This window comes from Paraburkholderia youngii, assembly GCF_013366925.1.
Lineage (GTDB): Bacteria > Pseudomonadota > Gammaproteobacteria > Burkholderiales > Burkholderiaceae > Paraburkholderia > Paraburkholderia youngii.
The window spans coordinates 6,242,875-6,358,217 of record NZ_JAALDK010000001.1 but is presented as its reverse complement, the minus strand read 5'-3'; the positions used below and the strand labels follow the sequence as shown (position 1 = coordinate 6,358,217).

The 115,343-nt window shown below is 64.2% G+C and carries 101 protein-coding genes and 2 tRNA genes (2 of these 103 only partly in view); 47 read left to right on the top strand and 56 right to left on the bottom strand.

From position 1 onward, the window contains the following. The 4 genes from yidC to rpmH all read right to left on the bottom strand — a co-directional run. Window positions 1-884 carry the 5' portion of a membrane protein insertase YidC gene (gene yidC / locus G5S42_RS28965; protein ID WP_176109866.1) on the bottom strand. Its footprint begins 775 nt before the window's first position, so 884 of the gene's 1,659 nt are visible here — the first part of the coding sequence; its start codon is at window positions 882-884; its stop codon lies beyond the left edge, outside the window. 30 nt (window positions 885-914) lie between these two features. Beyond that, the gene (yidD, locus tag G5S42_RS28960; protein ID WP_176109865.1) at window positions 915-1,145 is read right to left on the bottom strand and encodes a membrane protein insertion efficiency factor YidD; all 231 of its coding nucleotides are present in this window, start codon (window positions 1,143-1,145) and stop codon (window positions 915-917) included. A 112-nt stretch (window positions 1,146-1,257) separates the two neighbouring features. Further along, on the bottom strand, window positions 1,258-1,737 hold the full coding sequence (locus G5S42_RS28955; protein ID WP_376776903.1) for a ribonuclease P protein component: 480 nt from the start codon (window positions 1,735-1,737) through the stop codon (window positions 1,258-1,260). A 19-nt stretch (window positions 1,738-1,756) separates the two neighbouring features. Beyond that, window positions 1,757-1,891, bottom strand: a complete 135-nt coding sequence (gene rpmH, locus G5S42_RS28950; RefSeq protein WP_004198824.1) for a 50S ribosomal protein L34 — start codon at window positions 1,889-1,891, stop codon at window positions 1,757-1,759. 383 nt (window positions 1,892-2,274) lie between these two features. On the opposite strand from rpmH, the gene dnaA reads away from it, so the two are divergent. The 4 genes from dnaA to G5S42_RS28930 all read left to right on the top strand — a co-directional run bounded on the left by dnaA (window position 2,275) and on the right by G5S42_RS28930 (window position 8,433). Beyond that, window positions 2,275-3,873: a chromosomal replication initiator protein DnaA gene (gene dnaA, locus G5S42_RS28945; protein WP_217709967.1), complete on the top strand. Its 1,599-nt coding sequence runs from the start codon at window positions 2,275-2,277 to the stop codon at window positions 3,871-3,873. Between the two features lie 484 nt (window positions 3,874-4,357). Next, window positions 4,358-5,461, top strand: coding sequence for a DNA polymerase III subunit beta (dnaN, locus tag G5S42_RS28940; protein ID WP_013088024.1), 1,104 nt, complete (start codon window positions 4,358-4,360; stop codon window positions 5,459-5,461). A 114-nt stretch (window positions 5,462-5,575) separates the two neighbouring features. After that, entirely contained in the window at window positions 5,576-8,047 is a 2,472-nt protein-coding gene (gene gyrB, locus G5S42_RS28935; RefSeq protein ID WP_176109862.1) for a DNA topoisomerase (ATP-hydrolyzing) subunit B, read from the top strand. Continuing rightward, a complete protein-coding gene (locus tag G5S42_RS28930; RefSeq protein WP_176109861.1) occupies window positions 8,044-8,433 on the top strand; it encodes a hypothetical protein in 390 nt (129 codons plus the stop codon). The genes gyrB and G5S42_RS28930 overlap by 4 nt, the downstream gene beginning before the upstream one ends. A 496-nt stretch (window positions 8,434-8,929) precedes the next feature. Here the strand turns inward: G5S42_RS28930 and G5S42_RS28925 are convergent, their stop codons facing one another. Continuing rightward, the gene (locus tag G5S42_RS28925; protein WP_176110664.1) at window positions 8,930-9,811 is read right to left on the bottom strand and encodes an AraC family transcriptional regulator; all 882 of its coding nucleotides are present in this window, start codon (window positions 9,809-9,811) and stop codon (window positions 8,930-8,932) included. A 318-nt stretch (window positions 9,812-10,129) separates the two neighbouring features. Here G5S42_RS28925 and G5S42_RS28920 point away from each other — a divergent pair, with 318 nt between their 5' ends. Together G5S42_RS28920 and eutC are read left to right on the top strand one after the other, a co-directional pair. Then, window positions 10,130-11,524, top strand: a complete 1,395-nt coding sequence (locus tag G5S42_RS28920; RefSeq protein ID WP_176109860.1) for an ethanolamine ammonia-lyase subunit EutB — start codon at window positions 10,130-10,132, stop codon at window positions 11,522-11,524. After that, window positions 11,521-12,312, top strand: a complete 792-nt coding sequence (gene eutC / locus G5S42_RS28915; protein ID WP_176109859.1) for an ethanolamine ammonia-lyase subunit EutC — start codon at window positions 11,521-11,523, stop codon at window positions 12,310-12,312. Before G5S42_RS28920 ends, eutC begins: the two co-directional genes overlap by 4 nt. Before the next feature lie 29 nt (window positions 12,313-12,341). On the opposite strand, the gene G5S42_RS28910 is transcribed toward eutC, so the two are convergent. Beyond that, the gene (locus tag G5S42_RS28910) at window positions 12,342-14,768 is read right to left on the bottom strand and encodes a heavy metal translocating P-type ATPase (protein WP_176109858.1); all 2,427 of its coding nucleotides are present in this window, start codon (window positions 14,766-14,768) and stop codon (window positions 12,342-12,344) included. A gap of 81 nt (window positions 14,769-14,849) precedes the next feature. Here G5S42_RS28910 and cadR point away from each other — a divergent pair, with 81 nt between their 5' ends. The 6 genes from cadR to G5S42_RS28880 all read left to right on the top strand — a co-directional run bounded on the left by cadR (window position 14,850) and on the right by G5S42_RS28880 (window position 20,387). Next, window positions 14,850-15,281, top strand: coding sequence for a Cd(II)/Pb(II)-responsive transcriptional regulator (gene cadR, locus G5S42_RS28905; RefSeq protein WP_176109857.1), 432 nt, complete (start codon window positions 14,850-14,852; stop codon window positions 15,279-15,281). A 125-nt stretch (window positions 15,282-15,406) separates the two neighbouring features. Next, a complete protein-coding gene (locus G5S42_RS28900) occupies window positions 15,407-15,607 on the top strand; it encodes a hypothetical protein (protein WP_176109856.1) in 201 nt (66 codons plus the stop codon). Between the two features lie 23 nt (window positions 15,608-15,630). Continuing rightward, entirely contained in the window at window positions 15,631-17,034 is a 1,404-nt protein-coding gene (gene dbpA, locus G5S42_RS28895) for an ATP-dependent RNA helicase DbpA (protein WP_176109855.1), read from the top strand. A gap of 331 nt (window positions 17,035-17,365) precedes the next feature. Further along, window positions 17,366-18,520, top strand: a complete 1,155-nt coding sequence (locus G5S42_RS28890; protein ID WP_176109854.1) for a pyridoxal phosphate-dependent aminotransferase — start codon at window positions 17,366-17,368, stop codon at window positions 18,518-18,520. Between the two features lie 64 nt (window positions 18,521-18,584). After that, window positions 18,585-19,379, top strand: coding sequence for an ABC transporter substrate-binding protein (locus G5S42_RS28885; protein ID WP_176109853.1), 795 nt, complete (start codon window positions 18,585-18,587; stop codon window positions 19,377-19,379). A 141-nt stretch (window positions 19,380-19,520) separates the two neighbouring features. Next, window positions 19,521-20,387: an AraC family transcriptional regulator gene (locus tag G5S42_RS28880; protein ID WP_176109852.1), complete on the top strand. Its 867-nt coding sequence runs from the start codon at window positions 19,521-19,523 to the stop codon at window positions 20,385-20,387. A gap of 49 nt (window positions 20,388-20,436) precedes the next feature. Here G5S42_RS28880 and G5S42_RS28875 read toward each other — a convergent pair whose 3' ends face one another. Next, window positions 20,437-21,024 (bottom strand): LysE family translocator, encoded by a 588-nt coding sequence (locus G5S42_RS28875; RefSeq protein ID WP_176109851.1) that lies wholly within the window; start codon window positions 21,022-21,024, stop codon window positions 20,437-20,439. A gap of 435 nt (window positions 21,025-21,459) precedes the next feature. Here G5S42_RS28875 and G5S42_RS28870 point away from each other — a divergent pair, with 435 nt between their 5' ends. Together G5S42_RS28870 and G5S42_RS28865 are read left to right on the top strand one after the other, a co-directional pair. Continuing rightward, window positions 21,460-21,741, top strand: coding sequence for a hypothetical protein (locus G5S42_RS28870; protein WP_176109850.1), 282 nt, complete (start codon window positions 21,460-21,462; stop codon window positions 21,739-21,741). Window positions 21,742-21,767: 26 nt separating this feature from the next. Continuing rightward, window positions 21,768-23,285 (top strand): sensor domain-containing diguanylate cyclase, encoded by a 1,518-nt coding sequence (locus G5S42_RS28865; RefSeq protein ID WP_176109849.1) that lies wholly within the window; start codon window positions 21,768-21,770, stop codon window positions 23,283-23,285. A 111-nt stretch (window positions 23,286-23,396) separates the two neighbouring features. Here the strand turns inward: G5S42_RS28865 and traT are convergent, their stop codons facing one another. After that, window positions 23,397-23,570 carry a complement resistance protein TraT gene (gene traT / locus G5S42_RS45260; RefSeq protein WP_281375109.1) on the bottom strand — a complete coding sequence of 58 codons (174 nt, stop codon included), beginning with the start codon at window positions 23,568-23,570 and terminating at the stop codon, window positions 23,397-23,399. 155 nt (window positions 23,571-23,725) lie between these two features. Beyond that, window positions 23,726-23,801: transfer RNA gene (locus tag G5S42_RS28855), tRNA-Lys, on the bottom strand. Between the two features lie 200 nt (window positions 23,802-24,001). Between G5S42_RS28855 and G5S42_RS28850 the strand changes: the two genes are divergently transcribed. Both G5S42_RS28850 and G5S42_RS28845 read left to right on the top strand, forming a co-directional pair. Next, on the top strand, window positions 24,002-24,406 hold the full coding sequence (locus G5S42_RS28850) for a PaaI family thioesterase (protein WP_176109847.1): 405 nt from the start codon (window positions 24,002-24,004) through the stop codon (window positions 24,404-24,406). Between the two features lie 70 nt (window positions 24,407-24,476). Continuing rightward, window positions 24,477-25,355, top strand: coding sequence for a patatin-like phospholipase family protein (locus G5S42_RS28845; protein WP_176109846.1), 879 nt, complete (start codon window positions 24,477-24,479; stop codon window positions 25,353-25,355). A gap of 58 nt (window positions 25,356-25,413) precedes the next feature. Here G5S42_RS28845 and G5S42_RS28840 read toward each other — a convergent pair whose 3' ends face one another. Next, window positions 25,414-26,427, bottom strand: a complete 1,014-nt coding sequence (locus G5S42_RS28840) for a D-2-hydroxyacid dehydrogenase family protein (protein ID WP_176109845.1) — start codon at window positions 26,425-26,427, stop codon at window positions 25,414-25,416. A gap of 386 nt (window positions 26,428-26,813) precedes the next feature. Here G5S42_RS28840 and G5S42_RS28835 point away from each other — a divergent pair, with 386 nt between their 5' ends. After that, window positions 26,814-28,670, top strand: a complete 1,857-nt coding sequence (locus G5S42_RS28835) for a phosphoenolpyruvate carboxykinase (GTP) (RefSeq protein ID WP_176109844.1) — start codon at window positions 26,814-26,816, stop codon at window positions 28,668-28,670. Window positions 28,671-29,008: 338 nt separating this feature from the next. Further along, window positions 29,009-30,115 (top strand): LysR family transcriptional regulator, encoded by a 1,107-nt coding sequence (locus tag G5S42_RS28830; RefSeq protein ID WP_176109843.1) that lies wholly within the window; start codon window positions 29,009-29,011, stop codon window positions 30,113-30,115. 196 nt (window positions 30,116-30,311) lie between these two features. Here G5S42_RS28830 and G5S42_RS28825 read toward each other — a convergent pair whose 3' ends face one another. The 3 genes from G5S42_RS28825 to dprA form a co-directional block, all read right to left on the bottom strand. Then, complete coding sequence (locus G5S42_RS28825) at window positions 30,312-32,978, bottom strand: DNA topoisomerase III (RefSeq protein ID WP_176109842.1); 2,667 nt, start codon at window positions 32,976-32,978, stop codon at window positions 30,312-30,314. Window positions 32,979-33,288: 310 nt separating this feature from the next. Beyond that, window positions 33,289-33,666 (bottom strand): thioredoxin family protein, encoded by a 378-nt coding sequence (locus G5S42_RS28820; protein ID WP_176109841.1) that lies wholly within the window; start codon window positions 33,664-33,666, stop codon window positions 33,289-33,291. 101 nt (window positions 33,667-33,767) lie between these two features. After that, complete coding sequence (dprA, locus tag G5S42_RS28815) at window positions 33,768-34,997, bottom strand: DNA-processing protein DprA (protein WP_176109840.1); 1,230 nt, start codon at window positions 34,995-34,997, stop codon at window positions 33,768-33,770. Window positions 34,998-35,277: 280 nt separating this feature from the next. Here dprA and def point away from each other — a divergent pair, with 280 nt between their 5' ends. The 14 genes from def (at window position 35,278) to G5S42_RS28745 (ending at window position 48,018) form a co-directional block, all read left to right on the top strand. Next, window positions 35,278-35,781: a peptide deformylase gene (def, locus tag G5S42_RS28810; protein WP_176109839.1), complete on the top strand. Its 504-nt coding sequence runs from the start codon at window positions 35,278-35,280 to the stop codon at window positions 35,779-35,781. 29 nt (window positions 35,782-35,810) lie between these two features. Continuing rightward, window positions 35,811-36,806, top strand: coding sequence for a methionyl-tRNA formyltransferase (gene fmt / locus G5S42_RS28805; RefSeq protein ID WP_176109838.1), 996 nt, complete (start codon window positions 35,811-35,813; stop codon window positions 36,804-36,806). Between the two features lie 115 nt (window positions 36,807-36,921). Further along, window positions 36,922-37,563, top strand: coding sequence for a LysE family translocator (locus G5S42_RS28800; protein WP_176109837.1), 642 nt, complete (start codon window positions 36,922-36,924; stop codon window positions 37,561-37,563). A gap of 105 nt (window positions 37,564-37,668) precedes the next feature. Next, window positions 37,669-38,526, top strand: a complete 858-nt coding sequence (gene htpX, locus G5S42_RS28795) for a zinc metalloprotease HtpX (protein WP_013088049.1) — start codon at window positions 37,669-37,671, stop codon at window positions 38,524-38,526. Window positions 38,527-38,722: 196 nt separating this feature from the next. After that, window positions 38,723-40,162: a 16S rRNA (cytosine(967)-C(5))-methyltransferase RsmB gene (gene rsmB / locus G5S42_RS28790; RefSeq protein WP_176109836.1), complete on the top strand. Its 1,440-nt coding sequence runs from the start codon at window positions 38,723-38,725 to the stop codon at window positions 40,160-40,162. Next, window positions 40,159-40,758, top strand: a complete 600-nt coding sequence (locus tag G5S42_RS28785; protein WP_176109835.1) for a DUF4390 domain-containing protein — start codon at window positions 40,159-40,161, stop codon at window positions 40,756-40,758. Before rsmB ends, G5S42_RS28785 begins: the two co-directional genes overlap by 4 nt. Further along, a complete protein-coding gene (locus G5S42_RS28780; protein ID WP_176109834.1) occupies window positions 40,748-43,174 on the top strand; it encodes a sensor histidine kinase in 2,427 nt (808 codons plus the stop codon). Before G5S42_RS28785 ends, G5S42_RS28780 begins: the two co-directional genes overlap by 11 nt. Then, window positions 43,175-43,864, top strand: a complete 690-nt coding sequence (gene esaR / locus G5S42_RS28775; protein WP_176109833.1) for a response regulator transcription factor EsaR — start codon at window positions 43,175-43,177, stop codon at window positions 43,862-43,864. Window positions 43,865-43,958: 94 nt separating this feature from the next. Beyond that, window positions 43,959-44,034: transfer RNA gene (locus G5S42_RS28770), tRNA-Phe, on the top strand. A gap of 393 nt (window positions 44,035-44,427) precedes the next feature. Then, on the top strand, window positions 44,428-45,159 hold the full coding sequence (queC, locus tag G5S42_RS28765; protein WP_176109832.1) for a 7-cyano-7-deazaguanine synthase QueC: 732 nt from the start codon (window positions 44,428-44,430) through the stop codon (window positions 45,157-45,159). 53 nt (window positions 45,160-45,212) lie between these two features. Beyond that, the gene (queE, locus tag G5S42_RS28760; protein ID WP_013088055.1) at window positions 45,213-45,845 is read left to right on the top strand and encodes a 7-carboxy-7-deazaguanine synthase; all 633 of its coding nucleotides are present in this window, start codon (window positions 45,213-45,215) and stop codon (window positions 45,843-45,845) included. A gap of 9 nt (window positions 45,846-45,854) precedes the next feature. Further along, on the top strand, window positions 45,855-46,298 hold the full coding sequence (queD, locus tag G5S42_RS28755) for a 6-carboxytetrahydropterin synthase QueD (protein WP_026228977.1): 444 nt from the start codon (window positions 45,855-45,857) through the stop codon (window positions 46,296-46,298). 203 nt (window positions 46,299-46,501) lie between these two features. Further along, entirely contained in the window at window positions 46,502-47,284 is a 783-nt protein-coding gene (locus tag G5S42_RS28750) for an HpcH/HpaI aldolase family protein (protein WP_176109831.1), read from the top strand. Further along, the gene (locus G5S42_RS28745) at window positions 47,281-48,018 is read left to right on the top strand and encodes a tetratricopeptide repeat protein (protein ID WP_176109830.1); all 738 of its coding nucleotides are present in this window, start codon (window positions 47,281-47,283) and stop codon (window positions 48,016-48,018) included. Before G5S42_RS28750 ends, G5S42_RS28745 begins: the two co-directional genes overlap by 4 nt. 80 nt (window positions 48,019-48,098) lie before the next feature. On the opposite strand, the gene rodA is transcribed toward G5S42_RS28745, so the two are convergent. From rodA to G5S42_RS28720, 5 genes are all read right to left on the bottom strand, one after another. After that, window positions 48,099-49,247, bottom strand: coding sequence for a rod shape-determining protein RodA (gene rodA, locus G5S42_RS28740; RefSeq protein WP_176109829.1), 1,149 nt, complete (start codon window positions 49,245-49,247; stop codon window positions 48,099-48,101). Window positions 49,248-49,257: 10 nt separating this feature from the next. Next, window positions 49,258-51,639 carry a penicillin-binding protein 2 gene (gene mrdA / locus G5S42_RS28735; protein WP_176109828.1) on the bottom strand — a complete coding sequence of 794 codons (2,382 nt, stop codon included), beginning with the start codon at window positions 51,637-51,639 and terminating at the stop codon, window positions 49,258-49,260. Window positions 51,640-51,718: 79 nt separating this feature from the next. After that, the gene (gene mreD, locus G5S42_RS28730; RefSeq protein ID WP_176109827.1) at window positions 51,719-52,231 is read right to left on the bottom strand and encodes a rod shape-determining protein MreD; all 513 of its coding nucleotides are present in this window, start codon (window positions 52,229-52,231) and stop codon (window positions 51,719-51,721) included. Next, entirely contained in the window at window positions 52,228-53,364 is a 1,137-nt protein-coding gene (gene mreC / locus G5S42_RS28725) for a rod shape-determining protein MreC (protein WP_176109826.1), read from the bottom strand. The genes mreD and mreC overlap by 4 nt, the downstream gene beginning before the upstream one ends. A 154-nt stretch (window positions 53,365-53,518) precedes the next feature. Continuing rightward, entirely contained in the window at window positions 53,519-54,562 is a 1,044-nt protein-coding gene (locus G5S42_RS28720; RefSeq protein ID WP_004189550.1) for a rod shape-determining protein, read from the bottom strand. Between the two features lie 373 nt (window positions 54,563-54,935). On the opposite strand from G5S42_RS28720, the gene gatC reads away from it, so the two are divergent. From gatC to G5S42_RS28695, 5 genes are all read left to right on the top strand, one after another. Continuing rightward, entirely contained in the window at window positions 54,936-55,235 is a 300-nt protein-coding gene (gene gatC / locus G5S42_RS28715) for an Asp-tRNA(Asn)/Glu-tRNA(Gln) amidotransferase subunit GatC (RefSeq protein ID WP_176109825.1), read from the top strand. Between the two features lie 157 nt (window positions 55,236-55,392). Beyond that, window positions 55,393-56,880: an Asp-tRNA(Asn)/Glu-tRNA(Gln) amidotransferase subunit GatA gene (gatA, locus tag G5S42_RS28710; RefSeq protein WP_176109824.1), complete on the top strand. Its 1,488-nt coding sequence runs from the start codon at window positions 55,393-55,395 to the stop codon at window positions 56,878-56,880. Window positions 56,881-56,885: 5 nt separating this feature from the next. Beyond that, window positions 56,886-58,361 (top strand): Asp-tRNA(Asn)/Glu-tRNA(Gln) amidotransferase subunit GatB, encoded by a 1,476-nt coding sequence (gene gatB, locus G5S42_RS28705; protein ID WP_176109823.1) that lies wholly within the window; start codon window positions 56,886-56,888, stop codon window positions 58,359-58,361. Between the two features lie 132 nt (window positions 58,362-58,493). Continuing rightward, complete coding sequence (locus tag G5S42_RS28700; RefSeq protein WP_176109822.1) at window positions 58,494-59,333, top strand: PPK2 family polyphosphate kinase; 840 nt, start codon at window positions 58,494-58,496, stop codon at window positions 59,331-59,333. Window positions 59,334-59,385: 52 nt separating this feature from the next. After that, entirely contained in the window at window positions 59,386-60,165 is a 780-nt protein-coding gene (locus G5S42_RS28695) for an exodeoxyribonuclease III (protein WP_176109821.1), read from the top strand. Between the two features lie 60 nt (window positions 60,166-60,225). Here G5S42_RS28695 and G5S42_RS44480 read toward each other — a convergent pair whose 3' ends face one another. The 7 genes from G5S42_RS44480 to argB form a co-directional block, all read right to left on the bottom strand. Then, entirely contained in the window at window positions 60,226-61,485 is a 1,260-nt protein-coding gene (locus G5S42_RS44480) for a M48 family metallopeptidase (RefSeq protein ID WP_176109820.1), read from the bottom strand. Then, complete coding sequence (locus G5S42_RS28685) at window positions 61,467-62,861, bottom strand: AmpG family muropeptide MFS transporter (RefSeq protein ID WP_176109819.1); 1,395 nt, start codon at window positions 62,859-62,861, stop codon at window positions 61,467-61,469. Before G5S42_RS28685 ends, G5S42_RS44480 begins: the two co-directional genes overlap by 19 nt. Window positions 62,862-62,875: 14 nt before the next feature. Continuing rightward, window positions 62,876-63,484, bottom strand: coding sequence for a methionine biosynthesis protein MetW (metW, locus tag G5S42_RS28680; protein ID WP_013088070.1), 609 nt, complete (start codon window positions 63,482-63,484; stop codon window positions 62,876-62,878). Further along, the gene (metX, locus tag G5S42_RS28675) at window positions 63,481-64,626 is read right to left on the bottom strand and encodes a homoserine O-succinyltransferase MetX (RefSeq protein WP_176109818.1); all 1,146 of its coding nucleotides are present in this window, start codon (window positions 64,624-64,626) and stop codon (window positions 63,481-63,483) included. Before metX ends, metW begins: the two co-directional genes overlap by 4 nt. 320 nt (window positions 64,627-64,946) lie before the next feature. Beyond that, window positions 64,947-65,645, bottom strand: coding sequence for a nucleoid occlusion factor SlmA (gene slmA / locus G5S42_RS28670; RefSeq protein ID WP_176109817.1), 699 nt, complete (start codon window positions 65,643-65,645; stop codon window positions 64,947-64,949). Between the two features lie 41 nt (window positions 65,646-65,686). Beyond that, entirely contained in the window at window positions 65,687-66,454 is a 768-nt protein-coding gene (locus tag G5S42_RS28665) for an HAD-IA family hydrolase (RefSeq protein WP_176109816.1), read from the bottom strand. 163 nt (window positions 66,455-66,617) lie between these two features. Further along, window positions 66,618-67,517 carry an acetylglutamate kinase gene (argB, locus tag G5S42_RS28660; protein WP_176109815.1) on the bottom strand — a complete coding sequence of 300 codons (900 nt, stop codon included), beginning with the start codon at window positions 67,515-67,517 and terminating at the stop codon, window positions 66,618-66,620. A gap of 265 nt (window positions 67,518-67,782) precedes the next feature. On the opposite strand from argB, the gene G5S42_RS28655 reads away from it, so the two are divergent. Beyond that, window positions 67,783-68,010 carry a cysteine-rich CWC family protein gene (locus G5S42_RS28655; RefSeq protein WP_176109814.1) on the top strand — a complete coding sequence of 76 codons (228 nt, stop codon included), beginning with the start codon at window positions 67,783-67,785 and terminating at the stop codon, window positions 68,008-68,010. A 33-nt stretch (window positions 68,011-68,043) separates the two neighbouring features. Here the strand turns inward: G5S42_RS28655 and G5S42_RS28650 are convergent, their stop codons facing one another. Next, complete coding sequence (locus G5S42_RS28650; protein ID WP_176110663.1) at window positions 68,044-69,678, bottom strand: tetratricopeptide repeat protein; 1,635 nt, start codon at window positions 69,676-69,678, stop codon at window positions 68,044-68,046. A gap of 126 nt (window positions 69,679-69,804) precedes the next feature. Here G5S42_RS28650 and G5S42_RS28645 point away from each other — a divergent pair, with 126 nt between their 5' ends. Next, complete coding sequence (locus tag G5S42_RS28645) at window positions 69,805-71,115, top strand: ATP-binding protein (RefSeq protein ID WP_176109813.1); 1,311 nt, start codon at window positions 69,805-69,807, stop codon at window positions 71,113-71,115. Then, window positions 71,112-71,654 (top strand): response regulator transcription factor, encoded by a 543-nt coding sequence (locus tag G5S42_RS28640; RefSeq protein ID WP_013088076.1) that lies wholly within the window; start codon window positions 71,112-71,114, stop codon window positions 71,652-71,654. Before G5S42_RS28645 ends, G5S42_RS28640 begins: the two co-directional genes overlap by 4 nt. A gap of 104 nt (window positions 71,655-71,758) precedes the next feature. Here the strand turns inward: G5S42_RS28640 and hslU are convergent, their stop codons facing one another. The 9 genes from hslU to G5S42_RS28595 all read right to left on the bottom strand — a co-directional run bounded on the left by hslU (window position 71,759) and on the right by G5S42_RS28595 (window position 81,492). Continuing rightward, the gene (hslU, locus tag G5S42_RS28635; RefSeq protein ID WP_176109812.1) at window positions 71,759-73,105 is read right to left on the bottom strand and encodes an ATP-dependent protease ATPase subunit HslU; all 1,347 of its coding nucleotides are present in this window, start codon (window positions 73,103-73,105) and stop codon (window positions 71,759-71,761) included. Between the two features lie 10 nt (window positions 73,106-73,115). After that, complete coding sequence (gene hslV / locus G5S42_RS28630; protein WP_176109811.1) at window positions 73,116-73,652, bottom strand: ATP-dependent protease subunit HslV; 537 nt, start codon at window positions 73,650-73,652, stop codon at window positions 73,116-73,118. A 339-nt stretch (window positions 73,653-73,991) separates the two neighbouring features. Further along, window positions 73,992-74,411 carry an RNA polymerase-binding protein DksA gene (gene dksA / locus G5S42_RS28625; protein WP_008923580.1) on the bottom strand — a complete coding sequence of 140 codons (420 nt, stop codon included), beginning with the start codon at window positions 74,409-74,411 and terminating at the stop codon, window positions 73,992-73,994. Between the two features lie 684 nt (window positions 74,412-75,095). Next, a complete protein-coding gene (locus G5S42_RS28620; protein ID WP_176109810.1) occupies window positions 75,096-76,196 on the bottom strand; it encodes a CobW family GTP-binding protein in 1,101 nt (366 codons plus the stop codon). Between the two features lie 231 nt (window positions 76,197-76,427). Continuing rightward, window positions 76,428-77,630 carry a class I SAM-dependent rRNA methyltransferase gene (locus G5S42_RS28615; RefSeq protein WP_176109809.1) on the bottom strand — a complete coding sequence of 401 codons (1,203 nt, stop codon included), beginning with the start codon at window positions 77,628-77,630 and terminating at the stop codon, window positions 76,428-76,430. Between the two features lie 61 nt (window positions 77,631-77,691). Continuing rightward, on the bottom strand, window positions 77,692-78,615 hold the full coding sequence (gene xerC / locus G5S42_RS28610; RefSeq protein ID WP_176109808.1) for a tyrosine recombinase XerC: 924 nt from the start codon (window positions 78,613-78,615) through the stop codon (window positions 77,692-77,694). A 23-nt stretch (window positions 78,616-78,638) separates the two neighbouring features. Next, window positions 78,639-79,385: a DUF484 family protein gene (locus tag G5S42_RS28605; RefSeq protein WP_176109807.1), complete on the bottom strand. Its 747-nt coding sequence runs from the start codon at window positions 79,383-79,385 to the stop codon at window positions 78,639-78,641. A gap of 57 nt (window positions 79,386-79,442) precedes the next feature. Further along, complete coding sequence (dapF, locus tag G5S42_RS28600; protein ID WP_176109806.1) at window positions 79,443-80,378, bottom strand: diaminopimelate epimerase; 936 nt, start codon at window positions 80,376-80,378, stop codon at window positions 79,443-79,445. A 229-nt stretch (window positions 80,379-80,607) separates the two neighbouring features. Then, window positions 80,608-81,492: a lipid A biosynthesis lauroyl acyltransferase gene (locus G5S42_RS28595; protein WP_176109805.1), complete on the bottom strand. Its 885-nt coding sequence runs from the start codon at window positions 81,490-81,492 to the stop codon at window positions 80,608-80,610. A gap of 285 nt (window positions 81,493-81,777) precedes the next feature. Here G5S42_RS28595 and metK point away from each other — a divergent pair, with 285 nt between their 5' ends. After that, window positions 81,778-82,965 (top strand): methionine adenosyltransferase, encoded by a 1,188-nt coding sequence (metK, locus tag G5S42_RS28590; protein WP_176109804.1) that lies wholly within the window; start codon window positions 81,778-81,780, stop codon window positions 82,963-82,965. Between the two features lie 167 nt (window positions 82,966-83,132). Here metK and G5S42_RS28585 read toward each other — a convergent pair whose 3' ends face one another. Further along, window positions 83,133-83,495 (bottom strand): hypothetical protein, encoded by a 363-nt coding sequence (locus G5S42_RS28585; RefSeq protein ID WP_176109803.1) that lies wholly within the window; start codon window positions 83,493-83,495, stop codon window positions 83,133-83,135. Window positions 83,496-84,010: 515 nt separating this feature from the next. On the opposite strand from G5S42_RS28585, the gene G5S42_RS28580 reads away from it, so the two are divergent. After that, window positions 84,011-84,772 (top strand): phytanoyl-CoA dioxygenase family protein, encoded by a 762-nt coding sequence (locus tag G5S42_RS28580; protein ID WP_176109802.1) that lies wholly within the window; start codon window positions 84,011-84,013, stop codon window positions 84,770-84,772. 30 nt (window positions 84,773-84,802) lie between these two features. Here G5S42_RS28580 and G5S42_RS28575 read toward each other — a convergent pair whose 3' ends face one another. Then, window positions 84,803-85,009 (bottom strand): DUF3185 family protein, encoded by a 207-nt coding sequence (locus G5S42_RS28575; protein WP_152851698.1) that lies wholly within the window; start codon window positions 85,007-85,009, stop codon window positions 84,803-84,805. 227 nt (window positions 85,010-85,236) lie between these two features. Between G5S42_RS28575 and mgrA the strand changes: the two genes are divergently transcribed. Continuing rightward, window positions 85,237-86,280 (top strand): L-glyceraldehyde 3-phosphate reductase, encoded by a 1,044-nt coding sequence (mgrA, locus tag G5S42_RS28570; RefSeq protein WP_176109801.1) that lies wholly within the window; start codon window positions 85,237-85,239, stop codon window positions 86,278-86,280. Between the two features lie 102 nt (window positions 86,281-86,382). Here mgrA and G5S42_RS28565 read toward each other — a convergent pair whose 3' ends face one another. The 5 genes from G5S42_RS28565 to G5S42_RS28545 all read right to left on the bottom strand — a co-directional run bounded on the left by G5S42_RS28565 (window position 86,383) and on the right by G5S42_RS28545 (window position 94,438). Next, window positions 86,383-86,565 (bottom strand): hypothetical protein, encoded by a 183-nt coding sequence (locus tag G5S42_RS28565; protein WP_008923386.1) that lies wholly within the window; start codon window positions 86,563-86,565, stop codon window positions 86,383-86,385. 283 nt (window positions 86,566-86,848) lie between these two features. Beyond that, window positions 86,849-88,039 carry an MFS transporter gene (locus G5S42_RS28560; protein WP_312883620.1) on the bottom strand — a complete coding sequence of 397 codons (1,191 nt, stop codon included), beginning with the start codon at window positions 88,037-88,039 and terminating at the stop codon, window positions 86,849-86,851. 219 nt (window positions 88,040-88,258) lie between these two features. Then, a complete protein-coding gene (locus tag G5S42_RS28555; protein ID WP_176110662.1) occupies window positions 88,259-89,827 on the bottom strand; it encodes an efflux transporter outer membrane subunit in 1,569 nt (522 codons plus the stop codon). A gap of 8 nt (window positions 89,828-89,835) precedes the next feature. Next, window positions 89,836-91,152 (bottom strand): efflux RND transporter periplasmic adaptor subunit, encoded by a 1,317-nt coding sequence (locus tag G5S42_RS28550; protein WP_176109799.1) that lies wholly within the window; start codon window positions 91,150-91,152, stop codon window positions 89,836-89,838. 103 nt (window positions 91,153-91,255) lie between these two features. Continuing rightward, entirely contained in the window at window positions 91,256-94,438 is a 3,183-nt protein-coding gene (locus G5S42_RS28545; RefSeq protein ID WP_176109798.1) for an efflux RND transporter permease subunit, read from the bottom strand. Between the two features lie 419 nt (window positions 94,439-94,857). On the opposite strand from G5S42_RS28545, the gene G5S42_RS28540 reads away from it, so the two are divergent. Both G5S42_RS28540 and G5S42_RS28535 read left to right on the top strand, forming a co-directional pair. Then, a complete protein-coding gene (locus G5S42_RS28540) occupies window positions 94,858-95,070 on the top strand; it encodes a hypothetical protein (protein ID WP_176109797.1) in 213 nt (70 codons plus the stop codon). A gap of 217 nt (window positions 95,071-95,287) precedes the next feature. Then, entirely contained in the window at window positions 95,288-96,325 is a 1,038-nt protein-coding gene (locus G5S42_RS28535) for a serine/threonine protein kinase (protein ID WP_176109796.1), read from the top strand. Window positions 96,326-96,344: 19 nt separating this feature from the next. Here G5S42_RS28535 and G5S42_RS28530 read toward each other — a convergent pair whose 3' ends face one another. Next, window positions 96,345-98,243: a DUF3857 domain-containing transglutaminase family protein gene (locus tag G5S42_RS28530; protein WP_176109795.1), complete on the bottom strand. Its 1,899-nt coding sequence runs from the start codon at window positions 98,241-98,243 to the stop codon at window positions 96,345-96,347. A 334-nt stretch (window positions 98,244-98,577) separates the two neighbouring features. On the opposite strand from G5S42_RS28530, the gene G5S42_RS28525 reads away from it, so the two are divergent. Next, a complete protein-coding gene (locus G5S42_RS28525) occupies window positions 98,578-99,291 on the top strand; it encodes a PepSY-associated TM helix domain-containing protein (protein ID WP_176109794.1) in 714 nt (237 codons plus the stop codon). 51 nt (window positions 99,292-99,342) lie between these two features. Here the strand turns inward: G5S42_RS28525 and G5S42_RS28520 are convergent, their stop codons facing one another. The 11 genes from G5S42_RS28520 to G5S42_RS28470 all read right to left on the bottom strand — a co-directional run bounded on the left by G5S42_RS28520 (window position 99,343) and on the right by G5S42_RS28470 (window position 111,849). Then, window positions 99,343-100,365 carry an XdhC family protein gene (locus G5S42_RS28520; protein WP_176109793.1) on the bottom strand — a complete coding sequence of 341 codons (1,023 nt, stop codon included), beginning with the start codon at window positions 100,363-100,365 and terminating at the stop codon, window positions 99,343-99,345. After that, window positions 100,338-100,952: an SRPBCC family protein gene (locus G5S42_RS28515; protein ID WP_176109792.1), complete on the bottom strand. Its 615-nt coding sequence runs from the start codon at window positions 100,950-100,952 to the stop codon at window positions 100,338-100,340. Before G5S42_RS28515 ends, G5S42_RS28520 begins: the two co-directional genes overlap by 28 nt. Beyond that, window positions 100,943-102,208, bottom strand: coding sequence for a vWA domain-containing protein (locus tag G5S42_RS28510; protein WP_176109791.1), 1,266 nt, complete (start codon window positions 102,206-102,208; stop codon window positions 100,943-100,945). The genes G5S42_RS28515 and G5S42_RS28510 overlap by 10 nt, the downstream gene beginning before the upstream one ends. 11 nt (window positions 102,209-102,219) lie before the next feature. Continuing rightward, entirely contained in the window at window positions 102,220-103,101 is an 882-nt protein-coding gene (locus G5S42_RS28505) for an AAA family ATPase (RefSeq protein WP_176109790.1), read from the bottom strand. Between the two features lie 168 nt (window positions 103,102-103,269). After that, window positions 103,270-104,067 (bottom strand): FAD binding domain-containing protein, encoded by a 798-nt coding sequence (locus G5S42_RS28500; RefSeq protein WP_176109789.1) that lies wholly within the window; start codon window positions 104,065-104,067, stop codon window positions 103,270-103,272. A 28-nt stretch (window positions 104,068-104,095) separates the two neighbouring features. Continuing rightward, entirely contained in the window at window positions 104,096-106,477 is a 2,382-nt protein-coding gene (locus tag G5S42_RS28495; RefSeq protein WP_176109788.1) for a xanthine dehydrogenase family protein molybdopterin-binding subunit, read from the bottom strand. Window positions 106,478-106,487: 10 nt separating this feature from the next. Beyond that, a complete protein-coding gene (locus G5S42_RS28490; RefSeq protein WP_176109787.1) occupies window positions 106,488-107,009 on the bottom strand; it encodes a (2Fe-2S)-binding protein in 522 nt (173 codons plus the stop codon). Between the two features lie 415 nt (window positions 107,010-107,424). Beyond that, window positions 107,425-108,816: a branched-chain amino acid transporter BcaP gene (gene bcaP, locus G5S42_RS28485; protein WP_176109786.1), complete on the bottom strand. Its 1,392-nt coding sequence runs from the start codon at window positions 108,814-108,816 to the stop codon at window positions 107,425-107,427. Between the two features lie 305 nt (window positions 108,817-109,121). Beyond that, a complete protein-coding gene (rqpR, locus tag G5S42_RS28480) occupies window positions 109,122-109,778 on the bottom strand; it encodes a response regulator transcription factor RqpR (RefSeq protein ID WP_176109785.1) in 657 nt (218 codons plus the stop codon). A 10-nt stretch (window positions 109,779-109,788) separates the two neighbouring features. Continuing rightward, window positions 109,789-110,676 carry a sensor histidine kinase gene (locus tag G5S42_RS28475; protein ID WP_176109784.1) on the bottom strand — a complete coding sequence of 296 codons (888 nt, stop codon included), beginning with the start codon at window positions 110,674-110,676 and terminating at the stop codon, window positions 109,789-109,791. Between the two features lie 402 nt (window positions 110,677-111,078). Then, window positions 111,079-111,849 (bottom strand): ferredoxin--NADP reductase, encoded by a 771-nt coding sequence (locus G5S42_RS28470; RefSeq protein WP_018436901.1) that lies wholly within the window; start codon window positions 111,847-111,849, stop codon window positions 111,079-111,081. Between the two features lie 579 nt (window positions 111,850-112,428). Here G5S42_RS28470 and G5S42_RS28465 point away from each other — a divergent pair. Next, on the top strand, window positions 112,429-113,565 hold the full coding sequence (locus G5S42_RS28465) for an NHL repeat-containing protein (RefSeq protein ID WP_246392089.1): 1,137 nt from the start codon (window positions 112,429-112,431) through the stop codon (window positions 113,563-113,565). Between the two features lie 187 nt (window positions 113,566-113,752). Here the strand turns inward: G5S42_RS28465 and G5S42_RS28460 are convergent, their stop codons facing one another. Both G5S42_RS28460 and G5S42_RS28455 read right to left on the bottom strand, forming a co-directional pair. Continuing rightward, entirely contained in the window at window positions 113,753-114,709 is a 957-nt protein-coding gene (locus G5S42_RS28460; protein ID WP_176109783.1) for an ABC transporter permease, read from the bottom strand. A gap of 22 nt (window positions 114,710-114,731) precedes the next feature. Then, window positions 114,732-115,343: the 3' portion of an ABC transporter permease gene (locus tag G5S42_RS28455; RefSeq protein ID WP_176110660.1), read on the bottom strand. The gene runs 369 nt beyond the window's last position; only the last 612 of its 981 coding nucleotides appear in the window; its start codon lies beyond the right edge, outside the window; it ends in the stop codon at window positions 114,732-114,734.

The window sequence follows — 115,343 nt, the reverse complement described above, 5'->3', positions numbered from 1 at the left end:
CGATACAGCGACGGATCGATCTTCTCGGCGTAGAAGTCACGCTTCACGCCTTCCTGCGGAATCCAGGCCGACGCGAAGTAGTGCTGGACCATCGCGACCCAGCCGTCGTTGGCCGACGCCACGAAGTTCTGCTTGTTCTTGTCGAGATCGCTGAACGTCATCTTCTGGAAGTGATGCTCGTCCGTGTAGACGGCCGGTCCGATGAACGTGTGCGAGAAGCGCGGTGTTTCGACCGGCTGGTCGTCGCGCACGAGTTCCATATAGACCTGCGGCGTCACCGGCGAGGTGCCGACGTTCTGGACCTTCGTCTCGACGCCGATCACGTAGCTGCCGCGCGTGAAGGTGTACGTCTTGATGACCCGGAGGCCGCCCTTTTCCGGCGACTCGAAACTCATCTGGAACGAGTTCTGACCTTCAGCCAGCTGGGTCGGCTGATTCGGCATCAGCGTGAAGACGTCGTTGTGATTCGGGAAGTCACCGCCGAGCAGGCCGGTGCGTGCGAGATACGTGTGGCTGTTGGTCTTGTCGAACAGCGTGATCACGAGATCCGGCTGCTTGCCGTCGCCCTGCTTGATGAGCGACAGGCGCGACAATGTGCCGCCGCGGGTGTCGATTTCGCCGGTGTAGACGTCTGTGCCGAACTTCACGAGATGCGATTGCTCGGCCGCCGGCGCGTTGCCGGGCGCGGCCGCGTTAGTGGCCGGCAGGTCGGCCGGCTGGGTGCCCGGCGTCGTGGTGCCCGGCGCGGCAGTGCCGGCGGTCTGGGTCGGCGTCGTGCTCGGGAAGAACATCGACGGGCGTCCGTGGTCGCGTTGCCAGTTGTCGAACAGCATGACAGCTGACATAAAAAAGATGACCCATAGGACGGTGCGTTTGATATCCATGCGTTGTCTCAGTGTCGATGGAACGGCGCGTCAGCGCTTTTCAAAAGTGGGTGGCGGGACGAGATCGATGCCGCCCGCGGAAAACGGGTGACAGCGGCAAACACGCCTCACGGCGAGATAAGTCCCGCGCGCGGCGCCATGATACTGGATTGCCTCGCGCGCGTAATCAGAGCAGGAAGGGTAAAAACGGCACCGGTTGCCGAGCATGGGGCTCACGGCAAGCTTGTAAAAACGCAATAAAGCGAGAAGTACCGTTTGCATGGCAGATGCGGCCGTACGGCGCCGCGCAACGTGAAGTACCGGGCGACGCCCGCGCCCTGTAGCTGCCGGCGCAACGCCCGTTGCGGCGACCGCTGTGCGGGCGGTCACTGCGTCATTCCGTCCTGGGCGCCTCCGCGGGCGGCGCCTGACGACGGGTAATTTCGCGCGCTGCCTTGTCGAGCAACGCCTCGATTTCGCTGCGGCACAGCGCCTTCAACGGCAGCGATGACGCGCTCGGCAAAGCTTTTTTGTCGAAACGCGTGTGTAGACGCAGCAGCACATCCCAACCGCCGAATTCCGCGCGACGCAGCCGGAAGGCTTCACGCGCGATCCGACGCACCAGATTCCGCGTGGCCGCGCGCGGCGCATACTTCTTGCCGATCACGAGGCCAAGACGCGCCTCGTTGCCGGTGGGCCGGCCGTACACGACGAAGTGCGCGGTACGGCGCCACGGCCGCAAACGAAAAACGGATGAAAATTCATCCGTTTTTAGCAGCCTTGCGGCTTTGGGGAAGGCGGCTTGCGCTCGCAACGGAACCGAGCCCGGTTGCTGCGCCCCGGCCGCTCCCGCTTCGCCGCGGGCTTCGGTCACAGCGCGCAATCCGCTTGCCTTAGATCGCGAGGCGCTTGCGGCCCTTCGCGCGACGTGCGTTGATGACCTTGCGGCCGCCAGCGGTCTTCATGCGAACGCGGAAGCCGTGGGTGCGCTTGCGACGGGTAACGGAAGGTTGGTAAGTACGTTTCATGTTGCTCTCACTTGATCGAAAAAAACCGCGCGATCATCGCTGAAAGCGCAATGGCCGGTGGTTTACTGGAATTGGTTTTCGCGGAACCCGCTATTTAAACTGGTTTTCCGTTGGCCGTCAATAGTTTAGCCTGCTTCTGACGCAGCCGGGGTTTGCCGGGCGCGGTGATCGGTCCCTGTGGATAACTCACTTTCGGGTCCGTTTTGGCGTTAGAATCTCGCCTTACTTCCCAAAAATGTTGCACGTCGCTCCGGCACGCTTGTCCCGCAGACCCTTGTGGCACAAGCGCCTGGGGCCGTCACGCCTGGCTGCTCAGGGCCTTGTTGCGGGCGCGCGACAGGGGCAGCGGCGACCGCCGTGCACACCATAACGATAGCAACTTGATGAACGAATTCTGGCAACACTGTTCCGCATTGCTGGAGCGTGAGCTTACGCCCCAGCAGTACGTGACGTGGATCAAACCCTTGGCCCCGGTCGCCTTCGACGCCGATGCGAACACGTTGAGCATTGCCGCGCCGAACCGCTTCAAGCTCGACTGGGTCAAGAGCCAGTTCTCCGGCCGCATCGCGGATATGGCCCGCGATTTCTGGCACGCGCCGGTGGACGTGCAATTCGTACTGGATCCGAAGGCCGGTATGCGCGCCCCGGCGGCCGCTGCGCCGACTCCGTCGTCAGCGCGCCCGGCTTCGACCGCGCCGCAAGGCGGTAATGCCGGCGGCGTCGCAGCCGTGGATGCCGCCGTCGGCGCCGTGCAGGCCGCGCATGCCGCGCGCGCGAATCCCGCAGCCGCGGCAGCGGCGCTCGCCGCGCAAAACGCGAATCCGCGCAGCGCCGCCGAAGACGCCGCCGACCTCGATCTGCCCAGCCTCGACGCGAACGAAGCCGCCGCTGGGCGCCGCACGTGGCGGCCGGGCCAAGGCGCGGGCGCGGCGGCAACCAGCGAAAGCGACTCAATGTACGAGCGCTCGAAGCTTAACCCCGTCCTGACCTTCGACAACTTCGTGACCGGTAAGGCGAACCAGCTCGCCCGCGCTGCGGCGATTCAGGTCGCCGACAATCCCGGCATCTCGTATAACCCGCTGTTCCTGTACGGTGGCGTGGGCCTCGGCAAGACCCACCTGATCCACGCGATCGGCAACCAGTTGCTGATGGACAAGCCCGGCGCGCGGATTCGCTACATCCACGCGGAACAGTACGTGTCCGATGTCGTGAAGGCGTACCAGCGCAAGGCGTTCGACGACTTCAAGCGCTACTACCACTCGCTCGACCTGCTGCTGATCGACGATATTCAGTTCTTTTCGGGCAAGTCGCGCACACAAGAGGAATTCTTCTACGCATTCGAGGCGCTGGTCGCAAACAAGGCGCAGGTGATCATCACGAGCGATACGTATCCGAAGGAAATCTCGGGTATCGACGACCGCCTGATCTCACGCTTCGACTCGGGCCTGACGGTGGCGATCGAGCCGCCCGAACTCGAAATGCGCGTCGCGATTCTGATGCGCAAGGCGCAATCGGAGTTCGTGAGCCTGAACGAGGACGTGGCGTTCTTCGTCGCGAAGCATCTGCGCTCGAACGTGCGCGAGCTCGAGGGCGCGCTGCGCAAGATCCTCGCGTATTCGAAGTTCCATGGCCGCGAAATCACGATCGAACTGACCAAGGAAGCGCTGAAAGATCTGCTGACGGTGCAGAACCGGCAGATCTCGGTGGAAAACATCCAGAAGACGGTCGCCGACTTTTACAGCATCAAGGTCGCGGACATGTATTCGAAGAAGCGTCCGGCGAACATCGCGCGGCCGCGGCAGATCGCGATGTACCTGGCGAAGGAACTGACGCAGAAGAGCCTGCCGGAAATCGGCGAGCTGTTCGGCGGGCGCGACCATACAACGGTGCTGCACGCTGTGCGCAAGATCGCCGACGAGCGCAGCAAGGACGCGCAGTTGAACCACGAACTGCACGTGCTGGAACAGACACTGAAGGGCTAAATGGGCTGGCCGCACGCGATTGCGAAACGGACGGCGGCACCAATCGCTGTGACATAGAGAAACGGGCAGGGGACCAACAACCCGGCGGCGCAGCCGGGTCCTGACGGGGAATGGCAAGGAACGCGACGGCAAGCGGGCAGAAGCGACGCAAAAACGCGGCGAACCCGCGATGAATTTGCGGTGAAACCGGCCCGAAGTGGCGGAGAATCGCGCCTGCGAACCGGTAGCGCCGGGCAGCGGCGTGAAAAACCGTCGGCAACCCGGACTACGCCCCGCAAAATCGACCTGTTTATTCCCGAACTCGCCCCCATTTTAGTGAGGCGGTCCCGTTTTCAGGCACAATACAGGTTTAACCGCCCGGCGGCGACGGGCGGATTTCACGCCGTGTCGGGCGCTTTTCAGGGCGCCGGCGGGGAGCCGTGGCTGCGCGCTGAAATGCTTGTCCCGTAAGGCGTGCAGGCCGTTATATCAACGAAGGAACCCTATGCAACTGGTCAAGACCGAACGCGACAACCTCCTCAGGCCGCTGCAAACCGTGAGCGGCATCGTCGAACGCCGCCATACGTTGCCGATCCTCGCCAATTTGCTGATCACCAAGAACGGTCCTGACGTATCGTTCCTGTCGACCGACCTCGAGTTGCAGATCACCACGCGCGCCGATTTCGGCGTGGGTGGCGATTCGGTCGCGACCACGGTGGCGGCGCGCAAGCTCCTCGACATTCTGCGCGCCATGCCCGACGGCCAGGTGACGCTGACGTTGAACGACAAGCGCCTGACAGTGCAATCCGGCAAGAGCCGCTTTGCGCTGCAAACGCTCGCCGCGGACGAATTCCCGACCGTCGCTCAGGCTAAAGACTACGGCGCGAGCCTCGTGGTTCCGCAAAAGACGTTCCGCCAGTTGCTCGGCATGGTCCATTTCTCGATGGCCCAGCAGGACATCCGCTACTACCTGAATGGCATGCTGCTGGTGGTGGACGGCGATCAGCTGATGGCGGTCGCGACCGACGGCCATCGTCTCGCGTTCTCGTCGATGAAGATCGAGGGCTCGTTCGCGCGCCAGGAAGTGATCATTCCGCGCAAGACGATTCTCGAACTGCAGCGCCTGCTCGAAGACATCGACGACACGCTGAACATCGACATCGCGCAGACACAGGTCAAGTTCACGTTCGGCCAGGTCGAACTCGTGTCGAAGCTCGTGGAAGGCAAGTTCCCCGACTTCCAGCGGGTGATTCCGAAGTCCCACAAGAACAAATTCCAGATCGGCCGTGAAGAACTGCAGCGCTCGCTGCAACGCGCGGCGATTCTGACGTCGGATAAGTTCAAGGGCGTGCGCTGCATCGTCGAGCCGGGCCAGTTGAAGATCATGTCGACCAACGCCGATCAGGAAGAGGCGCAGGAAGAACTGGAAATCGCATACGACGGCGACAGCGTCGACATCGGGTTCAACGTCACGTATCTGCTCGACGTGCTAGCGAACCTGAAGGTCGACATGTTGCAGGTGAGCCTGGGTGATGCCAGCTCCAGCGCGTTGATCACGATTCCCGAGAACGACGAATTCAAGTACGTGGTGATGCCGATGCGCATCTGACGCGTCCAACATCAAGAAGAACACCAAGGGGCGCAGCGCCCCTTTGGCGTTTTTATGGCGTTTTGAAAAGTCCAGAGCAGCAATCTCGCAGTAACGCAGAACCGGAAAAAATCCATGACTGACATGAACAATACGCAGCCCGATAACAGCTACGGCGCCTCGTCCATCCAGATCCTCGAAGGTCTGGAAGCCGTGCGCAAGCGGCCTGGAATGTACATCGGGGATACATCGGATGGCACCGGTCTGCACCACCTCGTGTTCGAAGTGCTCGACAACTCGATCGACGAAGCGCTCGCCGGGCATTGCAACGACATTCAGGTGATCATCCACGCGGACAACTCGATCTCGATCACCGACAACGGCCGCGGCGTGCCGACCGGCCTGAAGATGGACGACAAGCACGATCCGAAGCGCAGCGCCGCTGAAATCGTGATGACCGAGCTGCACGCCGGCGGCAAGTTCGACCAGAACAGCTACAAGGTGTCGGGCGGCCTCCACGGTGTCGGCGTGTCGTGCGTGAACGCGTTGTCGGCGTGGCTGCGCCTCACGGTGCGCCGCGATGGCAAGAAGCACTTCATGGAATTCCACCGTGGCGTGCCGCAGAACCGCGTGCTCGAAGAAATCGACGGCGTGACCACGTCGCCGATGCAGGTGATCGGCGACACCGAAAACCGCGGCACCGAAGTGCATTTCATGGCCGATGACACGATTTTCGGCAATGTCGAATATCACTACGACATTCTCGCGAAGCGGATTCGTGAGCTTTCGTTCCTCAATAACGGCGTGCGGATTCGCTTGCTCGATCAGCGCTCGGGCAAAGAGGAAGATTTCGCGTTCGTCGGCGGCGTGAAGGGCTTTGTCGAGTACATCAACAAGAACAAGTCCGTGCTGCACCCGAACATCTTTCACATCATGGGTGAAAAGGATGGTGTGGGCGTCGAAGTGGCGATGCAGTGGAACGACAGCTACAACGAAAACGTGCTGTGCTTCACGAACAATATTCCCCAGCGCGACGGCGGCACGCACCTTACCGGTTTGCGTGCGGCGATGACGCGCGTGCTTAACAAGTACATCGCCGATCACGAAGTCGCGAAGAAGGCGAAGGTCGAAACGTCGGGCGACGACATGCGTGAAGGGCTGTCGTGCGTGCTGTCGGTGAAGGTGCCGGAGCCGAAGTTCAGCTCGCAGACGAAGGACAAGCTGGTGTCGTCGGAAGTCCGCGCGCCGGTGGAAGAAGTAGTCGCGAAGGCGCTGGAGGAATTCCTGCTTGAGACGCCGGGCGACGCGAAGATCATCTGCGGCAAGATTGTCGATGCGGCGCGTGCGCGCGATGCGGCGCGCAAGGCGCGTGAGATGACGCGGCGTAAGGGTGTGCTCGATGGGGTTGGTTTGCCTGGGAAGCTCGCGGATTGTCAGGAGAAGGATCCGGCGAAGTCGGAGATTTATATCGTCGAGGGTGACTCGGCGGGTGGGTCGGCGAAGCAGGGGCGTGATCGGAAGTTCCAGGCCATTTTGCCGCTGCGCGGTAAGGTGCTGAACGTCGAGAAGGCGCGTTACGACAAGCTGCTGTCTTCCGAGCAGATCGTTACGCTGATTACCGCGCTTGGATGCGGCATCGGCAAGGAAGACTACAACCTCGACAAGCTGCGCTATCACCGCATCATCATCATGACCGATGCTGACGTTGACGGTGCGCACATCCGGACGCTGTTGTTGACGTTCTTTTATCGGCAGATGCCGGAGATGATCGAGCGCGGGTATATCTATATCGCGCAGCCGCCGCTGTACAAGATCAAGGCGGGGAAGGATGAGCGGTATCTGAAGGATGAGTCGGAAGTTAATGCGCATATTCTTCGGCTCGCGTTGCAGGGGTCGGAGTTGGTGGCTTCTGAAGGGGCGACTCCGATTACTGGGGATGCGCTCGGTGAGTTGGCGCGGTCGTATCTGTTGGCACAGGCGGTGGTTGATCGGTTGAGCCGACTGTACGACGCTGGCGCGCTCGAGGCGGTGATGGATGGCGTCGCTGTCGATCTCTCCAGCGAGCAGGCGGCTGAGGCTTCGGCTCGCGCGCTCGAAGCGAAGCTGCGGGATGACGCGCTGAAGCCTGATGTGACCGTGACCACGATGTATGACCCGGTGCGAGAGCTGCGCTCGCTGCGCGTCGCGCGCACGCATCATGGGAATCAGAAGATTTCCGTGATCGATGAAGAGTTTCAGCTGACTGCCGATTATCAGCAGCTTGTTAATACCGCTAATACGTTTAAGGGGTTGATTGGGGCTGGCGCTGTGATCAAGCGCGGGGAGCGGAGTATGGCTGTCACCGACTTCAAGAGTGCAATGAAGTGGTTGCTGGCTGATGCTGAGCGGAATATGTCCAAGCAGCGCTATAAAGGCCTCGGGGAGATGAATCCTGAGCAGCTTTGGGAGACGACCATGGATCCGCAAGTGCGGCGTCTTCTTCGGGTGCAGATTGAGGATGCTATTGCTGCTGATGGCATCTTTACTACGCTTATGGGGGATGATGTGGAGCCGCGTCGGGCTTTCATTGAGTCTAATGCGCTTAGGGCGGGGAATATTGATGTTTGAAGTGGATGATTGGCCGGGCCGATGATTTAACCGGCGATCGGTGGTTGTCCGGGCCTGCAAGTTGGAAGACTTGCAGGCCCTTTCTTTTTTGCCGCTATCGCATGCCTAAGGGAGAGGCGCTACTCGTCAACCCGTTCGGCTTCTACACCGCCTCGTCTGGGTCGACGGAAGGCGGTGCTCATGATGAGCAGGTGATCGAACAGTGGTTCGGACCGGAAGATGAGCACGGAAATCCGGCGAAGGGGTACAAATACGACCTGCTCAAGGACGGCGTGATGCATACGCGGGCTGCGAGTTTCGATAGCGGTCAAAGCACTGTCGTCGAGGGCGCTGCAGACCTATGTACCGTCATGTGGCTTGATCGTGAGCCGGCGGCAAGGACATGACGGACAAAAAATGAGGCGCTCACCATCGAAAAGACCGAACTCTATCGCTACGATCATGTTTATGACTCGACTGCGGCTCACGGCGGCACCATCTTCTGGAAGTTCAATCCCGACTACGTCAAGTTCACTCGTTCAAAGGAATATCAGAACGTCCGGTATGCGTATTTGTTATCGCTGTCTTCACCCAGGCGCCTGTACTTCTCTTGTAAAAGCCGCCGAACACGTTGTGGGCGAAACCTTGATAAAGCCTCAGCGTTTACGGGTCGATAAAAAATTTTCCCTGGCTCCGTTAACCTGTCCGCGCGCGCTCCCAAGGGTTATCGATTCCGCAGCGCGTTGATCCGTAAACGAACTTCCAAGTTATCCACAGCCGAACGCATCACTTGTTAACTATTACTACGTATACATATACAAACTCTATAAAAACAGAGAAGCAAGCCGGAATCCGCGCACCGTATGCGCACACAACGGCAGCAACATCCCAGCCACGCGCCCCTCACGCCAACGGCAAACAAATCTCCGTAACCAACTCCGCCGGCGCCGTCTCCTTGGGACTATTCAAATACTCCTCAAACACCGGCGCATCTGCTGCCTCTCGTCCAGACTGCACGAGCCAGGTCCCATATATCCACTCATAAGCCGCCCGCATATCGCTATACGGCCCAACATGCCGCAACACCGCATACTCCCCACCGCGTATACGCGTGACAGAAACCGCCCCACCCATCCCAACAGCCCGTGCCGCCTCAGCCATCACCGGCCCCGGCAACAACACCCCCGCCTTCGACCGCAAGGCAGCTTCCTCGACCACCCCCGGATCATCGAAGTAAACTCCGATCATCCGCATCTGCCCCGCAAGCAGATTATGTTTCCCAAGCCACCCAAACAACGCATCAAAAGCCTTGCCGATCTGCATATAAGGCCCGACATGATCGACCGACAGAATCTCCATCGGCTCCACATAACGAATCACGACCTCACGAATCGTCGTCATCTGATCGTCTCCTGAGAGCGCCGGCCGAAACCGGCTATGAGTGCCTTTCCTTCGATACTCCGCCGGCGGCACACCAAACACCGCGCGAAACGTCCGCGAAAACGATTGCAAACTGCTATACCCCGCACGCTCGGCGATCTGAGCAATCGGCATCGAACTATTCGCAAGAAACCCCGCTGCGTGATGCAACCGTAAGCGCCGCACGGTGGTCGCGACCGTCTCGCCATACATCGCCTGATAGATCCGGTGCCAGTGAAATGGCGACAAACAGGCTATCTCCGCCAGCCGTCCGATATCGAGCGGTTCGTCGAGGTGATCGTAGATATGGTCGAGTACGCGTGCGAGTCGCGTTTCGTATCGAGCCCGATGACCTGATTCGTGCATGACTGACTGGACCGCAGAAAATTGGCGCGAGAGGATGCGAACAAGGTACCACGCTGCCGCATGCCAGCCGTTTACCAAAACCTGCGGATTTAACGTAATCCGCGACAAGCGGATTAAGCACCTGTTGACCGCGCGATGCGCGCGCACAAACGGGAGTGCCCCGGCGCAGCCCCGGTAGGCAGCCCAACCCCGGCAACGTGACGCTGCTCCAATTTGGCGCTATCGTGTAGTGCGCACCACCAGCGGCAAGCAGCCCGCAGCATCTAACCGCCGTTCCCATTCCTATCCGCGTCCGCGCGAAGCAATGGAGCCGCAACCATGAGCTACACCGAATCGATCGGCAGTCGCACATACCGCTTCGCCGATCTGAAAACTGTGCTCGCAAAAGCGAGCCCGCAACGCTCGGGGGACCAGCTCGCCGGCATCGCGGCAGCAAGCGAAGAAGAGCGTGTCGCCGCCAAAATGGCGCTGGCACAAGTGCCGTTGCGCACGTTCCTGAACGAACCGCTGATCCCCTACGAAACCGACGAAGTCACCCGCCTGATCATCGACGATCACTCTCCCCAAGCGTTCGCCGAAATCTCTCATCTGACGGTAGGCGACTTCCGCAACTGGCTGCTCAGCACCGCCACCGACACCGACGCACTAACCCGCATCACCCAGGGCCTCACACCGGAGATGGTCGCCGCGGTATCGAAGCTGATGCGCAACCAGGACCTGATCACCGCCGCCCGTAAACGCCCGGTCATCACCCGCTTTCGCAACACGGTCGGCTTACCCGGCCACATGTCCGTACGCCTGCAACCGAACCACCCAACCGACGACGTCAAAGGCATCGCCGCCTCGATGCTCGACGGCCTGATGTACGGCTGCGGCGACGCAATGATCGGCATCAATCCCGCCAGCGACAATCTCGCCGCGATCACCAAACTGCTGCTAATGATCGACGAATTCCGCCAGCGCTACCAGGTGCCGACACAATCGTGCGTGCTCACCCACGTAACCAGCACGATCGCCGCGATCGAAAAAGGCGCGCCGGTCGATCTCGTGTTCCAGTCGATCGCGGGCACGGAGAAAGCGAACGCGAGCTTCGGCATTTCGCTCGCGCTGTTGCAGGAAGCGTACGAGGCGGGGCTGTCGCTCAAACGCGGCACCGTCGGCAGCAATCTGATGTACTTCGAAACGGGGCAGGGCAGCGCGTTGTCGGCGGATGCGCATTTCGGCGTCGATCAGCAGACCTGCGAGGCGCGCGCATACGCGGTCGCGCGCAAGTTCAAACCGTTTCTGGTGAACACGGTGGTCGGTTTCATCGGCCCCGAGTATCTGTACGACGGCAAGCAGATCACGCGCGCGGGTCTCGAGGATCACTTCTGCGGCAAACTGCTCGGCGTGCCGATGGGTTGCGACATCTGCTACACGAATCACGCGGAAGCGGATCAGGACGACATGGACAATCTGCTGACACTGCTCGGCGTCGCGGGCATCAATTTCATCATGGGCGTGCCGGGTGCGGACGACGTGATGCTCAACTATCAGAGCACGTCGTTTCACGATGCGCTGTACGTGCGCGACGTGCTCGGTTTGCGGCGCGCGCCTGAATTCGAGGAATGGCTGGAGTCGATGCAGATCATCGACGAACGCGGTGCGTTGATCGGCGCATCGGCGCGGCAACCGCTGCTCGAAGGCGCGCGCGACTGGATGGGGATCGCATGAGCGAGAACGACGCACTCGACAAGGACCCGTGGAACGCGCTGCGTCGGTTTACACAGGCACGCATCGCGTTGGGCCGCGCGGGCAACAGCCTGCCGACCGCGCCGCTGCTCGCGTTCAATCTCGCACATGCGCAGGCACGCGACGCTGTGCATCATCCGCTCGATGCGGACGCGCTTCACGCACAATTGCAAGAACAAGGTTTCAACACGCTCGACGTGCATAGCGCCGCGCCGGATCGCGAGCATTATTTGAGGCGACCTGATCTTGGGCGGCGTCTGTCGGATGAGAGTCGCACCACGCTTGCGCGTCTGCCAACCCAATCAAACGATGTGCTGTTCGTGATCGGTGATGGCCTATCGGCGTTTGCCGCATCGAAGCAGGCTGTACCGTTGCTGCAAGCGATACATCCAAAGCTGGCGGATTGGACCATCGGTCCCGTAGTGGTCGCGCGTCAGGCACGCGTCGCGCTTGGCGACGAGATCGGAGAATTGCTCGACGCGAAAATCGTCGTGATGCTGATCGGCGAGCGACCAGGTTTGAGTTCGCCCGATAGCCTCGGCATCTACATCACGTACGCGCCGAAAGTGGGTTGCAGCGATGCGCAGCGCAACTGCATTTCGAACGTGCGCCCCGAAGGGCTCGACTATCCGCAGGCCGCGCATAAACTGCACTATCTGCTCACGCAGGCGAGGACGCTGAGACTCACGGGAGTGGGTTTGAAAGACGACAGCGATGATCTGCTGGCAAACGCGCCGACGCACCCAGCCGTGAGCGACGGTTCCACGTAGGACGCAACGAGCGTAGACCTCGGACCCACTCACTTTCGCAACAATCTCAACCCATTTCCCACCACCAGCAAGCTCGCACCGACATCGGCGAACACCGCCATCCACATCGTGCCGAAGCCCATCAACGTCAGCACGAGAAACACGCTCTTGATGCCGAGCGCAAGCGTGATGTTCTGCACGAGCACTGCATACGTTGCCTTCGACAAGCGGATAAACGCCGGAATCTTGCGCAGGTCGTCATCCATCAACGCGACATCGGCGGTTTCGATCGCAGTGTCGGTACCCATCGCCCCCATCGCGAAGCCGATGTCGGCACGCGCGAGCGCGGGCGCATCGTTGATGCCGTCGCCGACCATGCCGACGGTCGCGCCATCGGCCGACCATTGCGCGACCGTATCGAGCTTGTCCTCGGGCAACTGATCGCCGCGCGCTTCATCGACGCCGACCAGATGGGCGATCGCCTCGGCTGTGTGGCGGTTGTCACCGGTCAGCATCGCGGTGCTGACACCGAGCCGTCGCAATTCGGCGACGGCGGCGCGGCTCGTCTCCTTCACCGTGTCGGCGACCGCGAACAGCGCGAGCACGCGCTGCGCGTCGGCGAGCATCACGACGGTTTTGCCTTGCTCTTCGAGCGGATCGAGGCGTGCTTCGAGTTGCGGCGAGCAGCGGCCCAGTTCTTCGATCAAGTGATGATTGCCGAGCCAGTACGCGATGCCATCGATCTCGCCGCGCACGCCGCGTCCGGCGATCGCTTCGAACGCATCGACGTGCAGGTGTTCAACGCGATCATCATTTGCGGCAGCAGCAATCGCCATCGAAACAGGATGATCGGAGCGACCCGCGAGACTCGCCGCGAGGGTGCGGTAACGGAAGGCGTCGGCCTCATCACCAACCACCTGAAACTCCGTCTGCACCGGCTTGCCATGCGTAATCGTCCCGGTCTTATCGAGCGCCAGGCGGCTCAGCTTGCGCCCCTGTTCGAGGTAGACGCCGCCCTTGATCAGAATCCCCTTGCGCGCGGCAGCCGCGAGCCCGCTGACGATCGTCACAGGCGTCGAAATCACGAGCGCGCACGGACATGCGATCACGAGCAGCACCAGCGCTTTATAGACCCACCCGTGCCACGCTCCGCCGAACAGCAGCGGCGGGACCAGAGCGACAGCGAGCGCAATCGCGAACACGATCGGCGTATAGACGCGCGCAAATTCATCGACGAAGCGCTGCGTCGGCGCTTTCGTGCCCTGCGCCTCCTCGACCGCATGGATGATGCGCGCGAGCGTCGTGTTGCCAGACGCAGCCGTCACACGGTAGTCGAACGAGCCCGCCTGGTTGATCGTGCCGGCGAACACATCGTCGCCGACGGCTTTGTCGACCGGCAGGCTCTCACCGGTGATCGGCGCCTGATCGACGCTCGAACGGCCTGCGACGATATCGCCATCGAGCGCGATCCGCTCGCCCGGCTTCACGCGCACCAGCGCGCCGGGCGCGATCGAGTCGACGCGCACGAGCTGCCACGCGCCGTCGGGCTGCTGCACGCTCGCCTCGGCGGGCGTGAGCCGCATGAGCCCTTCGATCGCGTCGCGCGCGCGGTCGAGCGAGCGCGCCTCGATCAACTCGGCGATCGTGAAGAGCACCATGACCATCGCAGCTTCGGGCCATTGGCCGAGCAGTGCCGCGCCGGTCACGGCGATGCTCATCAGCGCATTGATGTTCATGTTGCCGTTGCGCAGTGCGACCCAGCCCTTGCGATACGTCGTGAGCCCGCAGGAGGCGATCGCGACGACTGCGAGCCCCGCCACTACCCACACAGGTGCACCAAGCCAACTAGCGGCTTCTGAGGTCGCCGCTATCACGCCGGAGAGGATCAACGGCCACCACGTCTTCTGTACGGCGCCAGAAGCCGCAATAGACGCCGCGCTGGCATTGCCAGCGCCGGCATCGCTCGCCAGTTCGGGCGTGAAGTCGAGCGAGCGCAGCGCGGCGAGGACCGGTTCGAGCGCATCCGACGCGTGGACGACGGTCAGCACGCGCTGCATCAGGTTGAAGTCCATGCTGCGCACATCCGGCATGCGAGCGAGTTTCTTGCGGATCAGCGCTTCTTCGGTCGGGCAGTCCATCTGCAGGATGCGGATCGCGGTGCGCAGGTCGTCGCCGACGGCCTCGGACGCCGGCAGGCGCAGCGGCGTCGGCGTGAACGCGGTGGAGGCGCAGCAGGCGCCGTGAGAGTGACCGTGGTCATGGTCATGGCCATCGTCATGATCGTGTCCTTCATGCCGATGACCACTACCCGCGTCGGCACCATGAACGTGCTCATGCCCATGCGAATGCCCGCATTCCCCGTCCGTATCCCTGCCGTGAGCATGGTCGTGCCGCGCATCAACCTCCCCGCAAGCCCCGTGGCGACAGGCTTCGCCCACTTCTGGACGATCGGTGGAAAAACGGTTGAGTTCAGGCATTGGTGGCTTCCTCGTGCGATTTGTGGTCTAGTAAACACCTTGAAGCCACTACAAGGTCAAGGCCGCGTGGAGGAAAGGTCCATGAAAATCGGCGAACTGGCGAAAATCGCTCATTGCACGACGGAAACCATCCGTTTTTACGAAAAAGAGCGCCTGCTGCCCGAGGCGGAGCGCACCGAAGCCAACTACCGCAGTTACACGGCGAAGCACGTCGAGCGCCTGCGTTTCATCCGCAATTGCCGCGCGCTCGACATGACCCACGACGAAATCCGCGCATTGCTGCGTCTGACCGACGCGCCGGCGAACGGCTGCGGCGGCATGCATACGCTGGTCGAGGAGCACATTGCGCATGTCGACACGCGTATCGAAGAACTGCATCAATTGAAGGCGCAACTGACGACGCTGCGCGACCAATGCCACGGCGAGCATCCGGTCGAAGACTGCGGGATCGTGCACGGCCTGACCGACATGGATGTGGCCGTGCCGCGTCCGCGGCATACGCATCTCGGCTGACGCTATGCCGGCCGTCGTCGTGCGCTTCGAAGGCACGACGCGGCGCCGGCGCAACAACCCCATACACGGCAAGGCCGCGCGAGCGACTTTGCCGATCGATCATCGAATCCAGTTGGAGAATCAACGTGTTCACCTGTAGAAACCAGTCCTGCGGCGCGCAGTGGGAGCAATCCGACGTCGTCATCAAGAACGAAGGCCAGGGGCTCCTGTTCCGCTGTCCGCTGTGCGGCGCGCGCAACTACGTCGAGCGTTTCGACGGCGACGACGGCGAGGTGCTGTACGAGCAGCTGCCGGGCCGCCCCGATCATGGCCCGATGGCCGAGTAATCGCGATTTCTACAGACGACCCTATGAATAGTCCCACCCCCGCCGGCGCCGCATTCAGCGAACTGCCGCTCCCGCCCGCGACGCTCGCGAACCTGACGCAGCTCGGCTACCTCGAGATGACGCCGATCCAGGCCGCGAGCCTGCCGATCGCGCTCGCTGGCGATGATCTGATCGCTCAGGCGAAAACCGGTAGCGGCAAGACCGCGGCGTTTTCGCTGGCGCTGCTCGCGCGTCTCGACGCACGCAAGTTCGACACGCAGGCAATGGTGCTATGCCCGACGCGCGAACTCGCCGATCAGGTCACGCAGGAAATCCGCCGTCTCGCGCGCGCGGAAGAAAACATCAAGGTGCTGACCTTGTGCGGCGGCACGGCGATGCGTCCGCAGACGGCGAGCCTCGAACACGGCGCGCACGTCGTGGTCGGCACGCCGGGCCGTATCATGGATCACCTCGAACGCGGCACGCTCGTGCTGCAAGCGCTGAACACGCTCGTGCTCGACGAAGCCGACCGCATGCTCGACATGGGTTTCTTCGACGACATCGCGAAGGTCGCGCGGCAATGCCCGAAAGAGCGGCAAACGCTGCTGTTTTCGGCGACGTACCCGGAGGGCATCGCGAAGCTGAGCCAGCAATTCTTGCGCAACCCGAAGGAAGTGAAACTCGCCGAGCGGCACGACGACAGCAAGATCCGTCAGCGTTTCTACGAAGTGACCGAAGACGAGCGTCTGCACGCGGTCGGCCTGCTCTTGAATCACTACCGTCCGGTCAGCACCATCGCGTTCTGCAACACGAAGCAGCAGTGCCGCGATCTGCTCGACGTGTTGCGCGCGCAAGGCTTTCATGCGCTCGCGCTGCATGGCGAACTCGATCAACGCGAGCGCGATCAGGTGCTGATCCAGTTCGCGAACCGCAGCTGCTCGGTGCTGGTCGCGACCGACGTCGCCGCGCGCGGCCTCGATATCGCGCAACTCGAAGCGGTGATCAACGTCGACGTGACCCCGGACCCGGAAGTGCACACGCACCGCATCGGCCGCACGGGCCGGGCCGACCAGGAAGGCTGGGCGCTGAGTCTCGCGAGCATGGACGAGATGGGACGTGTCGGCGGGATCGAGCAGGCGCACAAGCGCGACGTCGAATGGCATAAGCTGGCCGAGCTGAAGGCGGCCAGCAACGACCCGCTGCTGCCGCCGATGGAAACGCTGCAGATTCTCGGCGGCCGCAAGGACAAGATCCGTCCCGGCGACGTGCTCGGTGCGCTGACCGGCGACGCCGGTTTCGCGGGCTCGCAGATCGGCAAGATCAACGTGACCGACATGTCGACTTATGTCGCGGTGGAGCGCAGCATCGCGCGCGAGGCGGTGCGCCGGCTCAGCGCGGGCAAGCTGAAGGGGCGCAAGGTCAAGGTCCGTTTGATGGACGAAGCGTGATTCACGCGAAGCTCCGGCTTTCCTTGAAAGTCCGATAACTCGAAAACGGCCGCGTCTGCGGCCGTTTTCGTAGGCAAACCGCTCAGCATCACATTCCTTCATACCTACGCGGGTTCCCGCATTCGCCACCGCCTCCCCACAAACCATGATCCGGCTGGCTTACCCCGGCGCCCAGCGGCCTACCGCGAGCCATGACGAAAACGCATGCCGCGCATGACAAAGTTTCGATTGTGAGCGTTCTTTGGCTGATGCCTAATCACTCCACTGGAAGGAACGCCCCGCCGCGCCGTTTCGTACGGCCGCCAGCGGCTGAAGAAAGGGAGAAAGTCTTATGCAGAGCGCCATGCAAGCCCGCTCGAAACTGCCGGACGTCGGCACCACCATTTTTACCGTGATCGGCCAGCTGGCCGCGCGACATGATGCGTTGAACCTGTCGCAGGGCGCACCGAATTTCGCGCCGGACCCGGCGCTCGTCGACGGCGTCGCACAGGCGATGCGCGCCGGTCACAACCAGTACGCGCCGATGGCCGGCATCGTCGCGCTGCGCGAAGCGCTCGCGGACAAGGTGGAAACGCTGTACGGCGTGCGCTACGACCCGGCCAGCGAAGTGACGGTGCTCGCGAGCGCGAGCGAAGGGCTCTACTCGACGATCAGCGCGCTCGTGCATCCGGGCGACGAAGTAATCAACTTCGAGCCGTCGTTCGACAGCTATGGCCCGATCGTGCGCCTGCAGGGCGCGAAGCCGGTTGCGGTCAAGCTGTCGCTCGATCACTTCCGCGTGAACTGGGACGAAGTCGCCGCGGCGATCACGCCGAAGACGCGCATGATCATCGTCAACACGCCGCACAATCCGACCGCGACGATCTTTAGTGACGCCGATATCGAGCGGCTGAAGGCGCTCACGCGCAACACCGGCATCGTGATTCTGTCCGACGAGGTCTATGAGCACGTCGTATTCGACGGCGCGAAGCATCAGAGCATGGCGCGCCATCGTGAACTCGCGGAGCGCAGCGTGATCGTGTCGTCGTTCGGCAAGTCGTATCACGTGACCGGCTGGCGCGTCGGCTATTGCCTCGCACCCGCCGCGCTGATGGACGAAATCCGCAAGGTCCACCAGTTCATGGTGTTCTCCGCCGATACGCCGATGCAACACGCGTTCGTGGACGCGCTCGCCAATCGCGACAGCTATCTCGGCCTGTCCGACTTCTATCAGAAGAAGCGCGATCTGCTCGCGCATGCGCTGCGCGAATCGCGCTTCGAATTGTTGCCGAGCGAAGGCAGTTTCTTTATGCTCGCCCGGTTCCGCGGCTTCTCCGATGAAAGCGACAGCGATTTCGTGCTGCGCCTGATCCGCGATGCGCGCGTCGCGACGATTCCGTTGTCGGCGTTCTACACCGACGGCACGGATTCGGGGCTGATTCGCCTGAGTTTCTCGAAGGACGACGCGACGCTGCTCGAAGGCGCGCGGCGTTTGTGTGAAATCTGAGCGCGCGAGAGCACACTCCACGTATCGAAGTGATCAAGGTATTCGAAGAAAGAAGGGAGACGTTATGAAGATTCTTAAGTGCTTGTTGGCGCTGGCCTGTGCCGGCGCGTCGCTCGCCACATGGTCGGCCGCCAGCGCAGCCGATACCGCGACGCTGCGTTTCGGCCTCGAAGCGCAGTATCCGCCGTTCGAATCGAAAGGACCGAACGGCGAACTGCAAGGGCTCGATATCGACGTGGGCAACGCGGTCTGCGCGGCCGCGCATATGACGTGCAAGTGGGTCGAAACGTCGTTCGACGGCCTGATTCCGGCACTGCAGGGCCGCAAGTTCGACGCGATCAATTCGGCGATGAACGCGACCGAACAGCGCCGTCAGGCGATCGATTTCACGACCGTCGTCTATCGCGTGCCGTCGCAGCTGATCGCGCGCAGCGACAGCGGTCTGCAGCCGACGCCTGAGTCGCTGAAGGGCAAGCGCATCGGCGTATTGCAAGGCTCGATTCAGGAGACCTTCGCGAAGGTGCATTGGGAACCGGCCGGCGTGACCGTGCTGCCGTATCAGGACCAGAACCAGGTCTATACCGATCTGACCGCGGGCCGTCTCGACGGCACGCTGGTGCTGGCGCCGGCCGGACAAACGGGCTTTCTGTCGAAGCCCGAAGGCAAGGGCTATGCGTTCGTCGGTCAACCGGTGCGTGACGACAAGATTCTCGGCAGCGGCATCGCATACGGCATTCGCAAGGGCGATACCGCGTTGCGAGATCAGTTGAACGCTGCGATTGCGAAAGTGCAAGCCGATGGCACGGTAAAGACGCTCGCCGCGAAATATCTCGGCAATATCGACGTCAGCGCCAAGTAATCGCGTCGCGTTCGGCCGGCGGCGCCGTTTGCGGGCGGCGTCGCGCGTTCGCTTGTTGGTCGGGCGTTTGACGGCTACGATACGGAGGCTTCGCGAAGTCGCAGACAACGGCGAAGTCGGCGGATCAACCGGAGAGCGCGCATGAGCGAGACGATCGAAGAGGCGAGCGCTGCAAACACCGCACGCGCAAAAGGCGCGGACGCGCCGCGCTTCTGGCGTAGCGAGGCGCTACCGTTCATCGAAGCGCGCTCGATCGACGATGGCCGCAAGGTCTGCTACGCCAAGCATTCGCACGAAACGTTTTCAATCGGCGCGGTGACGGGCGGCCGTAGCGTGTATCTGAACCGCCACGCGCGAGAATGGATCGGCGCGGGCGCCGTCGTGATGATGAACCCCGACGATGTACACGCGTGCAACCCGGTTGTCGGCGAGCGCTGGTCGTACCGGATGCTGCACGTCGACGTTGCCTGGTTCACGAAACTTCAGCACGAGCTGGGCTTCAACGAGAACCATGCGTTCCGCGCGTTCTCGCAGATCATGACGCTCGACGCCGCGTTGTTCGATGGCCTGAACCGGCTTTGCGCGATTCTCGCCAGCAACGATGGCGAGATCGACACGCTGCGCAAGGAAAGCGCGGCCATCACTTTCTTCTCGAACGTGCAGCAAACGCTCAATCCGGCGAGCCTGCCCGAGCGTGCCGCGAGCGGCCAGCTCGCGCGTGCCGCGGAGTACATCGCCGAAAACTGCACGCGCGCGCTGAAATTCGACGACGTATGCGCAGCCGCCGGGCTGTCCGCTTCACATCTGATACGCGCGTTCAAGCTGCGCTACGGCATGACGCCGCACGCGTATCTGATCAACCGACGCATCCAGTACAGTCGCGCGCAATTGCGGCGCGGCGCGCTGATCGCCGATGTCGCGCTCGATGCAGGCTTCGCCGATCAGGCGCACTTGCAGCGCACCTTCAAGCGGCTGGTCGCGGCAACGCCGGGGCAATATCGCAGCTGAGCATGACGCGGCGTGGTGAAGCCGCATCGGCAAGCAGGCGCGACTCAGGTCACTCCACGAGCAGATACATCGCACTGAGAGCGAGCAGCGCCGCCATCATGCGATTGAACACCCGGACTCGCTTCGCCTCACGCAGATGCCTGCGCAAAAACGTGCCGGCATAGGCCCAGCTCGCGATCGACAGATAGCAGAGCACGAAGTACAGCGCCGCGAATTGCCAGACGAGTCCGCCGTCGCCGCCTGCCGCATATGCGCCCATGCCGGCCAGCGATGCGAGCCACGCCTTCGGATTGAGCCATTGCATCGCGGCGCCGTGCGCGAACGACGGCCCGCGCGCCGGCTTGCCCGCGCCGAGCTGGCCGTTATCGAGGGTGAGCTTGTAGGCCATATAGAGCAGAAAGCCAACGCCCGCCCATTTGACGATCTCGATCAGATTGGGAAAGCGCGCGAGCAATTCGTGCAAGCCAAGGCCGATCAACAGAAGCAGCAACGTGAAACCGACCGTCGCGCCAGTGACGTGCCGCAGACTCGCGGCGAGCCCGTGCTGCGCGCCGGCGCTCAGCGCGACGACGTTGACCGGGCCGGGAGAAAGGGAACTGGCGAGCGCGAACGCGGCCATCGAAAGTAATGCGGTCATCGGATGCCTCGAAACGTGAGTGTGCGAATGAATTGCGACGCTCAACGGTAACGAGACGGCGAGGGCATGTATTGAAGGAAATTACCCAACTGAAACCAAAACATAATCCGACGACGCGGTGATTCGATAACAAACATGCGTTTGAATTTAGAGCTAATTACGCGCAAACGTTACCCAAAAAATTAATTTCTGAATTATCAGGCAAATTGTACCGATCGATAGCTATGATATGTCCCTATGCAGCGCGCAAGTATTCGGCTCGATAAACAGGCCGAGACCTCGAAAAATCAGCGATACAGGGCTTAACGACTTACGCGCACGAAGTTAAATGCATCGAGCGCGCGCTGAATGCTTTGCATCAGTATCAATAGGTCGGACGTTTCTACTGGAAACGACCAGTCGAATGGATAAAAGGGAGTGCATGTGGGTCCCCATGTGAGCAGGCAGAAAATTGCGGACGAATTGAACGAGCTGTGTCTCGCGTTATTCGACGGCTGGTGCGAGCGCAGGTGCGTGATTCCGCTCGCGTATCTGCTGCACGTTTGGCCGATCGTCGATGCGACGCAGCGCTCGTTCAAGCGACTACGCGACAACCTGCGGGATCTCGAATGCTGGCACCTGAACGACCTGTCCGACGAAGATAGCGGGAGGATTCGCTATCTGCTGAGTGTTCTGTCCCAACAAACCGGAAGCGTAGTGAGCACTTCGACAAACTGACTCCCGCCGTTGGAAACGCAGAGCACATGATCCACAGAAGAAAGGGCCGGTTTCGCCTGCTGATCGCACGGGCGCGCGGATGGCGGGTGCCGCGCGATGGCGTTATCTACGCCGGATGCGGCGTCGTGCTGGCAATGCTCGCGCTGTGCGGCTACACGCTGTATCAGAGCCGCGAAGATGCGATCGCGCGTGCACTGGATTCAACGCGCGATGTCGCGACGATCACCCAGCGCGACATCGCGCGCAATTTCGAGTTGTACTCGCTGTCGCTGCAGGCCGTCGCCGAGGGCCTCGGCCGTCCGGGTGTGCTCGATTCGCCGCGGTTGTGGCGCGAGATCCTGTTCGATCGCGCGGCGACCGGGCAATACGTCGGCGCGATGGTCGTGCTCGACGCAGTGGGCAACGTCGTGATCGATTCGGAAAACGACGTGCCGCGCAGGGGAAACCTCTCTGACCGCCAGTACTTCAGGATTCAACGCGAAGTTCCGAATTTCGGGCTCTATGTCAGCGCGCCGTATAACTCGAGACTCAGACCCGGTTCGCGCAGCATCGCGCTGAGCCGGCGACTGTCGCGGCCGGACGGAACGTTTGCGGGAATCGTCGCACTCGGTATCGACCAGGAGTATTTCGCCAGCCTGTTCGCGGATCTGAGGATAGGGCAGCACGGCTCGGTGTCGATCGTCAGAACGGACGGCACGATCATCGTGCGACGGCCCGACGATCGAAACGTAACCGGCACCGATATCAGCAAGACGGAGTTCTTCGAGCGGCTGCTCGCGAAAGACGAGCGCAGCTTTATCGCGACTTCGCCGCTCGATGGCGTCGAGCGCCTCTACTCGTTCAGACGGATTCCACAATTGCCGTTGATCGTGCTGGTCGCCGATTCGACTGCCGATATCTACGCGGGCTGGTGGAAGCGCGCGCTGACGATCGGTTCGCTGATGCTAATCCTGGGGATCGGCGTGATCGTGCTGGCGGCGTGGCTCGGCGCCGAGTTGCGGCGACGACAGCAGGTGGAGCACGAACTCGAACGGCTTGCCGGCACGGACGGCCTCACCGGCTTGCCCAATCGCCGCGCACTGTGCGAAACGCTCGACCGCGAATGGCTGCGCGCGCGCCGCACCGGCAGCGTGTTGTCGCTGCTATTCGTCGATATCGATCATTTCAAAGCCTACAACGATACGTATGGTCACCAGGCCGGCGACGTCGCGCTGACCGCGGTCGCGCGCTGCATCCGCGGGGTGATCCAGCGGCCGGGCGATTGCGTCGGCAGATACGGCGGCGAGGAGTTCGTCGTGGTGCTGCCGGATACCGACGTGACCGGCGCCGGGGTGGTCGGCGAGAAAATCCGCGCGGCGATCGGCGAGCTGGGCATCGCGCACGAGGGCTGCGGGTTCGGTCGGGTCACGGTCAGCATCGGCGCGACCACGTCTCGGCCGGATCGGGCGACGGATGTCGGAGCCGTCGTTCGGGCTGCCGATGAGGCGTTGTATCGGGCAAAGGCCGGTGGCCGGAATATGGTCGCGCAGAAGGGAGTTGGGTGACCGGTCGCTCGTGATGGCTCTCCGTCGGAAATGAAAAAGGGTTGCGTCGCTTTCGCGTGCAACCCTTTTTAAATTTCCGCGTCGTGCTAACTGACGCTAGCGGTCGACGGCTTAGAACGGGCCAGCGATCACGCGCACCAGCCCACTACGCAGCGGCGGCGCGGCTTCGGCAAAATCGAGATTCACTTTGTTGGCGACGCTCAAGATGCGAGTCTGATACGTTCTGCTGCACGCTGGCCAATCATTTGAATTTATTTCTTTGTTGATACTCGCCCCTCCATTCATGTGAGGAAAAGAAGGCATGTGAATATCGGCTGCTGTTTGAGAAACTTGAGGGAAAGTAGAGAAATTATGCGAAATGAGTAGAGAATGATCGATATAACCGCGCCCAGAACGCAAAAAGCCCGGTCGCAGTGACCGGGCTTTTTGCTTGAATCTGGTGGTGGGGCGTGAGTGACTCGAACACTCGACCTACGGATTAAGAGTCCGCTGCTCTACCAACTGAGCTAACGCCCCAACAGAAGCGAAATTATGCAGGATCTTTTCGAGATTGCCAAGCCCTATTCGCAGTTTTATTAAAAAAAATCGCGTCGCCCGAACTTGAGCGTTCCCTCGACAAGCCGCCGTCCAGAAAACATCGTCGCGTCCAACGCGGTCGGTATCATGTCGCGGACACTACGCCGCATGCAGCATCGCGGCTTTCGATCGGGATTCCCATGGATGACAAAGAGATTACCCAGTTGCTCGACCGAGTCCTCGCACCATGGGTTCGGGCGCTCACGCTGACGCCGATCAAGGTCGACGAGGAAAGCGCCACGCTGCGTCTGCCGTTCTCTGGCGAGTGGCGTCACTCGGGCGGCATGATCAGTGGCCAGGTGTTCATGGCGGCCGCGGATACGGCGATGGTCGTCGCCATCACCGCCGCGCTCGGCGGCTTCAAGCCGATGAGCACAGTGTCGCTGAACATCAACTTCATGCGCGCGGTCCGCAAGGGCGATGTGCTGATCAAGGCGCGCGTGCTGCGCATGGGCCGCAATCTCGTGTTCGGCGAAGTCGAACTGTTCGACGAAGGCGGCAACATGGCCGTTCATGCCACCACGACCTACGCGTTGCTGGAGTGAACGCCCGACGGACCCGAGCCGGCCACACAATCCACCGTAGCAAGAGCAAAGCAAGGCAAGGAAAAGCAGCATGTTCGATCAGGTCGTTTTCGCCGGCGGCGGCAACCGCTGCTGGTGGCAGGCGGGTTTCTGGGACGTCGTGCAGCCGCGGCTCGACATCCGTCCGCGCGTGATCACCGGCATTTCGGCCGGCGCCGCAACCGCCTGCATGATTTACACGCGCGGTGATTCCGACTGGGTCATGCGTTATTACGAGGACGCGCTGCGCCACAACACGCGCAACGCCTACTGGGGCAACCTGCTGCGCGGCGAGTCGGTGTTCCCGCATTACCGGATCTACCGGCAGGCGCTGCTCGATATCTATGGCGACAAGTTTTCGAGGCTCGCACAGGCGCCGGAAATCCGCATCGGCGTGTCGCATCTGCCGCGCTGGCTCGGCGCGCGAAGCGCGGTCGCGGCGGGGCTGGTCGCGTACAACATCGAAAAATACCTGCGCAAGACGCTGCATCCGACGCTTGGTCGGACGCTCGGCTTTCATCCTGAATTCGTGCGCGCGCAGGATTGCGCGAGCGTCGACGAGTTGGCAGACCTGATCCTGCAATCGTCGAGTACACCGCCGTTCACGCCGGTTCTGCGGCGCAACGGCCGGCCGGTGCTGGACGGCGGTATGGTCGATAACGTGCCGGTCGGCGCACTCGATGCCGACACGCCCGGCAACGTGCTCGTGATGGTCACGCGTCTTTATCCGCGGCCGCAGATGTTCGTCGTGCCGCACGGCGTGCAGCAACGGCTTTACGTGCAGCCGTCGCGCAAGATGCCGATTTCGAGTTGGGATTACACGAGTCCATCGCAAATGGTGCACGCCTATAACCTTGGCCGTGCCGACGGCGAGGTCTTTCTTGAACGCATCCCCGCATTGATGGAGGCGGGAGCGCACGAAGCGCGGTGAGCGAATGCGGCAGGGCGGGGCTGGACACACCTGACCCGCCGGCCACCTCGCCCACCCATCACCGCCGACGCCCGCCCTGCAGTGCCTCCGGATTCGCGACACTGGCGGTATCGCCGGCATCGAAAGCGAGGATGTTCTTGAACGCCGCCGAAAAATACAGCTCGTAGCTCTCGCGCTCCACGTAGCCGATGTGCGGCGTGCAGATCACATTTTCCATGCGCAGCAGGCTGTAGCCCTGCAGGATCGGCTCGCTTTCGTAGACGTCGATCGCGACCATCCCCGGACGGTTGTGCGATAGCGCGTTGACCAGCGCGTTCTCTTCGAGCAACTCGGCGCGGCTCGTGTTCACGAGCAGCGCGGTCGGCTTCATGCGCATCAGATCGTCCTGCTTGACGATGCCACGCGTGTCGTCGTGCAGACGCAGATGCAGCGACAACACATCGCTGGTCTCGAACAGTTCCTCACGACTCGCCGCGACGCCGTAGCCATCGGCGCGAGCGGCTTCGCGCGAATGCTCGCGGCCCCAGATCAGCACGTTCATGCCGAACGCCTTGCCGTAGCCGGCGAGCAGCCGGCCGATCTTGCCGTAGCCCCAAATCCCCAGCGTCTGGCCGCGCAGCACTTGCCCCAAACCGAAGTTCGGCGGCAGCGCCGACGTCTTCAGCCCCGACTGCTGCCAGGCGCCCTGCTTAAGGTTTGCCACGTATTGCGGAATACGACGTTGGGCGGCCATGATGAGTGCCCACGTCAGTTCGGCCGGCGCGACCGGCGAACCGGTGCCTTCGAGCACGGCAATGCCGCGCTCGGTACAGGCCGCCAGATCGATGTGGCTCGCCACCTTGCCGGTCTGACTGATCATGCGCAAACGAGGCAGCTTGTCGAGCAGTTGCGACGTGATGCGGGTACGTTCGCGGATCAGGACGAGGGCGTCGACTTCCGCAAGACGGCTCGCAAGTTGTCCGAGACCGCGCACGGTATTGTTGAATACTTTGACTTCCTGGTCGGCCAGCAATTGAAAGCAGTCGAGCTTGCGAACGGCGTCCTGGTAATCGTCGAGGATGGCAATCTTCATGGTATGTAATTTGCGGCGCACCCGGGTGGTGCGAACCGAATGTTTATGCTGACTGTCCCAGCATGTGACTTAGGTCACACGCTAGTCTGGCTAGATGCCCTACCGTAGAAGTTGCCGCACCAAAAAAGAACGGCAGCGCTACGTGAAGGCGAATTGAGAACGTTTTTAGCAGTTTGTTGCGTGTTGAGGCAAGCCGCTTTACACAAGGTTGCAGAAGCCTTGTAGACGCGGGCCTCCGCCTGGCAAGCTGTGTGGCCCAGGACGATCTGCGCAATCATGCGCCGGCAGTCGGAAATTGGCACGTCGGCGTGATGAATTCAATGCCTCTCGCATGCAGCGTCCCAGGGCTTGTACCGTTTTTCTTTGCTTCAAACGGAGACAAGTCGATGAATCTTCCCTCGTTCGAAGGGCCGCCCACTATCGAGGCGCCCACATGGGTCAAACACCGAAAGCTGATCGACTGGGTTCAGCGCGTCGCAGCGCTGACCAAGCCCGCACAAGTGGTCTGGTGCGACGGCTCGCAGGAAGAATATGACCGCCTGTGCGCGCAGATGGTCGAAGCAGGAACCCTGAAGAAACTCAACCCCGCCAAGCGTCCCAATTCCTATCTCGCCTGGTCCGATCCGTCCGACGTCGCGCGCGTGGAAGATCGCACCTTCATCTGCTCGCAGCGCGCCGAGGACGCCGGCCCGACCAACAACTGGATCGCTCCGGCCGAAATGCGCGCGACGCTCGACGGCCTGTTCGACGGCGCGATGCGCGGCCGCACGATGTACGTGGTGCCGTTCTCGATGGGCCCGCTCGGCTCGCCGATCGCGCACATCGGCGTCGAGTTGAGCGACAGCCCGTACGTCGTGACCAACATGCGCATCATGACGCGCATGGGCCGCAAGGTGTACGACGTGCTCGGCGAGGACGGCCCATTCGTGCCGTGCGTGCATTCGGTCGGCGCACCGCTCGCGGCGGGCGAGCAGGACGTGTCGTGGCCTTGCAACAAGACCAAGTACATCGTGCATTTCCCCGAATCGCGCGAAATCTGGAGCTTTGGCTCGGGCTATGGCGGCAACGCGCTGCTCGGCAAGAAGTGCTTCGCGCTGCGCATCGCATCGACGATGGGCCGAGACGAGGGCTGGCTCGCCGAACACATGCTGATTCTCGGCGTCACCTCGCCGGAAGGGCGCAAGCATCACGTGGCTGCGGCGTTCCCGTCGGCGTGCGGCAAGACCAACTTTGCGATGCTGATTCCGCCGGCCGGCCTGAACGGCTGGAAAATCTCGACGATCGGCGACGATATCGCGTGGATCAAGCCGGGCAAGGACGGCCGCCTGTACGCGATCAATCCGGAAGCCGGCTACTTCGGCGTTGCGCCGGGCACGAGCGAAAAGACCAACTACAACGCGCTCGCCACCTTGAAGGAAAACGTGATCTTCACGAACGTCGCGCTGACCGACGACGGCGACGTGTGGTGGGAAGGCATGACCGACGAGCCGCCGGCGCACCTGATCGACTGGCAGGGTAAGGACTGGACGCCGGCCGACGCAAAGGAAACCGGCCGCAAGGCGGCGCATCCGAACGCGCGCTTCACGGCGCCGGCTTCGCAGTGCCCATCGATCGACGCGGACTGGGAGAATCCTGCGGGCGTCGCCATCGACGCGTTCATCTTCGGCGGCCGTCGCTCGACCACCGTGCCGCTCGTGACCGAAGCGCGCAACTGGGTCGAGGGCGTCTACATGGCAGCGACGATGGGCTCCGAAACCACCGCCGCGGCCGCTGGCCAGCAGGGCGTGGTGCGCCGGGATCCGTTCGCGATGCTGCCGTTCTGCGGCTACAACATGAGCGACTATTTCAGCCATTGGCTGAAGACCGGCGAGCGTTTGCAGCAGCTGAGCGCGAAGCTGCCGAAAATCTTCTGCGTCAACTGGTTCCGCAAGGGTCCGGACGGCAAGTTCGTGTGGCCCGGCTTTGGCGAGAACATGCGCGTGCTGAGCTGGATGGTCGGTCGCATCGAAGGCACCGCGCAGGGCGAAGAGCATGCGTTCGGCATTTCGCCGCACTATGCGGACATCGACTGGAGCGGTCTGAACTTCACCCGCGAGCAGTTCGAGCAGGTGATTTCCGTCGACGCCGCTGCATGGCGCGACGAGCTCGTGTTGCACACAAAGCTGTTTGACACACTGCAACGCGGTCTGCCGCCGGCGCTATCCGAAGCTAAGCGGGCGCTAGAGGAAAAGCTCACTGCTTGACTATGTGAGTGCCCACTCAGCTTGAAAAGCCGCCCTCGGGCGGCTTTTTCTTTGGGGCCGGGTTTGTGCCAATCCTTTCGATTTTCGCAACACCGGGGCGACCGTTGCATCTGTTCGGACAAAAAAGACAGTGCAAGCTGCAGCGCAGCAGATTGTTTTAGATTTGGGAACAATCGCTGGTCAGGCCCGGTTTTATCGACACAGTCCTACCAAAATCGACAATATTTCCTGTTTTGCGGGCAACTTCTGCACGATATTGCGAGTCGTAGGAGAATTCCAAGTTCGCTTCACTGGTTTTCACCTATTGTCAGGAAGCGGTAACAAGGCAGGGAGTTGTCATGGATCATTTGCAGTCGATGCGAGTTTTCGTCAAGGTGGCGGATCTCGGCAGTTTTGCCCGCGCCGCGAGCGCGATGGATATTTCCAATGCGGTTGCCACCCGTCATGTTGCCGACCTCGAAGGCCGTCTTGGTACGCGGCTGCTCAATCGCACGACACGCAGCTTGTCGCTGACCGAATCCGGTCAGGTCTATCTCGAGCGGGCCCGTCAAATTCTCGACGAACTGGAAGACGTCGAACAGATGGTGGTCGCTCGCAATCACGAACCCGTCGGCACCCTGCGCATCGTGGCGCCCGTCGTGTTCGGGCTGCATAACCTCGCGCCCGTGCTGCAAACGTATGCGGAGCGCTATCCGAAAGTCATTCCCGACGTCACGCTGGTCGATCGTCAGGTCGATCTGGTCGAGGAAGGTTTCGACGTCGGCGTCGTGATCGCGCGGCAAATGCGCAGCGCGAGCATCGTCACGCGGCGTTTGACCACCGGCTGTATGACCGTCTGCGCGACGCCGGCTTATCTGGAAAAGCATGGCACGCCGACGCGTCCCGAGCATCTGCTCGAACACCCGTGCCTGAGCTTGCCGTCCGAATACTGGGGCGATGAACGCGTGTTCACGGGGCCGGAAGGCGAAGTGCGCGTGCGGCCGTCGAACGTGATCGTCGCCAACAACACTGAGATGCTGCGGCAGTTTGCGCTGCTGGGCATGGGCATCGCGATTCTGCCGAGCTATCTGATCGGTCGCGACATGACGCGTGGCCGGCTCGTGCGTTTGCTCGGCGATTACCGTTTGCCGCAGGTCGAGATCAACATTGCGTACCCGAGCCGCCGTCACCTGCCGGCCAAGGTGCGCACGTTCATCGATCATCTGGTCGAGCACTTCAGCCAGACGCCGAACAGCGTGCTCGGCGAACAGTGGATCAAGGACGGTTTGGAGCGCCCGGCGACGTCGGCCGCGTTCGAGACCGCCGAGTCCCGCGCCCCCGAAGCGTTCGATGGCGCGGAGCCGCTGTCGCGGCTGCTCGATAGCGAGCTGGCGCCTGCCGTGCCGAAGCCGATGACGAAGTCGTCCAACCGCAGCAGCCGCCCGACGGCGTTGTCGCCGCTGTAAATCGCTGAATGTCTTAAGCCCGCAGCGATGCGGGGCGGACAATAAAAAGGCGCAGTCACCTGAAGTGACTGCGCCTTTTTCTATGGGCAGATGCGGATGCGGAGCAAAGTGCGGGCTATGCACGGATCGCCGATCGCGGCGGCGGAATGTAGCCATTCCTTCTACCCCGCGAGCCGCCGATCCGAATCCCGCCTAATCAGCCGATTTTTCGCGCCGCGGTCTTTTTCGCCGGTGCCTTCTTGGCCGCCGCGGTCTTGGCGGCGGGCGCCTTCTTCGCCGCCACCTTCTTTTCCGCCGGCTCGGCCTTCACTGCCACCGCGGTATCGCCTTCGTCCGCTTCCGGCATCGCCTTCGCGGCCGAACGAGCACCTGAAGTCTTCGCTGCCGCGGTCTTCCCCGCCGCCGGCTCCTTCTTCTCGAATTCAAAGCCGATCTTGCCGTCGTTCTGCTTGACGAGGAACGCCTTGAAGTTTCGGCCGGTACGCGACGACTTGAAGTTCGTCAGCAGATCGGTGCGCCCTTCCTCGAGCAGCTTGGCCATCTGCTCGCGGGCGATTTCCTGCTGCAGGATCACCTTGCCGGAGCGGAAGTCGCACGACTTCGGACTCGCCACCGAGTTTTCGCAGACGTAGCTCATGCCGTGCTCGAACACGCGGCCCTGACACTTCGGACACGCGCCGACCGGCTGCTGATCGGAGAAGTCAGGCGGTTCGCCGTCTTCGCCGGCAGCGTCCTGGCCGAAGTCGAACTCGAGCTTGTAATTCTTGATCTCGTCGTCGAGCGACAGTTTCAGGATCGCCGAGAACGGCCGACCCATCTTGCTGCGGAAGCCAGACAGCGGTCCGATCGTCTTGTTCTGCAGCAGTTCTTCGACTTCGGCGATCTCGAACTGACGGCCACCCGGGATCTTCGAGATCGAGAATTCGCATTTCGAGCACGCGAAGCGCCGGTAATTTTCCTTCACCTGGCCACCGCAATTCGGGCAAGGTGTCTGCAACGTCGCGTAATCGCCAGGGATCGTATCCGAATCGTATTCCTTCGCGCGTTTGACGATGGTTTGCGTCATGCGCGCGATTTCCTGCATGAACGCGTCGCGCGGCAGGTTGCCACGCTCCATCTGCGACAGCTTGTATTCCCATTCGCCGGTCAGTTCGGGCGCGGTCAGCTCCTTCACGCCGAGGCCGCGCAGCAGCGTCATCAGCTGGAAAGCCTTGGCGGCCGGAATCAGATCGCGGCCTTCGCGGATCAGGTACTTTTCGGTCAGCAGACCTTCGATGATTGCCGCGCGCGTCGCCGGCGTGCCGAGCCCCTTGGCCGCCATCGCTTCGCGCAATTCGTCGTCTTCGACCAGCTTGCCCGCGCCTTCCATCGCCGACAGCAGCGTCGCTTCGTTGTAGCGTGCGGGCGGTTTCGTGACCAGTTGCTGTGCGGCGATCTTGTCGGTCTTGACCTTTTCGTCCTTCTGCACCGGCACGAGGTTCGCATCTTCGGCGCTGGTTTCGCGGCCGTAGATCTGCAGCCAGCCCGGCTCGACGAGCACCTTGCCTTCGGTCTTGAAGTAATGGCCGACCACCTCGGTGATGCGCGTCGTCACACGGTATTCGGCGGCCGGGAAGAACACTGCGAGGAAGCGTTTGACGACGAGGTCGTAGAGCTTCTGTTCCGGCTCGGACAGATTCTTCGGCGCCTGCAGCGTCGGGATGATGGCGAAGTGGTCGCTGATCTTCGAATTGTCGAAGATGCGCTTGTTCGGCTTCACCCAGCCCTTGTCGAGCACCTGTTTCGCGAACGGCAGGTAGTTGTTGCTCTCCTTGAGCATGCCGAGCGTCTGCTTGACCGTGTCCAGATAGTCTTCCGGCAGCGCGCGCGCGTCGGTTCGCGGATAGGTCAGCACCTTGTGCTTTTCGTACAGCGCCTGAGCGAGGCCCAGCGTATTCTTCGCCGAAAAGCCGAAGCGGCCGTTGGCTTCACGCTGCAGGCTGGTCAGGTCGAAGAGGGCAGGCGACAGCTGGGTCGATGGTTTCGACTCCTCGGTCACCACGCCCATCTGGCCACGGCAGGCGGCGACGATCGTCTCGGCCGCGGGCAGCGACCAGAGGCGCGAATCGCGCTTTTCCGGATCGAACTCGTCGCGCTTGAATTTCGGGTCGAACCAGCGGCCTTCATAAAAGCCGGCCGCGCAGACGAACTCTGCCTTCACTTCCCAATAGTCGCGCGGCACGAAGCGTCGAATCTTCTCTTCGCGTTCGACGACGATCGACAGCGTCGGCGTCTGCACGCGGCCGACCGTGGTCAGAAAGAAGCCGCCGCCCTTGCTGTTGAATGCGGTCATCGCGCGCGTGCCGTTGATGCCGACGAGCCAGTCCGCTTCCGAGCGGCAGCGCGCCGCGTCGGCGAGCGGCTGCATCTCTTCGTCGCTGCGCAGGCGTGCAAAACCCTCGCGGATCGAGCCGGCCGTCATCGACTGCAGCCACAGCCGTTGCACCGGCTGTTTGGCTTTCGCGTGCTGCGCGATCAGGCGGAAAATCAGCTCGCCCTCGCGCCCCGCGTCGCATGCGTTGATCAGACGGTCGATATCCTTGCGCTTCATCAGCTTGGTCAGCACCTTCAGGCGCGACTCGCTCTTCGCGATCGGATTCAGATCGAAATGCGGAGGAATGACGGGTAGGTTGGCAAAGCTCCACTTGCCGCGCTTGACTTCGTATTCGTCGGGTGCGGCGATTTCCAGCAGATGGCCCACTGCCGACGATAGAACGTAGTCGTCGCTTTCGTAGTACTCGTCATGCTTGGTAAAGCCGCCCAAAGCGCGCGCGATGTCGTTCGCGACAGAAGGCTTTTCGGCGATGATCAGTGCTTTGGACATGACTCGATGTGAGGTTGGTAGATCCGGGTTGGTGGCCTTGAGCGCCAACATGGCGCGCGACGCTCGCTTGAGACCTCTTTCGACCCAATAACGACCGCTTTATAGCACAAGGCGCGAACCCAACGGGTCAAGTACGATAAAAGCGCGCCATCATAATTGCGCGTCCGGCGGTTGATCAACTGCGGCAAACGCCGCGTGCGGACAGCGATGCCAGCGGCGATGCTGTCCCAGAAATGGTCGGCGACGGCCCGTGCCGCAAGCCGCGCTTCGCGAGGCTTTCCGTTTGGCCATGCGGCGCGCGAAGCCGCCTTCAGGCGACCGCCAGCGCAGGCCGCAGCTTCGGCGCACCGGTCACGCCGGGCAGTGCGGTCAGATCCGACAGCATCCGCTCGACGATCGACACCTGTGGCAAAACCGTACCGAAAAACCGTGTCGTCACCGAGTCTTCGATCAGGACGGTCGGGAAATTCTCGACGTCCAGATCGTCGAACCGATCCGCATGAGTTTCGATGTCGATCCATGCGAAGCAGACTTCCGGGTGCCGCTCGGCCAGCTGGTTGAAGGCGTCCCGGTAGTCGCGACACGTTCCGCACCACTCCGCGCACAGGCATGCAACGAACAGAGTGTCGGGGTCGTTGACGCGCTCGGCGATCCGGTCCTGGTCGGTGTCGAGGTTCAGCGCGGGCATGAAGTGATTTCCTTGTGTGCTTTGTCGGGTGCTTTGGCGCGAATGTAGCATGGCCGGTCGCGAAGAGTTGCCAATCTGCGTTGATGCCGGTCAGTCTCGGCTCAGTCATGATGGGCTCGCATGAAGCGGCCGCCGGGCAGCAGCGTGACCTCGCCGGCGAGTTCGAGCCGGAGCAGGGCGGCGTGCAGGGCCGCGTCCTGCATCTCGGTGCGGGCGGCCAGAATTTCAAGCGTGGTCGGTGAGTGGCCGAGCGCGGCGAGCAGACGTTGGGAGTCGGGGGCGAGCGCCGGCTGTGGGGCCGGCCCGATCGGCCGTGTATCGGCGAAGGCGGCGCTCGCAGCTCGCAAAGCGGTCCCGGCCGACGAAACGCGCAAACGCGCCTGATCCAGCGGAGCGGCCTGTTTCGCTGCGCGTCCCGCGTGGTTTGCCGTCCGTCGGACAAAACCCAGCTCTTCCAGCACCTCGTCCGGTGTTTCCACGAGCCGCGCGCCCTGCTTGATCATCCGATGACAGCCGCGCGACAACGGCGCGTAAATCGATCCTGGCAGCGCGAACACGTCGCGCCCCATCTCGTTGGCGAGCCGCGCGGTAATCAGCGAACCGGAGCGCATAGCCGCCTCGACGATCACGACTCCGCTGACCAGCCCGGCGATCAGCCGGTTGCGCTGTGGGAAATTGGCGGCGCGCGCGGGCGTGCCTAGCGGCCACTCCGACAGAATTGCGCCCTGCGCCCCGATCTGCCGCGCGAGCGCCTGATGCGCGGCCGGATAGACGAGGTCCGCGCCGGTGCCGACCACCGCGACCGTTCCGCCGACACCTTCGAGCCCGCCCCGATGCGCGGCGCCGTCGATGCCGAGCGCGAGCCCCGAGACGACCGTCACGCCCGCCGCCGACAGCGCTCGCGCGAACCGCCGCGCATCCTCGATGCCCTGCGGCGTCGCGCTGCGGCTGCCCACCAGCGCGACCGCGCGCGTATGCAGCAGATCGAGCCGGCCCTTTATATATAGAAGCGGCGGCGGATCGGGCATCGTCAGCAGCGCGGGCGGGTAGGCGGGGTCGTCGAGCGTGACGATCTGGTTGCCCGGCTGCTCGCGCCATGCGAGCACCGCCTCGAGCTGGCCGTCGAACGCCGGACCCGGCGGCGCCAGCACCGCGCGCGCAGCGGTCTCACCGGCGACCTCGGCGAGCGCATCCGGCGACTGCGCAAACAGCGCTTCAGGCAGTCCGAATGCGGCTAGCAACAGGCGCAACGCCGCGGGTCTGAGGCCCGGCGCAAGCGACAACCGTAGCCAGGCGGCCAGTTCGATACGGGTTGCGGGCAAGGTGTGCATGTGGGTCGCTCCTCTGGCGGGGCCTGCGGGCAGGCGGGCGCCATGCTAAAATTTTCATGATCCGAAATAAAACCGTGCTGCAATAGAAACGGCAATCAGCCGCGAATAACCGCGGCGCCGCGCGTGAGCGCGCGGGTTCGTCGTCGGGCGCGCGAGGCGCGTTGAATCGAACCGGTTCGACACCATCTATCCTCTGCGTATTACGACGGGCTCACAACCTGGCCGAATGGCCAACGCGAGCCTCCAATGGTTAGCGGCGTCTGAAATCACACTCGAAATCATGGCTTTACTGAATATCCTCAATTACCCCGACAAACGGCTGCACAAGGTGGCGAAGCCAGTCGAAGAGGTCAACGACCGTATCCGCCGCCTCGTCGCCGACATGGCCGAAACGATGTACGCGGCGCCCGGCGTCGGGCTTGCCGCCACCCAGGTGGACGTGCACGAACGCGTGATCGTGATCGACGTGTCGGAAACGCACGACGAATTGCTCGCGTTCATCAACCCGGAAATCGTCTGGTCGAGCGATGAGAGGAAGTTGTCGGAAGAGGGCTGTCTGTCGGTGCCCGGGATCTACGACAACGTCGAGCGTGCCGAGAAAGTGCGCGTGCGCGCGCTCAACGAGAAGGGCGAAACGTTCGAGCTCGATTGCGAGGGCCTCCTCGCCGTGTGCATCCAGCACGAGATGGATCACCTGATGGGCCGCGTGTTCGTCGAATATTTGTCGCCGCTGAAGCAAACGCGCATCAAGAGCAAGATGAAGAAGCTCGCCCACGCTATGTAACGCGCTTTCAATTTGCCCGCCGCTCGTTCATGACTCATTCGTTGCGCGTCATCTTTGCCGGTACGCCGGAATTCGCCGCGGCCGCGCTGGCCGCGATTCATCGCGCCGGGTTTGCCGTGCCGCTCGTCTTGACGCAGCCGGACCGGCCCGCGGGACGCGGCATGAAGCTGCAGGCGAGCCCCGTCAAGCGCTACGCACAGGAGCATGGCCTCGCGGTTGCGCAGCCCACGTCGCTGCGCCGCGCCGGCAAGTACCCCGAGGAAGCCGCCGCCGGCATCGAGCAACTGCGCGCGACGCCGCACGACGTGATGGTGGTCGCCGCCTACGGGCTGATCCTGCCGCAGGAAGTGCTCGACATTCCGCGCTTCGGCTGCATCAACATTCACGCGTCGCTGCTGCCGCGCTGGCGCGGCGCGGCGCCGATTCATCGCGCGATCGAGGCGGGCGACGCGCAAACCGGCATCACGCTGATGCAGATGGACGCCGGCCTCGACACCGGCGCCATGATCTCCGAAGTCCGCACCCCGATCTCCGCCGACGACACCACCGCCACGCTGCACGACCGCCTCGCCGAGCACGGCGCGCAACTGATCGTCGATGCCCTGATCGAGCTCGAGCGCAGCGGCAAGCTGGCCTCGACCCCACAACCGGCCGACGGCGTGACCTACGCCGAGAAAATCGCCAAGCACGAAGCGGCGCTCGACTGGCGCCGCCCGGCCGAGGCGCTTGCGCGCCAGGTGCGCGCGTTCGATCCGTTCCCCGGCGGCGCCGGCACGCTCGCCGACGGCAGCACCGTCAAGATCTGGGCCGCCACCGCCGTGGCCTCGCCGACTTCCGGCAACGACAAGACGCCAGGCACCATCACCGAGGTTTCTCCCGACGGCGTGCTGGTCGCTTGCGGCCAAGGCGCACTGCGTCTGACACAATTGCAGAAGCCCGGTGGCAAGCGCCTGCCGGTGCGCGAATTCCTTGCCGGTTCGCCGCTCGCCGCAGGCCAGCGCTTCGAGCTTCCCGAGGCGCAATAAGCGCGGCGCGCACGCCAGAGCATCGTCGATTCCGCCGGCGTTCCAGGCGCCCGCCGCGGGCCCGCCGCGCGTTAGAATCCTCCTGCAGCAGACCAGGTTTTCGAGGGTTCATCACATGTTCGGCATCGTCCATTTCGAGTTTTTCATCGTCGCGGTTTTTCTCCTGAACATCACGCCGGGGCCGGATACCGCTTATATCGTCGGGCGCAGCGTCGCCCAGGGCCGCGGCGCGGGGCTGATGTCGGCGCTCGGCATTTCGGCGGGCTGCTGCATTCACTCGCTGGCCTGCGCGTTCGGGCTGACCGCGCTGCTGGCCGCGTCGGCCACCGCGTTCACCATCGTCAAATTCGTCGGCGCGATTTATCTGATCTATCTGGGTGTGCGCCTGATCTTCACGAAGCCGGCTGCGGGTGCACCTGCCGGCGACGCGCGTGCGCCGTCCACGCCGAAGTCACTGCGGCAGTTGTTCCTGCAAGGCTTCTGGACCAATGTGCTGAACCCGAAGGTCGTGCTGTTCTTCGTGTCGTTCTTCCCGCAGTTCGTGGCGACGGGCAGCGAACACAAGACCTTCGCGTTTCTGGCGCTCGGCGCGGTCTTCGTGCTGATGAGCATGGTCTGGAACAGCTTCGTCGCGTGGATCGCGGGCAGCGTCACGCAGCGTTTCTCGGGCAAGCCGACGGTCAAGCGTTGGCTCGATCGCAGCGTCGGCAGCGCGTTCGTGGGCCTCGGCATCAAACTCGCGACCGCCTCGCGGTGATTGAATTTTCCCGCGTCGCCCATATCTAACGTTTCGCTTACAATCTGGCGCCGCAATCGCGCGGCACGGAGATGAAGGCCACGCTCGGGGCAAGGAGTTGCAGACATGTTCAATTGGGTGAAAACCGCGATGTTGATGGCCGCGATTACGGCCCTTTTCATCGTGATCGGCGGGATGATCGGCGGGTCGCGCGGCATGATGCTCGCGCTCGTGATCGCCCTTGGGATGAATTTCTTTTCGTACTGGTTCTCCGACAAGATGGTCCTGCGCATGTACAACGCGCAGGAAGTCGACGAAAACAGTGCGCCGCAGTTCTATCGGATGGTGCGCGATCTCGCCACGCGCGCGAACCTGCCGATGCCGCGCGTCTACCTGATCAACGAAGACGCGCCGAACGCATTCGCCACCGGCCGCAATCCGGAGCACGCGGCGGTCGCGGCGACCACTGGCATTCTGCGCGTGCTGTCCGAGCGCGAAATGCGCGGCGTGATGGCGCACGAACTTTCGCACGTGAAGCACCGCGACATTCTGATCTCGACGATTTCTGCGACCATGGCCGGCGCGATTTCCGCGTTGGCGAACTTCGCGATGTTCTTCGGCGGCCGCGACGAAAACGGGCGTCCCGCGAACCCGATCGCGAGCATCGCGGTTGCGCTGCTCGCGCCGATTGCGGGCGCGCTGATCCAGATGGCGATTTCGCGTGCGCGCGAATTCGAAGCCGACCGTGGCGGCGCGCAAATTTCGGGCGACCCGCAGGCCTTGGCGTCGGCGCTCGACAAGATCCATCGCTATGCGAGCGGCATCCCGTTCCCGACGGCCGAGGCGCATCCGGCCACCGCGCAGATGATGATCATGAATCCGCTCTCGGGCGGCGGTATCGCGAACCTGTTCTCGACACACCCTGCGACCGAAGAACGCATCGCGCGTCTGATGGAAATGGCGCGCACCGGGCGCTTCGACTGAGCCGCCGCGTCGTTCGGCGCGTCGATCCTGAAGTACTGAAGAGCGGGCCCGCGAGGCCCGCTTTTTTGTTGCACCGTTCGTCGCAACCGCGCGACAGCGTCTGCCGCCGCCCCCGCACGGCGGCGCCCCACGGCGCCACGCTACAATGTGCGCTGATTGCGCCGCGCGCACCGTGCGGCTGGCCCTTGCTCCCTTCATGACTTCAAAGCCTTCTTCGCGTTCTGCTTCCTCGTCGGCGCGCTCGCGCGAATCCCGTTTGTCGGCGCTGCATCTGTCGCCCGAATCGCTCGGGTTCGCGCTCGACTGCGCGGCTCAGGCCGTCGGCGCCGTGCGTCTCGGCGCGGCCTTGCCCGCAGCGCTGCAAAGCGTGTTCGTGTCGATGCCCGAGGGCAACGCCGCAGCGGCGCGCGGCGCGGTGCAGGACATCGCCTATCGCACGATGCGGCGTCTCGCGACCGCCGAGTGGCTGATTGGGAAGCTCGTGAAGAAAGCGCCACCGCCGCACGTCGCGCATGTGCTTGCATGCGCGCTCGCACTGCTCGTCGACGACGAAGCGAGCGCCGCTTACACGCCGTTTACGGTCGTCGACCAGGCGGTCAGGGCGATCGGCGCGCGCCGCGAGTTCGGGTTCGCGAAGGGGCTCGTCAACGCGGTGCTGCGTAACTTCTTGCGCGAGCGCGACACGTTGCTCGCCGCCGTACAAGCCGACGAAGCCGCGCGCTGGAACTATCCGGCCTGGTGGATCGACGCGGTGAAGCGCGCATGGCCCGAGGCGTGGCAATCGGTGCTGGCCGTCGGCAACACGCAAGGTCCGCTGACGTTGCGCGTGAACGCGCGCCATTCGACGGTCGACGCCTATCTGCAAGAGCTGCAACGCCAGCAGATCGCCGCAAGCAAGGCCGGCGAGCACGCGGTCACGCTCGCCACGCCGATGCCGGTCGAGCGCATTCCGGGCTTCAGCGAAGGGGTCGTGTCTGTACAGGACGCAGGCGCGCAACTCGCCGCGCAATTGCTCGGCGTGCGTGACGGCATGCGCGTGCTCGACGCATGCGCGGCCCCTGGCGGCAAGACCGGCCATCTGCTCGAACTCGCCAACATCCAACTCGTTGCGCTCGAAAGCGATGCGTCGCGCGCGCGCCGCATCGGCGAAAACCTGCGGCGTCTGAAGCTCGAAGCGGAAGTGCGCATCGGCGACGCGGGCAACCCCGCGCAGTGGCACGACGATCTTGACCAACCGTTCGACCGCATCCTCGCCGACGTGCCATGCTCTGCGTCGGGCATCGTGCGGCGTCATCCGGATATCCGCTGGCTGCGTCGCCAGTCGGATATCGCCGCGCTCGTCGCCGAACAGCGCCGCATTCTCGACGCGCTGTGGCCGCTCGTGAAACCCGGCGGCGAGTTGCTTTACGTTACCTGTTCGGTCTTCCCCGAAGAAGGCGAGTTGCAGGCTCAGTGGTTTGGAAACCAGCATCAGGATGCGGTACGATTGGACGCGCCGGGGCAGCTTTTACCCTCAGTTGCTCGCGCGCCCGCCGACTCATCGGCCGGTTCTCATGCTGGACGACCCGCTGAATTCAGCGCCGGCACGAACTCAGACCACGACGGATTTTTCTACGCGCGCTTTCAGAAACGGTGACCATAAAACGCTTCTTCCCGCTTCGGCTCGCTGCCGTGCTCTGGATCGCGCTGGCCGTCTGGCTTGCAGCGCCGGGCGCGGCGCACGCTGACTCGATCGCGGTGCAGCGGGCGTCGCTGCAGGCCGACAACGGCGGCTGGAGTCTCGATGCGCATTTCGAATTCGAGCTGAACAGCAATCTCGAAGACGCGGTCAACAAAGGCATTCCGCTTTATTTCACGACCGATTTCGAATTGAGCCGGCCGCGCTGGTACTGGTTCGACGAGCAGCCGGTCAGCGTGTCGCAAAGCTTGCGGCTGTCGTTCCAGCCGCTCACGCGCGAATATCGCGTGTCGAGCGTGCAGTCGGGCGGCTTGCAGCTCGGCTTTTCCACGCTGAAGGATGCGCTCGCCGTGATCAAGCACGTGACGTCGTGGCACGTGATCGACCGCAATGAGGTGCGTGTCGGCGAAACCTACAACGCGTCGGTGCGCATGCAACTCGACATCGGGCTGATGCCCAAGCCATTCCAGATCGACGCGGTGAACAACCGCGACTGGAACCTCGCCTCCGATTGGAAGCGCTTCACTTTCACGGCGGCCGATCGTGCTAAATAAAGTGCGCTCATCTTCCACCAGTGTCAGCAGCATCGTCGTGCGCGTGCTGGTGTCGACGGTCGCGGTCACGGCCGTGCTGCTGCTCGTATTGCTGGCCGCCGCGAGCGCGAACACCGAATTCTTCGACCGCTATTACCAGTGGCTGTACGCGGCCAACGTCGCGGTCGCGATGATCTTTCTGCTGGTGGTGGCGACGCTCGTCGTCATCATCGTCGTGCGCTTACGCACGGGCAAATTCGGCACACGGCTGCTCGCGAAGCTCGCGTTCTTCATGGCGCTGGTCGGCGTGGTGCCGGGCGGCATCATCTACATCGTGTCGTATCAGTTCGTGTCGCGCAGCATCGAGTCGTGGTTCGACGTGAACGTCGAAACCGCGCTAGCGTCCGGCCTCAATCTCGGGCGCGGCATGCTCGACGCGTCGCTGTCGGATTTGCAGACGAAGGCGCGTCTGATGTCCGAGCAGATCGCGAGCGCGGATGCGGCCGGCACCACGCTGACGTTGCTGCGTCTGCGCGACCAGTTCGGCGTGCAGGACGCGACGATCGTCGAGCCGACCCGCAGCATGTCGGGCGCGACGCCGGACATGCACGTGGTCGCGCAGGCGTCCAGCAATTACGCGATGCTGCTGCCGAACGATCTGCCGACACCATTGATGATCGAGCAGGCGCGAGGCCACGGCTATGCGGCGATCGAAGGCGAGGTGGACGGCGACGCGCACGCGCAGGGCGGCAAGGGCGCGCTGCGTCTGCGCGTGGTGCAGCGTATTCCCGATGCGAACGCATCGCTATTGCAGCCCGCCGAGCGCTTCCTGCAACTGACGCAGCCAGTTTCGACGACACTCGCGCGCAATGCCGACGCGGTGCAGCGCGCGTATCGCGAGTATCAGGAGAAGGCGCTCGGCCGCACCGGCCTGCGCAAGATGTACATCGGCACGCTGACGCTGTCGCTGTTTCTCGCGACCTTCATCGCGATGATGCTCGCGCTCGCGCTCGGCAATCAGCTCGCGCGGCCGCTGTTTCTGCTCGCGCAGGGCACGAAGGAAATCACCGAGGGCGACTACACGCCGAAGCGCGAGATCAAATCGCGCGACGAACTGGGCTTCCTGACTCAGTCGTTCAACGCGATGACGCGGCAGTTGGCGGAAGCGCGCGGGGCTGTCGAGAAAAATCGTATCGCGCTCGAGCATTCGAAGGCGTATCTCGAGAGCATCCTCGCGAACCTGACCGCGGGCGTGTTCGTATTCGATCGGCAGTTCCGGCTGACCACCGCGAACCGCGGCGCCGAGCGGATTTTCCGTCAGCCGTTCCAGACGGTGCTCGGTTCGTCGCTCGATCAGATCGGCGTGCTCGGCGAATTCGGCGCGATGGTGCGCAAGGCATTCGCCGATCGCGAAGCGGCGAGCGAAGACGGCCATGACGACAACGGCCATTGGCAGCAGCAGTTCTCGGTGCCGGTTCCCGGCGAGACCGAGCCGCTGACGTTGCTCGTGCGCGGCGCACGGCTCGTCGCGGCGAACGAGCGCGATGCCGAAGACATCCAGACCTCAGGCTACGTGGTCGTGTTCGACGACATCTCCGACGTGATCTCCGCGCAGCGGTCGATTGCATGGGGCGAAGTCGCACGGCGCCTCGCGCACGAGATCAAGAATCCGCTCACGCCGATTCAACTGTCAGCCGAGCGTTTGCAGATGAAGCTCGCCGACAAGCTCGCGCCGTCGGATGCGGACGTGCTGAAGCGCGGTGCGACGACGATCGTCAATCAGGTTGCGGCGATGAAGCAGATGGTCGACGATTTCCGCGACTACGCGCGCACACCGCCCGCGGTCCTCGCGCATCTGCAATTGAACGATCTGGTCAGCGAGGTGCTCACGCTGTACGGTATCGAGGAAGGCAAGGGCGTGATCCAGGTCGAGCTTGCGGCCTTGCCGGCAATACGCGGCGACGCGACGCAATTGCGTCAGGTGATCCACAACCTGCTGCAGAATGCGCAGGACGCGGTCGCGGAAGTCGCGCATCCGCGTGTTTTGCTCGAGACGAGGACAGTAGAATACGGAGACCCCGACGTGCAAGGCAAGGCGCGCGTCGCGGTACGTCTGACCGTGTCGGATAACGGACCGGGCTTCCCCGCGCGTATCCTCACGCGCGCGTTCGAGCCGTACGTGACGACCAAGGCCAAAGGTACGGGTCTGGGACTTGCGATGGTCAAGAAGATCGTCGACGAACATGGCGCGCGCATCGACATTCGCAATCGCATGAAGGCTGGCGACGTGATCGAAGGCGCGCAGATTTCGATTCTCTTCCTTCAACTGGCGGACGAGCCCGCGCAGCCGGGTGCACCTGGTTCGGGTGCGCATCCGGCGCATGGTGGCGCGTCGCAGGGAACGACAAAAGCAACAGTGCAGACAAGGGCAGCGTAAATGGCAACCATCCTGGTGGTAGATGATGAAATGGGCATCCGGGAACTGCTCTCGGAGATCCTCAGCGACGAGGGACACGTCGTGGAGGCCGCTGAAAACGCGCAGGAGGCGCGCGAGTTCCGGCTGCGTCAGGCGCCGGACCTCGTGCTGCTCGACATCTGGATGCCGGACACCGACGGCGTGACGCTGCTCAAGGAATGGGCCGCGCAAGGTCAATTGACGATGCCCGTCATCATGATGTCCGGTCACGCGACGATCGACACCGCGGTCGAGGCCACCAAGATCGGCGCGCTCAACTTCCTCGAAAAGCCGATCGCGTTGCAGAAGCTGCTGAAGGCGGTCGAGCAGGGACTCGCGCGCGGCAACTCGGCGGCCGTGCCCGGCGGTGTGGCCGCGAAGCCGGCGTTGCCGGTCAGCGCATCGTCGGTCGCGTCGGCGGCCGCGTTGCCGATGCTTTCGGCCGATGGCGTCGGCGGCGGTGCGCTCGCCGCGCAAACCGCGTCCATCTCGTTCGACATTCCGCTGCGCGATGCGCGCGACGCGTTCGAGCGCGCGTACTTCGAATATCACCTCGCGCGCGAGAACGGCAGCATGACGCGCGTCGCGGAGAAAACCGGTTTGGAGCGCACGCATCTTTATCGCAAGCTGAAGCAACTCGGCGTCGATCTCGGCAAGAACAAGGGCGAGTGAGCGCCACCTGTTGCATGCAAACGCGGCCCGGCAATATTTTTTATGAAAGGGCTTGCTGAACTGCAGATCGCTTGATATAGTTTCGTTCTTCGTTGGCCCGGTAGCTCAGTTGGTAGAGCAGCGGATTGAAAATCCGCGTGTCGGTGGTTCGATTCCGCCCCAGGCCACCAGGATTCAGCCCCAGGAAATCGCAAGATTCCTGGGGCTTTTCCGTTTGGCGGACAAGTCGTCTTTGGCTCGCCATGCGGTTGGAGCCGCGACGCGTTGGACAACAGGCGGCGGTGACATTCGGTGTCGCGTGATAAAATCGCGCCAGTTCAAGGACTTGCATGCAGGCGTCGCACGCGGTCGTATACCGCGCGAATGCGGTGCCGAGCGTATCGCACCGAAGCACCCAATCCTTCGCCCGACGATCGGCGGTATAAGCGCCCAGCCACGTTCACGCGCAACGCGCGACCTATACTGCTTTGGGCCGGCACAATGCCGGCACACGTCGCGCCGCGTTGCTCGCATAGCGCACCTCGCGCAGCGCGACGTGGCGCTCTCATTCACGGAGTATCACGGTGATCCGCAAAGACGCTAAGCGTAGCGCGCTCGTGCTGTTTTCCGGCGGCCAGGATTCCGCCACGTGTCTCGCGTGGGCGCTCGATCGTTACGACACGGTCGAAACGATCGGCTTCGACTATGGTCAGCGTCATCGGGTCGAGCTCGAATGCCGCGAGGGTTTCCGTCAGGCCGTCGTGCGTGCGTTTCCGGCGTGGGCCGATCGTCTCGGCGACGATCACACGATCGACCTGTCGCTGCTCGGCGCGATCAGCGACACCGCGATGACGCGCGAGATCGAGATCGAAGCCACGGCCAATGGGTTGCCGAACACGTTCGTGCCGGGCCGCAATCTGATGTTCATGACGATCGCCGCGGCCATCGCGTATCGGCGCGGTTTGCAGGTGCTGGTCGGGGGGATGTGCGAGACGGACTTCTCGGGTTACCCCGATTGCCGCGACGACACGATGAAGGCGTTGCAGGTCGCGCTGAATCTCGGCATGGACAAGCGTTTTGCGCTGGAGACACCGCTAATGTGGCTCGACAAGGCCGACACATGGCGTCTCGCGCACGAGCTCGGCGGCGACGCACTGGTCGAACTGGTGCGCGTCGAGACCCACACTTGCTACCTCGGCGAACGCGCCGAACTGCATTCATGGGGCTTCGGCTGCGGCGAATGCCCGGCATGCCGGTTGCGCAAACGTGGCTATGAGGCTTACCTCGCCGGTGAGAAAGTCACCGAGCCCGTGTGACGGTTCGCGCAAGAGCGCGCATCATTGATCAGGAACACAGGACAGAAAGCAGCATGACGTACGCGGTCAAGGAAATCTTCTACACGTTGCAGGGCGAGGGCGCGAATGCCGGGCGGCCGGCCGTGTTCTGCCGTTTTGCAGGCTGCAATCTGTGGTCGGGCCGCGAAGAGGATCGCGCGGAAGCCGTCTGCCGTTTCTGCGACACCGACTTCGTCGGCACCGACGGAGAGAACGGCGGCAAGTACCGCACACCTGACGAACTCGTCGCGATGATCGCGTCGCAATGGCCGCAAGGCGAGGGCGAACGCTTCGTCGTGTGCACCGGCGGCGAGCCGATGCTGCAGATCGATCAGCCGCTCGTCGACGCGCTGCACGCGGCCGGCTTCGAGATCGCGATCGAGACCAACGGCTCGCTGCCGGTGCTCGACACGATCGACTGGATCTGCGTGAGCCCGAAGGCCGACGCGCCGCTCGTCGTGACGAAGGGCAACGAACTGAAGGTCGTGATCCCGCAGGACAACCAGCGCCTCGCCGACTACGCGAAGCTCGACTTCGAGTATTTCCTCGTCCAGCCGATGGACGGTCCGTCGCGCGACATCAACACGAAGCTCGCGATCGACTGGTGCAAGCGTCATCCGCAGTGGCGCCTGTCGATGCAGACTCACAAGTATCTGAACATTCCCTGATTTGCCGTGCTGACGATTACCCGAAAACTCGAATTCGACGCGGGCCACCGCATCCCCGATCACCGCAGCCAGTGCCGTAATCTGCACGGCCATCGCTATGTGCTCGAAATCACGCTCCAAGGCGATCTGGTCGACACCGAAGGCGCGCCCGACCGCGGCATGGTGATGGATTTCGCCGACGTGAAGTCGCTCGCAAACGAGCACCTGGTCGACAAGTGGGACCACGCGTTTCTCGTCTACGAAGGCGACACGCAGGTGCGTGGCTTTCTCGACAGCATGGCGGGTCACAAGACGGTCGTGATCGATCGCATTCCCACCGTCGAAAACCTCGCCGCGATTGCATTCGATATCCTCGCGAACGTCTACGACGCGCACTACGGCGTGAACCTGCGCCTGCATAAAGTGCGTCTGTACGAGACGCCGAACTGCTGGGCCGACGTGGTCCGCGACTAGCTTCCCGCCTGAATCCACACCCCGCCGCGCGAGCGAACTCTCGCGTTATTGTCACGGTATGATCGTTCCGACCAACACACGGAGCGAGACATGCCGGTCACCGCATCGCGTCGCAGCAGGCATCGAGGCCGTCAGCGCCCCGGTGCCTGCCTGATTCGCTATCTGGCCCCGCTTCGCATTGCAAACCTGCGCGAGGCCAGCCGATGAGCACCTTCACCAACTCCCTCAAACAACGTCTGAAGGACAACGCGCCGCTGTTCGGGCTGTGGTTGTCGCTCGGCAGCGAGGCCGCCGCCGAAGCGCTCGCGCACGCCGGCTTCGACTGGCTGCTGATCGACATGGAGCACGCGCCGAACGATAGCGGCGGCGTCGAGTCGCAATTGCGCGCGATCGCCGCCGCCCATCTGCCGAGCGAGCCGGTGGTGCGCGTGCCCGCGAGCGAGCCCTGGCTCGTCAAGCGCGTGCTCGACGCCGGCGCGCGCACGCTGATGTTCCCGAACATCGAATCCGCTGAAGACGCGGCACGCGCCGTGCGGCTCACCCAATATCCGACCGCGGAGGCACTCGACGGCCTGCGCGGTGTCGCGGGCGTCGTGCGTGCGGCCGGCTACGGCATGCGACGCGACTACGTGCAGACGGCGAACGCACAAATCGCGACGATTGTGCAGATCGAATCGGCGCGCGGCTTGCGCGAGGTCGAGCGGATCGCGGCGACGCCGGGCGTCGACTGCGTGTTCGTCGGGCCGGCCGATCTGGCCGCGAGCCTCGGTCATCTCGGCGACGCGAAGCACGCGGACGTGCAGGCGGCGATGGCGCGCATTGTCAGCGCGGCCGACCAAGCCGGCATTGCCGCCGGCATCTTCGCAATGGACGTGGCCGGCGCGCGGCAGCATCGCGACGCGGGCTTTCGCTTCGTGGCGCTGGCCGCCGACGTGATCTGGATGTTGCGCGCGACGCGCCAGGCATTACAGGAGGTGAGGTCATGAACGGCAGAGTGCAGGGGGGCGCCGGGCCGAGGATTGCGCGGGTGATCGCTCAAGTGATCATTACGGCGGCGGCGCTGCTCGCGAGTACCGCGTGGAGCGCCGCGTACGCACAGGATCACGTCGCCAGGTCGAACGATCCGCAGACGCAATCCGCGGTGGCCGATTACAACGCCGGCAACCTCGCCGCTGCGCTGACCGAATTCCGCGAGGCCGCCGAGCGCGGCAGCCGGCTCGCCCAGTTCAACTACGCGATGATGCTGCTCAACGGCGAAGGCACGCCGGTCAACGTCGACGAAGGCAAGAAGTGGCTGCGCAAGGCCGCCGACGCGAACATGTCGCACGCGCAATACGTGTACGGCAAGATGTACGACGATGGCGAGTTCGTCGAGCGCGACCCGGTGGAGGCGCATCGCTGGTTCATGAAGGCCGCCGCGCAGGGTCATGTGCAGGCGGAACTCGCGCTCGCGAATCAGTTCCTCGACGGACGTGGTACCGAGCGCGACAACAAGCAGGCGTTCGTCTGGTACAAGAAGGCGGCGCAGGGCGGCGACATGACCGCGCAGTATGTGACCGGCTCGTTCTACGAGCGCGGCGGCGATGGTGTCGACCGGAATCTGAATGTGGCGCGCGCGTATTACGCGGCCGCGGCGGCACAGGGCGATCCGGCCGCGCGCCTGAAGTATCAGCAGTTGAGCGCGCAGTTGCGCGATCAGAAGGAAGTGAAACCCCAGTAGTGAAGCAGCAGTCAAGCAAAAGGGCGCTCGCAACGAGCGCCCTTTTGGCATTTTCGATTGCTGCGTGCCGTTGGCTACGCTTAGCTCTGCATCAACCGCTTCTGTCGCGCGACACTCATGATCAGCCCGGTCGCGACACCCAGTGTAGTCAGCGCGGTGCCGCCGTAACTCATGAATGGCAACGGCACGCCGACCACCGGCAGAATGCCGCTCACCATGCCGATATTGACGAACGCGTACGTGAAGAACGCCATCGTCAACGAGCCGGCCAATAATCGCCCGAACAAGGTCGCGCCATTGGCTGCGATGTAGAGCCCGCGCGCGATCAATAGCATGTACAGCGTGAGCAGCACGATCCCGCCCGCCAATCCGAACTCTTCCGAAAACACCGCGAAGATGAAGTCGGTGTGCTTTTCGGGGATGAACTCCAGATGCGCTTGCGTTCCCTTCAGCCAGCCCTTGCCGAGCGGGCCGCCCGAACCGATCGCTATCACCGCCTGAATCGTGTGGAAGCCTTTGCCGAGCGGGTCCGAGGTCGGATCGAGCAAGGTGCAGATACGGTGCTTCTGATAGTCGTGCATCAGCGGCCACTGCACTTCGGGCTGACAGATCTTGTCCTGGAACGCCGCGATCGACACAACCGCGATCACGCCTGCGATCAGCACCGGCACGATCAGCTTGAAACTCAGCCCCGCGAAGTAAATCACGAACAGGCCGGCGGCGAACACGAGCACGGCCGTGCCGAGGTCGGGCTGCTTCGCGATCAGGCCGACCGGCACGATGAGGATCGCGAAGCCGACCAGGTAGTCGTACCAGCGCATCACGCCTTCGCGGCGCTGGTAGTACCAGGCGAGCATCAGCGGTGTCGCGATCTTCAGTATTTCCGATGGCTGGATCACCACGCCGACGTTGATCCAGCGCTTCGCGCCCTTGCGCGTGAGACCGAACATCGCGACCGCGACCAGTAACGCGATCCCGAACGTGTAAAGCGGGACCGCGAAGCGCATCAGCGTGTTGGGCGGCACATTGGCGAGCCCCCACATCAGCACGAAGGTGAGCAGGATGTTGCGCAACTGGTCTTCGACGCGGCCCGGCATATCGAGACTCGCGCTGTACAGCGTGACGATGCCGACGCACAGCAGCAGAAACACGATCAGGGCGAGCGGACGGTCGAAGCCCGCGAACATCCGCTTGATGCGGTCGAGCCAGGCGCGCTTGTCGAATTGCATGCCTTTCTCCTTATTCGTCGATACCGCCGGTGGCGGGCTGGCGCGGTGACGCGCCCTGGACGCTGTCCTCGCGCGATGGGGCCGCGACGCTCGGCGCCGGCTCGCTGGCCGGACGGGGTTTGTGCGGGGCGTCGGACGTACGCGACGCGGATTTCTTTGCCGCGGCCGAAGCCGATGCCGGCCTGGCCGCCGACGCCGCCCGCGCCGCACTGGCCGAAGCCGCTGCCGCTGCCGGTGCGCTGGCCGGCACCGTTGCCGCCGCGCCAGCCGATGCCGCCACCGGCACGGACGCGCCGTTCGCGCCCGAAGCCGCAACAGCCGCCGACGCACCCGAGGCCGCCGCGGCAGCCGCCGCCCCCGGCACCGGCAGTGCCTTGAAGCCCGCCGCGATCCTGAGCGGCTGAGCGCCCTCATGCTGCGCCGGCGTTTCACCGACCTGTGGCGCGGACGCTTCGGCGGTGTTAGATGCCGCTGCCGCGACGGCTGCTTCGACCACGCCGGGCTTGTTCTTGCCGACCAGGTAATAGTCGAGCACCCTGCGCGCGATCGGACCGGCCGCCTCCGCGCCCCAGCCGCCGTTTTCGACGATCAGCGCGAGCGCGATCTTCGGTTGCTCGACGGGCGCGAACGCGATGAACAGCGCGTGATCGCGCAAATTCTCAGCGATCGCGTGACCCTTGTAGTTCGCGCCTTGCAGCGAGTACACCTGCGCGGTACCGGTCTTGCCCGCCGCCTGGTACGCCGCGCCGGCGAACACCTTGGCCGCCGTGCCGTTCGTGACCACGCCTTCCATCGCATGCTTGATGAAGTCGATGTCCTGCTGCTTGACCGCGATCCTGTCACTCGGGTCGCGCACCACCGGCCGCGTGTCCTTCGTGATCGGATTCTCGATGTCGCGCACGAGGTGCGGCTTCATCACGACGCCGTTGTTCGCGAGCGTTGCGGTGGCATGCGCGAGCTGCAGGATCGTGAACGAGTTGTAGCCCTGGCCGATGCCGAGGCTGACCGTCTCGCCTTCGTACCACTTCTGCTGCTCGGGTTTGCGGTACGCGTGGCGCTTCCAGTCGGTCGACGGCAGGATGCCCTTCGCTTCGCCGGCGATGTCGATGCCGGTGATCTGCCCGAAGCCCCACGGTTTCATGAAGTTCGCGATGTTGTTGACGCCGAGATCGTGCGCGAGCATGTAGAAGTACGTGTCGTTCGACACGACGATCGCACGGTTCATGTCCACCCAACCCTGGCCCGAGCGCACGTCGTTGCGGAACGTGTGGCCGCCGAACGTGTAGTAGCCGGGGTCCTGGAAGCCCCAGCTCGGCGTGCGCTTGTGCAGCGACAGCGCGGCGAGCGCCATGAACGGCTTGTAGGTCGAGCCTGGTGGGTAGGTGCCGTGTAGCGGCCGGTTCAGCAGCGGATGGTCGGGCGAGTTGTTCAACTCGTCCCAGGTCTGCTGGTCGATGCCGTCGACGAATGAATTCGGGTCGAAGCTCGGCGCCGACACGAACGCGAGCACGTCGCCGGTGGACGGCTCGATCGCCACGAGCGCGCCGCGACGTCCAGCGAACGCCTGCTCGGCGACCTGCTGAAGGCCGATGTCGAGCGATAGCACGAGGTTGTTGCCCGGCGTCGCCTGGGTGCGCGACAGCGTGCGCACCGGGCGGCCGCCCGCCGTCACCTCGACTTCCTCGAAGCCGGTCTGACCGTGCAACTCGGTTTCGTAGCTCTGCTCGACCCCGATCTTGCCGATGTAATCGGTGCCCTTGTAGTTGTTCGCGTCCAGACGCGGATCGTAGTGGTCCGGATCGCTGTCGTTCTGATCGCTGGCGTCGTCGATACGGTCCTGGTCGCGCTGCGAAATCCGTCCGATGTAGCCGATCACGTGCGCGGCGGTCGGCCCGAGCGGGTACTGACGGAACAGCCGCGCGCGCACTTCGACGCCGGGGAAACGGAAGCGCTGCGCGGTGAAGCGCGCGACTTCGTCGTCGCTCAGGCGCGTGCGGATCGGCAGACTTTCGAAGTTCTTCGAGTCTTCCTGCAGCTTCTTGAAGCGGCGGCGGTCGCGCGCGTCGATCGAGACTACCGTGGCGAGGTTGTCGACCACGTTATCGAGCGTGTCGTTCAGCTTCGACGGTGTGATTTCGAGCGTGTAGGCCGAGTAGTTCTTCGCGAGCACGACGCCGTTGCGGTCGGTGATGATGCCGCGGTTCGGCACGATCGGCGCGACGGAGATGCGGTTTTCATCGGCCTGCAGCGAGTACTTGCTGTAGTGCCAGACCTGCAGGAACAGGAAGCGAAAGCCGATCAGCCCGAAGCAGACGAACACGAACAGGCCCGCCGCCGCGACGCGCAGGCGGAATTTCGTGAGCTGCTGTTGAGTGTCCTTGAATTCGGTCATGCGATTCTGCAAAAGGCCGGCATGCGGCCATCAAGAGTGTGCGCCCAAATTGGCCGCGGGCGGTGGGCCCGATGCGGGTTCAAATGGGGCGCGTGTCGTCCGGGTCGGCGGGGCGGCGCTGCGGCATCAGCAGCAAGATGCTCGCGAGCGGCCACAGCGCGGCTTCGACGAAACCGTCGATCAGATAACTCCAGCCCGGAAACGCCGCACCGGTCAACAACCGGATCACGAACGGCACCAGTTGCGCGACGACGAGTAGCGGCATCACCGCGAAGGTTTGCACGCCGAGCGACATCCACAGCACGCGGCGGTGAATCGTGATCGCGCCGTACGACAGCAGCGTGTAGGCGAGCGCGTGCTCGCCGAGCAGGCTCGCGTTGTGCACGTCCATCAGCAGGCCGAGAAAAAACGCGATCCCCATGCCGACCTTGCGCGGCTGATGAACATTCCAGAACAGCAACACGAGCGCGACGAAATCGGGCACGCCGGCGAGACGCCCCCACGGCATCAGGTTCAGCAGGAACGCGGAGGCGAGGCTGAACGCGATGAAGTACGGGTTGACCGGCTGCAGGATGTATTGCGGGCGATTCATGGCTGAGCCCCCGGCTCGGCTTGCGGCTTCGCGTTCTTCGCGGCGGCCGGTTTGTCGGCTTTTCGGTCGGCTGCGGGCTTTTCGGACTTCTTGTCTGCGGCGGCTTTGGCCGGCGCCTTTTCCGTGGATTTTGCTGCGGGTTTTTCGGCGGGGGCTTTGTCGGCGGCGTTCTTGTCCGCCGACCTGGCGGCGGATTTGTCCGCCGCGCCCTTGCCTTCCGCGGCTTTGGCGCCCTTCTTCGCTTTCGCTTCTTTCGCGACGGTCGCCGCGTCGGGCTCGTCGGCCGGGCGCGGTGGCGCGGTGTTCTGGACGTGCAGCACCAGCACCTGACGCGCGCCGCGCACCGCCGCGACCGGCAGACTGACCACGCGGGCAAACGCGGTGTCGGCCTGCCTGTCGACGCGCACGACCTTCGCGACCGGCAGCCCCGGCGGATACACGCCGTCGAGACCGCTGGTGACGAGCTCGTCGCCGGTCTGCACGTCGGCGCTGATCGGCACGAAGCGCAGATCGAGCGTGTCGCCCTTCGGCGTGCCGTAGATCACGCTGCGCAAGCCGGTGCGCAGAATTTCGACCGGCACCGCCTGGTCCTTGTCCGTCAGCAGCGTGACTTCGGCCTGCAGCGGGAACACCCGTGTGACCTGGCCGATCACGCCGTCCTCGTCGACGACCGGCGAGCCGTTCTGGATGCCTTGCTGCGCGCCGCGTCCGATCACGACCTTCTGCGTGAACGGATCGCGCGTGTCGTACTGGATTTCGGCGGGAAGCGATTGCGTGGTCAGCTGCTGCGACAGTTGCATCAGTGCGCGCAGATGACTATTTTCGGCAGCGAGCGACGCGGCCGTGTTGGCCTGCTGCGACAGCTGCAGGTCCTTCTCGCGCAGCTTCGCGTTTTCGTTGCGCAGCGTGGCGCTCGTCACGGCGAGGTCGGCGGCGCCCATGAAGATGTCGCGCGGCACGAGCGCCGCGCGCTGCAACGGATAAAGACCCGCGCCGAGCACGCCGCGGACGATTTCGAGCGTCTGGAAGCGGGCGTCGGAGATCAGCAGGGCGAGCGCCAGCACGACGAAGAACACCAGTCGCGCGAGAGCGGAGGGGCCTTGCTTGAACAGGGGCGGCGGACTGTATTCCATGGTCGGCGCCGGGGGCGTGAGCGGTTGGGTGAGACGGCGGCGCGCTAGGCAAGCGCGTTCAGCGCGCGGAGGCTGGTCGGCCCAGCCAACGACAAAGCGGCCCGCAAGGGGCCGTGTGCCAGATCCGCGCTACTGACATGGGAGGAAGGCTCGCTTACTCGTACGAGAAAATGCTGCCGAGCTTGTCCATGCGCTCGAGCGCCATGCCCGAGCCGCGCACGACGCAAGTCAGCGGATCTTCGGCGACGAGCACCGGCAGGCCGGTTTCTTCGGCGAGCAGTCGGTCGAGATCGCGCAGCAGCGCGCCACCGCCGGTCAGCATCATGCCGCGCTCGGCGATGTCCGCGCCGAGTTCCGGCGGCGTTTGTTCCAGTGCGATCTTCACCGACGACACGATCTGGTTCAGCGGATCGGTCAGCGCTTCGAGGATTTCGTTGCTGGAGATCGTGAAGCTGCGCGGAATGCCTTCCGACAGATTGCGGCCCTTCACTTCCATTTCCTTGACTTCGGAGCCCGGGAACGCGGAGCCGATTTCCTTCTTGATGGCTTCGGCGGTCTGCTCGCCGATCAACATGCCGTAGTTGCGGCGGATGTAGTTGACGATCGCTTCGTCGAATTTGTCACCGCCGACGCGCACCGAGCCCTTGTACACGATGCCGCCGAGCGAGATCACGCCGACTTCGGTCGTGCCGCCGCCGATGTCGACGACCATCGAACCCGTTGCTTCCGACACCGGCAGGCCCGCGCCGATCGCGGCGGCCATCGGCTCTTCGATCAGGTACACCTGCGAGGCGCCCGCGCCATGCGCGGCTTCCTTGATCGCGCGGCGCTCGACCTGGGTCGAACCGCACGGCACGCAGATGATGATGCGCGGCGACGGCGAGAACATGCGCGATTCGTGAGCAGTCTTGATGAACTGCTTGATCATCTGCTCGGTGACGGTGAAGTCGGCGATCACGCCGTCTTTCATCGGGCGGATCGCCTCGATGTTGCCCGGCACCTTGCCGAGCATCTGCTTGGCTTCCTTGCCGACTGCCTGAATGGTCTTCTTGCCGTTCGGGCCGCCTTCCTGGCGGATCGACACGACCGACGGTTCGTCGAGAACGATGCCCTTGCCGCGCATGTAGATAAGCGTGTTGGCGGTGCCGAGGTCAATGGCCAGATCGTTGGAGAAGTAGCTGCGCAAAAAACCGAACATTCAAAATCCTGTCTCGCTGGGGGCCGGGCCTCGCACCGTATGCGTAGGGCGGCAGCGGAATAAATAACAGCTTCAACCGGGCGGTAGCGACGCCACATGAACTTGAAGCCGCGGGGGAGTCTACCGGAGGCCGTTGCAAAGCCAGGGCGGAAAACGCCGGACGTTCTTTGAATTGTCCGTAAGGCCTTGGTAAGTCGGTCCGGGTTTGGGTCGAACGCGTAATCATACCTTATAATTTTGGATGTTTTGAAGGAAACGGAGCGTACATTTTGCCGTTTCCGCTCCTTTTTTTAGATTGTCCTATCTTGTCGTAACCCGCTGTTAAAGCGCGACTTTTTAACCATAGTGACATTCCACCATTTCCGGTGATTGCATGGCTCTGACCCTGACCGATGTAAAACGCATCGCGCATCTCGCGCGGCTCGAACTGGCCGATTCCGACGCCGAGCACACGCGTGCCCAGCTCAATGATTTTTTCGGCCTCGTCGAGCAGATGCAGGCGGTCGATACCACCGGCATCGCCCCGCTTGCCCACCCGATCGAGCAGATCGAAGACGTCGCGCTGCGTCTGCGCGACGACGCCGTCAGCGAGACGGTCGAGCGCGAGGCTTTCCAGCGCCCCGCGCCGGCCGTTCAGGACGGCCTGTACCTCGTGCCGAAGGTGATCGAATAAGACCCGTCGGGCAGACCCCGGGCGCGGCGCCGGCACGAGCCTTTCGTGCGCAGGCGCGCGGCTTCGCCGCGAGCCGTGCCGGGCCGTCTGCCGACGGGCAACCGAACGCCTCCACGGCAGCGTGACCACGCTGCCGCGCTTTCCAGGATAAAACGCAATGCATGAAAAAAGTTTGACCGAACTGCGCGCGGCGCTCGCGGCCAAGGAATGCTCCGCAGTCGAACTGGCGCAGCTGTACCTGAAGCGGATCGACGCGGCCAACAGCCTGAACGCGTTCATCCAGGTCGATCCCGAACTGACGCTCGCGCAGGCGAAAGCCGCCGACGCGCTGCTGCACACCGGCCACGCCGGCCCGCTCGTCGGCCTGCCGATCGCGCACAAGGACGTGTTCGTCACGAAGGGCTGGCGCTCCACGGCCGGCTCGAAGATGCTCGCGAACTACGAAAGTCCGTTCGACGCGACCGTGGTCGCGCGTCTGCAGAGCGCCGGCATGGTGTGCGTGGGCAAAACCAACATGGACGAGTTCGCGATGGGCTCGTCCAACGAGAATTCGTACTTCGGGGCCGTGCAGAATCCATGGGACCGCAAGGCCGTGCCGGGCGGATCGTCGGGCGGCTCGGCGGCCGCCGTGGCCGCGCGTCTCGCGCCTGCCGCGACCGGGACCGACACCGGCGGCTCGATCCGCCAGCCGGCGTCGTTCTCGGGCATCACCGGCATCAAGCCGACGTATGGCCGCGTGTCGCGCTACGGCATGATCGCGTTCGCGTCGTCGCTCGATCAGGGCGGCCCGATGGCGCAAAGCGCCGCGGACTGCGCGACGCTGCTCAACGCGATGGCCGGCTTCGACGAGCGCGACTCGACGAGCCTCTCGCACGAGCACGAGGACTACACGCGCTACCTCGGCAAGTCGTGGCGGGACGGCGGCGCGGACAAGCCGCTCGCCGGCCTGCGCATCGGCCTGCCGAAGGAGTACTTCGGCGCCGGTCTCGCCGACGACGTGCGCGGATCGATCGACGCCGCGTTGAAGCAGTACGAAGCGCTCGGCGCGACGCTCGTCGAGGTGTCTCTGCCGAAAACCGAACTGTCGATCCCGGTCTACTACGTGATCGCGCCGGCCGAGGCCTCGTCGAACCTGTCGCGTTTCGACGGCGTGCGCTTCGGCCATCGCGCGGCCGAGTACCGCGATCTGCTCGACATGTACAAGAAGTCGCGCGCCGAAGGCTTCGGGCCCGAAGTGAAGCGCCGCATTCTGGTCGGCACCTACGTGCTGTCGCACGGCTACTACGACGCGTACTACCTGCAGGCGCAGAAGATCCGCCGCATCATCGCGCAGGACTTCCAGGAAGCGTTCAAGCAGTGCGACGTGATCATGGGACCGGTCGCGCCGTCGGTGGCATGGGACATCGGCGCGAAGGGCGACGACCCGGTGCAGATGTATCTGGCCGACATCTACACGTTGTCGGTGAGCCTCGCCGGCCTGCCGGGCATGAGCGTGCCGTGCGGTTTCGGCGCGGGCGCGAATGCGCAGCGCCCGGTCGGTCTGCAGATCATCGGCAACTATTTCAATGAAGCCCGGATGCTTCAGGTGGCCGACGCGTTCCAGCGCGCCACCGACTGGCACCGTCAGGCACCGGCAGGAGTGTGAGCACCATGACCAAACAATGGGAAGTCGTGATCGGTCTGGAGACCCACACGCAGTTGTCGACGCATTCGAAAATCTTCTCGGGCACCGCGACGCAATTCGGCGCCGCGCCGAACACCCAGGCCAGTCCCGTCGATCTGGCGTTGCCGGGCACGCTGCCCGTGATGAACCGCGGCGCGGTCGAACGCGCGATTCAGTTCGGCCTCGCGATCGGCGCAACGGTGGCGCCGCGCAGCATCTTCGCGCGCAAAAATTACTTCTACCCCGATCTGCCGAAGGGCTATCAGATCAGCCAGTACGAAATCCCCGTCGTGCAGGGCGGCCAGGTGACGATCCAGGTGCCGGCCAATGAAAAGACGGGCACGCAAGCGTACGAGAAAACCATCAACCTGACCCGTGCCCACCTCGAGGAAGACGCGGGCAAGTCGCTGCACGAAGACTTCGCGGGCATGACCGGCATCGACCTGAATCGTGCCGGCACGCCGCTGCTCGAAATCGTCACCGAGCCGGAAATGCGCAGCGCGGCCGAGGCCGTTGCCTACGCGAAGGCGCTGCACACGCTCGTCGTGTGGCTCGGCATCTGCGACGGCAACATGCAGGAAGGCTCTTTCCGCTGCGACGCGAACGTGTCGGTGCGTCCGGTCGGCCAGAAGGAATTCGGCACCCGCACCGAGACCAAGAACCTGAACTCGTTCCGCTTCCTCGAAGAAGCGATCCAGTACGAAGTGCGTCGCCAGATCGAGCTGATCGAAGACGGCGGCACGGTGGTGCAGGAAACGCGTCTGTACGATCCGGACAAGCGCGAAACGCGCTCGATGCGCAGCAAGGAAGACGCGCATGACTACCGCTATTTCCCCGACCCCGACCTGATGCCGCTCGTGATCGACGCCGCATGGGTCGAGCGCGTGAAGAGCGAGATGCCTGAGCTGCCGGAAGCGATTCAGCGGCGCTTCGTGTCGCAGTACGGCCTCACGCCCTACGACGCGAACGTGCTGACCTCGAGCAAGGCGACGGCCGCATACTACGAAGCGGTGGTCGCGAAAGTCGGTCCGGCCAACGCGAAGGTCGCGGCGAACTGGGTGATGGGTGAAGTGTCGTCGCAGCTCAATCGCGAAGGCCTCGACATTGCCGCGTGCCCGGTCTCGGCCGCGCAGCTCGCGGTGATTCTGCAACGCATTGCCGACGGTACGATCTCGAACAAGATCGCGAAGGAAATCTTCCTCGCGATCTGGGAAGAGAAGGCCACCGACGAAGCCGCCGCTGATCGCATCATCGAGGCGAAGGGCCTGAAGCAGATCTCGGACACCGGCGCGCTCGAAGCGATCATCGACGAAGTGCTCGCCGCGAACCAGAAGTCGGTCGACGAATATCGCGCCGGCAAGGAAAAGGCGTTCAACGCGCTGATCGGCCAGGCGATGAAAGCAACCAAGGGTAAGGCCAACCCTGCTCAGGTCAATGAATTGCTCAAGAAAAAGTTGTCCTGAGTTGAAGTGCCGCGGCCGGGCGTGATCACGGCCGTGTCACCACGGGCCGTTGCCGGATCGAAGCAGGGCAACGGCCCGTTTTATTTTGCGGACCCGCTTCAGCCGGTTAAGCGTAGACCACGGAGTGTGTGCATGACAAATCATCCCGATCTCGACGATTTCCGCGTGCCGTACTTCGACGACGGCAAGAAGAAGAACCACTTCTCGCTCGACCATTACGATCCGAAGGCGAAGCCGTTTTCGAGCGGCTCGAAAGACGCGGACCGCGCGCGTCTGTCGGAAGTGGGCCTGCTGCTCGACAACCTGCAGGAGCGGCTGCACGCGCAGCGCAAGCGTCGCGTTCTGCTGGTGCTGCAAGGCATGGACACGAGCGGCAAGGACGGCACGATCCGCGCGGTATTTCATGAAGTCGACCCGCTCGGCTTGCGCATCGTGCCGTTCAAGGCGCCGACGCCCGTCGAACTCGCGCACGACTTCCTGTGGCGCGTGCATTCGCAGGCACCCGCGGCCGGCGAGCTGACGATCTTCAATCGCAGTCACTACGAAGACCTGCTCGTGCCGACCGTGCAGGGCGAACTCGACGCGGACGAGTTCCAGCAGCGCTGCTGCCACATCCGTCAGTTCGAGCAGTTGCTCGCCCACAGCGGCGCGACGATCGTCAAGTGCATGCTGCATATTTCGAAGGACGAGCAGCGAGTGCGTTTGCAGGAGCGCATCGACGATCCGCTGAAGCACTGGAAATTCGACGTGTCGGATCTCGAAGCGCGCAAGCAGTGGGACGCATATCAGTCCGCGTATCGCGACGCGCTGGCCGCGACGTCGACCGAATACGCGCCGTGGTACGTGATTCCGGCCGACTCGAAGACGCATCGCAACGTGATGGTCGCCCAACTGCTTCTGCGCACGCTCAATGCGCTGAAGCTCGAATATCCGCCAGCCAAGGAAGCGCTGAAGGGCGTCAAGGTCGAGTGAACGCGGCCTCGCCCTTTGGCTTCAGAAACGAATCGAACAAAAGAGGAATGACATGTTGCGTGTGATTACCGCCAACCTCAATGGCATCCGCTCGGCGGCGAAGAAGGGCTTTTTCGAATGGTTCGGCGAACAGGGCGCCGACGTGCTGTGCGTGCAGGAAATCAAATGCTCGCAGGACGATATGACGCCGGAGTTCATGGCGCCGCACGATTTCACCGGCTATTTTCAGCACGCGGTGAAGAAGGGGTACAGCGGCGCGGGCGTCTATACGCGTCATGAGCCGGACGAAGTGGTGATCGGCTTCGGCAGCGAGGAGTTCGACCCGGAAGGGCGCTATGTCGAGCTGCGTTTCGGCAAGCTGTCGGTGGTCTCGGTGTATGTGCCGTCGGGGTCGAGCGGAGACGAGCGCCAGCAGGCCAAATTCCGTTTCATGGACGAATTCATGCCGCATCTCGCCGAGCTGGCGAAGGAACGCGAGGTGATCGTATGCGGCGACGTGAACATCGTGCACAAGGAAATCGACATCAAGAACTGGAAGAGCAACCAGAAGAATTCGGGCTGCCTGCCCGAAGAGCGCGCGTGGCTCGACAAACTGTTCGACGAAGTCGGCTATGTGGACGTGTTCCGCACGCTCGACCAGCGGCCCGAGCAGTACACGTGGTGGAGCAATCGCGGTCAGGCGTATGCGAAGAACGTCGGGTGGCGGATCGATTACCAGATCGCGACGCCGGGCATCGCAAGCAAGGCGAAGCGCACCGACGTGTTCCGCGACATCAAGTTCAGCGACCATGCGCCGCTGACCGTCGACTACGACCACAAGGTCAACAAGTAAGCCCACCAGCCGCGGCGCGTGGAGTGCCGTGGCCCGCCAGCAGTCGGTAGAAGCGGGGTGTCAGTCGCGCGCCGTCTTGCGGGTCGGCCGGCCGATGCCCGCGTAATCGGGCAACTCGTCGACGCTCTTGCCGATTGCCTTCGCATACAGCGACAGCATGTCCGGCAGCCGCTTGACGATGTCGTCGCGGCGCGCCGGTGTGTACGGGTGCACGTAGATGAAGCCCTGCTCGCGATTGCCGCGCGTCGCTTGCGCGAGCTTGTCCCACAGCGTGACCGCCGCGCGCGGATCGAAGCCGGCGCGCGACGCGATATCGCTGCCGATCACGTCGGCTTCGGTTTCGTCGGTGCTTTCGTACTTCATTTCCAGCAGACGCGAACCGATGCCTAACGGCGCCATGCCCAGGTCGGCGAGTCCGAACAGTTGCGGGATCGTGCCGGACGAATCGAGCTGGCTCGCCTGCAACTGACCGAGCCGCATGCGCGCGTGCTCGCGCAACGCGTGCGCGATCTCGTGGCCGATTAGCATGCCGACCTCGTTGTCGTTCAGGCGCACGCGATCGAGTATCCCGCTGTAGACGACGATCTTGCCGCCCGGCAGGCAGTACATGCGGATGTCGTTCGAGCGCACCACCGCGACTTCCCACTTCCAGCCCTTGGCTCGCTCGTTCCATTTCAGCGAGTACGGAATCATCCGGTCGATGATCGAGCGCACGCGTGTCACGCGCGCGTCCGTGTCGCCGTACAGGCGGTTCGCGTGGCTGGCGCCGTAGACGATCTGGCTGAACTCCTCGGCGGCCTGCGCCTCGAGCATCGACGACGGGATCAGGTTGCGGAACACCATGTAGCCGCCATAGCGCAGTTGGGGGCTCACGTAGTAGGGCGGCGGGACGGCCGCGGGGGCCGGCGCGCCAGCGCTCGAAGCGTTGCCGCTAGCGCCGGACGCGCCCGCGGCACCGGCGTTGGCGTTGGCGTTGGCGCCGGTGCTGTTATTCGCCCCAAGGTTGGCGCCGCCGGCGCCGCTGTTGTTGCCGGCCGCAGCCGAGGTCGCGTTTTCGGCGCTGGCGCCGCTTGGCGCGGACTTGGCCGCAGGCGTCGGGGCCGGGTTGGCTGTCGCACCGCTCGTGGTCGCGGCGGCGGCAGCCGGCGCGGGCGCTTGCGCGCCGCTCACCGGGCTGGCGCCAGTCGCTGGTGTGCCGGCCGCATAGGCGCCCATCGGCATCGCCAGCGCGACGCTCGCGCAGCCGAGCACGCCTGCGGCGCTGAGTGCGGTGCGGCGCGCGCGGGTCGGAAACGGTACCTTCACGACCGGTCCCTCCACGGCGCGATGCGCACCAGCAGCAGCATGCCCGGCACCGCGAGCGCGGTACAGAGGATGAAATAGTCGAACCAGCCGATCCGCGCGACCACAAAGCCGCTCGCCGCCGACGCGAGCGTGCGCGGCACCGACGCGAGGCTCGTGAACAATGCGAACTGCGTCGCGGTGTAGCGCGGATCGGTGGTGCTCGCGATGTATGCGGTGAACGCGGCCATCGTCAGACCGGTGGCGAAGGTCTCGAAGCCGTACACGAGCGCGAGCGCGACCGAGCGCGGATCGAGCTGCACGCTCCAGTCGATGCCGACCAACGACAGCAGCTTCGTCGTGCCCTGGCTCAGCGCGACGGCGATGTTGTAAATCGCGGCAAGTCCGGGTGAATCCGGGCCGAGATGCGCGAGCCACGCGAAGCCGAGCGTCGACACCATCTGCAGCAAACCGAAGATCCACAAGCCACGGCCGATGCCGATCCTCATCAGCCAGATGCCGCCGATGATGCCGCCCGCGAGACTCGCGCCGAATGCCGTGGTCTTCGCGATCACGCCGATCTGCGTGCGCGAAAAGCCGATGTCGAGGAAGAACGATGTGGACAGCGTGGTCGCCATCGTATCGCCGAGCTTGTAGAGAAAGATGAAGCCGAGCACGAAGAGGGCACCGCGCCAGCCGTCGCGCTGAATGAATTCCCTGAACGGCTCGACGATCGCCTCGCGCAGATTCTTCGGCGGCTGGCCATGCACCTCGGGCTCGCGCACGACCAGCGTCATCAGAACGCCAGGCAGCATGAACGCAGCCGTCACGATGAACACGGTGCTCCACGGCAGATGATCGGACAAAATCAACGCCAGCGAACCGGGCACGAGCGCCGCTATCTTGTACGCGTTCACGTGCACCGCGTTGCCGAGGCCCTGCTGCGTGTCGCTGAGCAATTCACGCCGGTACGCGTCGATCACGATGTCGGAACTCGCGCCGAAGAACGCGACCAGCGCGGTCAGCGCGGCGACGCTCCAGATCGCTTCGCGCGGCGACACGAAACCGAGTGTCGCCATCGCGCCGGCCACGAGCAATTGTGTGACGAGCATCCAGCCGCGCCGTCGGCCGGGCCGCCAGCCGGGCACGCGCGGCACGTAGCGGTCCATCAGCGGCGCCCAGACGAATTTCCAGGTGTACGGAAACTGGATCAGCGCGAACAGGCCGATTTCCTTCAGATTGACGCCTTCCGAGCGCAGCCACGCCTGCACGAGGTAGACGAGCGTAAACAGCGGCAATCCCGACGTGAAGCCGAGAAAGACGCAAATCAGCATGCGCGTATTCAAAAACGCGCGCCAGCCGGGATGTTCTTCGTGAGCGGTAAGTGCGGGCGCCTCGTGCGGCGGGTTCGACATGTGGATAACTGAGGTTAGCTTTTCTTGACGCGATAGACCGCAAGACTACCACGCCAGTTCACGCCCCACCGCACCACCTGTCCGTCGTGCAGCACGACACGATCGAGAATTTCGATGCCGACTTCGGGCGCGAGCGCTTCGAAGTCCTTGATCGTCAGCACGCGCACGTTCGGCGTGTTGTGCCATTGATAAGGCAGCGACTTCGACACCGGCATGCGCCCTTGCAGCACCGACAGCCGATGCGCCCAATAGCCGAAATTCGGAAACGACACGATGCATTGCTTGCCGACCCGCACCGTCTCGCGCAGGATCGCAGCGGTCTGATGAATGGTCTGCAGCGTCTGCGACAGCACCGCGAAATCGAAGCTGCCGTCTTCGAACAGGCGCAGGCCGTCTTCGAGATTCTGCTGGATCACGTTGACGCCGTTCTGCGTCGCGGCGAGCACGCCGGCGTCGTTGATCTCGATGCCGTAGCCCTGCACCTCCAGTTCCTCGTTCAGCAGCGACAGCAGCGAGCCGTCGCCGCAGCCGAGATCGAGCACGGTCGCGCGCGGTTCGACCCAGCGGGCGATCGCGCGGAAGTCCGGGCGCGATGCCAGGTAATCAAGTGCTCGCTGGTTCATGCGTTGACCTCGTTTGCAATGCGTTCGTAGTAGGCGCGCAGCAGGTTGTGATAACGCGCGTCGTCGAGCAGGAAGGCGTCGTGGCCGTGCGGCGCGTCGATCTCCGCGTAGGTGACCGTGCGCTTGTGATCGAGCAGCGCCTTCACCAGTTCGCGCGAGCGAGCCGGCGCGAAACGCCAGTCGGTCGAGAAGCTCGCGATCAGATACTTCGCGGTGGTGTGCGCGAGCGCGGCGGTCAGATCGCCGTCGAAGGCCTTGGCCGGATCGAAGTAGTCGAGCGCGCGCGTGATCAGCAGGTAGGTGTTGGCGTCGAAGTAGTCGGCGAACTTGTCGCCCTGATAGCGCAGATACGATTCCACTTCGAACTCGACGTCGAAGCTGAAGTTGTAGTCATCGAGCGCGCCTTCCGCGCGGCGCAGCGAGCGGCCGAATTTCTCGGCCATGTCGTCGTCCGACAGATACGTGATGTGGCCGATCATGCGCGCGACGCGCAGGCCGCGCTTCGGCTTCACGCCGTGCGCGTAGTAGTTGCCGCCGTGGAAGTCGGGGTCCGACAGAATCGCGGAGCGCGCGACCTCGTTGAACGCGATGTTCTGCGCGGACAGCTTCGGCGTCGATGCGATCACGATGCAATGCGCGATTCGCTCCGGATACATCATGCTCCACGCGAGCGCCTGCATGCCGCCGAGGCTGCCGCCCATCACGGCGGCGAAGCGCGTGATGCCGAACGCGTCGGCGACGCGCGCCTGGGCGTTGACCCAGTCTTCGACGGTGACGACCGGAAACGTCGCGCCATACGGCTTACTGGTGGCCGGGTCGATGCTCATCGGCCCGGTCGAGCCGAAGCACGAGCCGAGGTTGTTCACGCCGATCACGAAAAATTTGTCGGTATCGAGCGGCTTGCCCGGGCCGACCATGTTGTCCCACCAGCCGATGTCCTTCGGATTGTCGGCGTACACGCCCGCCACGTGATGCGATGCGTTCAGCGCGTGACACACGAGCACCGCATTGCTGCGCGCGGCATTGAGCGTGCCGTAGGTCTCGACCATCAGGTCGTAGCCCGCGAGCGAGCTGCCGTTGCGCAATCGCAGCGGCTCGGTGAAATGCATTTTTTGGGGAGCGACGATGCCGATGGAGTCCATTCATTCCGCCATTGAGTCAACAGGGCGGCTAAACGGCGTCGGCGAAGCACGAGGAGAAGGGCGGTGTGCGCAGCTGACGACCTCTTTAGCCGCATTTATAGTGAACCGCGGGCCTGAAGCCCAAGGTTCGCGCGCCCGCAATCGAGTCAGCAAATCGGCGCGTGAAAGGGGGTGAAACCGGGTGCAACGTGTTCGGGATGCCTGGGCGCGGTCTGTTATGCATCGTGGGACCGCGGCGGCGTCAGGCGCAAAGTATAGCGGAAAATTCCACGCGGCAGCGGCGCGGACGGTGCCGCGCGAAGGGAGCGAGTCCTCGCGGACTACTGAAGAATCAGCAGCAGTTGCTCGTCCGCGTGTTCGGCGGGCGGCCGCGCGAAACCGCTGCGCACATAGCGATGCCAGCGGCCGATCACGTAGCTCACCAGCAGGCTCGCGCGAATCGCGGGATCGTAGCCGGCGGGCAGTGCGGTGGATTGCGGCGCGGTCTGCGGGTCGGCGGTGTCCGTGGCGTGGTTATCAGCACGGGCAAGCGCTTCGGTCTGCGCGAGCCGCAAGCACTGCTTCAGCGATGCCTCGACCCGCTCGAGCATCTGGTTCACGCGCTCGGTCAGCCGTTCGTGCTCGCCGACCAGCGCCTCGCAGGTCAGCACCCGCGTCATGCCGGGATTTTTCGCGGGGAAGTTGAGCAGCATCAGCGCGATCGAGCGCGCCTGCAGCACGCCGTTGCTTTCGTGACCGGTGATCTGGTTGATGAGGCCGAACAGCGTCTGCTCGATGAACTCAATCAGCCCTTCGAACATCTGCGCCTTGCTGGCGAAATGACGATACAGCGCGGCTTCCGACACACCGAGCCGGGCGGCGAGCGCGGCCGTGGTGACCTTTTCGCTTTTCGGCGCCTCTAGCATGCTGGCGAGCGTCTGCAGGATGTGCACGCGACGCTCGCCCGGCTTCGGACGCGTTGCGCGTGTCGCGGCGGAGGATGCCGCTGAGGCTTCGTCAGGCTTGTCGATCGGCTGCATGGCTGTCGTCCCCCGCCTGATGTCGTTGGCGGCTTTCGTCCCTACTGTCCCGGCTTGCGTCCCTTCCATCGAACCGCGCGCGTGCCCAGTCGTAGCGATTTTAGCGAACGAATGCTGCGGTCGACATAATGCGGCCGGCCGGTGCCCGGCAGTCGCATCGGTACGCCGTCCGCGTGCGGCTTGCGCGGCAGGTGCCCGGTGATCCACACGGTGCGGATGCCGAGCCGCCGATAGTTCTTCAGGTGCGAGCGCGTGTCCTCGACGAGGATCGCGTCTTTCAGCGACACGTGCGCGTCGCGCATCGCGCGGCGCAGCATTGCGTGATCGGGCTTCGCGCGCCATTGGCGGCGATCGCGCATGTGCTCGATCGCGATCACGCGCTCGAACAGCCGCTCGATGCGCAACTCGGCGAGCACCGCGCGCGCGTAGCATTCGGGCGCATTGGTCAGCACGATCTTGCGGCCCGGCAGTGCCGCGACCAGCCGCGCGACGCCGCGCTCGTGGCGGATCATCGAGCCGAGGTCGGGGAACGTGTGCACGACCTTCAGGAAGTCGTGCGCGTCGAGCGGATGGTGGCGCGTGAGCCCGAGCAGTGCCGCGCCGTAGCGCAGCGTGTAGCCGGTGCGCAGACGGTTGGCTTCGTCGATGTCGACTTGCAGCGCGTCGATGATGTACTGGGTCATGCCGCGATTGATCGCGGGAAAAATGGCATGCGACGCGCGATGCAGCGTGTTATCGAGATCGAACAGCCAGACTGGCTTGCCGCTCGCGATGTCAGGACGGCGGCGCCGCGAAATGGGGGTGCGCATGGTGGAGGTCTTCAGCCGCTGACGGGCGTTTCATGCTGCGAATGCGGATGCGGAGAGATTGCCGCATCGACGCTCGGGGGCGCGCATAGGCTGCCGGCCGCGAGGTGCGGCACAGGCGTCGCGCCGCTCAGGCGCAACCCCTGTGCCGGGGATGCCGCAACGCTCAATGCGAGCGGATCATCGTGCCGAATGGCTGTTCGGTCAGGATTTCCAACAGCACCGAGTGTTCGATGCGGCCGTCGATGATGTGCACCGAGCGCACGCCGCTCTTCGCCGCATCGAGCGCGGACGAGATTTTCGGCAGCATGCCGCCGGAGATCGTGCCGTCTTCGAACAGGCCGTCGATTTCGCGCGCCGACAGGTCGGTCAGCAGATTGCCTTCCTTGTCCATCACGCCGGGGATGTTGGTCATCATCACGAGCTTTTCGGCGTTCAGCACGACCGCCAGTTTGCCCGCGACGAGGTCCGCGTTGATGTTGTACGACAGACCGTCTTCGCCGAAGCCGATCGGCGAGATTACCGGAATGAACGCGTCGTCCTGCAGTGCCTTCACGACCGCCGGGTTGATCGCTTCCACTTCGCCGACCTGGCCGATGTCGACGTACTGGCCCGGCTTTTCTCGATCCGGCATCAGCATCTTGCGCGCGTGGATCAGGCCGCCGTCCTTGCCGGTCAGGCCGACCGCGTGGCCGCCGAAGTGGTTGATCAGCATCACGATGTCCTGCTGCACCTCGCCGCCGAGCACCCATTCGACGACTTCCATCGTCTCTTCGTCGGTGACGCGCATGCCCTGGATGAACGTGCCCTGTTTACCGATTTTCTTAAGCGCCAGGTCGATTTGCGGACCACCGCCGTGCACGATGACCGGGTTGATGCCAACCAGCTTGAGCAGAATCACGTCGCGCGCGAAACCCTGCTTCAGACGCTCTTCGGTCATGGCGTTGCCGCCGTATTTGATGACCACGGTCTTGCCGTGATACTGGCGGATGTAAGGCAGCGCCTCGGCCAGAATTTCGGCTTTCAGGGTGGGCGCAATCTGCGAGAGGTCGGGAAGCTCGGACATGGCGGCAGGCTCGGGCACGGAACAGTTAAAACAGCGCGAATTGTACAGGACTGGCGCGCTGCAACAGGGTTTTCGGCAGCGGCGCGAGCGACGGTCGGTGCAGGCTTGGCGGATTGCACCATGACGGCCACGGGGGCGGGCAAACAGCAAGCGTAACGCACTTGCGTGACGGCCGTGCATTGGCCGAACGGACGGCTGCACCTAGGCGTATCAGTCATGGCATCATGATCTGACCGATGCCCCCGACCTTTCGCGCCCATCCGCAATGAAACCGTCTTCTACCCGTTCCGGGAGCAGCGCGCGCTGTCCGCGCTGCGGCAATGCCTTCGACTGCGGCATGCAGGGCGAGACATCATCTCCGTGCTGGTGTCGTGCTTTGCCGCCGCTGCCGGCAGAGCGGCTGAAGCCGGGGGGCCGCTGCTTGTGCCCGGAATGTCTCGCCGCGGAGATTGCCCAGGCGACACGCGAGGCAAGTGGCGTTGAACGGCCGTAAACGCTGCGTTTGCCAATGGCCGATCTGAACCGCCTATGCACCGCGATGCTGCGCCACCAGCGCTCGCAGATCGCGCGCCACTGCTTCCAGCGCCGGCTCCCACTCGCCGAACCGCGGCTGCCGATACAACGTGGCGCTCGGATACCACGGGCTGTCGCCGCGCTCCAGCAACCAGACCCAATGCGGATTGACGTCGAGCAGCACCCACGTGCGCTGACCGAGCGCGCCGCTCAGATGCGCGACCGATGTGCATACGGTGATCACGAGGTCGAGCGCGCCGACGAAGGCGGCGGTGTCGTCGAAGGTGGCGAGGCTCGCGGTGTGATCGATGATGCGCAGGCCGGCCGCGCGGGCGGCGGCGATCTCGGCGGCCGCGCCCGGCTGCAGCGAGTAGAAGGTGACGTCGTCGATGCCGGCGAAATGCGCGGCATAGCGCTGCCAGCCGACGCTGCGAAACGGGTTGCGCTGATGCCCGCGGCTACCCGTCCAGGCGAGGCCGACCTTAAGGCGGCGCCCGTCGGCAACGCGTTCGCGCCACGCCGCAAGCGCGGCCACATCGGCGAACAGGTAGGGCGCGGCTGGAATGGTCTCTTCGCGGGTATCGAAGATCAGCGGCAAGCTCAGCAGCGGAATTTCATAGTCCATCGGCGGCAGCGATTCGACGCCGCCGCCGGACGAGAAACCGTCGACATGAGCGCCGAGGCTGCGCGCGAGCAGCGCGCCCATCTGCGGAAACGAATTCCACACCACGCGGCCGCCGTCGCGATGCACACGCTCGGCCAGCATCGGGATATAGCGGCTGAACTGCAGCACGTCGCCCATCCCCTGTTCGCCCCATACGAGCAGCGTCTTGCCGGCGAGCGGCTCGCCGCGCCAGATCGGCGCCGGCATCACGGGACGGCTGCCGCCGAGCTCCCTGGAGCCGTCCCAGCGCGCCTCGTGCGATGCCCACCCTTCGGCGTATCGGCCGCGCAGGAGTTGCAGCATGCCGAGGTTCGAGCGCATCGTCGGGTTCTGCGGGGCGAGCTCGCAGGCCGTCGTGGCGGCCTGTTCGGCGTCGTCCCAGCGTTGCGCTTCACGTAACGTCAGCGCATAGTTGTTGTAAGCCAGCGGACTGCCAGGCGCGCGCTGCACGGCCTGGGCACCGGCTTCGAGCGCGTGGGGCAAGTCCAGACTCTGGCGATACGCGTTGGCGAGGTTGATCCATGCGTTGCCATCGTCGGGGGCATCGCGAATCGCGGCTTCGAGCAGCGCGAGCCGTTCGCTCAGATCTCCGTCGGTAAGCGTCAGCGCGCTCGCGAGATTGTTGCGTAGCTGCGGCAGCGCGGGGTCGAGCGCCAGCGCACGACGATACGGAGGGATCGCGTCGGCATGCCGGCCGGCCATCTGCAGCGCGTAGCCGGCGCGGAAGTGCGCGACGGCGCTCCCCGCATCGAGTTCGGAAATAATGGCGGCGAGTTCGATCGCCTCCGCATGGCGCTTCTGCGCGAGCCACGCGGCGATCAGCGCGTCGAGCGAGGCGCCGTCGAGCGGATGCAGTTTGGCCGCGACGTCGAGGGAACGGGCTTCGTCCGCCGTGGCGCCGCTGGCTCGGGCCGCGGCGGCACCGCGCAGCAAGGTCAGGAATGCGGACGAAGCGTCGGCTTCGCGAATCGCGGTGGGTACCATGAACGGATGGCGCGGAGCAGTCGTCAATGCAGCCTGGCGACGCGCGATGCTATTTCGAAGACAGTCATGTTACCGGCACTCGGCCGCCTGGTCAGCCATGCGGGTCCGAACGGGTAGACTAGGGTCATGCAACGTATAACCAACACCGGCCGCGTCAATCTCGGTCATCTGTTCTGGCTGCGCAGCCTCGCGATCATTGGTCAGCTGCTGACGATCGCGTTCGTGCAGATCTTCATCGGCGCCAATCTGCCGTTGCCCGCGATGCTGCTCGTGATCGGGCTCGAAGTGCTGTTCAATGCGCTCACATGGTTTCGCGTGTCGCAGCAGCGACCCGAGTCCAACATCGAGCTGTTCGGGCAGATCTGGGTCGATCTCGGCGCGTTGTCGGCGCTGCTGTTCCTGTCCGGCGGCACCACCAACCCGTTTGTATCGCTATACCTGCCATCGCTTGCAATCGCGGCGGCCGTGCTGCCGTGGTATCTGATGGCCTGGCTCGCGGCGTTCGCGGTCGCCTGCTACGCGATGCTCAGTTTCGATTCGGTGCCGCTCAATCTCGAGAATCCCGCCAACCTGTTCGACTACTACCGCTCGGGCATGTGGGTCAATTTCATGGTCAGCGTAGGGCTGATCGCGTGGTTCGTCGCGCGCATGTCGCGGGCACTGCGGCTTCGTGACGCAGCGCTTGGAGAAGCGCAGCAGCGCTTGCTTCAGGACGAACGGGCGGTCGCGCTCGGCGTGCAGGCGGCCACCGTGGCTCACGAAATCGGTACCCCTCTGTCTACAATCGCGATGTTGTCAGAAGAATTGCGCGACGCGGCGCGCACCGACGCGGGACTCGCTCCCTACCGCGCCGATCTCGAACTGCTCGAGCAGCAGATGACGCTGTGCACGTCGGCACTCGCGCGCTTGCGCAGCCGCGCGACGACCACGACGAACCGTGAGCCGGTCGACGAATGGCTCGAATCGTTTGCCGACCAATGGCGCCTGCGCCATCCGCACGTAAAGTTCGAGCGGCTCGGCACGCCGCCCGCCGATGTCAGTCTCAACGACACGGTGGCCGTCAGCCAGATACTGACGATCCTGCTCGACAACGCCGCGCGCGCGAGCCGCGATCACGTGACGCTGTCTTGCACGCTCGCGCCACGCGGCGACCAGATCGTATTCGAAGTGTGCGACCACGGTCCTGGCATTCCGGTCGCGCTGCGCGGCTCGCTCGGCACGATGCCGGTGGAGAGCACGCAGGGCGGTCACGGCGTCGGCTTGTATCTGGCGTTTTCGGCGGCGGCGCGTCTGAAGGGATCGATCGAGCTGACCGACGCCAACGGCGGGCGGCCGCGCGGCACGCGTGCGGTGCTGCGACTGCCGCTCGGCGCGCGCAAGATTTCCGGAGCGAGCCCGCAAGGCGCCGCGCCATCCAACACGGAGAAACAGGCATGAGCGAAAAGAATTTTCTGGTGATCGACGACGACGAAGTGTTCTCCGGCATCCTGGCGCGCGGCTTGACGCGGCGCGGCTACACGGTGAGCGAAGCGCACAACGCGGACGAGGCGATCCGGCTCGCGAATCAGCAGAAGTTCAGCGAGATCACCGTGGACCTGCATCTGGGCAACGACTCCGGCCTGACGCTCGTCGCGCCGTTACGCGATCTGCAGCCCGATGCGCGCATGCTGGTGCTGACCGGCTACGCGAGCATCGCCACCGCGGTGCAGGCGGTCAAGGACGGCGCCGACAACTATCTCGCGAAGCCCGCCAACGTCGAGACGATCCTGTCGGCGCTGCAAAGCGAGGCGAGCGCGTTGCAGGCCGAGGAGGCGATCGAGCATCCGCAGCCGCTGTCGGTGGCGCGGCTCGAATGGGAACATATCCAGCGGGTGCTCGCCGAACACAACGGCAATATCTCGGCGACCGCGCGCGCGTTGAACATGCATCGGCGCACGTTGCAGCGCAAGCTGGCGAAGCGGCCGGTGAGGCAGTAGGCCGCGATCGGGCGGCACAAAGCAAAACGGGCTGCCAATGCGAAGGCAGCCCGTTTTTTATGCATCAGCGTATGCATCAGCGCTTGGCGCTGTCACCGCGCATATCACAGCACGTAGCGCGACAGATCCTCGTCTTCCGCGACTTCGTTCAACGCGCGATCGACATACGCCGCGTCGATCTGCACTGTCCGGCCGGAATGATTGCCGGCCGAGAACGACACTTCCTCGAGCAGCTTTTCGATGACCGTATAAAGACGCCGCGCGCCGATGTTCTCAGTCTTCTCGTTGACGGAGTATGCGATCTCGGCAAGACGGCGGATGCCGTCGTCGGCGAATTCGAGGTGCACGTCTTCGGTCGCGAGCAGCGCCTGGTATTGCTTGACGAGGCTCGCATCCGTCGACACGAGGATCGATTCGAAGTCGTTGACCGACAGCGAGTCGAGTTCGACGCGAATCGGAAAGCGCCCCTGCAGTTCCGGGATCAGATCGCTCGGCTTCGCAAGATGAAACGCGCCGCTCGCGATGAACAGGATGTGATCGGTCTTCACCATGCCGTACTTGGTGTTGATCGTCGTGCCTTCGACGAGCGGCAGCAGATCGCGCTGCACGCCCTGACGGGACACTTCACCGCCGCCGGCTTCGTTGCGCGATGCGATCTTGTCGATTTCGTCTAGAAACACGATGCCGTTCTGTTCGACGTTCTGCACCGCCTTGGCTTTCACCTCTTCGTCGTTCAGCATCTTGCCGGCTTCTTCGTCGGTGAGCACCTTCAGCGCTTCCTTCACCTTCATCTTGCGGCGCGTCTTCTTGCCGCCGCCGATGTTGGCGAACATCGAGCGGATCTGCTCGGTCATGTCTTCCATGCCCGGCGGCCCCATGATGTCCATGCCGACCTGCGGCTGCTCGACGTCGAGCTCGATTTCCTTGTCGTCGAGCTGGCCTTCGCGCAAGCGCTTGCGGAACGTCTGACGCGTCGTGCTGCCTTCATCGGCGGTATCGGTCGAACTCGTGCTCGAACCGAAACCGACCGGCCGTGCGGTCGGCAGCAGGATGTCGAGAATGCGGTCTTCGGCCAGATCGCCCGCTTTGGTCCGCACTTTGCGCATTTCCGTTTCGCGGGTCTGCTTGACCGAAATCTCGATCAGGTCGCGCACGATGCTGTCGACGTCGCGGCCCACGTAGCCGACTTCGGTGAACTTGGTCGCTTCGATCTTGATGAACGGCGCGTCCGCGAGCTTCGCGAGACGCCGCGCGATTTCCGTCTTGCCGACGCCGGTCGGTCCGATCATCAGGATGTTCTTCGGGGTGATTTCCTGGCGCAGCGGTTCGTCGACCTGCTGACGGCGCCAGCGGTTGCGCAGCGCGACGGCCACGGCTTTCTTCGCGCGGCCTTGGCCGATGATGTGTTTGTCGAGCTCGGAGACGATCTCGGCGGGGGTCATGGTGCTCATCGATGGGTCCTTACTCGATCGTCTCAATGACGCGGTTATGGTTCGTGTAGATGCACATGTCGCCGGCGATTTCCAGCGATTTCTCCACGATGTCGCGCGGCGATAGCTCGGTGTTGTCGGAGAGCGCCTTCGCGGCCGCCTGCGCATACGCACCGCCCGAGCCGATCGCGCAGATGCCGCCTTCGGGGTCGAGCACGTCGCCGTTGCCGGTGATGACGAGCGTGGTGGTCGCGTCCGCGGTGATCAGCATCGCTTCGAGACGACGCAGCATGCGATCGGTGCGCCAGTCTTTCGCGAGCTCCACGGCCGCGCGCGTCAGATTGCCCTGATGTTTTTCGAGCTTCGCCTCGAAGCGGTCGAGCAGCGAGAAGGCATCCGCCGTGCCCCCGGCGAAGCCGACCAGCACCTTGCCGTTATAGATGCGCCGGACCTTCTTCGCGCCGCCTTTCATGACGATGTTGCCGAGCGTCACCTGGCCGTCGCCGCCGAGCGCCACCTTGTTGCCGCGGCGCACGGAAACGATCGTCGTGCCGTGAAATTGCTCCATATGCGTTCCTCTTTGCAAAACGGGTAGGACGCGGCAGCACTGCGCGCTGCCGCATGAATCCAGTCAGCGGACGGCGCGCCGGCTGGCGCGCTCGTGAGCGCATGTCCGATCTATTTTAGGGCGGGCGCGGTCATATCAAGATCCGCCGGAAGGCCTAGGGAGAAAAACTGAAAATCCGCTCAGGAAGCCTGAGAAACGAGGCGGGAACGCGAGGCGGGACGGGAGGGATGGCGGAGCTTGCGCGGAGGTCGCGCAAAAAGAAAAGGCGCACGGTTCACCGTGCGCCTCTCGACGAAGCAGCGTTTTCAGGGCGCCAGGCCGAAGCCGCGCCTCGGCTAATCAGTCGCCGAACAGTTTCTGGCGCAGTTCGCGGCGCTCTTGTGCTTCGAGCGACAGCGTGGCTGTAGGCCGTGCGAGCAGACGCGGAATGCCGATCGGCTCGCCGGTTTCTTCGCACCAGCCGTAGTCGCCCGCCTCGATGCGCGCGATCGATTGCTGCACCTTCTTCAGCAGCTTGCGTTCGCGGTCGCGCGTGCGCAGTTCGAGCGCATGCTCTTCCTCGATCGTGGCGCGATCGGCCGGGTCCGGCACGATGACCGTTTCACGCAGGTTCTCGGTCGTCTGGCCAGCATTGCGGAGAATGTCCGCCTGCAACTGTTCGAGCCTGTTCTTGAAGAAGGCGAGCTGATCCTCATTCATGTAATCCTTGTCGCTCATCTTCAGGATTTCGGCTTCGGTCAAGAGTCGTTTCGTCGTCATCTGGCTTACTTCTTCAATGTGAGGCAAAACTCATAGTGCCCGCACTTTCGTATTGCCCGCAAACGCGTCGCGTGGACGCGCGGCGCAGGGTGGTCACGAACGTTGGGCTGTCGTGACGCCGAAGCGCCTGGCGCCCACGCACACCGGGCGCTGCTAGCTACGCCGCTGCGGGGCCGAACTCCTCTGGAAACCGATTCACACATGCTCCTGAGGCATCGCTCGCCGACAAGCGCGTGCCCTTTCAGGCCGTGCCCGCCGGCGTTTTCGGCGTGTCTCCGGACAAGATTTTCCGGCGCCGTTTCAGGCCCGTCGCGGGATACGCGCGACCGGGCAATTCGTTGTCATTCTCCAGTGGGCACGTATTGTAACTGAATCACAATCCGGCACCGCAACAGCCGAAATTCCGCCTGCGGTGCAGCGATATCCCGAAAATATAACGCGCACAAAGCCAAAAAGCGATGGTCGTGCACGCTTTAATGCAGCAGGGTTTTCACGCGGTTTTCATATAGCCGGCAATCGCACGGTCTCCGTGCCACGGCATCGCAGTTTCTGCAGAGGATTCACGCCCGCGCAGTCGGCGTCGGGCGTCTCGGCGCAATAGAAGTAGCACGACGCATGCCGCGCTATGCGCGGCGTGTCGTGGGCCTTCTACCGGGTTTGCTGGTGTGACGGCGCTGCGCCCGCTTAGGCGAGGCAGGCGTCGAGACCGTCGGTGATCAGGTCGCGCGGCAGTTCGATGCCGATGAACACCATCTTGTTGGTCTTCTTCTCGGCCGGTTGCCATTTCGCGGCGAGGTCGCTGCCCATCATTTGATGCACGCCCTGGAACACGACCTTGCGATCGACGCCCTTCATGTACAGCACGCCCTTGTAGCGCAGCAGGTGCTCGCCGTAGATCTGCAGGATGCCGCCGAGGAAGTCCTCGAGCTTGTTCGGATCGAACGGACGATCGCTGCGGTACACGAACGACTTGATCTTGTCGTCGTGATGCGCATGGTGGTGATGCCCATGATCGTGGCCTTCGTGATCGCAATGGCCATGGTCGTGATCGCAGTTCGCGTGATCGTGGTCATGGTCGCCGTGCGTGTGGCCGTGTTCGTCGTGCGCATGCGCGTGGCTGTGCGCGTGTTCGTCTTCGGCGAGGAAGTCCGGGTCGATTTCGAGCTTCGAGTTGAGGTTGAAGCCCCGCAGATCGAAAATTTCCTTGATGTCCGCTTCGCCGAAATTGACGACCCTTATCGCCGCCTTCGGGTTCATGTGCAGCAGACGGTGACGCAGATCGCCCACCTGCCGCTCATCGACGAGATCGGCCTTGGTGATGAACAGGCGGTCGGCAAAACCGACCTGGCGCTGCACAACTTCGTGCTCGTCGAGCTGACGGTCCGCGTGCTTCGCATCGACCAGCGTGATGATCGCGTCGAGCAGGAATTCGCTCGCGATCTGATCGTCCATGAAGAAGGTTTGCGCGACCGGGCCCGGATTTGCGAGGCCGGTGGTTTCGATCACGACACGGTCGAAGTCCACTTCGCCCGCCTGCTTCTTCGCGGCCAGATCGTTGAGCACGCGCGACAGGTCGCCGCGAATCGTGCAGCAGATGCAGCCGTTGCTCATCTGGATGATCTGCTCGGTCGTGTCCTGCACGAGAATCTCGTTGTCGATGTTCTCTTCGCCGAACTCGTTCTCGATGACGGCGATCTTCATGCCGTGCTTTTCGTTCAGGATGCGCTTGAGCAGGGTGGTTTTACCGCTGCCGAGAAAGCCGGTCAGGATGGTGACTGGAATCATGTGGGTCGCCTGTAAGTCGTGAAACGGTGCGTGATCGAACGCTAGCGCAAGGCTAGCCAGAAGCGTGAGGCCGGCCGCCGCGGCCAGATGGCGCGGCCCTGTCCAGCCGGTTATTGAAACATATTTGCCTGGCGGGCGCAGGGGCGGCCGCCTTGCGGCCGGCTGATGGCCGGCTGCGCGGAGGCTGGCCGCCGCCGCCGGCACGCGCAATTGCCCACGAAATATGGGCGATCAGGCGATTTGCAACAGCAGGCCCTTCAGATACTCCCCTTCGGGGAATGCCGTGAGCAGCGGATGATCGACGCCCGCGCCGAGCCGCTTCAGGATGCGTGCGTCGACGCGGGCGTCGGCGGCGGCGCCGGACACGATCTTCTGGAACAGTTCGGGATCGATCGCGCCCGAGCACGAGTAGGTGAACAGCAAACCGCCCGGACGCAGCAGCTTCAGGCCCGTCAGGTTGATGTCCTTGTACGCGCGCGACGCGCGGTCCACGTGCTCGCGCGATGGCGCGAACTTCGGCGGATCGAGCACGATCAGGTCGAAGCGCTCGCCTTCGTCGTAGAGGCGCCGCAGTGTCTTGAACGCGTCGGCGTCGAGCCAGCTCGCGCGATCGGCGTCGAAGCCGTTGGCCGCGACGTTCTGCTGCGCGAGCGCGAGCGCTTCACCCGACGAATCGACCGACACCACGCGCTTCGCGCCACCCTCGAGCGCCGCGAGCGAAAAGCCGCCGGTGTAGCAGAAGCAGTTCAGCACGTCGCGATCTTTCGCGAATTGCTGCACGAGCAGGCGGTTATCGCGCTGATCGACATAGAAGCCGGTCTTGTGGCCGTTGCGCACGTCGACGTGATAGCGCACGCCGTTTTCGCTTGAGATCAGCTGCTCCGAAGGCGGCTCGCCCGCGAGCACACCGGTGACCTGCTCGAGCCCTTCCTTCTGACGGATCGACACGTCCGAGCGCTCGTAGACGTTCGGGCAGCCGGTCGCGCCGATCAGCGCCGCGACGATCGCGTCCTTCCACGCCTCGACGCCGGCCGCCATGAACTGACAGACGATCTGGCTGCGCTGACCCGCGTCCTCGGCGACGTAGTAATCGACGATCAGGCCCGGCAGACCGTCCGCCTCGCCGAAGATCAGTCGCACGGCGCCGGTGTCGCGAACCATCGCCTGACGATGCGCGAACGCGCGCTGCACGCGGCGCTTGAAGAACGCGTGATCGATCGGCTCGGCTTCGTCGAAGCTCCACACGCGTGCGCGGATCTGCGAGTGCGGGCTGTAGGCGGCGCGCGCGAGGAAGCGGCCATCGTGCGCGCGCACGAGCACGGTCGCGCCGGGCGCGGGGCGGCCGTCGACATGTTCGATCGCATTGGCATACACCCACGGATGGCGGCGCAGCAGCGATTTTTCTTTCGACGGTTTGAGCGTAACGGTATTCATCAGGTGTCGGTCAGGTACTAGCGATGGCGGCGCGTCGTGGCGCGCGGCGGCAGTCGCGTGATCAGTTGCGTTTCTTTGCGCGAGGATGCGCGCTGTCGTAGACGTGGGCGAGGTGCTGGAAATCGAGGCCCGTGTAGACCTGCGTCGCGGTGATGCTCGCGTGTCCGAGCAACTCCTGCACGGCGCGCAGATCGCCGCTCGACTGCAGCACGTGCGTCGCGAACGAATGGCGCAGCACGTGCGGATGCACGTTGGCAGGAATGCCGGCCGCGAGCGCCGCGCGCTTCACGCGCTCGCGCACGACGTTCGGCGACAGCCGGTTGCCGCGCGCCGACAGGAAGAGCGGATGCGGATCGTGGCGGACCATCCGTTCGCGCACCGCGAGCCATGCGTTCAGCGCCGCGACCGCCTTGCTGCCCACCGGCACGACGCGGCGCCGGTTGCCTTTGCCGAGCACTTCGACTTCGCCGGAATCGAGCTTCAGCCAGCCGGCCGAGCGATAACCGTCGATGTCGGCGAAACGCACGTCGAGGCCGACCAGTTCGGCGAGGCGCAGGCCCGACGAGTAGAACAGCTCGAGCATCGCGTGATCGCGCAGGCCTTCGGGGGAGTCGGCGGGCGCGCTGTCCATCAGGCGCGCGGTGTCGTCGACGGAAAGCGCCTTCGGCAGCGTTTTCGCCTGCTTCGGCGCGCGCACCGCGGCGACCGGATTGGCCGGCAGCTCGATTTGGCCCGCAAGCCAGCGATAAAACGCGCGCCACGCCGACAGCCGATGGCCGATCGACCGCGCGGTGAGGCCGCCCGCATGCGCGCGCGCGACGGCGCCGCGGATGTCGACGGCGGTGAGACTTTCGAGCTGTCTGCCTTTGGCGAGCAGCTTCAGTTCCGCGAGCTCATGCGTATAGCCGCGCAGCGTATGCTCCGACAGCCGCCGCTCGTGCTCGAGATGCGACAGATAGGCGGCGATCGGGTCGGCGGCGGTCACGGTGGGCGGTGACGTTGCGTGGCTCAGCGCGGCAGCAGCCGGCTCAGCGCGGCGCTCGCGAGCGCGCCGATCTGCGTGAGGAAATCGGTGGCCATGCCTTCGTGGAAGCGTCGCGGGTCGGACGAGCCCATCACGAGCAGGCCGAACGTCGGCGCGTCTTCGGCACCTTCAGGGTCGCGCAGCGCAAGCAGCGCGATCGATTCGGTGGTCTGCGCCGTTTCGCTCGTTGGGGCGCTGGGGTCGTCGGTCGCGCTTGCCGGCGGGTTGGCCGCGCCGTTGGACGCGCTCGCCGCCTGCGGGAGCCATTGCGCGGCCTCGAAGCCGGTGTTCGCGCCGCAGTACGGCGTGCTCAGGCTGCCCGCGAAAATCCGCACTTCCTCGCTGACGTGGCGCGCGAAGTCGGCTTGCGCATACGGCTCGGCGACGTCCCACACGCGCAGTGCCGCTTGCGGCACGTCGAAGATATCGAGCAGACCGCCGGCGATCGTGCGCGGCAGCGCGTACGGATCGCGCTCAGCCATCACGCGGATGGTCCAGCGGTTGAACTTCGCCGCGATGCTGTCGTTCTCGTGACCGTAGCGCAGCAGTTCGGCCAGACGCCGTTCGAGATGCTTGTTCTTGTCGCGCAGCATCTCCATTTGCCGCTCCTGCAGCGACACCGCGGCTTTGCCGTGCGGGTTCGCGAGTCGGATGGTCGCGAGCGTTTCCGCGTGTTCGACGAAGAATTCGGGATTGGCGAGCAGGTATTCGGCGACTTCGCGATCGTTCATAGTTTCGGCTAGAGGACTACGAGATGGCCGCCTCGCGGCGGCGCGTAGGTCAATGAGTTAGACGGAGGGCGCCACGGCGGCCGGGCTGGACGGATTGCGCTGCGACGAGTCGGGCGATGCGCTCGACGCCTCTTCTGCCAACTCGATCTCCCCTTCGAAGACGGTGGCCGCGGGGCCGGCCATCAGCAGCGGCGCGCCTGGTTGCGCGATGTCCCACGTGATCGTCAGATCGCCGCCGTGCGTGTGCACGAGCACCGGCGAATCCAGCAGCCCGCGCCGGATACCGGCCGCGGCCGCCGCGCACGCGCCGGTGCCGCACGCGAGCGTTTCGCCCGCGCCGCGTTCGTAGACGCGCAGCCTGATCTCGCTGCGATTGACGATTTGCATGAAGCCCGCATTGACCCGCTGCGGGAAGCGCGTGTGCCGCTCGATGGCCGGACCTTCGACGAGCACCGGGAACGCCTCGGCATCGTCGACGACCTGCACCGCGTGCGGGTTGCCCATCGACACCACCGACATCCAGCGCGTCGTGCCGTTCACGTCGAGCGGCCAGAGCGTGTCCGCGCCTTCGCGGCGGCCTTGCAGACCTTTGGTCGCGAACGGCACGAGTTCGGGATCGAACACGGGAGTGCCCATGTCGACGATCACCTCGCCGTTGTCCTGCATCGTCAGCGTGATCGTGCCTTTCTGGACTTGCACGCGCACGCTGCGCTGGTCGGTGAGACCGCGCTCGCGCACGAACCTGACGAAGCAGCGCGCGCCGTTGCCGCAATGTTCGACCTCGCCGCCGTCGCAATTGAAGATGCGATATCTGAAATCGACGCCTTCGACGGTCGGCTTTTCGACCAGCAGCAACTGGTCGGCACCGACGCCGAAATGGCGATTCGCGAGCGCGCGCACCTGCGCCGTGGTCAGTTCAAGCGGTTGGGTATAGCCGTCGAGCACGACGAAGTCGTTACCCGCGCCGTGCATTTTGGTGAATTTGAGCTTCACGTTTTTCGTGTATCCGTTGCTGCGTAGGGCTTCGCGCGTGCGGGCGGAGCCGAAAATCCGGGCCTTGCCGGCTGTTGGGTGAATCACCCTTTCGAGCCGTGCTGGGCCAATAGCAGATGATACACGTTGGCCCATCGGAAACGGTATGGCGAGCAAGGGGCCTGGATGCCGCCTCACGTGCACTCATCGACGTGCTCCGACTGCCGGGAGCCGGGTCCAGCGCCACTCTTCAATACACCCCCGGCACTCCCGGCGGCCGCGTCTTGAACCGCTTGTGCACCCAGTAATACTGCTCGGGCATCAGCGGAATCTGCTCTTCGAGAAATTCGTTCATGCGTCGCGCATCGGCGTCATCATCGCCGGTCGGATAGTTGTCCCAAGGCTTGAAGACCTTCAGCCGGTAGCCCTTGTAGTTCGGCAGCACTTCGCCGATGAACGGTACGACCTGCGCGTGTCCGACCTTCGCAAGACGGCCGACCGCGGTCAGCGTGCAGGTCGGCACGCCGAAGAACGGCACGAACGTCGAATTGCGCGCGCCGTAGTCCATGTCCGCGCCGAGCATCACCGGTTTGCGTTCGCGCAGCCAGCGCAGTACGACGCGCGCGCTGTCCGCGCGGCTTGCCATGTCCGCGCCGAAACGCGCACGCGCCGCTTTCGCGACTGCCTCGAGCTCCTGATTCGACATCGGCTGATACAGCGAGCCGCACTGGCGCTTCAATGAGTAGTTCAGAAAAATCGAACCGGCCTCGATGCCGACAAAATGAAAGCCGAGAAAGAGCGTCGGCGGCAGGTTCGGGTCGGTCAGATCGATTGCGCTGTCGAGCTGGATCAGCTTTTCGAGCTTCTTCGCCGAGCCGAACCACTGCACGCTGCGCTCGAGATAGCTGCGGATCGCGTGACGGAAGTGCTTCTGCGCGACGTCCTCGCGGCGCTCGTCGCTCCAGTCGGGGAAGCACAGCTTCAGATTCGTATGAACGATGCGCTTGCGACGGCTAGGGATTTGATAGAGCAGCCAGCCGAGCCCGTCGCCGAGACGGGCGACGAATCCATACGGCAATAAGGCAAAGAGTTTGAGCAGCCCGACCGCGAGCTTCGCGCCGTAGCTGCTCAGCATGCAGCCTCCGGGCGCGCGGCGCTGCTAGGGGCGGGATTGCGGGGAGCGGAAAAATTGGCGTGATACCGCACTCGTGGACACTCTGTGACATTCAAAGGAAGTCGCTATAATAAGGGCTTCGCCGAGTTAATAGACAACTTGCGGGGCGAAGCCGGCGGGTGCGGTCCATGGGTTTCCATGAGTCAAGCGTCCATCGGTAAGGTAATCCGCTAAAGCGTCGCCGCTTCAGACTCCCGAAGTCGGCTACGTGGAACGCAACCGTAACCACTAACAGGAGTCTGCAACGTGGCAAACGACTATCTCTTCACTTCCGAATCCGTTTCCGAAGGCCATCCCGACAAAGTCGCGGACCAGATCTCGGACGCGATCCTCGACGCCATCCTCGCTCAAGACAAGTACTCGCGTGTCGCGGCCGAAACGCTGTGCAATACGGGTCTCGTCGTGCTGGCCGGTGAAATCACCACCACCGCGAACGTCGACTACATTCAGATCGCGCGCAACACGATCAAGCGCATCGGCTACGACAACACAGACTACGGCATCGACTACCGCGGCTGCGCGGTGCTCGTCGCCTACGACAAGCAGTCGCCGGACATCGCCCAGGGCGTGGACCGCGCGCACGACAACAACCTCGATCAAGGCGCGGGCGACCAGGGTCTGATGTTCGGTTACGCGTGCGAGGAAACGCCGGAACTGATGCCGCTGCCGATCCACCTGTCGCACCGTCTCGTCGAGCGTCAGGCGAATCTGCGCCGCGACGGCCGTTTGCCCTGGCTGCGCCCGGACGCGAAGTCGCAGGTCACCGTGCGCTACGTCGACGGCAAGCCGCATTCGATCGACACCGTCGTGCTGTCCACCCAGCACGCACCGGACATCGAGCTCGACACGCTGCGCGAAGCGGTGATCGAAGAAGTGATCAAGCCGACGCTTCCGGCCGAGCTGATCAAGGGTGACGTCAAGTACCTCGTGAACCCGACCGGTCGCTTCGTGATCGGCGGTCCGCAGGGCGATTGCGGTCTGACGGGCCGCAAGATCATCGTCGATACGTACGGTGGCGCGGCACCGCACGGCGGCGGCGCGTTCTCGGGCAAGGACCCGTCGAAGGTCGACCGCTCGGCAGCTTACGCCGGCCGTTACGTCGCGAAGAACATCGTGGCCGCGGGCCTCGCGTCGCGCTGCCTGATCCAGGTGTCGTACGCGATCGGCGTCGCTCAGCCGACCTCGGTGATGGTCAACACGTTCGGCACCGGCCGCGTGTCGGATGCGACGATCACGGAACTCGTGCGTCAGCATTTCGACCTGCGTCCGAAGGGCATCATCCAGATGCTCGACCTGCTGCGCCCGGTCTATGAGAAGAGCGCGGCGTATGGCCACTTCGGCCGCGAAGAGCCGGAATTCACGTGGGAAGCCACCGACAAGGCGCTCGCACTCGCCGAAGCGGCAGGCACCGAGCCGGTCGCGGCAATTGCGTAACTAGCGCGTAACCAGCGCGAGTCGATCGTTACCTGAAAGCAAAAAACCCCGCCGGCGTGAGCCGGGCGGGGTTTTTCTTCGTCCGTCGATCGCGTAACGATGCCGTCGCGCTCGAAGTCTTGCACTAGCCACTCAACGCGCAACGGCAACTCACCGGCCCAGCAATCTCAGCGGCTCGCAAACGCAAACGCGAACCACCCGCTGCTGCTCGTCGACAGCCGACGCGGTCGGCGGCTCGCAGGCGTGCGCACCGCCGGCGCGCGTTTCGCGACCGCGAGGTGCAACGGTGTCGGCTTGCGCAGCAATGTGCGCAGCGACAGACGGCGCGTGCCGCTCTGCTGGCGCAGCGCCGAGAAGAACGTATGGAACCAGGTGCGAAAGCCGTCGACGGCCTTCGCGTCGCGCCACTGCTCCCCGAGCGCGCGGGTGCGCGCGGCATGGTGACGCAGCGCCCGCATCATATGACGGCGTGCGGGACGCGCCGCTTTCAGCGCGGCGCGGGTAAGACGGGTGCTCAAAAGAGTATGCATGGCTTCACATTTAGGCAATGAACCGCACGTCGGCGCGTGCATCGGATGTGCACGGACAAACAGCACCATATGTGCCAATGACGGGGTTGCGATGAACGGCCTGAAAGCCGGATATTCGGTGCGGCTCGTATCGCGGGAGATCGCGACGCGAAACACGGCGCGCAGCGCAGCGAAGGTACAACGCGGAGAAACCGACGGCACGAGCCTTGACGGCCTGCGCACGATAGAAAATTGCGTAAGCGGCGATCGACATGCGAGCAGGCTACACGGGAATCGTGACGTCAGAAAGTCGGGTTAGTACCCTGCGAGATCGAATTCCCTCAGGATCGAATCGTCGCTAACAACAATCTGGTTTCACTTTTGACGGGCGATTTGCGTGCATATTTGGCCAGCGAATGTGCGATGTGGGTGCGCCGCACGCTTGAAACTGGTGCATTGGCGCGCCGCGAAACAACGCGCCCCGATCGCGCCCGTTTTACAATCGAACATCAGTTAGTCGACGTTAACGGAACGCCATGTCACTCCATTCGAAGAAAGAGCAGATTCAAACGTTGCGGGAGCAGGGTTTTGTCGTCGTGCCAGAACTCGTGTCGCCCGAGCGTTGCGACGAGCTGAAGCGGATCGCACAGCGGCAGTTGCAGGAAGCGGCGGCGCCGATCGAATTCGAAGCGGATCTGAAGTATCCGGGCGCGCCGTCATCGAAAGATGCGCCGGGCGGACATACGGTGCGGCGCCTGCTCGACGCGTACGGTCGTCACCCCGCGTTCGCGCAATGGGCGACTGCGCCCGAAATCCGTGGCTGGATGGAACTGTATTTTGGCGAGGAGCCGCGACTGTCGCGCGCGCATCACAACTGCATGATGACCAAGCACCCCGCATACGGCAGCCTGACCGGCTGGCATCGCGACGTGCGTTACTGGTCGTTCGAGCGCGACGACCTGGTGTCGGTGTGGCTCGCGGTCGGCCCGGAAACCATCGATAACGGCGCGCTGTGGTTCGTGCCGCAATCGCATGGCGCCGCCTTCACGTCCGACCGTTTCGACGAAGCGAAATTTTTCCGCACGGATCTCGCCGAGAACGAGGCGGCGATCCGCACCGCGGTGTCGCCGGAGCTGAAGACCGGCGACGTGGTGTTCTTCCACTGCAACACGCTCCACTCGGCCGGCAAGAATCTCAGCGATCAGGTGAAGTTCTCGCTGGTGTTCACCTATCACGGCGTAAGCAACGTGCCGCTGCCCGGCACGCGCTCGGCCGCGAAGCCCGAGATCGCGTTCTAGCTATTTTCGTCGCGGGCCTCGTGCGGACACTCAGCGCTTGCGCCCCGACATCGCGATTCCCGTCAGCCCGGCGAGCGTCGCCACCACGCCCGCGACGATCAGCACGATCGCCTTGTTGCTCGGCGAACCGGTAAAGAAGCGCGACACGTCGCTGCTCACCGAATTGAACGCCTGCCCGCCGAAATACAGCAGCACGATGCCGCCGACAATCAGCGCGATCGAAATCGCCTTCGCCATCTGCACCTCCCATCAACCTGAACCGGCCAGAGTGTAGGTGAGCCGCGCGTGCTCGTCTATCCCGCATACTGGGTGCCTGCAAGCGCCGCGTCGATTGGCTAACATAGCGGTCTAGCCGCACCACGGCGACATCACGACAATAAATCCCCCGAGCAGCACGCCTCCCGCAACGCGCGAATCCTCACGCCCGCAATTCTCGGGCGATCTCATCGACAAGGACACTAGCAATGGCTTACGAAGCAGCTTCAGAACGCTATTCGGACATGCAATACCGCGTCTGCGGCAAGTCGGGTCTCAAACTGCCGGCGCTGTCGCTCGGCCTGTGGCACAACTTCGGCGACACCACGCCGATCTCGACGCAGCGTGACATCCTGCGCACGGCCTTCGACCTCGGCATCACGCACTTCGATCTGGCGAACAACTACGGCCCGCCGTACGGCAGCGCGGAAACCAATTTCGGCCGTCTGTTCAAGGACGATTTCAAGCCGTATCGCGACGAGCTGCTGATTTCGTCGAAGGCCGGTTGGGATATGTGGCCGGGTCCGTACGGCCAGGGTGGCGGCTCGCGCAAGTACGTGCTCGCGAGTCTCGACCAGAGCCTGAAGCGCATGGGCCTCGAATACGTGGACATCTTCTATTCGCATCGCTTCGACGCACATACGCCGCTCGAGGAAACCGCGGGCGCGTTGGCGAGCGCGGTGCAGCGGGGCAAGGCGCTCTACATCGGCATCTCGTCGTACTCGTCGGCGAAGACCCGCGAAATGACCAGGCTGCTCGCCGAATACAAGGTGCCGCTGCTGATCCATCAGCCGTCCTACAACATGCTGAACCGCTGGATCGAACACGACCTGCTCGATACGCTCGCCGAAGTCGGCGCGGGCGCAATCGCATTCACGCCGCTCGCGCAGGGGCTGCTGACTGGCAAGTACCTGAACGGTGTGCCGGCCGATGCGCGCGTCAACAAGCCGGGCGGCGGTTCGCTGAAAGACGAGCATCTGAACCCGCAGAACATCGAACACGTGAGGAAGCTCAACGACATCGCACAGCGCCGTGGTCAGAGCCTCGCGCAGATGGCGCTCGCATGGGCGTTGCGCGATCAGCGCGTGACGTCGGTGCTGATCGGCGCGAGCCGCGCGGAGCAGGTGCGCGAGAACGTCGGCGCGCTGAAGAACCTCGCGTTCTCGGCCGACGAACTCGCCGAAATCGATCGCTATGCGACCGAAGGCGGGATCAACCTGTGGGAAAAGCCATCGACGGACCAGGCGATCTGATCGCGTGAGGAGCCGTCCGCGCAACAGGCGGACCGAACGAACGGCAAAACGAAGCCGCACGCTCAGCGTGCGGCTTTTTCGTTGGTACTTCGCGCCGCGCCGCTACACGAGCGCCGGCAGACCCTCGACCAGCGCCACCGCGCACATCACACCGATCAGCGCGCCCAGCACACGCAGCGCGTTGTGTCGCAACTCGGTTTTGCAGGGCAGCGCGCCGACGAATAGCGCACCCGCTAACGCCATCGGAATGACCAGGATGAAATCGCCGATCGTGAAGTACGTCATCTTCGTCTCCTCCCATGCAGGATGGATGCTATTTCGTTCCGGCAGAGGCTGCGGTTTTGAAATCATGCAGTACCAGTGCACGAATTGAGTATAGGAGACGGATGGAGCGGTGCGGCGGCGCGAGCTTGCGCGCCGGCGCTTATTCGCAAGCTGCTGAACGCCGGCGCGACGGGCGTGAGGCGATTTGCGCGGCGCAACAAAACACGGCGCAAAGTATCGAGCGTTCACTTACGCAAGCCTTTCGTTTTGCGCCGATCCATGCGGGATCGATGATCGCGCGCGGCTATTCGCGTGCGCGCAGGCGCGTCGCCGCGACCAGGCCAATCACGAGCAGCGCACCGACCAGCCCGACGACCCCGTTCCAGCCATGACCGGCCCACACGTGGCCGCCATACGAGCCGACCAGGCTCGAGCCGATGTAGTACGCGAGCAGGTACAGCGCCGCGGCCTGGCCTTTCGCATCTTTCGCCAGACGCCCGACCCAGCCGCTCGCGACCGAATGCCCGGCAAAGAACCCGAACGTCACGCATGCGATGCCGGCCGCGACCGCCGCGAGCGGATGCAGCATCGTCAGCGCGAGGCCGAACACCATCAGCAGCAGGCTCCCGATCAGCACGCGCGCGCGGCCGAACGTATCGGCCATGCGCCCGGACCACGGCGACGCGACCACACCGACCAGATAGACGATGAAGATCGCGCCGATCTCCGTCTGATTCAGCCGATACGGCGGCGCGAGCAGCCGGTAGCCGATGTAGTTGTACAGCGTGACGAAGCTGCCCATCAGAACGAAGCCGAGCAGGAACAGCAGCGGCAAGCCCGGTCGCGTGAACTGCCGCAACAGCAGCGTGCGGTGATGCGCGAAGCCGAGCCCGCGGCGTGGCACGAAATGGCGCGATGGAGGCAGCAGTGCGCGGAACGCGAGCATCGACAGCAGGCCGAGCACGCCGATCGTGCCGATTGCGACGCGCCATGAAAACAGATCGGCGACCACGCCGGTGATCACCCGCCCTGCCATCCCGCCGATCGCCGTGCCGCCGACGTACAAACCCATCGCAAGACCGAGACCGTCGGGATGCACTTCCTCGGCGAGATAGGCCATCGCGACGGCCGGCACGCCGCCGAGCGCGAGCCCTTCGAGCGTGCGCAGCACGAGCAGCTGATTCCAGTGCGGCGCCACGGATACGCCAATCGTCAGCACCGACGACACCGTCAGCGACAGCGTCATCAGCTTGTGCCGACTCCAACCCTCGGAGACGAAACCGGCGACGAAAATCGCCAGCGCGAGCGCCGCGGTGGATAGCGACAGCGACAGACTGCTTTGCGCCGGCGTCACGTTGAACGCTTCGGAGAACGACGGCAGCAGCGGTTGCACGCAGTAAAGCAGCGAGAACGTCGCATAGCCGGCGAACAGCAGCGCGAGGCTGGCGCGCCAGTACGCGCGCGAGCCGCGTTCGAGATAGGGGATGTCCGACACGCTGGCGGTGCGGGTGGAAGCAACTGAAGCTGCAACGGGGGAGGGAACGGCAGATGCAGTCCGCTGGGATTGCGGCGGCAGGGTCACAACAGAACTCCTTGGGTCACACGGAAACGCGCGAAAGGCGTTAAGGATACGCTGAAAACTCGCTTCGAGCCCGTGGCGTGGGCAACGCGCGCGCCCTTCACGCCTCGCATGTCGCGCGCCCGTCTCCCGGCGCTAGCCGTGCGCGCCCGCGTCGTTGGCCGGCGCCGGCGTCTGCCTCGCACCCGAAGTCGCGGACGGCGGATGCCCGACCACATCGTCGCCCGGCAGTCCCGACGTATCCCAGCCGCCGCCGAGCGCCTTCACGAGCGCGACGCTCGCGGCCATCCGGCGGCGCGCGATCGACACCGCGTTGCGCTCGTTGGTGAGCGTGGTCGTCTGCGCGACGACCACGTCGAGATAGGTGATCGCGCCGTTCCGGTAGCGGTCCGACACGACCGCGAGCGCGCGCCGCGCGGCCGCGACCGCGTCGTCCTGGGCGGCCGCTTCCTGTTCCAGCACGCGCAGCGCGGCGAGATTGTCCTCGACCTGGCCGAACGCGTTCAGCACCGTTTGCCGATATTGCGCAACGCTTTCGTCGTAGTGCGCGCGCGCCTGATCGTTGGCGGCCGCGCGGCCGCCGAAGTCGAGCAGTGTGCCCGCGAGCGTCGGCCCGAGCGACCACAGCCGGCTCGGCGCGAGCAGCCATTGGCTGTAATTGGTCGCTTCGAGTCCGCCCGTCACGGCCAACACGAGGTTCGGGAAAAACGCCGCGGTGGCCACGCCGATCTGCGCGTTCATCGCGGCGACGTGCCGCTCGGCCGCAGCGATGTCGGGACGCCGCTCGAGCAATCCGGACGGCACGCCGGTCGCCGCGACGACCGGCACCGCGACGAGCGGCGCGACCGGTAGCGTGAAGCCCGACGGCGGCTGGCCGATCAGGATCGCGATCGCATGTTCGAGCTGCGCGCGCTGCACGCCGAGATCGAGCGCCTGCGCCTGGGTCGTCTTCAGCTGCGCTTGTGCCTGCGCGACATCGGCATCGGTCGCGATGCCGCCGGCGTAGCGATGCTGCGTCAGTTCGAGCGCCTGCTGGTAGGCCTTGATCGTGTCGTCGAGGAGTCGGCGCTCCTGGTCGAGCCCGCGCAGCTCGAAGTAATCGGTGGCGAGCTCTGCCTGCATCGACAGCAGCGCGGCGTCGACGTCGGCGGCGCTCGCCTGCGCGCCAGCCTTCGCGCCTTCGACGCTGCGCGACACGCGGCCCCACAGGTCCGGTTCCCACGACGCGTCGACCTGCACCAGATAGTCGTTGAGCGCGAGACCAGCGGTCGATTTATGCAGCACGTTCTCCGAGGTCCGCGTGCGCGAATACTGGACGCCCGCGGTGACCACCGGGAAGAATTGCGAGCGATATTGCGCGACGCTCGCGCGCGCGGCGCGAAAGCGCGCTTCGGCGGCCTGCACGTCCTGGTTCGCGCTCGCGACCTGCGGTTCGAGCGCATCGAGCGATGCGTCGCCGTAGATGCGCCACCACGCGCCGCGCGTGAGCGTGTCAGCGGGTTGCGCGGGCTTCCAGCCGGTGCCCTCGAGTTCGCGCCAGGTCGCGGGCGTGACGGCGGCGGGCCTCACGTAGTCGGGGCCGACGGTGCAGGCGCCGAGCGCGCCGGCGAGAGCCAGCGCGACTGCCGGGGCGCGAATGGAAACGCTCGCCGACCCGCGCGCGAATTCAGCCGAAGACGCAAGCACGCGCCGCAAAACCGACATCTTCATCATCACGTCCTCGCGCCCGGCCGCGCGCCGGCTAGCGTCGCCGGCGAGCTGGCCGCCGCGCCGGTCGCACCGGCGGCTCCAGCCGCGCCTTCCGAAGCCGGACCGTCTTCCGCCTTGCGCGGCACGATGCGCACCGGTGCGCCATCGACGATCGAATCCTGCGGATTCAGGATCACCTGCTCGTTGCCCTGCAAGCCCGCCACGATCGCGACGCGCGTGCCGAAGTCCGTGCCGAGCGATACCGGCAGCAGCTTCACCTTGTGCTGGGGATCGACGGTCGCGACCTTGACGCCGTCGGGGCGGAACAGCAGCGCGTTGCCTGGCAGCGTGAACGACGCCGTGCCCGCGCCGAGCGCGAAATGCACCTGCGCGTACGCGCCCGGCAACAGCTCGCCGCTGCGATTGTCGACGTCGACTTCGACGAGCATCGTGCGCTGCTGCGGATCGACCGCGCCGGCGGTGCGCGCGACCGTGCCCGGATAGTGCCGCGACGGCATCTCGGTCAGCGTCAGAAACGCGCTCTGCTGCGCGCGCACCTGCTGCGCGTACGCTTGCGGCACGTTCACATAGACGCGCAGCCGGTCCGCCTGCGCGACATGAAACAGTTCCTTCGCGGGACCGCCCGAGCTGCCCGCGTCGATCAGCGCGCCGACGTCGACGTTGCGCGCGGTCACGGTGCCGTCGAACGGCGCATAGACTTTCTGGAACGACTGGGTCTTTTCGAGTCTTGCGACGTTGAAACGCGCGGCGTCGAGCGTGGCCTTTTTCGCGAGCATGTCGCCGACTTTTTCGTCGGTCTCCTGCTTCGACACCGACTTGCTTCTGAACATTTCCGTCCAGCGATCCGCGGTGCTCTTCGCCAGCGCGTAATTCGCTTCGGCGTTGGCGAGATCGGCGCGGGCGGCGCGCAACTGGTCGTCGATTTCGGGCGTGTCGATTTCCGCGAGCAACTGGCCGCTCTTCACGCGCGCGCCGATGTCGGCGTACCACTTCTTCAGATAGCCGTTGGTGCGTGCGTAGATCGGCGTGTCGAGGAAGGCCTGCACGTTGCCGGGCAACGTCAGATCGAACCCGGCCGACGACTTCTGCGGCTGCACGACTTCGACGCTTATCTGGCTCGTGTGCTCGGCATCGCGTTCGAGCGCCGCATGCGCATCGTGGCGCGACCAGATGCCTTGCGCGGCGAGCGCGAGCACCGCGACGGCGGCGGCGATCATGATCAGGCGCGTGCGTCGCGCTTTCGCCGGATCGTGCGCGGCGTGACCGCCAGAGCCAGAGCCTGAACCCGAACCCGAGCCGCCGGGACGTTGTGCTTCCATCAAGCTTCCCCTTCGAAATTGCATGGGCAGTCGAGGCTGCCTCTTGTGTCGTGGCATCGCATGTTGCGCGTGCCAGTTGGTACGGTCATCGCGTGCTGGATGTTCATGGCTTCTGCACCACGTGTTCCGCGGCCCGCTGATGCCGCGCCGCGAGCCGTCGATAGATCATCGAGAACACCACCGGCACGAAGATCAGCGTGGCCAGCGTGCCGACCGCGAGCCCGCCGATCACCGCGCGCCCGAGCGGCGCATTCTGCTCGCCGCCTTCGCCGAGACCGATCGCCATCGGCACCATGCCGATCACCATCGCGAGCGCGGTCATCAGCACCGGGCGGAAACGCGTGAAGCCCGCTTCGATCGCCGCGCGGGTCGCGTCGCCGTGCAGCAGCAGCTGTTCGCGCGCGAAGCTGATCACCAGAATCGAGTTCGCGGTCGCGATGCCGATACACATGATCGCGCCGGTGAGGGCCGGGATCGACAGTGTGGTGTGCGTGAGGAACAGCATCCACACGATACCCGCGAGCGCGCCCGGCAGCGCGGTGATGATGATGAACGGATCGAGCCACGACTGGAAATTGACGACGATCAGCAGATACACGAGCAGCACCGCGAACAGCAGACCGGCGAGCAGGCCCGAGAACGACTCGTTCATCGTTTGCACCTGGCCGCGCAGTTCGATCGTCGAGCTCTTCGGCAGCTCGGCTTTCGATTCGTCGATGATCCTGCGGATGTCGTCGGACACGCCGCCGAGGTCCCGGCCGTCGGCGGTGCCGTAGATGTCGATCGTGGTTTGCGCGTTGTAGTGCGTGAGCACCGCGTTGCTGGCTTCGCGGCGCATCGTCGCGAGCGAGCCGAGAATGTTGTTGCGCCCGTTGGCGTTCAACGGGATGTTCGCGAGCGATTGCAACGAATCGATCGTGTATTGCGGCGCCTCCGTGATCACGTTGTAGCTGACGCCGTTACGCGGGTTGAGCCAGAACGTCGGCGTGGTCTGCTGGCTGCCCGACAGCGTGATCAGCAGATTGCTCGCGATATCGCGCTGCGAAAAGCCCGCTTGCTGCGCGCGCGTGCGATCGACGTCGATGAAAATCCGCGGCAGATCGGCGGGCTGCTGGATGCGCGCATCGACGAGTCCCGGCACCGTGCGCAGACGGTTCAGCAGCTTCGCGGCGAACGCACGATTGGCGGCCACCTCACGGCCGACGATCTGGATGTCGATCGCCGACGGCATGCCGAAGTTCAGCGTCTGACTGACGATATCGGCCGGCAGAAACGCGAACTGCACGCCGGGGAATTCGTCGGTGAGCGTGCGCCGCAAGGTGCGCACATAGCCGGTGCTCGGATGATGTTCGGGATTCAGCGTGATCAGGATGTCCGAGTCGGAGGTGCCGATCGTGCCCGTGTTGCTGTACGACAGGTTGATACCCGACACCGGCAGGCCGATGTTGTCGATGATCGAATGCAGTTCGCCGGCCGGAATCAGCTGGCGGATGCGCGCATCGACTCGATCGGTCAGCACCGCGGTTTCCTCGACCCGCATGCCGGTTTTCGCGCGCATGTGCAGTGCGATCGTGCCGGCATCGACGGCGGGGAAAAAGTCGCGGCCGATAAACGGCAGCAACAGCAGCGACGCGCCACAGCACACGAGAAACAGCGTGACGAACAGACCCGGCCGCGCGATACGCGCTTCGAGAAACACGCGATAGCGCTCGCGCAAGCGCGAGAAACCGCGCTCGAACGCATAGTGCACGCGCATGAACGGATTGCGTGTTTGCGCCGGCGCGTGATGCAGATCAGCGGGCTTGTGGTGATAGCGCAGCAGATACTTCGCGAGCGTCGGCACGAGCGTACGCGAGAAGAAGTACGACGCGAGCATCGCGAACACCACCGCTTCGGCGAGCGGAATGAACAGGTAGTGCGCGACACCGGTGAGCAGAAACATCGGCACGAACACGATACAGATCGACAACGTCGACACGAGTGTCGGAATCGCGATCTGATGCGCGCCGTCGAGAATCGCCTGCTCTAGCGTCTTGCCCTGTTCGAGCTGATGGCTGATGTTCTCGATCGCGACGGTCGCATCGTCGACCAGAATCCCGACCGCGAGCGCGAGCCCGCCGAGCGTCATGATGTTGATCGTCTGGCCGAGCGCCGACAACGCGATGATCGACGTGATCATCGACAACGGAATCGATACCGCGATGATCAGCGTCGCGCGCCAGTTGCCGAGGAACAGCAGAATCATCAGGCCCGTCAGGCACGCGGCGATCAGCGCTTCACGCAATACGCCCTCTACCGATGCACGCACGAACAGCGACTGGTCGGCGACAGGGTCGATATTCAGCGACGGCGGCACCAGATTGCGCAGCGTCGGCATCATCGTCTTGATGCGGTCGACGATATCGAGCGTGGACGTGTTGCCGCTTTTGTTGATCGTCAGCAGCGCGGCGCGCTGGCCGTTCACGCGCACGATGTTGGTCTGCGGCTGGTAGCCGTCGCGCACGTGCGCGACGTCGCGGATATAGACGGTGCCGTTTGCGGTGGTGCGGATCGGAATGTTGTTCAGCCCGGCGAGCGAATCGGGGCTGCCGTTCATTACCACCGAGTACTCGGTCGAGCCGATTTTCGCGGTGCCAGAAGGCAGAATCAGGTTCTGCGCGGAGACCGCGCTGACCACGTCCATCGGCGACAGATTGCGCTCCTGCAGCTTGCGCGAATCGATATCGATCATGATCTGCCGTTGCTTGCCGCCATACGGCAGCGGCGCGGATGCACCCGGTACGGTGGCGAGCTGCGTCTTCAGGAAGTTATTGCCGAAGTCGAACAGCTCCTGCTCGGTCAGCGACGCGGACGACAACGCGAGCCGCAGAATCGGTACCGTCGACGCGTTGTAGCGCAGGATGAACGGCGGCGTGATGCCGGGCGGCAGCGAGCGCACTTGCGACTGCGACAGCGCGGTGACCTGCGCGAGCGCTTCGTCGATATTCGCGCCCGGCTGGAAAAAGATCTTGATGACCGTGATGCCGTTCAGCGACGTCGATTCCGTGTGTTCGATATCGTTGACCGCCACCGACAAGCCGCGCTCGTAGTTCAGCGCGATGCGCCGCTCCATTTCGTCGGCGGGCAGGCCGTTGTACGACCAGATCACCGACAGCACCGGAATATCGATGTTCGGAAAGATGTCGGTGGGCGTGCGCAGAATCGTCAACGGCCCGACGATCAGCAACAACAGCGCCAGCACGACGAACGTATAGGGGCGCCGTAGCGCGAGACGAACGATCCACATGACTAGCGCCGACGAATGAAATCAGCCGCGGCCGCGCCGCGTGGATCGGAAACGCAGGCGCGCCCGTGGGCGCGAAGACAGGTGCGAGGCTGCGCCTCACCCGCATCTGGCAGATCGTTCTGGCAATGCACGTTTTTGATGTCTCCCCCCGCAGGGTTTATGATGGTCTTCATTACGACGTCTGACGCCGAAATCATCGGCCGTGCGCAGCGTAATGGGAATAGGGCGAAACGACTGGTGAAAGCCTTCTATTCGCCTTCCCAAAGCCCCGCAAAGCGGGAACAATGACTCGAAGCTCTCACGCGCCAGGCGCGCGACAGATTAAGTGCGCACGCAACGTCCAATGCGAAGCGGCGTTTTTATCATCACCTCGACCGGCGTGAAATCATAAAGCCGGCTAAGGGAAGCGGGGAATTATCATGGAAGTCGGTTCCATTGTCCGATCGGTACATATCGCCGTGCCGCAAGGCGCGCGCGGAATCGTCATGCGCATTCTTGGCGACATGGCGATGGTGGCGTGGTACGCCGGCGAACCCGGCGCATCGCGGCAGCTCAATACCGAACCCTTTTTCCTCGAAGACCTGATCGATACCGGCGACCTGATACGTCCGGCCGGCGCGCAGACGCATTGAACGAGAGGCTTACCTGTTGCTCATTGCCGTTGTGTGACACGCAGGAGTGGGTTGTAGTGATGTTGTAAGGTGAGATCGGCTCGCCAGCATCGCTGCGGGTTGATGCGCGCGTCGATTCACGGCGCGCCGCAAATCAGCCCGTATTTCCAGCGTGCCACGCACGCATTGCGAGCCGTCGCCCTCGTCTTTAGCCGCGGCGCGGCGCACAATGCGGGGCATGAACGACACCATTCCCGATAATTTCCATCCTGAGGCCGGCGCCGATGGCGCCGTGCCGTTCGCGCGGCTCACGCCGGAAACCGTGCTGGACGCGATCGACGGCGTGCTCGCAACGTCCGGCGTGCGGACCGACGGCCGTCTGCTGCCGCTCAACAGCTACGAAAATCGCGTCTATCAGGTCGGCGTCGAAGACGGTCCGCCAGTGGTCGCGAAGTTCTATCGTCCCGAGCGTTGGAGCGACGCGGCGATTCTCGAAGAGCACGCGTTCGTCGCCGAACTCGCCGCGCGCGAGATTCCGGCCGTGCCTGCGCGCATGCTCGATGGCCGCACACTGCATAGCTTCGACGGTTTCCGCTTCTCGGTCTTCGAGCGACGCGGAGGTCGCGCGCCGGATCTCGACCGGCGCGACACGCTCGAATGGCTCGGACGTTTCATCGGACGCATTCATGCGATCGGGCAAACCCAGGACTACGCGGAACGTCCCGCGCTGAACATCGACACGTTCGGCTACGAGCCGCGCGACTTCCTGCTCGCGCATCGTTTCGTGCCCGACGACCTGCGCACCGCGTGGGAAACCGTCGTGAATCTCGCGCTCGAAGGCGTCGCGCGTGCGTTCGAGCGGGCCGGCGAGATTCGCACATTGCGTCTGCATGGCGACTGTCATCCGAGTAACCTGTTGTGGACCGATGCGGGCCCGCATTTCGTCGATTTCGACGACAGCCGCATGGGTCCCGCGATTCAGGACCTGTGGCTGCTGCTACCGGGTGAACGCGCGGAGGCGTCGCGCGCGCTCGCCGATCTGCTCGCCGGCTACGAGGATTTCTGCGAGTTCGAGCCGCGCGAACTGTATCTGATCGAAGCGCTTCGCACGTTGCGGCTGATTCACTATCAGGCGTGGCTCGCCCGCCGCTGGAACGATCCGGCGTTTCCAGCGGCGTTTCCATGGTTCAACACCCAGCGCTACTGGGAGGACCGCATCCTCGAGATGCGCGAGCAGATCGGCGCGATGCAGGAAGGGCCGTTGTGGCCGGTTTGACGCGTTAACGCGTTGATGGTCAAGGCGCCTGCGACGCCACGTTCGACGACTCCACCAGCGTCGATCTGACGATCACCTCCGCGCGCACGTCCCGTCCGATCGCTTCGATCGCGGGACGCATGCGCGTGAAATCATCGGGCGTGCACACGTCGCTGTCGAAATGGGTGGCGCCGTCGCGCGTCATCGTGACCACGTTGCTGAGCGGATCGAACGTGTACTCCGACGTGAAATCGACGAAGCGGTCCTGCGTGCGTTGCGCCTCCGGCATGTCGAGCACGCGGAAGTTGGCCGGCAGTTCGATGCGCGCGCGTTCGTGGATCGCGAGGTTGTGGCACACGAACGGCTGCGTGCGCTTGCGTTCGCCGAGCCAGTAGCGCGTATCGGCCTCAACGCCGCCGCCGAGGCTCGTCAAGGCCGGGATCGATGCGGTCATGCCGGTCACCACGAGACTTTCCAGCGTCCCCTTCATCGTCAGCGTGAGCGGGCCGTCGACCGCGCTGAGGTCGCTCGTCGTCAGCGTCGCGGTGCCGCGCAGATTCGCGTTGCGCAACTCGGCCTGAATCGATTCCTCTCGTTGCCCGGGCGTCTGCGTGCGTAGCCGCGCGCGGGCCTGCTCGGCATACGGTCCGGCATCCTGCAGCCGATACGTGAAGCTCGCCGAGCCGTCCGGTTCGATCTTGATCGCGAGATCGGTGCTGCGCGACATCTGCGCGGTGGCCGGTGTTTGCGCTAGCACGCCGTCGTCGATCAACACGGTGGGACGGTTCATGTCGGATGAAGGCAGAAAACCGAACTCGACGTTCGACGCGGTCGAATCCGCGTACGTCTGCAAATCGGGCAGCCACGTGATCGCATGATTGATGACGCCGTAGCCGGGCACGCTCGGCAGCGTGTAGATGGTGCCGCTGCTGATCAGCGCCGGCTCGTTGCGCACGCCGACCGCGTCGAGCAGCGCGCCGTAGAGCGCGACGTGGTCCTTGCAATCGCCATAGCGGTTCGCGAGGATCGCGCTCGCGCTGTGCGGCACGACGGAGCCTCGCCCGACGTAGATCGCGACATAGCGGATATTGCGGCGAACCCAGTCGTACAGCGTTTTGGCTTTGTCGCGCGGGGTGTGATCGTGCGCGGTCAACTGCTGCGCGAGCTGGGTGATCGCGGCGTCGTGCGTACCCGGGTCGGCCGCGGCGCTCCGATAGGACGCGGCGAACGCGGCATAGCTCGGAAACGTCGACACCATCAGCCGATCCCCGTACGACACGTACGCGATCGAGCCGCGTTCGAGCCGGTCGAAATGCGCCTTGTCGTAGCGGAATTCGTAGCGCGTGCGGCCGTCGCGCGTGATGGGCGTCACCGCGCTGAAGCCGCGCGCGTCCGCGTACAACGGCTTGTCGGCGGGCAGGTCGTAGATCAGGCGGAAGTTGCGGGTCGGCGCGAGGTCGGGCGGCGTGAAGTCGCTGAATTCCCCAGGCACGATCGGCTGCCGCTGCGTCTTGCGGTACGTCAGATGCACGCGAGCGCCGGGTTCGACCGCGGGGAACACTATCACCTTTTCCTGGATGTCCTGGAACATCGGCGCGTCGAACGAACGGACTTCCTGCACGTCGCGGATCTGCTCGGGCGCTACCTCGTGACGTTTACCATCGGCGGTGACTGTATAGGCCTCGAGGATCTGCACGTCGGCCATGTTGCGGTTGAACCAGACGTATTGCTGCGCGACCCGCTCGACACCGGCTTCGTTGTTCACGCGCAGCGTCATCGAATCGAGCTTCGCATACGAGCCGTCCGCGCTGATGGTGAAGGTCTGCGTCTCGCCTTCGTTGGTGTACGGGTCGTCCAGTTTGACCGGCACGCTCGCGCTCGCGGCATGAATGCCGGCCAGCCAGCTGGCGGTGGCAAGGACCACGAGGCAGAGTCGCATGACGGCAGGTGTCCCCGGACGATAACGTTGACGGCATCGCCAGCTAGCGTCGTTTCACGCCGCGCGGATGTCAAGCGGCTGGCGCGCATCTGGAAGCGACTCGAAGATTGCCGGGCGGGTATGCACCGCGCACCCACAGCGTCCCGACATTGAGCAAAACACTTAATTGTGTAATGATAATGCTTCTCAATTGAAAGGCATCGCAAGCTTTTTGTCACGCGTCTCCTCCTCTGTGACCGCCAGCCAGCCCTTCACGCGATCGCCCGAATCACAAGCCGGCCGATCCGCCTCTTCTCACTCAAATTCTTCTTGCCGCTCTAGCCTGGAGTCCGTTTTGAACGCGCCTGAATCGATCGATTTGAAACCTACCGTCGCCGCGCCGGGCGTCCCCGCGCCGGGCGCCGCCGCGCAGCAGGCGCCGGGGCGGCAGCGTTCGCGTCGTGCGACCTTCATCAAGTGGCTGCGCAATGTGCATGGCTGGATCGGCTTGTGGGGCGCGGTGCTCGGGCTGATGTTCGGCGTGACCGGCTTTCTGCTCAATCATCGCGCCGGTCCGCTGAAAATTTCCACGGGCGCGCCGCAGGTCGAGGAAATGCAGATCGCGGTGCCTGAGAAACCGCTGCACTCGCCGGGGGAGATGGCGAAGTGGCTGCAACGCGAACTGAAGATCGACGGCAAGCCCGGACGCGCGAAGCGCGAGCCCGCCCATCCGGTCGCGTGGGGCGATCACAGCACGATTCAGCCTGAGCAATGGCAGGTCGGCATCATGGGCCCGGGGCAGAGCGTGCAGGCCGAGTACTGGGTCGGCAATGGCTTCGTGACGGTGAAGCACACGCGCAACTCGTTTTTCGCGACGCTGAGCAATCTGCACAAGGGCGTGGGTCTCAGCGTCGGGTGGGTGCTGTTGATCGACACGATCGCGGGCAGCCTGATTCTGCTGTCGCTGACCGGCGTGCTGCTGTGGACCGAATTGAATAAACGCCGCGTGGTGGGCGTGGTACTGGTGAGCGGATCAGTGATCGCGGCGGTGCTTTGCGGCTTGATGTAAGCGCGGAAGGCACGCCCGGTGCCCTCCGTCTGGTTTGTTGAACGCGGCAGGCTACGCTTTGCAAGCGGCGCCACCCGACGCCGCAATTTCCCGTGCAGCCTTTGCGCCTTCGACCTGCAATAGCGTCGGCAGCGACACGCCATTCTTGGCCGCCGTCACCTCCGCGAGAATCGACACGGCGATCTCAGGCGGCGTCCTGCTGCCGATATAAATGCCGACTGGCCCATGCAAACGGGCCAGTTCGGCTTCGTTCAAATCGAACTCCTTCAAACGTTCGCGTCGCGCGTGATTGTTCCGGCGCGAGCCGAGCGCGCCGACATAAAACGCCGGCGTCTTTAATGCTTCCATCAGCGCGAGATCGTCGAGCTTCGGATCGTGCGTGAGCGCGATCACCGCGCAGCGCTCGTCGAGCTTCATGTCGATCACGGTATCGTCCGGCATCGTGCGGACGATCTTCGTGCCCGGCACGTCCCATTCCTCGGTGTATTCCTCGCGCGGATCGCAGACCGTCACCTGATAATCGAGCCCCACCGCGATGTGGCACAGGTAGCGCGACAACTGCCCGGCGCCGATCACGAGCATCCGGTAGCGCGGGCCGTGGATCGTCAGCAGACGCTCGCCGTCGAAATGCACGCCGTCGGTCGCCTGCGCGTTGTCGAGCCGCACCGCGCCCGTCGCCATGTCGAGTTCACGCGCGACGAGCCGGCCGCTCTCCACCGCGTGACACAACTCGGCGATGCCGCTTTGCCGCGTCAACGGTTCGAGCACGAGCTGGATCGTGCCGCCGCACGGCAGCCCGAAGCGATGCGCTTCCTCGGCCGTGATCCCGTATTTCACCGCTTCCGGATGCGTCTGCTCGATGCCCTGTTGCCGTACGCGGTCGATCAGATCGTCTTCGATGCAGCCGCCCGACACCGAGCCCACCACGAGGCCGTCGTCGCGCACCGCGAGCATCGCGCCCTCGGGACGCGGCGACGAGCCCCACGTCTTCACGACCGTCACGAGGAGCGCGCGATGTCCGTCGTCCAGCCAGCGGGCGCTAGTCTTCAGAACTTCGAGATCCACGCTGTCCATGATTTTTTCCCTTTCTTTGCTTCGCCGCCGGACTCGCCGTCCGCGGCCTCTTTCGATTCCGTTTGCTCAGACGCTGACGCGGCTTCGGCTTCGGTTTCGGTCTCCACCGAGGCGTCACCGTCCGCAGCTTCATCAGCGCTATTCTCACCCGAGAGCTGGGCACTCAAGCGCTTGAAAAACTCCCCGGCAATCTTGCGCGCCGCGCCGTCGACGAGCCGCGAGCCGATCTGCGCGAGCTTGCCGCCGACCTGCGCGTTGGCGGTGTAGGAGAGCTTCGTCGCGGCATCGCCGTCGGCTTCGAGCGTGACCTGCGTATTGCCCTTCGCGAAGCCGGCCGCTCCGCCCTGGCCTTCGAACACGATCGTGTAGGCGTTCGGCGCGTCGATGTCGGTCAGTTGCATGCGCCCCTTGAAGCGCGCCTTGACCGGGCCGACCGCCGCGCTCAGCGTGACCAGGTACGCGTTTTCGCCGTCCGGGTCGATGCTTTCGCAGCCGGGGATGCAAGCGCGCAGAATCTCGGTGTCGTTCAACGCGTCCCACGTTTGCTGCTGCGCGACCGGCAGCGTATGAGTTTCGCTCAATTCCATGACGTTGCTCCTGCGAGTGTCGTCGCGGCGACGGCGTGGCGAGGTGTGCGCGTCAATTGCGCGAGGTCGCGGCCGAACGCTGCGAGACTGTCTAGATTATGAACCGGACGATGCGCGTCGACATACGGCAGGATCGCCTGCACGCCGCGCGCCTTCGGAGTGAAGCCGCTGAACCGCAGCAGCGGATTGAGCCACACGATGCGATGCGCGAAACGTGCGAGGCGCGCTATTTCGGTATCGAGCACGTCGATCGCTTCGTGATCGAGACCGTCGGTGACGAGCAGCACCGTTGCGCGACCTGTGAGCACGCGGCGCGCCCAGCGTCGGTTGAATTCGGCGAGCGCCGCGCCGATGCGCGTGCCGCCCGACCAGTCGACCACCTGATCGCTGAGCGTCGCGATCGCGACGTCGGGATCGCGTTCGCGCAATGCGCGCGTCGCGTTCGTGAGCCGCGTGCCGAACAGAAACACCTGCAGACGTTCGCGCGACTGCAACAACGCGTGGCAGAAGTACAGCACCGCGCGCGAGTAGTTGCTCATCGAGCCGGAAATGTCGAGCAGCAGCACGAGCGGCGGCTTGCGCTCGACCCTCGCGCGATACTTCCACACGGTCCAGTCGCCACCGGCGCGCACCGCGTGCCGCGCGCTCGCGCGCAGGTCCGCGTGCGTGCCGTGCGATGCCGCCTTCAGGCGCCGCGTCGGTTCGGTGGCGAGCGGCAGCCGCTGGCCGCGGATCAGATGACGCAGCGTGCGCCATTCGTCGGCGCTCAGCGTGTCGAAATCGCGATGACGCAGCCGCTCTTCCGCGCTGAACGTCAACTGGGCATGCAACTCATGCTGCTCGGTTTCTTGCGGCGCATTCAGAGGCGGCGACGGCGGCATGCGTACCGCGAGCGCATCGGCGAGACGGTTGTTGCGCTTTGGCGGCGGCAGGCCGTCGCGCACTTTCGGCAGCAGCAGGGCGCGCAGCTTGCCCTCCCAGTCGGGGTCGCGCCAGAAAAGATCGAATGCGGCATTGAAGAGCTCGCGTTCGTCGGGCGCGGTGACGAGCAGCGCGGCAAGCGCGGCGCGCACGTCGTCGCGGCGGCCGAGATCGATCCACTGCAACGCGGCGAGCGCGTCGACGGCCTGTGCGGGCGACATCGGCAAACCGGCGCCGCGCAGCACGCGCACGAAATGAACGACGTTGCGCGCGAGCATGGGCGCGGACTGCTGCTTTTCGCCGTCGTGTCTGCGTATGCCGATGTCGTTCGTCATGCCGACGACCCTCACCCGGCCAGACACTGCGCGATCTGCGCGGCATCCACGCGCGCGAGATCGTCCTGATACTTGAGCAGCACGCCGAGCGTGTTCTGCACCGATTGCGGATCGAGCTCGGTGACCGACAGCGCTTCGAGCGCGCGGCACCAGTCGATCGTTTCGGCGATGCCAGGCGCCTTGAACAGATCCATGCCGCGCAGCCGATGCACGAAGTCGACCGCGCGCCGCTGCAATTGCGCCGACGTTTGCGGCGCGCGCGCGGCGACGATCTCGAGTTCGCGCTCGCGATCCGGATAGCCGATCCATTGATACAGACAGCGGCGCTTCAACGCATCATGCACTTCGCGCGTGCGGTTCGACGTCATGATGACGAGCGGCGGCTGTGCGGCGCGCACGGTGCCGTATTCGGGAATCGATACCTGGAAATCCGAAAGCAGTTCGAGCAGGAAGGCCTCGAACGGTTCGTCGGCGCGGTCGATTTCGTCGATCAGCAGCACGCGTCGCGCGCCGGGATGGTTTTCGTCGGGCATCAGTGCCTGTAGAAGCGGACGCTTCAGCAGGAATTCGCCGCGATACAGCGTGTCGTTGTCGGGGCGCTCGCCGCTCGCTTCGGCGAGCCGCAGCGCCATGATCTGGCGCGGGTAGTCCCACTCATAAAGCGCGCTCGCGGTGTCGAGTCCTTCATAGCATTGCAGCCGCAGCAGCGTGGTGCCGAGCATGCCGGCCGCCGCTTTCGCGAGCTCGGTCTTGCCGACACCCGGCTCGCCTTCGACGAACAGCGGCCGCTCCATGCGCAGCGCGAGATACAGCGCGGTCGCCAGTTCGCGGCTCGCGAAATAGCCTTGGGCGGCGAGTTGGGCGAGGGTGTCGTCGATCGAAGCCGGCTGCATGGTGGTCCTGAATCTGCGCGACAGGCCATGACAAGGCGCGGCGCGAGTGAAGAACGCAATGGGCGCGAGCTCGGCGTTGAACGCAGGCGCCTGCTCGCGAAAGGAACGAAGCCGGCTTGCGCGCGCCAGGATGTTCGCGCGGCAAGCCGGGCCGCCTAGCGAGTATCGCTAGGCATTTGCCTTCGTGACCGCGCGCGCGGCGAGCAGCGGAATCAGATGCGCGCGATACGCGGCGCTCGCGTGCATGTCGTCGTTCAGCTCGCCGGGCGACACGCTGACCGCGCGTGCCGCCTCGGGCGTGAAGTTCGCCGACAGCGCGCTTTCGAGCTCGGGCACGCGAAATACCGACGACGCCGCACCCGTCACCGCAACCCGCACAGCGCCTGCAGACTTCGCGACGAACACGCCGACCAGCGCGAAGTGCGAGGCCGGATTGCGGAATTTCTCGTACGCGGCGCGCTCGGGCACCGGAAACTCGACGGCGACGATCAACTCGTCGGGTTCGAGCGCGGTCTCGTACATGCCGACGAAGAAATCGCTCGAGGCGATGCGCCGCCGGTCCGTGACGATCGTCGCGTCGAGCCCCATCGCGGCGGCCGGGTAGCACGCGGCCGGATCGTTGTTCGCGAGCGAGCCGCCAATCGTGCCGAGCGCGCGCACCTGGCGATCGCCGATATTCGAAGCCAGCTCCGCTAGCGCGGGCAACACGCGCCGCACGTCCGCATGCCCGGCGACGCCGGCATGACAAACGGCCGCGCCGATCGTCACCTTGTTGGCGTCGACGCTGATCGTCTTGAGCGCGGGAATGCGCGTCACGTCGATCAGTTGCGACGGCTGCGCAAGACGCAGGCGCATCGTCGGCAGAAGGCTCTGGCCGCCGGCGAGAAACTTCGCTTCCGGGTCGGCGGTGAGGGCTGCGGCGGCCGCTTGCGGATCCGTCGCGCGTTGATACTCGAATGAATACATGTCGAATGCTCCGCTCAGGATCGTTGGGTCAGGCCTGCTTCGCCGCTTGAATCGCGGACCACACGCGATGCGGCGTGGCTGGCATCTGCAGATTGGTCACGCCAAGGGGGGCGAGCGCGTCGATGATCGCGTTGATCACGGCCGGCGGTGAACCGATCGCGCCCGCTTCGCCGCAGCCTTTGACGCCGAGCGGGTTGTGCGTGCACGGCGTGCCCTTCGAGGTCTCGACCGTGAAGTCGGGCAGATCGGACGCATGCGGCATCGCGTAGTCCATGTACGAGCCGGACAGCAGCTGGCCGCTGTCGTTGTCGTACACGCAGCGCTCGAGCATCGCCTGGCCGATGCCTTGCCCGAGCCCGCCATGCACCTGGCCTTCGACGATCATCGGATTGATCACGTTGCCGAAATCGTCGACCGCGGTGAACTTCTGGATGCGGCTCTCGCCGGTGTCCGGATCGACTTCGATCTCGCAGATGTACGCGCCCGACGGATACGTGAAGTTGGTCGGGTCATAGAACGCGCTTTCTTCGAGGCCCGGTTCGAGCACATCGAGCGGATAGTTGTGCGGCACGTAGGCTGCGAGTGAAATTTCCGCGAACGCCTTCGTGCGGTCGGTACCCGCGACGCGAAACACGCCGTTCCTGAACTCGATGTCTTCAGCCGACGCTTCGAGCAGATGCGCGGCGATTTTCTTCGCCTTTGCCTCGATCTTGTCGAGCGCCTTCGAGATTGCCGAGCCGCCGACCGCGATCGAACGCGAGCCATACGTGCCCATGCCGAACGCGATGCGGCCGGTGTCGCCGTGCACGATCTCGACGCTGTCGAGCGGAATGCCGAGGCGGTCGGCGACCACTTGCGCGAAGGTCGTCTCGTGGCCTTGGCCGTGGCTATGCGAACCCGTGAACACGGTGACCGAACCGGTCGGGTGCACGCGAATCTGGCCGACTTCGAACAGTCCCGCGCGCGCGCCTAGCGCGCCCGCGATGTTCGACGGCGCGAGACCGCATGCCTCGATGTAGCACGAGTAGCCGAGGCCGCGGCGCTTGCCGTTCTTTTCCGATTCCTGCCGGCGCGCGGGGAAACCTTCGACATCCGCGAGCGTCAGCGCGCGCGACAGGATCGCGTTGTAGTCGCCGGTGTCGTAGGTGAGGCCGACCGGCGTCGCGTACGGGAACTGCGTGATGAAGTTGCGGCGGCGAATTTCCGCGGGGTCGAGCTTCATCTCGCGCGCCGCAGCTTCGACCAGACGCTCGACGACGAACGTCGCTTCCGGCCGGCCCGCGCCGCGATACGCATCGACCGGAACGGTGTTGGTGAAGACCGCCTTCACTTCCGCGTAGATCGCGGGCGTCGCGTATTGGCCGGCGAGCAGCGTCGCGTACAGGATCGTCGGCACGCTCGACGCGAACGTCGACAGATAGGCGCCCATGTTGGCGATCGTATGCACGCGCATCGCGAGGAACTTGCCGTCGGCGTCCAACGCCAGCTCGGCCTTGGTCACGTGATCGCGGCCGTGCGCGTCGGAAAGGAACGCCTCGGAGCGCTCGGCCGTCCATTTGACCGGCCGGCCGAGCTTCTTCGATGCCCACGTGAGCGCGACGTCTTCCGCGTACAGGAAGATCTTCGAGCCGAAGCCGCCGCCGACGTCCGGCGCGATCACGCGCAGCTTCGATTCCGGCAGCGACAGCACGAACGCGGCCATCAGCAGCCGCTCGACGTGCGGATTCTGATTCGCCACATACAACGTGTAGCTATCGTCCTGCGCCGAATAGCTCGCGTTGACCGCGCGCGGTTCGATCGCGTTCGGCACGAGCCGGTTGTTGACGATGTCGAGCGTGGTCACGTGCGCGGCTTTCGCGAACGCGGCGTCGGTCGCGGCCTTGTCGCCGTGACCCCAGTTGTAGCAGACGTTGTCGGGCACTTCGTCGTGCACCGCTGCCTGACCCGGGTCGGCCGCATGCGCGGTATCGACGACGGCCGGCAGTTCTTCGTAATCGACCTCGATCAGTTCAGCTGCATCTTTGGCGGCCTTGATCGATTCGGCGATCACGAGCGCGATCTGGTCGCCCACATGCCGCGCCTTCGTATGCGCGATCACCGGATGCGGCGGCTCGTTCATCGGCTTGCCGTCGGTGCTGTGGATCAGCCAGCCGCACGGCAGTCCGCCGACCTTCTCCGCCGCCAGGTCCGCGCCGGTGAAGATTGCGACCACGCCCGGCGACTGTTTGGCCGCGCTCGTGTCGATGCTGTTGATCTTCGCGTGCGCGTGCGGCGAGCGCAGGAACACCGCGTAGGTTTGCTGCGGCAGCACGATGTCGTCGGTGTACTGGCCTTTGCCGGTCAGGAAGCGATAGTCTTCTTTGCGTTCGACGGCGGCGCCGATCAGGCTCTGGGTATCGGGTGCGTTCATCGTCGGCTCCTCAGGCGGTTGCGCCGGCGGCATTCGCGCCGGCAGTTGCGCTCGATGCGGCGGACGCCTTCATACCCGCGGCGCCTTCGAGCACGGCCTTGACGATGTTGTGATAACCGGTACAGCGGCACAGATTGCCGTCGAGCTGTTCGCGCACTTCGTCGCCGGTCAGATCGGGTTGACGCTGCACCAGCGACACCGCGCTCATCACCATGCCCGGCGTGCAGAAGCCGCATTGCAAACCGTGGCAGTGCTTGAACGCGGCCTGCATCGGATGCAGCGCGCCATTGCGCGCGAGCCCTTCGATGGTCGTGACTTCGGCGCCATCGGCTTGCGCGGCGAGGATGTTGCAGGATTTGATCGCGCGGCCGTTCAGATGCACCGTGCAGGCGCCGCATTGCGCGGTATCGCAGCCGACGTGGGTGCCGGTCAGACGGAGTTGATCGCGCAGGAACTGGACAAGCAGGGTGCCAGGGTCGACTGAGGCGCTCACGGGTGCGCCATTGACCGTCAGACTGATGCTGATCGCCATGAAGCTGTCTCCTATATTGATCGGAGCGAGCGCTTCGGCGTATCGATCCCCGCCTCCACGCTGACCACGATCCCATGCAAGATAGTTGCTGTGGGTGAGACCGGACCTGTGATTGTTGTTGCCCCTGCTTTTGCTTCGACTGCGTGTGACTGCGATTCGCGAGGTCCGATGAGGGTGCTGCGGGTTTTACAAGTCTGCCGAAAAGTAAAGCACAAATCGCGCGGACGCGCTATGAGGGGAAGTGTGTCGGCGCGCGCGAGCGCACCAACAGAAGACGGCGGCCACGGAACGGGACGCCGCAAAGACGAGCGCCCCGTCTGCAGGGCATGACGGGGCGCTTCGATAAATCAGCGGAAAGCGAGGCCGCGCTCGCGAGCATTCAGCTCATTGGCGTGGCCTCGTTGAAAACGGCGCCTTACTTTGCCAGTTTCGAATGACGGCGCGAGTAGCCGAAATAGACGATCATGCCGATCGCGAGCCAGATCAGAAACGCACCCCACGTGATGCCTTGCAGATTCAGCATCAGGAACAGGCACGATGCGACCGCGAGCACCGGCACGACCGGCACGCCCGGGCAACGGAACGCGCGCGGCAGCTCGGGGTGCGTCTTGCGCAGCACGAGCACCGCGATCGACACCATCGAGAATGCCGCGAGCGTGCCGATATTGATCAGTTCAGCCAACACATTGAGCGGCACCAGCGCGCCGATCAGGCCGAAGAAGATACCGACGAGCCACGTCGTGAAGAACGGCGTCGCGAAGCGCGGATGCACTTTCGACAGCTTCGCGGGCAGCAGCCCGTCGCGCGACATCGCGAAGATCACGCGCGTCTGACCGTAGGCCATCACGAGAATCACGGTCAGCATGCCGAGCACGGCGCCGAGGTCGATGAAGCCCGCGACCCAGTTTTGCCCCGCGAGCTGCAGCGCGTACGACACCGGGTGCGAAATGCCCATGAACTTCTCGGACGGCACGATGCCGGTGACGACCGCAGCCACGGCCACATACAGCACCGCGCACACGCCTAGCGACGCGATGATGCCGATCGGCAGATCCCGCTTCGGATTCTTCACCTCTTCCGCCGCCGACGACACCGAGTCGAAGCCGATGAACGCGAAGAACATCACCGCGGCCGCGCCGAACACGCCGCTCCAGCCGTGCGGCATGAACGGGTGCCAGTTGGCCGGCGTGACGTGGAACACGCCGACGCCGATCACGAGCAGCACGACCACGACCTTGATCGCCACCATGATGTTGTTGATCCGCGCGGATTCGCGCACACCGACCGACAGCAGCGTGGTGATCGCCATCATCACGAGGAAGGCGGGCAGGTTGAACAGCGTTTCGTGTCCGGGGACGGCGCCGGGGGCCGCGGTCAGCGCCATCGGCAGCGACACGCCGAAGCCCGACAGCAGCGACTGCAGATAGCCTGACCAGCCGACCGACACCGCCGAGGTCGCGAGCCCGTATTCGAGCATCAGGTCCCAGCCGATGATCCACGCGGCCAGCTCGCCGAGCGTCGCGTACGAGTACGTGTAGATCGAACCGGCGACCGGAATTGTCGACGCGAATTCGGCATAGGCGAGGGCGGCGAAGCCGCAGGCGATGGCCGCGATCACGAACGAGATCATCAGCGCGGGGCCGGCCTGCAAGGCGCCCGTGCCGGTGAGCACGAAGATGCCGGTGCCGATGATGGCGCCGACGCCGAGGAAAGTCAGGTCGAGCGCGCCGAGCGCCTTTTTCAGGCCGGCGGTCTGAGCGCTTGCCGCAAGCATGTGCTCGACGCTCTTTTTGCGAAACAGGGACATTGGCGTGGGTCTCCAGTGGTGCACGCGTGTTGCGCGCCGAATGTCGGGAAAACCCGCAATTCTAGCGGATGCGTGCCACCGGGCCGGTTCAAAACGGCGCTTCGTGGACCAGGGCGATGGGGCGGAGACTCCCGCCAGGAGGGGGCCTCGGGGTGGTCTTGCGGTGCCGCAAGCGGGGCGGCCGTCAAGCTTTTACTGAATAGGCGATCGATGGGGACGGAATTTCTTCGTTTGCGCGGACGCCACGATCGGCTCGGGCCGACTGCGGCACAACGCCGCAGTCATGGGCTATGGCGTCTGCTGGCCTAGCCGGCCATCGCTGGATTCAGATCGACGAGGCGGTTGCTCATCACATAGAACGTGAGCTCGGCGTTGTTGCGCAGCTTCATCTTGTCGAGCAGCCGCGTGCGGTACACGCTGACCGTCTTCACCGACAGCGACAGTGTGGCCGCGATATCGGTGAGCCGTTTGCCCGACGCGAGCATGCACAGCGTCTGGTACTCGCGATCGGACAGCTTTTCGTGCGGCAACTGCTCGCCGTCGAACGACACGTAGTCGGCGAGCGCCTCGGCCATCTCGGGGCTCACGTACTTGCGGCCCGCGGCGACTTGCTGGATCGCGCCGATCATCTGCGCGGCGTCGACCGTCTTCGACAGATAGCCGGACGCGCCGGCCTTGAGCGCGCGCACCGCGTACTGGTCCTCGCGGTACATCGAGAACATCAGCACCGCGACGCGTGGCGCCTTGCGCTTCAGGCGCTTGAGCACCTCGACGCCATTCATGTCGGGCAGCGAGATGTCGAGCAGCACGACGTCGAAGCTGTGATGAACGACCGAGTCGAGCGCTTCCGAGCCGCTTTGCGCCTCGGCGACCTCGCGCGCGACGCCGCGATCGAGCAGCAGCTGGCGAACGCCCTGGCGGACCACCGCGTGATCTTCGACGATCAGGATGCGCAGGCTCATGGTCGCGGGCTCACGATTGCAGCGCGCGCCGGGCGGCGCGCGGGGCGGGGGTGGTAGCCAGCACCGCGTGCCACGCGAAGCGGGCCTGGATCAAGGTGCCGCGCGGGGCGACGGCGCCGTTGCTGCCAGTGCCGCAATCCTCGCCGCAACTGACGCTTGCGCGCCTCGCGCCGACCCGCAACGTGCCGTCGAATGCGGCGCAGCGCGCCTGCATGCCGGCGAGGCCGAAATGGCCGGCTGGTTCTTTCTGGCCACCGCGTTCGCGCGCGCCGCGCGGCAGGCCGATGCCGTCGTCGCTGACGAGGAGCCTCAGATGACGCGCACCCGTTTCGATACGCACGTCGGCGCAGCTCGCGCGTGCGTGCTTCGCGACGTTGTTCAGCGCTTCCTGCGCGACGCGGAACACGGCGAGTGCGGCATCGGCGGGCAGGCGCGCGAGACGCGCGTCGTCGGCGCAGGTGACGGTGGTGCGCAAGCCGGTGCGAGAGGAAAAGTCGCGCACCCAGCACTTCAGCGCGCCGGCGAGGCCAGTCTCGAACGACGGCGCGTGCAGTTGCGCGATGGCCTCGCGGTTCGACGCGTGCACGGCGTCGAGCGAACGGTTCGCGACCGCGAGCGCGGCCGCGCATTGCGGCGGCGCGTCGGCGGGCAGCCAGGTTTCGATGCTGGCGAGCGCGAAGCGCGTCGCGGTCAGCTCGGCGCCGACGCCGTCGTGCAACTCGCGCGCGACGTGGCGACGTACGCTTTCCTGCGCGTCGACCAGTTCGGCCGACAGCTCGCGCACCCGCGCGCGCAGCCGCTCGATCTCGCGCGCGGCGTGCGACGGCATGTCGAAGCCATCACGCTGCGCGGCCGAGGCCAGGGCAGCGTTGAACGGGACGGCAGTCGACGTATCCATGAATTTCCCTCTCCAGGACGCGAAGTGGACAGCGAAGCGGGCGCGCGCAGACGGAATCAACGCCTGCGAATCACGAGGTTTCGCGTCGGACGAAACACGATGGCCCAACGTAACGAAATTTACATTCAGTAACAACTCGGCTTGACGATGTTCAGTGCATGAATTTGTCTGATCTCGCGGCGCGATGATATCCCAAAAAGATTAAAAAAGTAGTCGCACCAAGGCTTAGCGCATGGTTTGTAGAAATTACTTGATGTTTGTCATACGCCCGCCGTGTCAGAGGAATTCTGACAGCGAAGGTGATGTAACAGGGTCCAATTTGTAACGGAGCAACAAAAAAAGGAGCCCAGAGGCTCCTTTTTTGGAATTCGCGGTGCGTGGGCCGCGAGAGGGAATACCGGCTTAGCCGACGAAGGCCTTTTCGACCACGTAATGACCCGGCTCGTTGTTGCTGCCTTCCTTGAAACCGGCGTCTTCGAGCAGCTTGCGCGTGTCGCGCAGCATGTGCGGGCTGCCGCACAGCATGACGCGGTCGTTTTCGAGCGAGAAACCCGGCACGCCGAGGTCGGCGAACAGCTTTTCGGTTTCGATCAGCTCGGTGATGCGGCCGCGGTTCTGGAACGCTTCGCGCGTGACGGTCGGGTAGTACAGCAGCTTTTCCTGCACGAGCTCGCCGAGGTGTTCATGCGCCGGCAGGTGCTCGGTGATGTATTCCTTGTACGCGAGTTCGTCGACGAAACGGCAGGTGTGCGTGAGCACCACGCGCTCATAGCGGTCGTAAATGTCCGGATCTTTGATGATCGACATGAACGGCGCGAGGCCCGTGCCGGTGGACAGCAGCCACAACGTCTTGCCCGGCAGCAGGTTATCGGCCACCAGCGTGCCGACCGGCTTCTTGCCGATCAACACTTCGTCGCCGACCTTCAGATGCTGCAGACGCGAGGTGAGCGGACCGTCCTGCACCTTGATGCTGAGGAATTCGAGATGTTCTTCGTAGTTCGCACTGGCGAGGCTGTAGGCGCGCAGCAGCGGCTTGCCGTCGACCTGCAGGCCGACCATCGTGAACTGGCCGTTTTCGAAGCGGAACGACGGATCGCGCGTGCAGGTGAAGCTGAAAAGCGTATCGGTCCAGTGATGGACGCTCAGGACGGTTTGTGAATTCAGGTTGCTCATGGCTTCTTGGATAGTGCGAAAACAAAGGCGGCCAGTCGTCTGAGCCGGCCGGCACGGCAAGGGCGATGCTGCGCTGATCCGTGGTCGGGACTCCCGCGCAATCCAGCATTTTACCGTGCCCGCCGGGGCGGGGCCGCGGCGCGGCGGGCGAGCGTGGTAAAGCGGGTTGCCAAACCGGGAAGCGGCGGCGCCGGCTTGCTGGCGCCGCGAAGTACGTTGGCGTGAGAGCGGCCGTGCTTCAGCGGGGTACGGCGGTTCGGCGAACGCCGCGCAGGGCGGCTGCCATTGGCTGTCCGGCAGGCGTGAAAGCGACGCGCCGCGTGGGCAACAATTTCAAGATGATACCGAAACGCGGCGTGCGCTGCAGCATTGACCATGCTGATAAGGCTGGCAAATGGGGCGACTCGGGTTCGACTATCGGTTGCATGGCGCGATTTTTTGGGGAATACGCCTGACGTCACCTCGTTTACGCAGGACGCGAGTCGCGCGAAGCCAGGCGGTGCGGTGGCTGCGCGACTCGTCCTGGCGGCCGCGACCGCCCCTGCGAGTAGGAGGTGTCAAATGGAAACTTCTCGTGCGATGTCTGCATTCGGTTCATATACGGACTTCACCGGATTGGTGATACGGGCACGCGCATCGCGCCGCTTACGTCGTGCGGTGTGTCAGGCCGGTCTGCTGGTTTTATCGTTGGGGGCGGTCGGGGCCGAGGCGCAGGAGGTGATTTTGCCGCCGCAGTCCGTGACCTCGTCGACCGTTCCGGCCAACGGCGATGTGAATCCGTATGGCATGGCGTTCGTACCGTTCGGCGTGCCGTCCTGGAGCATGCTCAAACCCGGCGATGTGGTGGTGTCGAATTTCAATGCGAAGTCGAACCTGCAGGGAACCGGTACGACGATCGTCAAGCTCGTGCCCAATAGCAATCCGGTGACCTTCTTCCAGGGAAGCAATCTCGGTCTCACGACGGCGCTCGCGGTGCTCAGAAGTGGCTTCGTGCTGGTGGGCAATGTGCCGACTACGGATGGCAAGAACGTCGTCCCTCCGGGCTCGCTGCTCGTCATCAATCCGCAGGGCGGGCTCGTCACGGAACTGAAAGATAAGAAGCTGCTGGACGGCCCCTGGGATCTCACCGTGATCGACGGGGGGCAATTTGTCCGGGTCTTCGTCTCGGACGTGCTGAATGGGAAGGTCGCACGGATCGATCTTGCGATCGGGGAGAACGGCGTTCAGATGCTGCCCAGCTCGACCATCATCGCGTCAGGCTATCTGCACCGCACCGATCCGGCGGCGCTGGTGGTCGGCCCGACCGGACTGGCGTACGACCCATCGCATGACGTGCTCTACGTCGCCTCGACCGGTGACAACGCGGTGTTCGCCATCTACGGCGCCGCGGGCGCGAATCACGATGGCGGCGTCGGCCGGATGATTTACCAGGACAACAAGCACCTGCACGGTCCGCTTGCGCTGGCACTCGCACCCAACGGGCATCTCGTCACCGCAAACGGCGACGCGGTCAACCCCGACCCGAATCAGCCCAGCGAAATCGTCGAGTTCACCGTCGACGGACAGTTCGTCGCCCAATTGCAGGTCGATCCTGCGCCGGGCTCGGCGTTCGGCCTCGCCTTCGGCCTCGATAGCAAGCGCCACCTGCAGTTCACGGCGGTGGACGACGCCACCAATACCGCGACGGTCTGGACGTTGCGCACGAACAATCAATAAGGAAACCGAGGACGACGATCGGGGACGTCCTGACGCGTCGGGGACACGTCACGGTCACACGGTTTCACGGCGAGTCTATCGGTACACAGATATGGGTCGGGGGCGGCGATTGTAGCGGCAAGCCTCAGTCAAATAAGGAAAATCTGTCCGATGGTATTGTTGACGCCAACTCGCGGGTGCCGCTTGCTCAGGCCGCCGCCGCCCGCTTTTTTCCTCGCTGTTTCAGCACCCGCGCCTGCAGCACGATCACGAGTAGCAGGAACACGCCGCGAATCACCGATTGCCAGTACGCGGACAGACTGATGAAGCCGAGTCCGTTCTCGAAGTTCAGCAGATTGAACACGAGCCCGAGCAGCAGCACGCCGGCGATCGTCATCGCGACGAAACCTTCGCCGCCGGTCAGCAGCGTGCCACCGAGCACGACCGCCGAGATCGCGAACAGCTCCCAGCCGACGCCTTCGTTCGGCTGCCCCGCGCCGAACTGCGCGGCGAGGATCACGCCCGCCATGCCGGCGAGCAGCCCGCTGACCGCATAGGCCATCACCAGGGTGCGGTCCACGTTAAGCCCCATCAGCCGCGCGGCCTCCTCGCTGCCGCCGATCGCGAGCGAGTGCCGCCCGAAGCGCGTGCTGCGCAGCGCGAGCCAGCCGGCCACCGCGGCGACCAGCGCGACGAGTCCCGGGATCGGCAGTCCGAACAGGTCGCCCTGACCGAAGTTGCCGAAGTTCGAATCGGCCGCGATCGAGACCGCATCGTTCTTGCCCAGCAACAGCGCGACGCCGTGCGCGCCGAGGCTCGTCGCGAGCGTGACGATGAACGGCAGGATCTTGAGCCGCGTGATGATGATGCCGTTCAGCACGCCGACCGCGAGCCCGGCCGCGCAGCCCGCCAGCACCGCGACCCAGCCCCCGTAGACGCTCGTCAGCGCGGCGACCACGCTGGCGAGCGCCGCGACCGTGCCGACCGAAAGATCGATGCCGCCCGTGATGATCACGAAGGCCATGCCGATCGAGATCAGCGCGAACATCGAGTTGTAGCGCCAGAACGATGTGATGTTGTACGCCGAGCCGAAGTGGTCATAGCGCACGAGGCCAAAGACGACGAGCGCCGCGAGCGCAAGCAGGATGGGAAGATTCTTTTTCATCGCATCGAATCCGGAAAGGTTGTCAGCGCGAGCGCCGCTGCACGTAAACCGCCGCGACGATGATGCCGGCCTTCACGACGAGCGCGGCCGCATCGGGAATGCCGTGCGCGAGCAGCGTATAGCGCAGCAACTGGATGATCAGCGCGCCGATCAGCGTGCCGCCTATATACGCTTTGCCGCCCGTCAGCGCGGTGCCGCCGACCGCGACCGCCGCGATCGCATCGAGTTCGACGCCGAGCCCCACGACGTTCGCGTCCGACGAGGAATTCACCGAGATCGAGATCAGCCCCGCGAGGCCCGCGAGCGCCGCGCACAGCGTGTACGCGACCATCTTGACGGCAGCGGTCGGCACGCCGCTCAGATACGCGGCTTTCTCGTTGCCGCCGGTGATCAGCAGATACTGGCCGAACAGCGTCTTGCGCACGACCCACACGAATACGCCGACCAGCGCGAGCATCAGCAGCACCTGGAATGGCACGCCCGCGACCTTGCCGAGCGCGATCCACTGAAAGGCTGGCGTGTTGAACGCCTGTAGGCTGCCGTCGGTGACGACCTGCGCGATGCCACGTCCGGCGATGAACAGCACGAGCGTCGCGACGATCGGCTGCACCGATAATCGCGTGACGAGCAGGCC

Bases quoted from the DNA above. Each gene is read 5' to 3' on its own strand.
- yidD (WP_176109865.1), bottom strand. From the start codon at position 1,145: ATGCAAACGGTACTTCTCGCTTTATTGCGTTTTTACAAGCTTGCCGTG.
- rpmH (WP_004198824.1), bottom strand. From the start codon at position 1,891: ATGAAACGTACTTACCAACCTTCCGTTACCCGTCGCAAGCGCACCCAC.
- dnaA (WP_217709967.1), top strand. From the start codon at position 2,275: ATGAACGAATTCTGGCAACACTGTTCCGCATTGCTGGAGCGTGAGCTT.
- dnaN (WP_013088024.1), top strand. From the start codon at position 4,358: ATGCAACTGGTCAAGACCGAACGCGACAACCTCCTCAGGCCGCTGCAA.
- gyrB (WP_176109862.1), top strand. From the start codon at position 5,576: ATGACTGACATGAACAATACGCAGCCCGATAACAGCTACGGCGCCTCG.
- G5S42_RS28925 (WP_176110664.1), bottom strand. From the start codon at position 9,811: ATGCACGAATCAGGTCATCGGGCTCGATACGAAACGCGACTCGCACGC.
- G5S42_RS28920 (WP_176109860.1), top strand. From the start codon at position 10,130: ATGAGCTACACCGAATCGATCGGCAGTCGCACATACCGCTTCGCCGAT.
- eutC (WP_176109859.1), top strand. From the start codon at position 11,521: ATGAGCGAGAACGACGCACTCGACAAGGACCCGTGGAACGCGCTGCGT.
- G5S42_RS28910 (WP_176109858.1), bottom strand. From the start codon at position 14,768: ATGCCTGAACTCAACCGTTTTTCCACCGATCGTCCAGAAGTGGGCGAA.
- cadR (WP_176109857.1), top strand. From the start codon at position 14,850: ATGAAAATCGGCGAACTGGCGAAAATCGCTCATTGCACGACGGAAACC.
- dbpA (WP_176109855.1), top strand. From the start codon at position 15,631: ATGAATAGTCCCACCCCCGCCGGCGCCGCATTCAGCGAACTGCCGCTC.
- G5S42_RS28890 (WP_176109854.1), top strand. From the start codon at position 17,366: ATGCAGAGCGCCATGCAAGCCCGCTCGAAACTGCCGGACGTCGGCACC.
- G5S42_RS28885 (WP_176109853.1), top strand. From the start codon at position 18,585: ATGAAGATTCTTAAGTGCTTGTTGGCGCTGGCCTGTGCCGGCGCGTCG.
- G5S42_RS28880 (WP_176109852.1), top strand. From the start codon at position 19,521: ATGAGCGAGACGATCGAAGAGGCGAGCGCTGCAAACACCGCACGCGCA.
- G5S42_RS28875 (WP_176109851.1), bottom strand. From the start codon at position 21,024: ATGACCGCATTACTTTCGATGGCCGCGTTCGCGCTCGCCAGTTCCCTT.
- G5S42_RS28865 (WP_176109849.1), top strand. From the start codon at position 21,768: ATGATCCACAGAAGAAAGGGCCGGTTTCGCCTGCTGATCGCACGGGCG.
- traT (WP_281375109.1), bottom strand. From the start codon at position 23,570: ATGAATGGAGGGGCGAGTATCAACAAAGAAATAAATTCAAATGATTGG.
- G5S42_RS28850 (WP_176109847.1), top strand. From the start codon at position 24,002: ATGGATGACAAAGAGATTACCCAGTTGCTCGACCGAGTCCTCGCACCA.
- G5S42_RS28845 (WP_176109846.1), top strand. From the start codon at position 24,477: ATGTTCGATCAGGTCGTTTTCGCCGGCGGCGGCAACCGCTGCTGGTGG.
- G5S42_RS28840 (WP_176109845.1), bottom strand. From the start codon at position 26,427: ATGAAGATTGCCATCCTCGACGATTACCAGGACGCCGTTCGCAAGCTC.
- G5S42_RS28835 (WP_176109844.1), top strand. From the start codon at position 26,814: ATGAATCTTCCCTCGTTCGAAGGGCCGCCCACTATCGAGGCGCCCACA.
- G5S42_RS28830 (WP_176109843.1), top strand. From the start codon at position 29,009: ATGGATCATTTGCAGTCGATGCGAGTTTTCGTCAAGGTGGCGGATCTC.
- G5S42_RS28825 (WP_176109842.1), bottom strand. From the start codon at position 32,978: ATGTCCAAAGCACTGATCATCGCCGAAAAGCCTTCTGTCGCGAACGAC.
- G5S42_RS28820 (WP_176109841.1), bottom strand. From the start codon at position 33,666: ATGCCCGCGCTGAACCTCGACACCGACCAGGACCGGATCGCCGAGCGC.
- dprA (WP_176109840.1), bottom strand. From the start codon at position 34,997: ATGCACACCTTGCCCGCAACCCGTATCGAACTGGCCGCCTGGCTACGG.
- def (WP_176109839.1), top strand. From the start codon at position 35,278: ATGGCTTTACTGAATATCCTCAATTACCCCGACAAACGGCTGCACAAG.
- fmt (WP_176109838.1), top strand. From the start codon at position 35,811: ATGACTCATTCGTTGCGCGTCATCTTTGCCGGTACGCCGGAATTCGCC.
- G5S42_RS28800 (WP_176109837.1), top strand. From the start codon at position 36,922: ATGTTCGGCATCGTCCATTTCGAGTTTTTCATCGTCGCGGTTTTTCTC.
- htpX (WP_013088049.1), top strand. From the start codon at position 37,669: ATGTTCAATTGGGTGAAAACCGCGATGTTGATGGCCGCGATTACGGCC.
- rsmB (WP_176109836.1), top strand. From the start codon at position 38,723: ATGACTTCAAAGCCTTCTTCGCGTTCTGCTTCCTCGTCGGCGCGCTCG.
- esaR (WP_176109833.1), top strand. From the start codon at position 43,175: ATGGCAACCATCCTGGTGGTAGATGATGAAATGGGCATCCGGGAACTG.
- queE (WP_013088055.1), top strand. From the start codon at position 45,213: ATGACGTACGCGGTCAAGGAAATCTTCTACACGTTGCAGGGCGAGGGC.
- G5S42_RS28750 (WP_176109831.1), top strand. From the start codon at position 46,502: ATGAGCACCTTCACCAACTCCCTCAAACAACGTCTGAAGGACAACGCG.
- G5S42_RS28745 (WP_176109830.1), top strand. From the start codon at position 47,281: ATGAACGGCAGAGTGCAGGGGGGCGCCGGGCCGAGGATTGCGCGGGTG.
- rodA (WP_176109829.1), bottom strand. From the start codon at position 49,247: ATGCAATTCGACAAGCGCGCCTGGCTCGACCGCATCAAGCGGATGTTC.
- mrdA (WP_176109828.1), bottom strand. From the start codon at position 51,639: ATGACCGAATTCAAGGACACTCAACAGCAGCTCACGAAATTCCGCCTG.
- mreD (WP_176109827.1), bottom strand. From the start codon at position 52,231: ATGAATCGCCCGCAATACATCCTGCAGCCGGTCAACCCGTACTTCATC.
- mreC (WP_176109826.1), bottom strand. From the start codon at position 53,364: ATGGAATACAGTCCGCCGCCCCTGTTCAAGCAAGGCCCCTCCGCTCTC.
- G5S42_RS28720 (WP_004189550.1), bottom strand. From the start codon at position 54,562: ATGTTCGGTTTTTTGCGCAGCTACTTCTCCAACGATCTGGCCATTGAC.
- gatC (WP_176109825.1), top strand. From the start codon at position 54,936: ATGGCTCTGACCCTGACCGATGTAAAACGCATCGCGCATCTCGCGCGG.
- gatA (WP_176109824.1), top strand. From the start codon at position 55,393: ATGCATGAAAAAAGTTTGACCGAACTGCGCGCGGCGCTCGCGGCCAAG.
- gatB (WP_176109823.1), top strand. From the start codon at position 56,886: ATGACCAAACAATGGGAAGTCGTGATCGGTCTGGAGACCCACACGCAG.
- G5S42_RS28700 (WP_176109822.1), top strand. From the start codon at position 58,494: ATGACAAATCATCCCGATCTCGACGATTTCCGCGTGCCGTACTTCGAC.
- G5S42_RS28695 (WP_176109821.1), top strand. From the start codon at position 59,386: ATGTTGCGTGTGATTACCGCCAACCTCAATGGCATCCGCTCGGCGGCG.
- G5S42_RS28685 (WP_176109819.1), bottom strand. From the start codon at position 62,861: ATGTCGAACCCGCCGCACGAGGCGCCCGCACTTACCGCTCACGAAGAA.
- metW (WP_013088070.1), bottom strand. From the start codon at position 63,484: ATGAACCAGCGAGCACTTGATTACCTGGCATCGCGCCCGGACTTCCGC.
- metX (WP_176109818.1), bottom strand. From the start codon at position 64,626: ATGGACTCCATCGGCATCGTCGCTCCCCAAAAAATGCATTTCACCGAG.
- slmA (WP_176109817.1), bottom strand. From the start codon at position 65,645: ATGCAGCCGATCGACAAGCCTGACGAAGCCTCAGCGGCATCCTCCGCC.
- G5S42_RS28665 (WP_176109816.1), bottom strand. From the start codon at position 66,454: ATGCGCACCCCCATTTCGCGGCGCCGCCGTCCTGACATCGCGAGCGGC.
- argB (WP_176109815.1), bottom strand. From the start codon at position 67,517: ATGTCCGAGCTTCCCGACCTCTCGCAGATTGCGCCCACCCTGAAAGCC.
- G5S42_RS28655 (WP_176109814.1), top strand. From the start codon at position 67,783: ATGAAACCGTCTTCTACCCGTTCCGGGAGCAGCGCGCGCTGTCCGCGC.
- G5S42_RS28650 (WP_176110663.1), bottom strand. From the start codon at position 69,678: ATGGTACCCACCGCGATTCGCGAAGCCGACGCTTCGTCCGCATTCCTG.
- G5S42_RS28645 (WP_176109813.1), top strand. From the start codon at position 69,805: ATGCAACGTATAACCAACACCGGCCGCGTCAATCTCGGTCATCTGTTC.
- G5S42_RS28640 (WP_013088076.1), top strand. From the start codon at position 71,112: ATGAGCGAAAAGAATTTTCTGGTGATCGACGACGACGAAGTGTTCTCC.
- hslU (WP_176109812.1), bottom strand. From the start codon at position 73,105: ATGAGCACCATGACCCCCGCCGAGATCGTCTCCGAGCTCGACAAACAC.
- hslV (WP_176109811.1), bottom strand. From the start codon at position 73,652: ATGGAGCAATTTCACGGCACGACGATCGTTTCCGTGCGCCGCGGCAAC.
- dksA (WP_008923580.1), bottom strand. From the start codon at position 74,411: ATGACGACGAAACGACTCTTGACCGAAGCCGAAATCCTGAAGATGAGC.
- G5S42_RS28620 (WP_176109810.1), bottom strand. From the start codon at position 76,196: ATGATTCCAGTCACCATCCTGACCGGCTTTCTCGGCAGCGGTAAAACC.
- G5S42_RS28615 (WP_176109809.1), bottom strand. From the start codon at position 77,630: ATGAATACCGTTACGCTCAAACCGTCGAAAGAAAAATCGCTGCTGCGC.
- G5S42_RS28605 (WP_176109807.1), bottom strand. From the start codon at position 79,385: ATGAACGATCGCGAAGTCGCCGAATACCTGCTCGCCAATCCCGAATTC.
- G5S42_RS28595 (WP_176109805.1), bottom strand. From the start codon at position 81,492: ATGCTGAGCAGCTACGGCGCGAAGCTCGCGGTCGGGCTGCTCAAACTC.
- G5S42_RS28585 (WP_176109803.1), bottom strand. From the start codon at position 83,495: ATGCATACTCTTTTGAGCACCCGTCTTACCCGCGCCGCGCTGAAAGCG.
- G5S42_RS28580 (WP_176109802.1), top strand. From the start codon at position 84,011: ATGTCACTCCATTCGAAGAAAGAGCAGATTCAAACGTTGCGGGAGCAG.
- G5S42_RS28575 (WP_152851698.1), bottom strand. From the start codon at position 85,009: ATGGCGAAGGCGATTTCGATCGCGCTGATTGTCGGCGGCATCGTGCTG.
- mgrA (WP_176109801.1), top strand. From the start codon at position 85,237: ATGGCTTACGAAGCAGCTTCAGAACGCTATTCGGACATGCAATACCGC.
- G5S42_RS28565 (WP_008923386.1), bottom strand. From the start codon at position 86,565: ATGACGTACTTCACGATCGGCGATTTCATCCTGGTCATTCCGATGGCG.
- G5S42_RS28555 (WP_176110662.1), bottom strand. From the start codon at position 89,827: ATGTCGGTTTTGCGGCGCGTGCTTGCGTCTTCGGCTGAATTCGCGCGC.
- G5S42_RS28550 (WP_176109799.1), bottom strand. From the start codon at position 91,152: ATGGAAGCACAACGTCCCGGCGGCTCGGGTTCGGGTTCAGGCTCTGGC.
- G5S42_RS28545 (WP_176109798.1), bottom strand. From the start codon at position 94,438: ATGTGGATCGTTCGTCTCGCGCTACGGCGCCCCTATACGTTCGTCGTG.
- G5S42_RS28540 (WP_176109797.1), top strand. From the start codon at position 94,858: ATGGAAGTCGGTTCCATTGTCCGATCGGTACATATCGCCGTGCCGCAA.
- G5S42_RS28535 (WP_176109796.1), top strand. From the start codon at position 95,288: ATGAACGACACCATTCCCGATAATTTCCATCCTGAGGCCGGCGCCGAT.
- G5S42_RS28530 (WP_176109795.1), bottom strand. From the start codon at position 98,243: ATGCGACTCTGCCTCGTGGTCCTTGCCACCGCCAGCTGGCTGGCCGGC.
- G5S42_RS28520 (WP_176109793.1), bottom strand. From the start codon at position 100,365: ATGGACAGCGTGGATCTCGAAGTTCTGAAGACTAGCGCCCGCTGGCTG.
- G5S42_RS28515 (WP_176109792.1), bottom strand. From the start codon at position 100,952: ATGGAATTGAGCGAAACTCATACGCTGCCGGTCGCGCAGCAGCAAACG.
- G5S42_RS28510 (WP_176109791.1), bottom strand. From the start codon at position 102,208: ATGACGAACGACATCGGCATACGCAGACACGACGGCGAAAAGCAGCAG.
- G5S42_RS28505 (WP_176109790.1), bottom strand. From the start codon at position 103,101: ATGCAGCCGGCTTCGATCGACGACACCCTCGCCCAACTCGCCGCCCAA.
- G5S42_RS28500 (WP_176109789.1), bottom strand. From the start codon at position 104,067: ATGTATTCATTCGAGTATCAACGCGCGACGGATCCGCAAGCGGCCGCC.
- G5S42_RS28495 (WP_176109788.1), bottom strand. From the start codon at position 106,477: ATGAACGCACCCGATACCCAGAGCCTGATCGGCGCCGCCGTCGAACGC.
- G5S42_RS28490 (WP_176109787.1), bottom strand. From the start codon at position 107,009: ATGGCGATCAGCATCAGTCTGACGGTCAATGGCGCACCCGTGAGCGCC.
- bcaP (WP_176109786.1), bottom strand. From the start codon at position 108,816: ATGTCCCTGTTTCGCAAAAAGAGCGTCGAGCACATGCTTGCGGCAAGC.
- rqpR (WP_176109785.1), bottom strand. From the start codon at position 109,778: ATGAGCCTGCGCATCCTGATCGTCGAAGATCACGCGGTGGTCCGCCAG.
- G5S42_RS28475 (WP_176109784.1), bottom strand. From the start codon at position 110,676: ATGGATACGTCGACTGCCGTCCCGTTCAACGCTGCCCTGGCCTCGGCC.
- G5S42_RS28470 (WP_018436901.1), bottom strand. From the start codon at position 111,849: ATGAGCAACCTGAATTCACAAACCGTCCTGAGCGTCCATCACTGGACC.
- G5S42_RS28465 (WP_246392089.1), top strand. From the start codon at position 112,429: ATGTCTGCATTCGGTTCATATACGGACTTCACCGGATTGGTGATACGG.
- G5S42_RS28460 (WP_176109783.1), bottom strand. From the start codon at position 114,709: ATGAAAAAGAATCTTCCCATCCTGCTTGCGCTCGCGGCGCTCGTCGTC.